Raw genomic sequence first — 111,993 nt, 5'->3', positions numbered from 1 at the left:
CCCGGATAGAGCAGCATAGTGGTGTTGGTCACGCTGGCCTGGGTAAAGTGATCGAGGCTCCAGCGCAGGTTGATTGCCTTCTGCCAGCCGCTGCTGCTGTCCCAGTTTCGCGACATCGCCAGCGTGGTGGTATCGGCTTTGGTGTCGTTGAGATCGGTACGCTTCACGCCGCCGGAGAAGGTGTAATACTGCTCCAGCGGACTTTTCAGCAGCGGGACTTTATAGCTGAGATCGAGCTGCTGCTCCGGCGCAGAAACGTAGGCGCTGGCGGCCAGGCTGTGGCCGCTGCTGTTAATCCACGGTTTTTTCCACGTGCCTTTAATGCGCGGCCCGACATCGGTGGAGTAACCGACGCCGGTTTCAATGGTGTTTTCCACGCGTGGCGATACCACCGCATTCAGCGGCAGCACTTTGCTTTGACGACCTTTATCAAACTCAGGCGCGACCACCACTGAGTTGAACCAGCCGGTCGCCGACAAGCGGCGGTTAAGTTCGGCCAGATCGCGCGAGCTGTAGTAATCGCCCTTTTTGAACGGCACCAGATTTTGCAGATAGGCTTCGTCGATTTGCGAGCCCTGGAAACCGACATCACCAAAACGGTAGCGCGGGCCGCTATCGTAATTGATGTCCCAGAAGGCTTCGCGCCGTTCAACCGAAACGCCAAGCTGGCTTTGCTTAAAGTCACCGTCGAAGTAACCATTACGCAATGCCAGGCTGGAGAAGCCGTTTTTAAATTTGTCATAGGCGCCGTGATTCAGCTGTGTACCGACTTTCGGCGTGCCCTGTTTGACCCAGGCTTGGTAATCCTTGTCGGTGCGGGCTTCACCTTCGATCACAATGGTGCTGCCGCCGATCTTGACCGGTTCGCCGGGCTTAACGTGTGCGATCAATACCGGACGACCACCTTGCGGCGGTGCCGGGCGCGATTCAAAATCGATCTCCGGTTCGTAATAACCCAGTGCCCGCAGGCCTTCTTTGATCGCTTCCGCAACGCGCGCGCGGAAACGGCCGTCGTTCGACACCTCGTCACTGCCGATGGTGGACAAGCGTGCCCTGACGTTCTTTTGCAAATCCCCGCTAAGACCGTCCAGCTGCAAGCGCACTTTGGCTGCCTCAACGGCAGGTGCAGCAAGCAACAGGCTGGCCAAACAATAAATATGAAATCGTGGCACACGTACTCCTGTTAATAATGCCGGCCCCTATTCCGCAGGGGCGTTTATTCTCTGGAAGGGTATCACCAGCGCGCGTTTACCCATCAGCATAGCCGCTCTTTTCCCCCCACTGGCGCAAATTCAGCGACTAAGCCAAATTGTGACCTATTGTGGGTAAATGTGCTAAACGATACAACAACCAAGGCGATTCTTGAGCTCGCGAATGACGCTCACTCAGATTAATCCGACCCCCTGATGCGCGCCTATAGCGGCATGATAAGCGCTGCTGCTATAATCAGCGACCAGCAGGCCTCGCCTGCACCCTTTCTGCCCCGACGTTAACCTTATCTTGTCGAAATGGCGCAGACATTTTTGGCACGGATAGCCTGTTTGACTGGCAAGTACCGGACGTACGCCCATTCCCGCGCTGCCCAGGCCAAAAATGACAAGTGATTAACCCAACGGACCTTTTATGCTCGATAGCTTACTTGTCATTCTTTTACTGATAGTCATCAGTTCATTTTTCTCCCTTTCGGAGATCTCGCTGGCCGCCGCCCGTAAGATCAAACTGAAGCTGCTGGCTGACGAAGGCAATATCAATGCCCAGCGCGTGCTGAAGATGCAGGAACAACCTGGCATGTTCTTCACCGTAGTGCAGATTGGCCTGAATGCCGTGGCGATCCTCGGCGGTATCGTCGGCGATGCGGCGTTTTCGCCCGCCTTTAATAGCTTATTCAGCCGCATCATGGCACCCGAATTGGCTGAACAGCTCAGTTTTATCTGCTCCTTCACCATCGTGACCAGCCTGTTCATTCTGTTTGCTGACCTGACGCCAAAACGCGTCGGCATGATTGCACCGGAAGCCGTAGCGTTGCGCATTATCAACCCGATGCGCTTCTGTCTGGTGGTGCTGCGTCCGCTGGTGTGGCTGTTCAACGGCCTGGCGAACGTCTTCTTCCGTCTGTTCAAACTGCCGATGGTGCGTAAAGACGACATCACCTCCGACGATATCTATGCGGTGGTGGAAGCCGGTGCGCTGGCGGGCGTGCTGCGTAAGCAGGAACATGAGCTGATTGAGAACGTGTTTGAGCTGGAATCACGTACCGTGCCGTCATCAATGACCTCGCGCGAGAACGTGGTGTGGTTCGATTTACACGAAGATGAAACCACACTGAAAACCAAAATCGCCCAGCATCCGCACTCGAAATTCATCGTCTGCGATGGCGATATCGACCACATCGTCGGCTATGTCGATTCCAAAGAGCTACTGCTGCGTGTACTCGGCAATCAAAGCCTGACGCTGAACAGCGGCGTACAGATTCGTTCAGCGCTGATTGTGCCGGATACGCTGACGCTTTCTGAAGCGCTGGAGAGCTTCAAAACCGCTGGTGAAGACTTCGCGGTGATCATGAACGAATACGCGCTGGTGGTGGGCATCATTACGCTGAATGATGTGATGACCACGTTGATGGGCGATTTGGTGGGTCAAGGTCAGGAAGAGCAGATTGTCGCGCGCGATGAGAACTCATGGCTGGTCGAAGGCGGCACGCCAATTGATGACGTGATGCGCGTGCTGGATATCGATGATTTCCCGCAGTCTGGCAATTATGAAACCATCGGCGGCTTCATGATGTACATGCTGCGCAAGATTCCGAAGCGTACCGACTTTGTGAAGTTTTCCGGCTACAAGTTTGAAGTGGTGGATATTGATAGCTACCGTATCGACCAGCTGCTGGTTACGCGTATTGATGAACGCCCGCCGGTGCTGAATGTGAACAAAAATACGGTGGATGAATCTGAGTCGTCCCAGGATCGCAATTGATGGCGACAAGCCAACAACCGCACTAAAAACTGAGGGCGCCATCGGCGCCCTTTCTTATGCTTACTTAGTTGTACTCGGCTTGCAGCCGCAGCACCTGGCGATTGATTTCTGACATCACGCTGAGATGCTGTTTATCTTTGACACGCGGCAACATCACTTTGCCCTTATCAAACTCGAACGCGCCCACGTCCTTGATGTACAACCTTCCTCTAAATAGCGTTTTGACATATTTCGCAATTTGCAGCGGATTATAGCGCTGGAAGATCTTCATGCTGTTTAACTCCTAAAATGTTTAATACGCTCCGTCGTCACCAAATTTGGTACGAACCCGTGAAGCGCAAATGAGGCATAACTATAGAGCATCCTTTCTTAGCCGTGTTCCGAAAAGGTGAATTATTTACTGAATTGACACATCATTACAGAATACTCTGTTATCAGCCTCACTAAACCCAGTATAAACCTTCACTCATTATGGAATTGTGGCATAGGTTGCAAACCTGTTAACTCATTGCGACAGACGCATCATCCACGCCTAATATTGCAGGAACATGAACAACTGGTCGGATCACCAAGGAGAGTAATAAATGCGTTTGAGACACACTGTGATAGCACTGGCACTCTTGCTGCCGGGCCTGGCTGCGGCACATGCCTTCAAACTGGGTGAACGCGTGCCAGCCGTTGGCGTTAACGACAAAGGAGAGCTGTTTTATCAACAAGATGAAGATAAGTTTAGCTACAAATCCTGGAATAGCGCGCAGCTAAGCGGAAAAGTTCGCGTTATCCTGCATATTGCCGGGCGCTCTTCTGCTAAAGAGCAGAATGCGGCGTTAATTGAAGCCATCAAAGCTGCGCATCTGCCGCACGATCGTTATCAAACCACCACTATCGTCAATACCGACGATGCGATTCCGGGCACCGGCATGTTCGTGCGCAGCAGCCTTGAGAGCAACAAGCAGCAGTTTCCATGGTCGCAGTTTATCGTCGATAGCAACGGCAGCGCGCGTCAGGCCTGGCAGTTGGAGAAAGGCGGATCCGCGATTGTGGTGCTGGATAACACCGCACATGTGCGCTACGTCAAAGATGGTCCGCTAACGCAGGACGAAGTGCAGCAGGCGATGAAGTTAATTCATGAGTTGTTGCAGAAGTAAGTGGAGGTCGCCGTCAATGGCGACCCGATGAAATCTTAAAACAGCGAAACGCGGAAACCGGGATTAAGGAAAGATTCTCGCGGCGTGTAATCCAGCGTTTTCCCCTGCCAGTCATGCACATGCGCACCAGCCGCAATCGCCACCGCATGGCCTGCGCCGGTATCCCAGATGTTAGTGGGCCCGAAGCGCGGATAGAGTTGCGCGCTGCCTTCAGCTACCAGACAGAACTTCAGCGATGAACCAATCGCGGTGGTTTGATGCTCGCCGAGCTGGTGCAAATACTCCTGCAACTCGGTATCGCTCTCAAAATGCGAACGGCTAACCACCACTAACGGTGGACGCGCTTCACGCGCATGAATTTGCGTCTGCTGGCCGTTCTCTTCTTTCCAGGCTTTACCCTCAGCCGCCGAGTACATCACGCCTAGCACGGGCGCATACACCACGCCCAATACCGGTTTGCCATTTTCGATCAGCGCAATGTTGACCGTAAACTCGCCGTTGCGCTTGATGAACTCTTTGGTACCATCCAGCGGATCGACCAGCCAGTATTTCTGCCAGTGCTGACGCACGTCCCAGCTCGGGGGATCCTCTTCAGATAGCACCGGCACCCCCAGCGAAAGCGCCGTCAGACCTTGCACAATCACGCGATGCGCCGCGAGATCGGCCGCGGTAACGGGAGAATCATCCGACTTGCGGGTCACGTCAACCGGCTCTGCGCCGTTATATACCTGCATAATGGCATCGCCCGCATCGCGCGCCAGCTGACAAATTTTATCTAACATTCTTTACCTCTTTTCCGCTGATTCTGCCTGTCAGACACCAACTGCCAATCTGTCCTTATTTTAGCAGTTGTCATTCAACAGCCTGCGACTGTGCTGTCTGCTACGGCAATCTATTTGAATATCAATACCATAGTTCATCATCGGCGGCTATGGCGGGATGCTGAATGCGCTTTTGGCGCGGCCCGGCGGGAGATATTGGATGAAAGTCCGAGCTTCATCACAAATTGAAATGATAATTCGTCATGGTTTTACATTATTTTGAGAGGCCCATTGGACCGAACAAGGAGCAAGCGATGTTCAAAGCGAGCATGTCGTTATTGGCACTCTGTATAACTGCCGCCACGGTACAGGCTGCTACGGTGGATCTGCGCATTCTGGAAACCACCGATCTGCACAGCAATATGATGGATTTCGATTATTACAAAGATACGCCGACGGAGAAATTTGGCCTGGTACGCACCGCCACCTTAATTCAGCAGGCCCGCGCGCAAGCGAAGAACAGCGTGCTGGTCGATAACGGCGATATTATTCAGGGCAGTCCGCTGGGCGATTACATGGCGGCGAAAGGGCTAAAACCGGGCGAAGTTCATCCGGTATATAAGGCGATGAATACGCTGGATTACGCGGTCGGAAACCTCGGTAATCATGAGTTCAATTACGGTTTACCTTATCTGCAAAAAGCGCTGGCCGGCGCGCGTTTCCCTTACGTCAACGCCAACATAATCGATGAAAAGAGCGGAAAACCGCTGTTTACGCCCTACTTAATCAAGGAAACCACCGTTACAGACCGTGACGGTAAGCCGCATACGCTGAAAATTGGTTACATCGGCTTCGTTCCCCCGCAGATTATGGTTTGGGATCGCAACAATCTGCAGGGAAAAGTGCGGGTTGATGACATCACTGAAACAGCGAAGCGCTATGTGCCGGAAATGCGCGCAAAAGGTGCTGAAATAATCATCGCTATTCCGCACTCCGGTTTGAGCAGTGAACCCTATCATGCCATGGCCGAAAATTCGGTCTATTACCTCAGCCAGGTTGCTGGCATCAACGCCATCATGTTCGGTCACGCTCACGCGGTCTTCCCGAGCAAAGAGTTTGCGGCAATTAAAGGCGCTGATATCGCCCAGGGCACACTTAACGGTATTCCGGCGGTGATGCCCGGTATGTGGGGCGATCATCTGGGTGTGGTCGATCTGGTGCTGAATAACGAGGGCGGCAAATGGCAGGTTGCGCAGGGCAAAGCCGAGGCACGTCCAATTTATGACAGCGCGGCGAAAAAATCGCTGGCTGCCGAAGATGCCGATCTGGTGAAAGTGCTGGAGCAGGCTCACCGCGCCACGCGCGATTTTGTTGCCAAACCGATCGGTAAATCCGCCGACGTGATGTACAGCTATTTGTCGCTGGTGCAGGACGATCCCACGGTGCAGATCGTTAACAACGCACAGCGCGCTTACGTCGAACACTTTATTCAGGGCGATCCTGATCTTGGCCGCTTGCCGGTGCTCTCCGCCGCCGCGCCGTTTAAAGCTGGCGGCCGCAAAAACGATCCCGCCAGCTATGTCGAAGTGGAGAAAGGTAACCTCACTTTCCGTAACGCCGCCGATCTCTATCTCTACCCCAATACGCTGGTGGTGATGAAAGTCAGCGGTGCACAGGTGAAAGAGTGGCTGGAGTGTTCAGCCGCGCAGTTTAATCAAATCGATCCGCACAGTAGCAAACCGCAAGCGCTGATTAACTGGGATTTCCGTACCTATAACTTCGATGTGATCGATGGCGTGCAGTATCAAATCGATGTCACGCAGCCGGCGCGCTATGACGCAGAGTGCTCGCTGATCAACAAGGGGGCTTCGCGCATTAAGGATCTCACATGGCAAGGCAAACCTATTGATCCTCAGGCCCGTTTCCTGGTCGCCACCAATAACTATCGCGCTTATGGCGGCAAGTTTGCCGGCACCGGCGATAAGTATGTCGCCTTCGCGTCGCCGGATGAGAACCGCTCGGTGGTTGCCGCCTATATCAGCAGCGAAACCAAAGCGCACGGCGAAGTGAAACCGCAGGCCGATCACAACTGGCGTTTAGCGCCGATTAACAGCAGCACGCCGCTGGATATCCGTTTTGAGACCGCGCCTGGCGCGAAAGCAACGAAGTTTATCGAGCAGCACGCCGATTACCCGATGAAAGCGGTGGGCAGCGATGAGATAGGTTTTGCGTTGTGGCAGGTGGATTTGCAGAAGAAATAGTTGTTATAAGCGGGTTGCCAGATGCGTAGCTGGCACCCTGCTCTGATGTAATACCGCCAAAATAATAATGCCTTTCTGGCCTGGCTGGTAATAAACCATGTGGCTAACATAGGGAAAGCTGAGCACACCTTCTGCAACATCCAGCGCTCTGCTTTTTCCCAATGCCGGCATTTCTGCCAGCGTGCGTAACGTCTCCTGCAAACGCCTTAAATAGATTTTTGATTGCGCATCACCCCAGTTCTGCATAGTGAACCGGCGAATATCGACAAGATCCTGTCGCGCTTCATCCGTAAGCTGATAATTAGCCATTTAATCCAGCAGTTGGTCGAAAAAGGTTTCACCATCGGTCAGTTGTCCGTTGGCAATATCATTTCTGGCTCGGGCAATTTTTTCCTGCAAAAATTGCTGCTTCATGGCCTCTATCGCCTGATACTCCTCAGCGGAGATGACCACTGCTACCGGCTTTCCATTACGGCTAATCTGGACCGGCTCACGCTGCGCTTTCAGCAGCATATCGCCAAATTGGGTTTTGGCTTCGTTGGCGGAAAGTGAATGCATACCGCACCTTTCGTGTGAATCGTTCGATTCGCACATTATATACGCTGATTAATTTAAAACCAGCTTGTTCTACAGATATAAAAAAACCGGCACGATCGTGTGCCGGTTTTGAGAATCAACTTGGCGACTTACAGAATTTCCAGCAGTTCAACTTCGAAGATCAGGGTGCTGAATGGCGGGATGGAGGCGCCAGCACCGCGCTCGCCGTAAGCGAGGTTGTGTGGAATCGCCAGTTCCCACTTGGAACCGACCGGCATCAGCGTCAGCGCTTCGATCCAACCGGCGATTACGCCGCTAACCGGGAATTCTGCGGGTTCGCCACGCGCGACTGAGCTGTCGAATACGGTGCCATCGATCAGTTTGCCGGTGTAATGCACGCGCACACGATCCTGACGTGAAGGAATTGGACCTTCGCCCTGCGTGATGACGCTGAACTGCAGACCGGTTTCGGTGCTGCTTACGCCTTCGCGCTGTGCGTTCTGCTCAAGGAAAGTCTGACCTTCTGCCGCCATCGCTTCTACACGCTCACGACGCACGCCTTCAGCGCGCTCGTGCACTTCACGCAGTGCGCGATGTACCACGTCAACCGGGACGGCCGGTGAGTTCCCTTCCAACGCGTCGCGCAGGCCGGCGAGCAGTGCTTCTGGCTGCAGACCCTGCAGTCCAGACTCTTGCAGCTGCTGGCCTACCTGTAAACCGATACCGTAACTTGCTTGTGATTCGACGCTGTCGAATGAAGGGGTCGTCATCTTGATTCCTTAATCCCGGAGAAAAATAGAACCGGCAGCATACCAGCGCGGGCGGCTGGCGTAAAATCTCACGCGCCGCAGATGACATTTCCCGGCGAAACGGAAACAATACAGCGGTCAAATTTTTCAATGCTGTTAGGCACTTCCTGTCAGCATTGCTCATACTATAGCTGTGGCGAGGTTTTCACCCGCCACCGTCGGAACAAGAGAGAATACATGGGCCAGATCGCCCCACGACGTCGCAGGACGCGCGCACCGCGTACTTTATTACCTTGGTTGCAACGTTGGCTGCCGCGCATTCCGCGCCAGGCCGCCAGCGAGGAGGATTCACGAATGGCTTCCGATCACCCTTCCCGCGTTCCCGCCGCACTACAGCGCGTCTGGCATTTGCTGGATGATGTGCGCTGGATGGATCCGCTACCCGCTTTGCATCGTCGCGGCATCGTCATTGCCCTGCTGGTGCTGCTGCTGGCGTTTCTCTGGCCGAGCAGCACGCCGCAATATCCGGTTGAGCGTCCGGCGGACACTGGCGCTAAAGAAGTGCCGATGCAGGCGGAGATTTACGACAATAATCAACAGCAAAACACGCCGGCGAAAACCGATTCGCAGGGCGAGTGGCGCACCTATAATGTGGCATCAGGCCAGACACTGGCACAGCTGTTCCGCGACAATAATTTGCCGGTGAATGATGTGTTTGCCATGGCGCGAGTCGAAGGTGATGGGCAGCCGCTGAGTGCGTTACAGAATGGTCAGCAGGTGAAGATTCGTCAGAACGCGCAAGGCGTGGTGACCGGTTTAACGGTGGATGGCAGTAACGGTCCGGTGCTGTTTACGCGCCAGCCAGATGGCAGCTTTATCCGCGCTCAGTAAAACGCAGAAACAAAAACGCCGGCACATGGCCGGCGTTTTCGCATTACCGAGTATACTCGTCATAATCCAAGTTACAGATGCGTTGGCTACGCTCATTCACCCCTGTCACTTACCGAAGTAAGCTCAGGGGATTCATTCCCTTGCCGCCTTCCTGCACCTTGAATTATTTAGAGTAACAATTACTCAGCAACTACATTCACAACCAGTTTAGCGAAGACTTCGCTATGGATCTGGAAGTCAACTTCGTGCTCACCGGTGGTGCGCAGTACGCCTTCTGGAAGACGAACTTCGCTTTTAGCCACTTCAACGCCAGCTGCAGTTACTGCATCAGCGATGTCACGGGTACCGATGGAACCGAACAGCTTACCAGCGTCGCCTGATTTAGACGCGATGGTTACGTTGCCCAGTGCGTTGATTTTCTCTGCACGTGCGTTAGCGGCAGCCAGAACGTCAGCCAGTTTGGCTTCCAGTTCAGCGCGACGTGTTTCGAAGAACTCAACGTTTTTCTTGGTAGCAGGAACAGCTTTACCCTGTGGAACCAGGAAGTTACGAGCGTAGCCCGCTTTAACGTTAACCTGATCACCCAGGCTGCCCAGGTTTGCTACTTTATCAAGCAGAATAACTTGCATTACCTTATCCTCTTAAAGTCGTTAATGGACAACTACCGATTACTGATGACGATCAGTGTACGGAAGCAGGGACAGGTAGCGAGCGCGCTTGATGCAACGAGCGAGCTGGCGCTGGTATTTTGCACGAGTACCGGTAATACGGCTCGGGACAATTTTACCGCTTTCGGTAATGTAGTTTTTCAGTGTAGCGATATCTTTGTAATCAATCTCTACAACGCCTTCCGCGGTGAAACGGCAGAACTTGCGACGACGGAAATAACGTGCCATTTGGCTAGTCTCCAGAATCTATCAAATCAATCTGCTCGGCATGTAACACCATTCTGCTCTGACCATTGCGTGCCTGATGGCAGCTAATAAAGCCTTCGAGAGTGAGTTGCGTGCCGACCGTTATATGTTGAGTAATCACCTGATGGGTGCTGCCGCTGATAATCACCGGCATTTGACACCAGGCTTGCCGGTGGAAACCGGCTTCCTCTTGCACAGAACGATGCTCAAGCACGAACTGGCAATGAGGAATCCCTGACGGACTGACTTTTCGAACCGGCGTCTTGCACACAGTGCCAGACAGGCGCAGTCGATTTGCCGTCATGTCGGATTACTCTTCAGAATCCCCAGCATCTGAGTCATCAGCCGATTCGTTAGCAAAGTCTTCGCGGCGATCACGACGCTCATCTTTAGCTTTAACCATCGGAGATGCTTCAGTTACCGCGTGCTTAACGCGCATAACCATGCTGCGGATAACGGCGTCGTTGAAGCGGAAGTTAGTTTCCAGCTCGTCAATCACTTCCTGCGGCGCTTCTACGTTCATCAGAACATAGTGAGCTTTGTGCAGTTTGTTGATTGGGTAAGCCAGCTGACGGCGGCCCCAGTCTTCCAGACGGTGAATCGTGCCCTGTGCACCGGTGATAGCACCAGTGTAACGCTCGATCATACCTGGAACCTGTTCGCTCTGGTCAGGGTGGACCATAAATACGATTTCGTAATGACGCATCGATAGCTCCTTACGGATTATTCAGCCTCCTGTCAGGGTCAGCTGCGGCCCACGGAAGCAAGGAACGTTATAGGTTGCGAATCATTTAAAAAATGAAACACACCTCTGAATGCAGCTGAAAAATTGACGCGTAATCATACTGGCGTCCTTGCGGAAACTCAAGCGCACAATTCATCAAATGGCGACTAGCGTGCCAGCTGATGCGGCTTTTTGTGCTAAGTGAAATGCATCAGTGAGTTAGAGAAGGTTTTATCAAATTCTCTGAAGAAGGCGTTCAAAGGGACGATCTGGCGGCAAATTGGTTAAGAACTACACTGTTTACAGGCGCAACGAATTCCGCTTTTCGCCGCGTCTGAGAGTGCAATCCCTGGAGTGAGGAGTCGATAATGAAAACGATCATTTTCGCCACTTTACTGGGTCTCTTCCTGTCTACACCCGCTCTTGCCAGCTCCGCTGACTTCGCGCAGCAGATGAGAAGTCACAGCAGCAACGCGGCATCAGGCTATGTCTACGTCAATCGGCTGGATGCGCCTGCAAGCAGTAACCCAGTCAGTGCCAATACCAGCGCCGCCGAACGGTTGTCATCACAACTCTGATTCGGCAACCTAAACGGGCTGGCGCCAATCACGCCAACCCGCATTTTTTATAAATGATGTTTAAAGAAACTGACCAGCGCCGTCAGGGCCGCAGGCGTGATTTTATGGCCGATGTTTTTTTCAGATAGCGTGGTCACATGGTGATCGAGTTCTGTCTCGCCTAAGGCTTTCTGCAAACGCGCCGTTTCAGCAAAGGGCACCACTTCATCCGCTTCGCCGTGCCACAACAGCAAAGGTCGATTCGCCAGTTTCTCAAGCTGTTCGCTGGGATCGTAAGGCGCCAGCGGTGCTAAACGCGCGGCAAAAGCCTCTTTCTGCTCTGGCGTGCGCGCCACCAGCGGCGGAAACAGCGTATGACTCAGCTGCATGAAATAGCCGGAACCCATCAAACACGCCACGCTGTGAATCTGTGGATAGCGTGCCATCGCGCCCAGCGCGGTCATGCCGCCCATTGAGGCGCCCGCCACGGCAAAACGTTCATCCGCAATCCAGTCGTTATCGCGCAGCGCCTTTTCCAGCAACGGCACTTCATCGATGTTCTGTTTAAGGATCTCCCAGAAGTGGGTCATCCGCGCGTCGGTATCACCGTTGTAACGTGCGCCGTGCATGTCCGCATCGGGCATAATCACGCGGAAACCTGCCTGCGCCAGCGCCACGGCAAAGTAGCTGTAAACCTCTTTCGATGAGGTAAAACCGTGATAGAACAACACCGTCGGCAAGCGCGCCTGGCGCTGCCCGGCCGGTGATGCGTGGATACATTCAATGCCTGCCAGATTCTCCGTTGCCAACTCGATCATACCGCCTCCATTGAGAATGATTATCACTGGACTCAGTGTAAGTGCTGCCTGACAAAATGCGAGCCACTTCACATTAAGTTTGAATAATTTCTGCCCTAAACATTTAGCCCACTTTGCCGTTGATCTTGTACCCCTTCAATAATCTCAAAAGGTACTTTATGAAGCGTCTTTCTCTCAGCGCCATGGGTCTCGGAATCAAGCTGTCTGTATTGACGTCTTTGAGCGTGGCAATTGTGCTATTTACGCTGACCTTGACCCTGAGCCATAACGCGGCACGTCAGCTGGAGCAGCTGGCAACCGATGATATGCAGAATCAGGTGCAAGGCATTAATGAAATGGCCACCATGTTCAACGCCACGCTGTCGGAAGAGGTGGCAAATTACACCAAACTGTTCCAAAGCTTCCTGCCAAAACGTTTTAGTCGTGACGACAGCGAACGTGTGCAGGTAGGTGAATTCAGCACGCCAACGCTGCGAGCGGGATTGAAAACCCTCAACCTCGATCAGATCGCGGTAGATGATTTTCTCGATCGTACTGGTGCGGTATCCACCATCTTCGTGCGTGACGGCGAAGATTACATCCGCATCGCCACCTCGCTGAAAAAAGAGGATGGCAGCCGCGCGGTGGGCACCAAACTGGATCGCAGCAGCGCCGCCTGGCGCAGCGTCAATCAGGGCACGGTCTATCGCGGCCTGGCGACGCTGTTTGGCCATCGTTACATTACGCAGTATCAGCCGGTGCAGGATAGCAGCGGCGCGGTGATCGCTATTCTGTTCGTCGGGGTACAGATCGACGCGCAGTACGCGCTGATGCGTGACAAAGTGCTGGCGCGCCATCTTGGTGACAGCGGCACCTTCTCGGTGTTGAATGGGACGCCGGGCAGCAGCCAGGGCCAATATCTGTTTGATCGTCACGCTGAAGGCAAACTGCCGCGCTGGGATAACGCCACGCAGCAGCAATTGCTTAGCCAGCCGAAGGGATTAGTGGCGATTGAACTGGATGGCGAAACCAGACTGCTGGCGTGGCAGCAGTTGCCAGGCTGGAACTGGATCATCGCCGGTGAAGTGAGCCGTGCCAGCCTGCTGGCGCCAATCACGCACAGCCGTAACCTGTTTATGGCGATTGGCCTGGCGCTGGTGATCGCGTTTGCCATTGGCTTTATGTGGTACAGCCGCCGTGCCATCACGCGTCCGCTGCAGCAGGTGATCCATCTGGCAGAACAGTACGCCGCTGGTAATCTGCAGGCACATCTCGACTCTTCACGTCGTGATGAGATTGGTCAGTTGGTCAGCGCGATCAACGGCATTGGCGATGGACTGGAGAAAGTCGTTAGTCAGGTACGTTCGGCGGCGCGGGAAATCAGTAGCGGCACCGATACCATCGCCGCCAGCAGCTCCAGCATCAGCGAGCAGATTGGCCGTCAGGCCAGCAGCGTGGAAGAAACCTCGGCCAGCATGGAGCAGTTTGGCGCCACCGTGGCGCAAACCGCTGCCAACGTGCGGCAGGCGATGGCGCTGGTCGGTGAAGCGGCTAATACCGTGAATCACGGCGGCAGCACCGTGGCACGTTCGGTGGAAACCATGTCGGAGATTCGCGTGGCGTCGCAGAGCATCGCCGATATCACCCATGTGATTGAGTCGATCGCCTTCCAGACCAACATTCTGGCGCTTAATGCCGCGGTTGAAGCCGCTCGCGCCGGTGAACACGGTAAAGGCTTTGCGGTGGTCGCGGCGGAAGTGCGCGCGCTGGCACAGCGAAGTGCTACGGCAGCCAAAGAGATTGATGGGTTGATTGCCAGCTCCATCGATAAAGTGGCGGCCGGCCATACGTTATCTGAGCAGACGCGCGATGCAATGAGCCATATCGTCAATCACATCGAGCAGGTTAAAACGCTGATGGGTGAGATCAATATTGCCGCGCAGGAACAGGCGGCGGGCATTGGTCAGGTGAATCTGGCGATGAATCACATCAGCCAGGCCACGCATCAAAGCAGCGATATGATTAACCAGTCAGAAACCACCGCCAATCATCTGAGTAAGAAAGGGCATCATCTGACGCAACTGGTGAGCATTTTTCATTTGAAAGACTAAAAGCCACAGGAAGATGGCTTACACTTGAGCCATCTTCCTGCTTCAGGAGTTGCTATGCGTACTCTCTATTTGGCCTTAACGCTGCTGCTCAGCGGCTGCGCCGCTTTCACCACCACGCCACAAGCTCCGCCGCCGCCCACGCAGCTCGCGCAGGAGATTTCACGCGCGCAGAGTATTGGCCTGCCGAAGCTCGGCACTATCACCACCACCACACGCGGCTCGCCGGATGATGCGCAGCGCGCTATTGCCGCGAAAGCCAACCAGGCGGGGGCGGTTTACTATCAAATTCTGATGCTGGATGAAACCACCCTTCCCAGCTTCTGGTACGCCACTGCCATTCTGTATGGCGCGCCGTCAACCGGCGCTGCAGCGCAACAGTAAGCGCGCGCAGAGATCGTCGCTTAATGCCCGTGTGCCGCGCAGATCAAGCTGCTGCTGACACCAGCCATCGGCCAGCGGCGGCTCTGCCACTTTCAGCAAAATCGCGGCACTCGCCAGCTGCAGTAATTCGCGCGTAATTTCGCGTGCCTGCCCTTCGCGCGGGTTCGCGAGCTGCAAGCGTAATTGCCGCCAGCGGCGATCAAAGTGACGATTACTGCCCTTCACCGCCTCAAACTCATCATGCAGCATGGTCATCACCTCGGCGTGACGTCCGAGCACCCGCAGGACATCCAGGCACATCACATTGCCGGCGCCTTCCCAGATGCTATTCACTGGCATCTCACGATAAAGACGCGGCAGCTCGCTCTCTTCGCAATAGCCAATGCCGCCCAACACTTCCATCGCTTCTGCCACAAAAGGCATGCCCGCCTGGCAGATCACATATTTGGCGGCGGGTGTGAACAGGCGTGCGTATAAGCGCTCATGTTCGCTGGCCGGTGTTGACCAGGCGCGCGCCAGCCGCAGCAGCAGTGCGGTTTGCCCTTCCAGCTGTAGCGCCTGTTGCGCCAGCACCGCGCGCATCAGTGGTTGATCGATAAGGTTCTTGCCCATCACCTGACGCTGCTGCGCATGATGCACGGCAATCGACAGCGCACGGCGCATCTGTCCGTGGCTGCCCAGCGCGCAGTCGAAGCGCGTCATGCCGCCCATCTTGAGGATCAGCCGCACACCTTCGCCCTCTTCGCCCATCAGCCAGCCGATAGCGTCCTGAAATTCCACCTCCGCACTGGCGTTGGAGCGATTGCCGAGCTTGTCTTTAAGGCGTTCGATGCGAATGGCGTTGCGCGTGCCGTCCGGCAGCAAGCGTGGCAGGAAGAAGCAACTCAATCCCTGTGACGTTTGCGCCAGAATCAGATGCGCATCGCTTTGCGGGACCGAGAAAAACCATTTATGGCCGGTGATGCGATACGCTTCGCCCGCCCCGCGCACGCCGAGCGGTTCGGCGCGTGTGGTGTTGCTCAACACATCGGTGCCGCCCTGTTTTTCCGTCATGCCCATGCCAATCAGCAGGCCGCGTTTCTTATTGCCCGGCAGATGATGCGCATCGTACCGATCGCTGAGCAGCGCTTCGCGCCAGTCAGCGTAGGGTTCAGGCAGATGATTTTGCAGCAGCGGAATGGCGGCGTGCGTCATGGTCACCGGACAGAGCGAGCCGGCTTCCACTTGGGCATGCAGGATGAATCGTGCGGCACGCGCCACCATCGCCTGTGGCTGCACGTCGGGCTGCCAGCTGAGATTGTGTAGCCGGCTGGCGCACAATCCCTGCATCAGCAGATGCCAGGCGGGATGAAAACGCACTTCGTCGAGGCGTTCGCCGCGCGCGTTGTAGCGCAGCAGTTCCGGCGCTTCGACGTTAGCTAAGCGGCCTAGTTCAAGGGATTCGGCACTGCCGAGTTGCAGGCCGACGGAAGCCAGCCATTCGCGATCCCAGCTTGCGCCTTCGCGTGCAACGGCCTCGCACAGGGCGATATCGCGCGTGAACAGGTTGCTGTTGCTGAGCGGATGGGGCTGATTGAATACGGTGTGAGTGGTCCAAATCATATAACGTCCTCCTCATACTCATTTTTCAAGTATGAAGAGGATGTGCAGTTATGCCTGGCCTGGAAAATTTTTTGCGGTGGGGATCACGCCTGACGCTGACGTACGGCTTCAAACAAGCACACGCCGGTGGCAACTGACACGTTGAGTGACGAGACGCTGCCTGCCATTGGGATGCTGATCAGCTCATTGCAATGCTCACGCGTTAAACGACGCATGCCTTCACCTTCTGCGCCCATCACCAGCGCCATTGGGCCGGTCATTTTGCTCTGGTAAACGGTGTGATCGGCTTCGCCTGCGGTGCCCACCACCCAGATGTTGTATTCCTGCAGCAAGCGCAAGGTACGCGCCAGGTTGGTGACGCGAATCAACGGCACGTTTTCCGCTGCGCCGCTGGCCACTTTCTTCGCGGTGGCATTCAACGGTGCTGCACGGTCTTTTGGCACGATGACCGCATGCACGCCCGCGGCATCCGCGCTGCGCAGGCAAGCACCAAGGTTGTGCGGATCGGTAACGCCATCCAGCACCAGCAGGAACGGCTTCTCAAGGCTCTGCAGCAGATCCGGTAAATCACCCTCCTGATACTGCTTGCCCGGCTTCACGCGCGCCACGATGCCCTGATGCACGCCGCCTTCAACCTGGCTATCGAGCCATTGACGGTTCGCCACCTGCACCGGGATTCCCTGAGCTTCCAGTGCGAGGATCAGCGGCTGCAGGCGACGATCGTCGCGGCCTTTAAGGATAAAGACTTCCTGAAAACGCTGAGGATCGCGCTCCAGCAGCGCCTGCACGCTATGAATACCAAAAATTATTTCACTCATTACTTTGCTCAAGGTTGGATTTAGATCGTTGAATACGGAGATTCAGGTGCGCATGAATGCGCACCCTACAACGGTTTCGTCAGGTCGCCCTGCAAGGCGACCAAACTATCAGGCTTCGTCAGGCTGCTTCTTCGACGCGCGCTTAGACTTGGTGGCGGCGGCGATTTTACGGGTTTTCTCGGAGACTTTTTTGCCTTTTTTCTCGGTTTTAGCCGGTTTTTCAGCAACCGCAGTCTTTTTCTTTTCGCCGCGGAACGCTGAATCAGGTTCGAAAGTGCCCTTCTTGCCGGCATCACGACGACGCTTGGCTGGCGGTTTGCCACCGCGTTTCTCGCGCTCACGTTCGGTTTTGCCTTCGCCGCGCGGTACACGCTTGCTGGAGATCAGCGCGAAGTCGATTTTACGCTCGTCCATATGCACGGCTTCAACGCGCACTTCCACCGCATCGCCCAGACGATAAGTACGGCCGCCGGATTCACCAATCAGACGCTGACCCACCGCATCGAAGCGATAATAGTCGTTATCCAGCGAGGAAACGTGCACCAAACCATCGATAAACAGTTCGTTAAGACGCACGAAGAAACCAAAGCCGGTCACACTGGAGATCACGCCGTTGAACACGTTGCCGACCTGATCCTGCATGAAGTCACACTTCAGCCAATCGGCAACATCGCGCGTGGCTTCATCAGCACGGCGCTCGGTCAGTGAACAGTGCTGGCCCAGCTGCAGCATCTGCTGCATGTCGTAGTGATAGCCGCCGGTCGGCGTGGTGATGCCGTCCACTTCGCCGCGCTCTTTTGCCAGCAGATATTTGATGGCGCGATGCAACAGCAAATCCGGATAGCGGCGAATCGGCGAGGTGAAGTGCGCGTACGACGCCAGCGCCAGGCCGAAGTGACCCCGGTTTTCAGGATCGTAAACCGCCTGTTTCATCGAACGCAGCAGCATGGTTTGCAGCATTTCTGCGTCTGGCCGATCGGCCACTTGCTTCAGCAAGGCGGCATAATCGGTCGGGTGTGGCTTAGTGCCACCCGGCAGGCTTAAGCCCAGCTCGTTCAATACGGTACGGAAGCTTTTGATGCTGTCTTCGCTTGGACGATCGTGATCGCGGAACAGCGCAGGCTCTTCATTTTTCTCAACAAAACGCGCTGAGGCGATATTGGCGAGAATCATACACTCTTCAATCAGCTTATGCGCATCATTGCGTGACGTGCGCTCAACGCGCTCAATGCGACGCTCGGCGTTGAAGATGAACTTGGGTTCATCGGTCTCAAACGAAATGCCGCCACGCTGCTCGCGCGCGGTTTCCAGCACCTGATACATGTTGTGCAACTCGTGCAGATGAGGAACCTGCGCCGCGTATTGTTCACGCAGATCGGCATCACCTTGCAGAATGTTCCACACTTTGTTGTAGGTCAGTCGCGCATGGGAATTCATCACCGCTTCATAGTGTTTGAAACCGGTAAGTTTGCCGCTGGAGGAGATGGTCATCTCACACACCATGCACAAACGATCAACCTGCGGATTCAGCGAGCACAAGCCGTTGGAGAGAATCTCCGGCAGCATCGGGATAACCTGCGACGGGAAATAGACCGAGGTGCCGCGCTGATGCGCTTCATCGTCCAGCGGCGTGCCCGGACGTACGTAATAGCTGACGTCGGCAATGGCCACCCATAAACGCCAGCCACCGCCGCGCTTCTTCTCGCAGAAAACCGCATCATCAAAGTCACGCGCATCTTCACCATCAATGGTGACCAGCGGCAACTTACGTAAATCAACACGTCCCAGCTTCGCTTCTTCCGGTACTTCTTCTTTCAGCTTAGCGATCTGCTTCTCAACTTCTTCCGGCCATGTGTGCGGGATTTCATGGGTGCGCACCGCCATATCGACCGCAAGGCTGGTGCCCATATCGTCACCCAGCAGCTCGGTCACTTTGCCGATCGCTTTGGTGCGACGCGTCGCACGTTGGGTGATTTCAACCACCACCACTGAACCCATACGCGCGTTAAGCGTTTCTTCTTGCGGGATCAGGATGTCGAAACTCAGGCGGCTGTCATCCGGCACCACAAAACCGGTACCTGCATCGGTAAAGTAGCGGCCGACGATCTGGCTGTTACGTGGCTCAAGCACGCGCACCACGCGCGCTTCACGACGACCTTTACGATCGGCGCTGCCTGGCTGCGCCAGAATCACGTCGCCGTGCAGGCAGAATTTCATCTGCTCAGCTGAGAGATAGAAATCATCTTTCTGACCTTCTACGCGCAGGAAGCCATAGCCATCGCGATGGCCAATCACTTTACCGCGAAGCAGATCAAGACGTTCTGGCAGGGCGTAACATTGACGGCGAGTAAACACCAGCTGGCCATCGCGCTCCATGGCGCGCAGTCGACGACGCAGCGCTTCCAGCTGCTCTTCGCTGGTGATATTCAATTCCTGCGCGATGTCATCGCGGCTGGTCGGCTTTTCGCGTTTTTCCAGCAGTGCCAGAATAAATTCGCGGCTTGGAATTGGGTTTTCGTATTTTTCAGCTTCTCTATCCTGATAAGGATCTTTTGACATTACGGTTCCTCCGATGTCATTTAATTTGGATTGCCACCGGCGGTTCGGACAATAAAAGTTGGTACAGCGAATCGTTATCTTTGACCAAATCGGCCAGCGTATACTTGTCCAGTTCCTTGAGGAATAGCTGGACCGCATCGTGCAATGCTTTACGCAAACGACAGGCTGGCGTGATCACACACTCGTCGCAGTTCACGAGCTGCAATGGCTCCATTCTTCGCACCACATCGCCAATGACGATTTTTTCCGGGTCCATGCCTAAACGAATTCCGCCGTTTTTACCGCGTGTTGCGGCGACAAAGCCAGCCCGGCTAAGTTGATTGATGATTTTAACCATATGGTTACGCGACACCCCGTAGGTATCGGTGACTTCGGTAATGTTGGTCTGCTTACCTTCCGGTAACGTCGCCATGTAAATCAGGGCACGCAGACCATAATCGGTAAAACTTGTTAGCTGCACATATACCTCAGTGAATCATCGAACGTTATGGTTATGCGCCGGTCGGCGTGATGTTTAAATATGATGATAAACCAGAGCGTGGTGGCCGGTGCGTTTTTTTCCGGCAAGTATCGATATTTGCAAGAAAAAATAGAGTGAGTGGAGTCAAAGATTAGAAATACAAAGGCCGGACAGAGTCCGGCCTGAGGAGATTATGCGTCGAACGGGTCGCGCAGAATCATGGTCTCACTGCGGTCTGGGCCGGTAGAAATAATATCAATCGGCACACCGGTCACTTCTTCTACACGTTTGATGTAGTCACGTGCAGCTTGTGGCAGACCTTCCAGCGTCTTGACGCCGAATGTGGTCTCGCTCCAGCCTGGCATGGTTTCGTAAATCGGCTCAATGCCTTCCCAGCCTTCAGCTGCCAGCGGCGTGGTGGTCATTTCGCGGCCATCTGGCATGCGATAAGCCACACAGATTTTCACTTCTTTCAGGCCATCCAGCACGTCCAGTTTGGTCATGCAGAAACCTGAAAGGGAGTTGATCTGTACGGCACGGCGAACGGCAACCGCATCCAGCCAGCCGGTACGACGACGACGACCGGTGGTCGCGCCGAACTCGTTACCTTGTTTACACAGGAACTCACCGGTTTCATCGAACAGTTCGGTCGGGAATGGACCGGCACCCACGCGCGTTGAGTAGGCTTTCACGATACCCAGCACGTAATCAACATAGCGTGGACCAATACCTGAACCCGTCGCTACGCCACCTGCGGTGGTGTTTGAGGAGGTCACGTACGGATAGGTACCGTGGTCGATATCCAGCAGCGTACCCTGCGCACCTTCAAACATGATCAGGTCGCCACGCTTGCGCGCGCCGTCCAGCAGATCAGACACATCAACCACCATGCTGGTAATGATATCGGCCACCGCCAGCGTATCACTCAGCACTTTTTCGTAGTCAACTGCATCGGTTTTGTAATAGTTAACCAGCTGGAAGTTGTAGAAATCGACGATCTCTTTCAGCTTCACCGCAAAGGTTTCTTTGTTGAAGAGATCGCTCACGCGCAGACCGCGACGTGCCACTTTATCTTCATAGGCAGGACCGATACCGCGACCGGTGGTGCCGATAGCTTTAGCGCCACGCGCTTTTTCGCGCGCCACATCCATTGCTACGTGGTACTGCAGAATCAATGGGCAGGCTTCAGAGATCAACAGACGTTCACGTACCGGCACACCGCGCTCTTCCAGACCTTTCATCTCTTTCATCAGCGCTTCAGGCGACAGGACAACGCCGTTACCAATGATGCTGATAACGTTTTCACGCAGAATGCCAGATGGAATTAAGTGGAGGACGGTTTTTTCACCGTTGATGACAAGTGTGTGGCCTGCATTATGGCCACCTTGGTAACGCACGACGTAATTCGCGCGCTCTGTCAGAAGGTCTACGATCTTACCTTTACCTTCGTCACCCCATTGGGTGCCCAGTACGACGACGTTCTTACCCATTTTTTCAAAATCACCGATTGCTTAAAAATGGATTCTACCACCTGACTTTTACTCTTTCAGCACTTTTAGCATACGATTGCGCTGTTTTTTGCCTGAGTTTTGCTCAGCTCACAACATGTTGGGGGAACAGCGGCCAACAGACACAATTGAGTCGGGCGGCCTCACATAATTTCAGGCTGATTAACGCGCATGCATGCTGATCATGGCGTAAATCACCACGCCGGCCACCACTAAACCGCCACCAAAACGATGCAAGAGACGATCGGGCAACTGCGTCATCGCCAGAATCATCCGCCGCCACGCACGTGGCATAAACATCGGTCCAAGTCCTTCCAGCACCAAAACCAAAGCCAGCGCCATCCAGATGGTTGAGTTCATGATTTTTTCCCAAAAAAAAGGCCGACAACATTGTCGGCCTGGACTTTATATCAGTTCTTAACGCGTGGCGTTAGAGGGCGCTTTCATATAGCGGAAGAAATCGCTATCCGGGCTCAGCACCAGCACATCCTGATTGTCTGAGAAGCTATTCTCATAGGCGCGCAGGCTGCGGATAAAGGCATAGAAATCCGGATCCTGGCTGAAGGCATCAGCAAACAGTTTTGCCGCTTCACCATCACCTTCACCGCGCGAAATCAGCGCTTCACGCTGTGCTTCTGCCAGCGTGCGCGTAACCTGATAATCGGCCTGTGCACGCAGTTTCTCTGCCTCTTCCTGACCTTGTGAACGCTGACTACGCGCTACCGCTTCACGCTCGGCGCGCATACGGTTGTAGATCGCGTCAGACACTTCAGTCGGCAGGTTGATCTGTTTGATGCGCACGTCGACAACTTCAATACCTAACGCAGCCATGCTGTTCGGGTTTGGTGCCGGCTCACTGCTGTTGGTTTCACGTTCTACACGTGCTGCCGCACTCGCAATCGCATCATCCGCTGCTGGCGTCTGAACGTCATCATCATTGCCAGCGCTGCCGGTGTTCAGGGCATCACGCACGTCGGTGGTTAAACGGCCACGTGAATCGGTCACGATGTCTTTCACATCCAGACGACCCATTTCAGAACGCAGACGGTCACTGAACTTACGTTTCAGCAGCACTTCTGCCTGAGAAACGTCGCCACCACCGGTTGCCAGGTAGTAACGGCTGAAGTCACTGATGCGCCACTTGATATAAGAATCAACGATCAGGTCTTTTTTCTCTTTGGTAACAAAGCGGTCAGCCTGGTTATCCATGGTCTGAATGCGCGCATCCAGTGATTTCATGGTTTCGATAAACGGAATTTTGAAATGCAGACCCGGTGCGTACACCAGCGGTTTGTTTTCGTCATCACGCAGAACCTTACCAAAGCGCAGCACGATGCCGCGTTGGCCTTCCTGCACCACGAACAGTGACGCGTAAAGCACCACCAGCACTACAATAATTACGGCGATGATTGGCTTACGCATCGATTACTCCCTCCCCTGGCGCTGGGTATCGTTGCGCAGCGCATTGGCGCGACGCTGATCCATGATGCTGTCTGGACTGTAAGATGAAGAATCTCCACGGCTCGCATTACTATCGGACGACGAAGGAGACTTCATTAGATTCGTCATTTTCTGACCGCCCTGGCCAGATGCCTGACCACCGCGCATCAGTTGATCCAATGGCAGGACCGTCAAATTATTACCACGATCGCTGATCAATACCTTGCGGGTATGACTCAGCACACGTTCCATGGTTTCAATATAGAGACGCTCTTTCGTGATTTCTGGTGCAGCTTTATATTCAGGCAGCAAGCGAGCAAAACGCGCCACTTCACCCTGCGCTTCTAACACCGTACGTTCTTTGTAAGCACGACCCTCTTCGAGGATACGTTGCGCCTGACCATTAGCACGCGGCTGAACTTCGTTCGAATAAGCTTCAGCTTCACGAACATACTGTTCACGGTTTTCACGCGCGGCAATCGCATCATCAAACGCGGCTTTTACTTCTTCTGGTGGGCGTGCCGCCTGGAAGTTTACGTCCAGCAGGGTAATTCCCATGTTGTACGGACGGATGGTCTCGTCAAGCTCACGCTGAGTTTCGCTACGTACCACGGTACGACCTTCCGTCAGGATGCGGTCCATAGTTGAGCGACCAATCACGCCACGCAAGGCGCTGTCGGTGGCCTGACGCAGGCTGTCGTCGGCACTGGTCACGGCATACAGATAACGCTCAGGATCCGTCACGCGATACTGCACGTTCATCTCAACGCGCACTACGTTCTCATCCGACGTCAACATCACGCCAGACGCCGCCAGTTCACGTACGGCTTCTACGTTTACGGCGCGAACCTGATCGACGAAAGTCGGTTTCCAGTTGAGGCCTGGCTCAACCAGATGGCTAAATTTGCCAAAGCGCGTGACGACGCCACGTTCCGCTTCTTTGATGGTGTAGAAACCGCTAGCCGCCCAGATAACGACTGCCGCTACGGCAACAATGCCAACCACTTTGCCACCGCTACCGCCGCTGCGCTGGCCATTGTCATTCTGTTTGCCACCGCCCAGTCCGCCGAGTTTTTTACTCAACTTTCGGAAGATATCATCCAGATCAGGTGGTCCCTGATCGCGACCTCCTTTATTTCCCCCAGAGTTGCCGCCTTGATTATTGCTGCTTCCCCACGGGTCGCGGTCCTGTCCGTTATTTCCGGGCTGATTCCACGCCATGTTTCTACTCCATTTATTGTATTTACGTTTTTTACCCTTCATCTTTCGGATTGCAGCTTCGTTGGCTGCCTTCGTTCACCCCAGTCACTTACTGATGTAAGCTCCTGGGGATTCACTCAGTTGCCGCCTTGCTGGAATCCGAAATATTCGGGTAAATCCTGCACATACGGCCTGCAACGATAATGACGACAATCTAAAAGATATTGAGTAAAGGCGTTTGGGCAATTTCAAACAATATAACTGGCTAGCGACGGCTCTTGTTTACACAGACGACGCCAATCAACTATCGGCATACGCACGTGCAAACTCACACAGCCATCATCTTCATTCCATTCTTTTTCTATAGCATGCAACTGATAAAAACGACTGCGCAAACGGCCCGCTTCCGGCGGCAGACGTAAATCGTACTGCGCGATTTCACCGGCTAAACGCTCAGAGAGCGCCTGCCACAGCAACGGCAGACCCACGCCGCTCTGTGCAGATAACCACACACGAATCGGCTGGTTCTCTTCGTTGCGATCGATACGCGGCACAAAGTCCTCAAGCATATCGATTTTGTTCATGATCAACAGCGCCGGAATTTCGTCAGCTTCAATCTCTTCCAGAACTTCATTTACTGCATCAATGTTGTCATTCACACGCAAATCGGCGGCGTCAATCACATGCAGCAGCAATGTCGCCTGACGCGTTTCCTGCAGCGTGGCTTTAAACGCCGCGACTAAGTCGTGCGGCAAATGACGGATAAAACCAACGGTGTCTGCTAAAACCACTTCACCTACATCCGCCACATTCAAACGACGCAATGTCGGATCAAGTGTCGCGAACAGTTGATCCGCTACGTACACATCCGCAGAGGTAATCGCGTTGAACAGGGTGGATTTACCGGCGTTGGTGTAACCCACCAGCGAAACGGTTGGCACGTCAGCTTTGGCACGCGCTTGTCTGCCCTGATCGCGCTGTTTTTCGACGCGTTCAAGACGGGAGAGAATCTGACTGATACGGCCACGCAGCAAGCGTCGGTCCGTTTCCAGCTGAGTTTCACCCGGACCACGTAAACCGATACCGCCTTTCTGGCGTTCAAGGTGTGTCCATCCGCGAACCAAACGGGTTGCTAAATGGCGTAGTTGTGCCAGCTCGACCTGCAATTTACCCTCATGGGTGCGGGCGCGCTGGGCGAATATATCGAGAATTAAGCCGGTGCGATCGATTACGCGACATTCGCACAGCCGTTCAAGATTACGTTCCTGAGCAGGAGTTAAGGCATGATCGAATAAAACGACCGATGCTCCACTCGCTTTTACCGCATCGGCAATTTCAACTGCCTTTCCTTCACCGACAAAATATTTGGGATGTGGCGCTTTACGGCTGCCCGTAATGACTTGCAGCGCTTCAACGCCCGCAGAAGAGACAAGAGTTTCAAACTCCTGCAAATCTTCCAGCTCTTTGTCTTGGGAGAACCAGATGTGTACCAGTACGGCCTGCTCACCGGCATCATAACGGTCAAACAAGCTATAACCTCGCTAAAATAAAATAACCAGGACAGGAAAACGTGCTCGTTCTCCAGCCCTGGCTTTACGGCAGCGCAAAATTATTCTGCGTTATCGCCGTCTTGTTGTGGCTGCGACTGAGCGCTTTGATTGCTTCCGCTGTGATGATAGTTGCTGCTACCACCGCTGCCGCCCGCGTTATTGCTATGGTGCGACACTGGACGAGAAGGAACCACTGTAGAGATGGCGTGCTTATACACCATCTGGCTGACCGTGTTTTTTAACAGAATGACGAACTGATCAAAGGATTCAATTTGCCCTTGCAGCTTAATACCATTCACCAAATAGATCGAAACCGGTACACGTTCACGACGCAATGCGTTCAAAAACGGGTCTTGTAAAGATTGCCCCTTAGCCATTCTATCTTTTCCTTATATGCTTGTTGTTTGTTGCTTTAAGAACCGTGGTTCAGAAAAACTGCGTAAAAATTTGCGCACGATAACGGACCAATTGTACACAATCATCCCTGCTACGCACTAACTACCTTAAGCACCGCATTACGCGCTAACTCTGGCTCATCACTGTTTAACCAGTGTACTTCAGGCCAGCCACGTAACCAGGTCATCTGGCGTTTAGCGAGCTGCCGAGTGGCGCAAATTCCCCGATAAACCATTTCGTCGTAATCGATTTCACCCGACAAATAAGACCACATCTGGCGATAACCGACACAACGAATGGAAGGCATGTCCGTATGCAAATCACCTCGCGCAAACAGTGCACGAGCCTCCGCTTCAAATCCTGACGCTAGCATCTGGTCGTAACGCAACGCAATGCGTTGATGTATCAGTTCACGACTCGCAGGTGCGATAGCAAACTGGTACACGTCGTAGGGTAACGCTTCGCCGGAGGTTTTTGTCAGTTCCGTTAAAGTTTTACCCGAAATAAAAAAAACTTCCAGTGCTCGCGAAAGTCTCTGCGGATCATTCGGATGAATACGACTACCGGCGACCGGATCGATTTCACACAGCTGACGGTGCAAGGCTTCCCACCCTTTCTCCGCCGCCATTTGCTCTATTCGCTGACGCACCTCGGGATCGGCCGAGGGCAACGGCGACAATCCTTCAAGTAATGCCTTGAAGTAGAGCATGGTTCCACCAACAAGCAACGGAATCTTCCCCTTCCGGGTGATATCCGCCATTTCTGCCAACGCATCGCGACGAAATTCTGCGGCGGAATACGCTTCCGCCGGATCGCGAATGTCCAGCAAACGATGGGGCGCCAGTGCTAACTCTTCTGCCGACGGTTTCGCCGTGCCAATATCCATCCCGCGATAGATTAAGGCAGAGTCAACGCTAATAAGTTCCACCGGAAGTTGCTGGCGCAGCGAAATCGCTAATGCCGTCTTACCGGAGGCGGTAGGCCCCATCAAAAAAATTGCCTTTGGCCGGCTAGCCTGGTTTAGTTCACTCATGCTTCAACGCGTTTAGCGCGCTCTCAATCTCAATGGTCTGTAACAGACCTGAAGGCGGCGACTTCAGCAGTTGCGGACAAAGCCTTTCCAGCTCTGCCAGCAGTGCAATCGCCTGCGAGTGATTCCAGTGAGCGTCTTCTGCATCATCTCGACGCGCCAGCCATTGGGCCAACGTGGATGCAGAAACCTCTTGCTGCCGGGCCAGGTAGCCTAACAGTTCTGGAATCAAGATTTGTAAATTTTGTGTTCGTAACGGTAAAGGCACCGCGCGCAACGTCACGTGTTGCCCTTCTCGTTGTAAATCAATGCCCATCTGGCTCAGCAGCGCGGCATGATCGGCGATGGCAGCCAGCTCGGGCGCAGCAATTTTCAGGCGCACCGGGATCAGCAGCGGCTGCGGTTTTAAACCCTCTTCCCCTGGTTCAAGCTGGGCCTGTTTTAGCCAGCGCGCCGCCACGGCCAGCGATAACAATTGTAATGCGCTACCACGTTCCAGCAGCGCATAACGATCCTGCAAAACACTCAACACGCGGCCGAAGCTTTGCGCATGGGCGGCCAGCGGCGCTTCACGCTTTTCCGGCAGACGTACCGGAGCCGCGGCAGGAACTGGCGCAGCGCGCGGCGTTTCTACCATCGGCGTTTTCATCAACTGCTTATAGGCATTACCTTCACGCGCACTGTAAACCGGCTCTTTGTTCTGCCAGTTCGCACTCGCGGCCGCAGAAGCGCCGCCGCTGCGTGGCGTGTTGCTGGGTTGTGCAAAGTGGTTCGCGCCTGCCGCCTGACGGTTTTCTGGCTGCCACTTCGGCGCTGGTTCTTCGGCGTGGGCGATGGGCAATTCCGGCGCGCGGCTGGCTTGCAACGCACTCATCACGCCTTGCCAGATAAAATCATGTACCAGACGCGACTGATGAAAACGCACCTCGTGCTTAGCCGGATGGACGTTGACATCCACCTGATGCGGGTCGATCTCCAGATAGAGCACGTAAGCCGGCTGCTGATCGTCACCAAGCTGCGTTTGATAAGCCTGGCGAATTGCGTGATTGATGAGCTTGTCGCGCATCATGCGTCCGTTGACGTAGCAATATTGCAGATCGGTAACCTGGCGCGAACCCTGAGGATCGGCGACCCAACCGCGCAGCGCTAAATCATCGTGCTGCCACTCAATGCGTAAAGCGTGCTGCATAAACGTGGTGCCGCAAATGGCCCCTAAACGCCGCTCCCGCTGCGCATCTTCACTGACCGCGCGATACTGACGCATTAACTTACCGTTGTGGCTAAGCGAAATAGCGACGTCAAAGCGTGCCAGCGCAATACGACGAATCACCTCATCGATATGGGTAAACTCGGTCTTTTCAGTGCGCATAAATTTACGGCGAGCGGGCGTGTTATAGAACAGGTCGAGCACTTCCAGCGATGTGCCTACCGGATGCGCAGCCGGTTTCACCGTCACATCCATGTCGCGCCCTTCCGCGTAGGCTTGCCAGGCTTCGCTTTGGTCGGCGGTGCGTGAAGTCAGCGTTAAACGAGAAACGGAACTGATACTGGCGAGCGCTTCGCCACGAAAGCCGAGGCTCATGATCGCCTCAAGGTCATCAAGCGAAGCAATTTTGCTGGTCGCATGCCGCGCCAATGCCATTGCAAGCTCGGCTTTGGCGATGCCGCAGCCGTTGTCGCGAATGCGGATGAGCTTCGCGCCACCTTTCTCAATATCGACATCAATGCGCGTGGCACCGGCATCAAGGCTGTTTTCCACCAGCTCTTTTACGACCGACGCCGGGCGCTCAACCACTTCGCCTGCGGCAATCTGGTTCGCCAGCTGCGGCGGTAAAATCTGTATTGGCATGGTGGTGATCCTTCTGGCTGGTTGGCTCACGGGGAGCCAACAATCAGGATTGCGGAATTTTTAAGTTTTGCCCCAGCATCACATTGCTCGACTTCATATTATTCGCCTGCATGATGGCTTTCGAGCTCACGCCATAGTGCGCGGCAATCGCCGTGAGGGAATCACCGCGCACCACTTTATGCCGGGTTGGACGACTCGCCGCCACGCTGACGCTGGATTTCGCGGGCACCTTCAGGCGCTGTCCCACCCAAACCACATCGCGCTTCAGGCTATTCATCTCACGTAACGTCGCCATGCTCACGCCATATTTTGCCGCGATGCCCGACAGCGTTTCGCCACGCGTGACGGTATGACGCTGCGTTGCGCCGGTATATTGCACCGTGCCGGTCGCCGGGTTGCTGGCGACGCTAACCGCTGGTGCGCTGTCCAGCGGCCGGTTTTCCTCCTTTGGGATCGATTGCAGCGGATGCGTAAGGAAATAATTGCGCAGGCCTTTATAAATCGACTGAGCAATCTTCTCCTGATACGCGCTGCTGCCAAGCAGCCGCTCCTCCGCGGCATTACTAATAAAGCCGGTTTCGACCAGTAAAGAGGGAATATCCGGGGAACGTAAAACGCCAAGGCTGGCATGTTCCGGCAGACGCTTATGCAGCGGCGTAATACCGCGCAACTGCTGCAGGACTTTGACGGCGACGTCATAACCTACACGCTGTGAATGACCAAACTGCAAATCCAGCACTGCCTGGCTAAGATAGGGATCGGCCTGGCTGTTCGCCAGCAGATCCCCTGCGCCGCCTAACAGCTCAGATTGTTTTTCTTTCTGTTCCAGCCAGTTCGCCATTTCGTTATTGGCGCGGCGGTTAGACAGCACCCAAACCGATGCGCCGGTGGCTGAGTGATTTGGCGCGGCGTCGGCGTGAATGGAAACCAGCAGGTTCGCGTTCTCTTTACGCGCCACTTCTGAGCGGCCCATTACCGAGATGAAATAGTCGCCGTTACGCGTCAGCACCGGTTTGAACATCGGATCCTGATCCATCAGCGCTTTCAACTTACGCGCAATTGAGATGGTGACATTTTTCTCGTGCAAACCGTGCTGGCCGGATGCGCCGGGATCCTGACCGCCGTGCCCGGCATCAATCGCCACAATTACCACATCGTTGCGACTAACCGAGTTGCCGGGACGCACGGTGGTATTGCTGCTGGTCACCGCTGTCACCTGATTGGCGTTGAACGGATTGCCCTGGCTGCTGCTGCTCGGCTGGCTTTCACGCGCGGTAGTAACAGGCGCGGCAGCGGCCGGGCGCTTCGCTGGCTGCGTCCCACGAATGGTGAACACCACGCGATAATTACTGCCATCGCGCTGCGTGCTGGCGCGCGTCTGCGCGGGCTGCGTCAGTTCGAATACCAAACGCAGGCTTTGCTTATCCTTCGGCTGGCTATGGCGAATGCGCTGCACAATATTTTCGCCGCTAAAATTGAGCGGCAATCCTTTAATCGCGCCGCTTTGACGAATATCCAGCACTACACGATTGGGATTGTGCAGCGGAAAAAAGCCATACACGGGCTGACCGTTAAAGCTCAGGGTGACGGTGGCCTGGCTATCGCCATTTTCGACTTTGATATCTGATAACGTGGCAGACAACGCCGAGGCAGAAAACAGGCACAGCAAGCTCAGTACAATGATTTTCATCCGTGACATCATGCCGGATCCCTGCCTTGCTGGAATTGGGTTAACAGCGCTTCGCCCGTGGCGGAAACCGCGCTTATTTCGGCTTCACGCGCCGCATCCACGTAGCGCAACGTCAGCGCTAAATCGGGTTCAGGCAGCACGCCGGTGCCCTGCTGCGGCCACTCCACCAGACAGAGCGCATCGCCGGTGAAATAGTCGCGGATGCCCATGAACTCCAACTCTTCGGGATCGGCAAGACGATAGAGATCGAAATGGTACAGCGTGCGAGAGCCGAGCTCGTAGGGCTCGACCAGCGTATACGTTGGGCTTTTTACATTGCCTTGATGGCCGAGCGCCTGCAGAAAACCACGGCTAAAGGTGGTCTTACCGGCACCCAAATCGCCATAAAGATAGATCACCAGCGCGCTGTTGCAGACGCGCGCCAATTGCGCACCCAGATTCAGGGTTGCCGCCTCATCGGGCAAAGGGATAACACAGGTCTTCATGCTTTATTGTTGGATCATCTCTGGATTAACAAACTGCCACAGCAGCTCGAACAAATCAGTGGCTAACATGCCGCGAGTACCGCGCTGACGCGCGACGGCATCGGCTGTTGCCCCATGCGCGACACAGCCTGCGCAGGCTGCATCAAGTAATGTCAGTTTCTGGCCGAGCAGAGCGGCAATAATCCCGCTCAGCACATCGCCCATGCCGCCAGACGCCATGCCCGCGTTGCCCACATCGGCAATAGCGATGTCACCCGCCGCGCTGGCAATCACCGTGCCCGCGCCTTTCAGAACCACCACGCCGCCGTAGCGTTTCGCCAGGGCGCGCGCAGCGTGTAAGCGGTCACTCTCAATCTCGCTGGTTTTCACCCCCAGCAAGCGCGCAGCTTCGCCGGGATGCGGCGTAATGATGCGATTCTGACGGTTATCCTGCTTGATTGCCAGCAGGTTAAGCGCATCCGCATCCCAAAGCATCGGCTTTTCACTGACCGCGATCTTTTTCAGTGCCTTCTGAGCCCAATCGCGCTGGCCGAGCCCCGGTCCAACGGCGATCACATCCGCCCACTCCAGCGCCTGATCCAGCCGTTCATCGCTCAGCGCATCAACCATTAACTCCGGTCGCGCGGTGAGAATCGGACCAATATTATCTTCATGTGTCAGCACGCGCACAAGTCCGGCGCCGGTTCGCAGGGCGGCTTCACCGGTCATGCGAATCGCGCCCGCCGTGCCGCTGTCACCGCCGACCACCAATAGCCGCCCCTGATCACCTTTATGTGAAGTAGCGCGACGTGGTTTCAGCCAGCGCGTTAAATTCCCGGCGTCATAGCGTGAAATCGGTGCCTGCTCAGCGGCAAGATATGCCGACAAGCCCAACTCATGGTTGTGCAGAACGCCAACGTAATCGCGCGCCTTGCCGGTCAGTTGGCCGGGTTTCAGCGTAATCATGCTCAACGTGTGATCGGCGATGACCGTTTCGCCCGGCGCCGTGCCATTAGCCGCCAGCAAACCAGAGGGAATATCGATCGCCAGCACCGGTGCGGCATGCGCGTTGATGAGTGTGATCAGGCGATCGTAGGGATCGGCGGGCGCGCGATTCAGGCCGGTGCCGAGCAGCGCATCGACAATCACCTCAACCTGCTCCGGCCAGGGCGCATCCGCCGCGTGAATCACACCGCCCGCCGCCAGCCATGCGTCTTGCGCCTGCTGCGCCTCTTCTGGCAGGGCTCTACTGCCCGCGCACGCCAGCAGCGTCACGTTCAATCCTGCTGCCTGCGCCAGTCGCGCCACCACATAACCATCGCCGCCATTGTTGCCGTGCCCGCACAGGATCAACCAATGCTGCGCCTGCGGCCACAGCTGGCGGCCTAATTCATAGCTGGCCTGGCCCGCACGTTGCATCAGCTCAAACAGCGTTAAGCCCAGGCTATCGGCGGCATCGCGTTCCAGTTGCGCCATCGCCTGCGCAGGCCAGACAGAGTGTGTTAAACTGCGCGCGTTTGCTTCAATTGCCTGGTTTCTCATGTCATATCCTCTCGATCTTCAACAGCTCGCTGAACAAATTAAACAGTGGGGACGCGACCTCGGCTTCCAACAGGTCGGTATTTGCGATACCGATCTGAGCGCCGAAGAGCCCAAACTGCAGGCGTGGCTGGATAAGCAATATCACGGCGAGATGGATTGGATGGCGCGCCACGGCATGATGCGTGCGCGGCCGCATGAGCTGCTACCTGGCACGCTGCGCGTGATTAGCGTACGCATGAATTACCTTCCAGCTAAAGCCGCCTTTGCCAGCACCTTAAAAAATCCGCAGCTGGGCTATGTAAGCCGCTATGCGCTGGGCCGCGACTATCACAAAGTATTGCGCAATCGACTGAAAAAGCTCGGAGAAATGATCCAGGCGCACTGTGGCGAACGCAATTTTCGTCCGTTCGTCGATTCCGCACCGATTCTGGAACGCCCGATTGCCGCTAAAGCCGGTTTAGGCTGGACCGGCAAACATTCGCTGATCCTCAACCGTGAAGCGGGTTCGTGGTTCTTCCTCGGCGAACTGCTGATTGATCTGCCGTTACCGGTCGATCAGCCACAGGAGGAGCAGTGTGGACGCTGTGTCGCCTGCATCACTATCTGCCCCACTTCCGCTATCGTCGAACCTTACGTGGTCGATGCGCGTCGCTGCATCTCCTATCTCACCATCGAGTTGGAAGGCGCAATTCCTGAAGAGTTCCGTCCGCTGATTGGTAATCGAATTTATGGCTGCGATGATTGCCAGCTGATCTGCCCGTGGAATCGTTACGGCCAGTTAACCGATGAAGATGATTTCTCGCCGCGCGCGGTGTTGCATGCGCCGCCGCTCACCGATCTGTTCAAATGGGATGAAGCCAAATTTCTGCGCATCACCGAAGGTTCAGCGATTCGGCGTATTGGGCATTTGCGCTGGTTGCGAAATATTGCGGTGGCATTGGGCAATGCGCCCTGGGCAGAAGAAAATATGGCGGCATTAGCATTGCGCAGCGGCGAACATCCCCTGCTTGATGAGCATATTGAATGGGCGATTGCACAGCAGTTGCAGAAACGCGCGGCGCAAGCGGTAGATGTGCAGCCAGCGAAGAAACAGCGACTGGTGCGCGCGGTCGAAAAAGGCCTGCAACGTGATGCGTGATTGAGCAGTCGCACAGGATAAAACGCTTTTCCACATGCTGTGAATAAAATTATCCCACTGAATCGTGACGGAGATCGTAATTTCGTCTTAAGGGCAAGATCACAGTCTGAAATAGTTATAACCATTTACAAATCAATCAATTAAGCGATTATTGTAAATATTCACGTCGTATTTAGCGCGCAGGGGTTTGTCCAGAGCTTGTGGATAACTCTGTTCAAAACAGTTTTAAACAACGGGGAAAACGCCGTCAGAAGCTTGCAGGCGCATTGTGGATAACCTGTAAGATAACTGCATCAGACAACAAGCATTATCACTGCTAGCGAGGCGTGCAAAATTTCCAGAAAAAAACGGTGTCGCATGCGATCAAAAAAGATCTGCAGCAGTTTTAATTCTGATTGCGCCTAAGGGCAAATAACATTAGTGAATATGAAAATCTGGAGCGGGAAACGAGACTCGAACTCGCGACCCCGACCTTGGCAAGGTCGTGCTCTACCAACTGAGCTATTCCCGCATAATCTTCGTATTTTAGTCTGCTACTGCGTTGGCTGCCTTCACTCACCCAGGTCACTTACTCATGTAAGCTCCCAGGGATTCGTTCAGTTGCCGCCTTGTTGCAAACTAAAATACTCGATTCTGACTCTTCGTATTTTTGTCACAACAATCACGCTAACGACTAAATCCGTGATTTGGATGGTTTACTACAAACTCTGGAGCGGGAAACGAGACTCGAACTCGCGACCCCGACCTTGGCAAGGTCGTGCTCTACCAACTGAGCTATTCCCGCATTAGAGGTTTACTACTCAACGAAAGTTTGGAGCGGGAAACGAGACTCGAACTCGCGACCCCGACCTTGGCAAGGTCGTGCTCTACCAACTGAGCTATTCCCGCATAATCATCGTATTTGTGTTGGTTACTGCGTTGGCTGCCTTCACTCAATCAGGTCACTTACTGAAGTAAGCTCCCAGATATTCGCTCAGTTGCCGCCTTGTACCCAACTCAACTACTCGATTCTGAACTTCGTCGTACTACTTTACTTCTCCGTTCCGCATGAAATTCTTCACCGGTACGGGGTGCGCATTATACGAGAAATCCTTTCAGTCGCAAGAGTCTAAAAGCAAAATTTTGCGCTTTCCGCGCGTTCGCTGCTTTTATCGACAACCTGATGATTTCCTGCGCACCCGCGGCGGTTAAAGCTGCAGGAAGTGCTCGCGATAGTACGCCAACTCAGCGACGGACTCGCGAATATCATCCAGCGCCTGATGGCTACCGGACTTTTTAAAACCTGGCAAGATATCTGGTTTCCAGCGGCGCGCCAGCTCTTTCAGCGTGCTGACATCAAGATAGCGATAGTGGAAATAGGCTTCCAGTTCAGGCATGTACTTAAACAGGAAGCGACGATCCTGACCAATACTGTTGCCGCAAATCGGCGAGGTGTTCGCCGGCACCCACTGTTTCAGGAACTCGATGGTGGCCAGTTCCGCCGCACGGTCATCGTGCTCGCTGGCTTTGACGCGCGCCACCAATCCGCTATTGGTGTGCGTGCGCACGTTCCATTCATCCATCAACGCCAACTGATCGTCAGATTGATGCACCGCGAACACCGGGCCTTCTGCCAGGATGTTAAGGTTGGCATCGGTCACGATGGTAGCGATCTCAATAATGCGATCGCGTTCCGGATCCAATCCGGTCATTTCGAGGTCGATCCAAATCAGGTTGTTTTCATTTCCAGCTGTCATGCGTTTCCCGCCTGTTGCCAAAGTCGTCATTAAACTCATTTCAGGTGTATCATAGACGTTTTGCCCAGCAGGGCGAAACCTGGCGAAAGCCGTGAGAGGATGCGTGAGTAAAAACAAACTGTCGAAAGGTCAACAACGTCGCGTAAGCGCCAACCATCAGCGTCGTCTGCAGCAACGGAGCGATAAGCCGGAGCCGGATGATAGTCTGTTTGGAGAAGCGGCTGATGGCGTGGTGATCAGCCGTTTCGGCATGCACGCAGACGTGGAAGATAGCGAAGGCGTTGTGCATCGCTGTAACATCCGCCGCACTATTCGCTCGCTGGTCACTGGCGATCGCGTTTTATGGCGCGCTGCCATTGGCGGCGGCAAAGGGATCGTCGAAGCGGTACACGAACGTAAGACGGTGCTTACGCGCCCAGACTTCTATGACGGCGTGAAACCGATTGCCGCCAACATCGATCAGATCATTATCGTTTCGGCGATCCTGCCAGAGCTGTCACTCAACATCATCGATCGTTACCTGGTCGCCAGCGAAACTCTTGGCGTGGAACCGCTGCTGGTGCTCAACAAAACCGACCTTTTAGATGCCGAAGGCCGCGCGTTTGTTGATGAGCAGATGGAGATCTATCGCAACATTGGTTATCGCGTCTTGATGGTTTCCAGCCACGCCAAAGATGGCCTGGTTGAACTGGAAAGCGCCTTAACCGGCCGCGTCAGCATCTTTGCCGGCCAATCTGGCGTGGGTAAATCGAGCCTGCTGAATAACCTGCTTGGCCTGGAGGTAGCGGCTGAAATTCTGACCAACGATGTGTCGAACGTTTCTGGATTAGGTCAGCACACCACCACCGCGTCACGCCTTTACCACTTCCCGGCGGGCGGCGATGTGATCGATTCACCGGGCGTGCGTGAGTTTGGTTTATGGCATCTGGAGCCGGAACAAGTGACGCGCGGCTTTGTCGAATTCCGTGAATTCCTTGGCGGTTGCCGTTTCCGCGACTGTAAGCACGATACCGATCCTGGCTGTGCCATTCGCGAAGCGGTGGAAGAGGGCAAGATTGATATCTCCCGCTTCGATAACTACCACCGAATTCTGGAAAGTATGGCGCAGGTAAAGACGCGTAAAAACTTTTCCTCCGACGCAGATTAAGCAGTACAACGGCACATTCGCCAACGCGCTGGGGCGCTGCTACAATCCGCCCCCTTTTTTGTTAACGACACGTAATTAAGCCAGGAGGCAACGGTGTTTGATCGTTTTAAACTCGGCCTGAATCATATTTTGCCTAAAAAAGGCCTCACCGAACTCGCCGGTTGGGGTGCCAGCCGCCGTGGTGGCTGGCTCACTAAAGCGGTCATCGACCTATTTGTCTGGTACTACAAAGTGGATATGGCGGAAGCCAGCAAGCCACATACCGGCAGCTACCGCACCTTCAATGATTTCTTCGTGCGTCCGTTAAAAGAGGGCGCGCGTCCGATCGATACTGATGCCTCTTTACTGGCGCTGCCCGCCGATGGCGCGATCAGCCAGCTGGGCCGCATTGCCGGCGATCAGATCTTCCAGGCCAAAGGTCACACTTACAGCCTGCAGGCGCTGCTGGCCGGTAACGACGATCTGGCGGATCAGTTTCATGACGGCGAGTTTGTTACCACTTATCTCGCCCCGCGCGATTATCACCGCGTGCATATGCCGTGTAACGGCATCCTGCGCGAAATGATCTATGTGCCGGGCGATCTCTACTCCGTCAACCCGCTGACCGCACGTAACATTCCGAATCTGTTTGCGCGTAACGAGCGCGTGATCTGCGTATTCGATACCGATCATGGCCCGATGGTGCAGATCCTTGTCGGTGCCACCATTGTGGGTAGCATCGAAACCGTGTGGGCGGGCACCATTACGCCACCGCGCGAAGGGGTAATTAAACGCTGGCGCTATCCGTCTGCCGATCATGATGGTGCGGTGGTGCTGCTGAAAGGCCAGGAAATGGGTCGCTTCAAGTTGGGTTCAACGGTGATCAACCTGTTCGCGCCGAATCGCGTGAAGCTGGCAGAAAGCCTTGAAGCCGAAAGCAAAACCCGCCTCGGTCAGCCGCTGGCCATCGCCCTGCCTCAGCCTGGCGACAGCGTCTCACTTAGCAAATAACCCGGAATCTCTCCCGTGCGTGTTTTCCTCTCCTTGCTGCTGAGCCTTGTGCTCAGCAGTTCTGTATTTGCAGCCACCGTTCCGCAATCCAGCCAGCTAAAGCAGGAACTGGATGCGGCTAAATCGGCGAAAAAGCTCACCCGCGCAAACTGAACAGGTGCAGGCGCTCGAATCGGCGATCAATTTCCTCAACGAGCGCGATGAGTCGCTGGAGCGCGCGAAGCAGTATCAGCAGGTGATTGATGATTTCCCGCGGCTGGCGCGCGAATTACGTCAGCAGATCGGCACGCTGACGGACAGCAGCAAGGCGGTGCGCAGCAATATGAGCAGCGCCGAGCTGGATCAGGAGCTGTTGCAGGTCAGCAGCCAGCTGCTGGAGGAAGGCCGCCAGGCGCAGCAGGAGCAGGATCGCGCGCGCGAGATCAGCGATTCACTGTCGCAGCTGCCGCAGCAGCAAACCGATGCACGCCGGGCGATGACCGAAAGCGATCGTCGCGCGCAGAGCGCTTCGACGGCGACTACGCCGCTGGCGCAGGCGCAGATTTACGCGCGTCAGGCGGAAAACGCCGCCAACAAAGCGCGCGTGGACGAGTTAGAGCTGGCGCAGCTTTCGGCGAATAACCGTCAGGAACTGGCGCGTATGCGCGCTGAGGTGCATCAGCGCAAAGCGACTCAACTGGATAACTATCTGCAGGCGCTGCGCAATCAGCTCAACAATCAGCGCCAGCGCGAAGCTGAACTGGCGCTTGAGCGCACCGAGCAGCTGGCAGAAAACAGCGGCGATCTGCCGAGTTCGATCAGCGATCAGTTCCGCGTTAACCGCGAACTCTCCGCAGACCTTAATCAACAAGCGCAGCGCATGGATTTAGTCGCTTCGCAGCAGCGTCTGGCCACCAATCAGACCTTGCAGGTGCGTCAGGCGCTGAGCACGTTGCGTGAGCAGTCGCAATGGCTGGGGGCGTCCAATCTGTTGGGCGAAGCCTTGCGTGCGCAGGTTGCCCGTCTGCCGGAGATGCCGAAATCTCAGCAGATCGACAGCGAAATGGGCCAGCTGCGCGTGCAGCGTCTGCATTATGAGGATCTGCTGGAGCGCCAGCAGGAACTGCGCAAAGCCAAGCAGGATGACGGCACGCCGTTTAGCAGCGATCAGGTACGCATTCTCGAAGCGCAACTCAAAACCCAGCGCGAACTGCTGAACTCACTGATTTCCGGCTGCGATACGCTGATTCTGGAAATCACCAAGCTCAAAGTTTCCAATACGCAGCTGCAGGATGCCTTAGCCGAAGTAAAAGATGCGACGCATCGTTATTTGTTCTGGACCGCCGACGTTAACACCATCGGCCTGAATTTCCCGGTGGAGATGGCGCAGGATCTCAAGCGTCTGTTGTCGCTGGATACCGCCGGCCAGCTCGGCAAAGCGCTGGCGATGATGTTTACCAATCGCGAAACCGTGTTACCGATTATTGGTGCGATTCTGCTGGTTGGCTTCAGCATCAGCTCGCGTCGTCACTACAACGCCTTTATGGAGCGCTCCGCCAGCCGCGTCGGTAAAGTGACGCAGGATCGCTTCAGCCTGACGCTGCGCACGGTATTTTGGTCAATACTGGTAGCGGTGCCGCTGCCAGTATTGTGGGCCGCGCTCGGTTACGGTTTACAGCATGCCTGGCCTTATCCGTTCGCCGTGGCGATTGGCGATGGCATCACCGCCACGCTGCCGCTGCTGTGGGCCTTTATGATCAGCGCCGCGTTTGCGCGTCCCGATGGCTTGTTTGTGGTGCATTTCCGCTGGCCGCAAGCGCGCGTGGCGCGTGCCATGCGCTATTACTCGCTATCGGTAGGGCTGATTGTGCCGCTGATCATGCTGCTGATCGCCTTTGCCAATCTCGACGATCCGCAATTCTCCGGCACGCTGGGACGCGTGTGCTTCATCCTGATTTGTGGCGCGCTAAGTATCGTTACCGTTAGCCTGAAACGCGCCGGTATTCCGCTCTATCTGGATAAAGAGGGCAACGGCGATAACTTCGTGAACCGCATTTTGTGGAACCTGATGATCGCCCTGCCGCTGGTGGCTGCCCTCGCCTCCTGCATCGGTTATCTCGCCACCGCGCAGGCGCTGCTGGCGCGTCTGGAAACCTCGGTGGGCATCTGGTTCTTCCTGCTGGTGGTGTATCACATCATCCGCCGCTGGATGCTGATTCAGCGCCGCCGTATCGCCTTTGACCGTGCACGTCAGCGTCGTGCCGATATGCTGGCCAACCGCGCGCGCAGTGAAGAAGAGAAAGAGCAATCAACGCCAGCGAATGCCGACACCATCGAAATCGATGAGCCAAGCATTGATCTCGATGAGATCAGCGCACAGTCGCTGCGTCTGGTGCGTTCCATCCTGACGCTGATTGCGCTGGTTTCGGTGATTGTGCTGTGGTCAGAAATCCACTCGGCGTTTAGCTTCCTTGATAACATTCCGCTGTGGAATGCCAGCACCACCATTCAGGGCGTGGACAGCGTGCAGGCGATTACGCTGGGTGCGGTGTTGATTGCGATTCTGGTGCTGATCATCACCACGCAGCTGGTGCGTAACATGCCGGCGCTGCTGGAGCTGGCGCTGTTGCAGCATCTCAGTTTGGCGCCGGGCACCGGCTACGCCATTACCACTTTGACCAAGTATGCTTTGATGCTGATTGGCGGCTTGATTGGCTTCTCAATGATGGGCATTGAGTGGTCGAAGCTGCAGTGGCTGGTTGCGGCGTTGGGTCTGGGTTTGGGCTTCGGGATGCAGGAGATTTTCGCTAACTTTATCTCCGGCCTGATTATCCTGTTTGAGAAACCGATCCGTATTGGCGATACCGTGACCATTCGCGACCTGACGGGCAGCATCACGCGCATCAACACGCGTGCCACCACCATCACCGATTGGGACCGCAAAGAGATCATCGTGCCGAATAAGGCTTTCATTACTGAGCAGTTCGTGAACTGGTCGCTGTCGGATTCAGTGACGCGTGTGGTGCTGACGATTCCAGCGCCCGCCAGAGTCAACAGTGATGAAGTGACCAACATTCTTAAGCAGGCAGCCGATCGCTGCACCTACGTGCTCGATATGCCGGCGCCGGATGTGTTCCTGGTCGATCTGCAGCAAGGTATTCAGCTGTTTGAACTGCGCGTGCATGCGGCGGAGATGGGGCATCGCATGCCGCTGCGCCATGAACTGCATCAGCTGATTCTGCGCGGCTTTGAGGAGCACGGCATTGAGATGCCGTTCCCACCATTCCAGGTACGCATGGAGACGTTAGGAAAGCAAAACCCCGCGACTAACGGTGCGCCCGCCAATAAAACCTTCAAATCTGGCGGATTATAAAAACAAAACGCCCGGCAGATGCCGGGCGTTTTTTATTGCCGCTTAGAGTTCATCACTTCACAAACTCTTCGCCCTGCGAGATATCTTTCTTCAGCGTTTCCAGCATGCCGTTTAGCGCCTGCTGTTCAAAGGCACTCAGCGTGCCCAGCGGACGGCGTTCAACGATGCCGTTTTTGCCCAGCAGCAGCGGCTGCGAGAAGAAGCGGGCATATTCGCCATCGCCTTCCACATACGCGCACTCCACCACGTTGGCTTCGCCTTGCAGGGCACGAATCAATGACAGGCCAAAACGGGCCGCTGCCTGTCCCATCGACAGCGTCGCCGATCCGCCACCGGCTTTGGCTTCCACCACTTCGGTGCCCGCGTTCTGAATACGTTTGGTGAGATCCGCCACTTCCTGCTCGCTGAAGCTCACGCCTTTCACCTGCGACAGCAGCGGCAGAATCGTTACGCCGGAATGCCCGCCCACCACCGGCACTTCAATCTCGTTAGGCTGCTTGCCTTTTAGCGCCGCGACAAAGGTATTGGCACGGATGATATCGAGGGTGGAAACGCCAAACAGGCGATTCTTGTCATACACGCCGGCTTTTTTTAGCACTTCGGCCGCAATCGCCACCGTCGTATTCACCGGATTGGTGATGACGCCAATCAGCGCTTTTGGCGCGGTACTGGCAACCTGCTCGATCAGGTTACGCACGATACCGGCGTTGACGTTAAACAGGTCGGCGCGATCCATGCCCGGCTTACGTGCCACACCCGCGGAGATCAGCACCACATCAGCACCATGCAGCGCAGGCGTAGCATCTTCACCGCTAAACCCTTCCACGGTGACTGCCGTTGGGATATGACTGAGATCGACCGCCACACCGGGCGTTACCGGGGCGATATCGTAAAGTGAGAGAGCTGAGCCTGCGGGTAATTGCGTTTTGAGCAGCAGTGCGAGCGCCTGGCCAATACCACCAGCGGCACCGAGAACGGCAACTTTCATCCTGAACTCCTTATTAAGGTGGGGCAGAGATATGCCGAAAATCCATCAGGTTACGAGTTTAATCAACTTCTCAGGCGATAGCGACTAAACCTGTCGCGCACTAAACACTACGCCGCAATCGGCTCCCGAGACATCTCCACTTCAGAAGTCGCCTGAATGATTCATTCGCAGCCAGAAGACAATGGACGGCAATGATCATCGATATTGTTGTTACCACTTCAATAATATAACAACTTTGCAACCTTCGCTTTGCGCGTCCACCCGCGATTTTGGTGCAACATCATATTCTGTTATGATGCCCGCCCCGCAGGTCATTACCGCGATTCTCTTACCAGACTTATTGCATAAAAATTCATCTAAATGCATAATAATTTATCTGCCGTGGGCCTGTTGCCCTCTGCAACCCCTTTTTAATTGGTAGCTTATGCGAAACCCATCGAAACAAGACGACTTGATTAAGGCGTTTAAAGCCTTATTAAAGGAAGAGAAATTCAGCTCCCAGGGCGAAATCGTGCAGGCGCTGCAGGAAGACGGCTTCGAGAATATTAATCAGTCCAAAGTTTCTCGCATGCTGACCAAGTTTGGCGCGGTGCGCACGCGCAACGCCAAGATGGAGATGGTTTACTGCCTGCCTGCTGAACTCGGCGTGCCCACCACCACCAGCCCGCTGAAGAATCTGGTGCTGGATATCGATTACAACGATGCGTTAGTGGTGATTCACACCAGTCCGGGCGCGGCGCAGCTGATTGCGCGCCTGCTGGATTCGCTGGGCAAAGCGGAAGGCATTCTCGGCACCATTGCCGGTGATGACACCATCTTTATTACCCCCGCGCGCACCTTCTCGGTAAAACAGCTGTACGACGCGATCCTGGTTTTATTCGAACAAGAGCTATAAAACCCTGCTGCATACCGGCAGTTCCTCTGCCGGTTATCTTGCCCTTTGCGCTTCATTCGTAACCATTCTGTTACAAATTCCTTTGTAAATAATAAGTTATCCATATGCCTGGCGGTTCTTTTCAGCCGCTATCATTGGTACGACCTTTATGCCTTTTTAACCTTATGCGCTATTTTACGCTGCTTTACACATTGTGCTCAGTGTCTTTCCCTTCTCTATCTGTATCAGCCAGCGAGATCAACCACGATCTTTCGCACTAAAAGATAATTTGATGTAGATCATTGTTTTTACGGTGAAATAACCACCTCTGGTTAAGATCCAGGCGTTCTTTATAACTTCAGGTTCTAAAAAAGTGCCATAAGGATAAAGAATTACAACCAAACATTATTAGCTCGGTATTAATTTCATGGGTGATTAGATCTATACTTGTTTTCGTGATGCAAATCACACGAAAGAAAAAGATAAAAATAGACGACGAGGAAAAATATCATGAACGTTAAAACTACTATCGCGACTTTAAGTATTCTCTCTGCCCTGTCATTTGGTGCTTTTGCAGCAGATTCTATTAATGCCGAACAGGCTGCGAATCTGCAACCCGCGGGTACCATCAGCGTCAGCGGCGTGGGCGGTTCTCCAATGGATATCCGTCAGCAGTTAAACGATAAAGCCGACCAGCAAGGTGCGAAAGCCTATCGCGTGGTTGAGGCGAATACCGGTGACAGCTACCACGCAACCGCTGAGCTGTACAAATAAGTTATTGACTTAAAAAGCAATGTGAACGGCGACCCGTTTGAGACGCTCTTGCCTCTCAGGTTGCCGGCCCCCATTTCAGGAGAGTGAATCATGAAAACCAAATTAGCTATCGCAGTACTGGGCCTGGCTTCTGTTCTTTCTTTTGGCGCGAGTGCCGCCAGCCTGGTTTCAAACCAACAAGCTGAACAGCTGCAATCTCTGAACCAAACCATCAGCGTGAGCGGTGTTGACGGCGACCAGACCAACGTGCGTCAGGAACTGTCACAGAAAGCCGATGCGCAGGGTGCCAGCCATTACCGCATCATCGAAAGCAACCGTGGCGATACCTTCCACGTGACTGCTGAACTGTACAAATAATCACTAATTGAACGTCCGGTGCCTTGATGGCGCCAGGCAATAGATCGACGACCCGCCACCCCTTTTCTGCCGCAGGTTGTTGATTAAACGAGGAGAAAATTATGAAAATCAAAACAACCATCGCAACTGCTACCCTGCTTTCCCTGTTCGCCTTTGGTGCTTCTGCAGCACAACTGGTCACCGAACAACAGGCGCAGAATCTGCAACCTACCGGCAGCACCATTTCAATCAGCGGAACCGGCGGTTCGCCAATGGACTATCGTGCCGAGCTTTCGCAGAAAGCGGATGAGCAAGGTGCCAGCGCTTACAAAGTGATTGAAGCGAAAACCGGCGATAGCTACCACGTGACAGCTGAGCTGTATAAGTAATTCCTCGTCAATTAAGACGAACCCTTTGGCCCCGCTCGCCGGGGCCCTTTTTACTTTATATTGAAGCGGAGCTGGCCTTCCAGCTCCTCTTCTGCTTCATCAAATAGCAGGATCAATGCGCCATACCGGCGTTTCTGCCCTTTCCCCAGATTTACAAATTCAATCTCCAGCGGCAACGGCAGTTGCTCACCGACAATCGCATCCCAAAGATCGTCAAGATCGTTGATGGCGAGATCGGCTAACGCAAAACGATCGCTAAACTGTCGATAAAAATGGGCTTGATCGACAATCTCGTCGAAATCGAAACGCTCGGTTCTCATCATGACGCCCTCTTGGTTGTTGCGGCTAGCTGAGTCCGCCGAGGTGCAACGCTTTAACTTCCAGATACTCTTCCATCCCCAACACCGATCCTTCGCGTCCCAGTCCAGACTCTTTCACGCCGCCAAACGGTGCCAGCTCAGTGGATACCGCGCATTCGTTAATGCCGATCATGCCCGCTTCCAGCGCCGCTGAGACGCGGAACACCCGTTGCAGATTCTGCGTGTAGAAGTAAGCCGCCAGGCCAAATTCGGTGTTATTGGCACGCGCAATCACCTCGGCTTCATCGTCAAAGCGGAAGCAAGCCGCAACCGGACCAAACGTCTCTTCCTGCGCCAGCTTCATCTCTTCATGCGCTTCGCCAATCACCGTTGGTTGCCAGAAGTTGCCGCCAAGAGGATGACGTTCGCCGCCGACCAGCAATTTGCCGCCTTTACTCAATGCATCTTTGACGTGCTCTTCCACTTTCTCCAGCGCGGACGGCTCAATCAGCGGGCCAACGATCACCCCTTCTTCCACGCCATTTCCGACTTTTAGTTTGCCCACCGCATCGGCCAGTTGATTAACGAAGCGATCGTAGACCGCGTTATGCAAATAGAAGCGGTTGACGCTGACGCACACCTGTCCGGCGTTGCGGAATTTGTTGGCAATCGCGCCCTGCACCGCCGCATCAATATCGGCATCATCAAACACGATGTAAGGCGCGTTGCCGCCTAACTCCATCGAGACTTTTTTCATGGTTTCAGCCGCATTACGCATCAGCGTTTTGCCCACCGCGGTGGAACCAGTAAAGGAGATTTTGCGCACCGCCTTGCTGGCCATAATCGCGTCGCTGATGGCATGCGTATCGCCCGCCACCGCATTGAGTACGCCATCAGGCACTCCGGCTTTCTGCGCCAGCGCCAGCAACGCGAAGGCGCTCAGCGGTGTGTTGTTAGCGGGTTTGATGATGCCGGTACAGCCCGCGGCCAATGCGGGGCCAAGTTTGCGCGTCAGCATCGCCATCGGGAAATTCCACGGCGTAATCGCCGCGACCACACCAATTGGTTCGCGCGTCGCCAGAATGCGCGAGGCCGGTTTAGCCGGCGGGATGATTTCACCGTTGGCGCGTTTCGCCTGCTCGGCAAACCACTGAATAAAGCTGGCGGCGTATTCCACTTCACCTTCGGCTTCTTTAAGCGGTTTACCCTGCTCGGCCGTCATCAACTGGCCGAGCCAGCTTTTGTTCTCGATGATCAGCTGATACCAGCGATAGAGGATTTCGGCACGCGCCTTGGCGGTTTTATCGCGCCAGGCGGGAAACGCACGCTGCGCGGCGGCAATCGCCTGTTCGGTTTCTTGCTGGCCGGCTTTCGCCACGTTAGCGATAACTTCGCCGGTGGCAGGATTGGTCACCTCAAAGGTGGCGCTGGCGTTATGCCACTGACCATCAGCGAAATAGCCGGTCTTGAAAAATTCGTGTTGTTGCAGGGAAGTGGACATCGGTTTTCTCCTGTCAGTTTGCGTCCTGTCAGGAAAGTATAGATGCCAATATCAGAGGTTTTTGTGTCAGCGTGGGATCTAAAAGGCCGCTGCAGGTTGCAGCGGCCAGTTTCAGATTTGTATTAAGGTGTTCTGATACTTATCCAGCATCAGCGCCAGACGTTTCACCGGCTCGGTGACGTTATCAGGCGCAGCATAGTGCTGCAGCTTTTCCTGATACACATCCAGCTCCTTCAGCAGCCGCTCGAAGTAATAGCGCCGCTTATCATCGCTGGTCGCGGAGATAATGCGGTCGGCGGTGTAGCGCAGCTGGCGGTGATAGGCCGAGAGATCTGCATTCACCGGCACTTCGGCATTGCGCAGGCGTTGATGGCCGATAATCAGCGTCAGCGCGATACGGTATTTATCGATATCGCCGGGGAACAGGTTGAGCAGCAAAAACAGTTGCTGATACAGCGCCGGCAAGTGATTTTCACGACGACGCGCCTGATTAGTGGTCAGCGCAGCAACTGCGGCATACATAAAGCGATTCAGCAGTTTACGTCCGGTACGCTCTTTGGATTTATCGCGAATCAGCAGAATCACCATCATCGCTACAAAGCAGCCAATCACCTGGCCCAGCACGTTATCGAGGAATACGTTGAACTCGAACTTCATCGGGTTATCCAGCACCAGCACGTTGATGGTACCAATCAACGCACCCAGCGTACCCAACTGACGACGCTGCACGAAGATGCCGCCGATAAAACCCAGCGCGCCTATGGCGATACACAACAGCAGCGCACTTTGCTGGGTCGCGGGCAGAATAAAGATGAAGTAGAGCGCGCCGAGCGGCACCGCAACCGTCATGCCGTAAAGGAAGTCTTTCGCCATCATTAACGGATTCGGCATACGCATCGCCAGCGCGGTAATCACCGCCAGCATCACCATGCAGCCGCTGCCTGATGTCCAGCCGGTATACAGCCAGAACAGCGATCCCAGCGCGGTGGCGACAAAGGTACGTATACCGTTGATCATCGCGTGATGGGTTTCCGCAGAGCGCGCCTGAATTACTACCTCGCGCTGCAGAATGCTCTCTTCCAGCGTGGTGATGCGGCTATTACTTTTAATGCCATTAATCAGCAGCAGATATTCAGTGGCCGCGCCGACCCAACTCGCCAGCGTCACCGGCACGGTTTTGCTGCTCACGCCAATCAGGCGACGCATCACCTTCATGCGCTTATGCACATCGTTGACGCTGTTGACCTCTTTTTCGATCAGCAAACGATAGTGCGGTGGAATGTATTCCGGACGCGAGTTTTGAATCAGGAAAGTTTCGGCGGCCTGCGTGATCAGCGTCAGCGATAAGGTGTTGAGCATTTGCAGGCGGCGGCTGGAGTTTTTCCAGCGTGAGGATTCCATCATCAGCTGGCCGCGCATGCCGTTGAGTGCCGTGGTGCGACGCACTAACGCGCTCCAGGCTTTATCCACTTCCTCTTTGTCTTCATGCGCGACGCACAGCTGCAGCAATTTGTAGTGCGCCACCAGCAGCGCGTCCACTTCCTGCTCAATCACTTTTTTGATCGAACGCGGCGAGAACAGCATGTCGGCGAGGATCGCACACAGAATACCGATGACGATTTCACTGCAGCGCTCAACCGCGTACTGCGGAGCCAGCGTCAAGCCGCCGCTGGCATCCGCCGTCACCACGATGATCAGCGCGGTGTAACCGGCAAGACCCAACGCATAGGAGTTTTCGACTTTGATCAGCGAAGAGAGCCACACGCACATGCCGGCCCACATACAGCACAGCAGCAGCATCACCACCGGCGCGCGCACCGTGGCAATCATGATGGTGAGCGCGGCGATACAGCCAATAAAAGTACCGATGATGCGCAGAATGCCGCGATAGCGCAGCGCGCCAGAATAGGGATCGCCCCCCGCAGCAAAGGCGGTACCACCGGCCACGATGCCGGCGGTCATTACCGCCCAACGCGGCGTTTCCAGATTGAAGTGAAAGCCAATCATCAACGCCGCAACCAGCGCGAAGGTGAGCTTTACCGGGAAACGCAAAAACTCAATCATATCGCCCTCGCTTAACCAAACTCACGCAGGCGATTGAACAACTGTGCCAGCGGCGAGACTTTGGTTTCGCGATCCTGCGCACCGGTGATCACCACCGTCGCCGTGGTCCCCGCCGGGAAGCGGTTGCCCGGTTGCTCGTCGAGACGAATACGCACCGGCACACGCTGCGCAAGACGCACCCACTCCAGATTCGAGTCGATGGTCGCCATGCCTTTGCTGTCGCTGGTGCTGCTGCTGTTGGTTACGCCCGCCGCGATGCTGTCAACGGTGCCACGCAGTACCGCGTTGCTCCCCAACGGGGTAATTTGTGCGCGGAAGCCCGGACGCACGCCATCCAGCTTGGTCTCTTCCATATAGGCCAGCACATAGAAGGAGTGCTGTTGCACCAACGCCACGGCTACCGAGCCGCGCGTGATGAATTCGCCCTGATAGACATTGAGGTTGGTGACCCAGCCGTCAGATGGCGCTTTGATAGTGGTGCGATCGAGGTCAATCACCGCCAGATCGCGCGTGGCCACAGACTTCGCCAGCTGATGCTCGCTGGTTTGCAGATCGTTATTGGATTGCTCAATCGCTTCACGCGACATCGCGCTGGTCCCCAACTGATTGCGGCGACTGGCTTCACGGCGTTTTTCACTCACCAAAGCCTGGTAATACTCGACATCCGCCTGGGCTTCGTCCAGCGCTTTTTGGTAGCGCGGACGGTCAACCACAAACAGCGTGTCGCCTTTTTTCACCAGCTGGTTGTCGTGCACCGGCACGTCAGTGATGATGCCGGTGACGTCAGGCGAGATCGCCACCACATCGGCAGAGAATTTGGCATCACGCGTCCACGGTGATTCGGTGTAGAACACCCAGGCGCGGAAGATGATCACGATGGCGATGACAACCAGCAGGAGTGTAATCGCGTATCGCGCGATTTTTCTTATTAGCGCTTTCACTTAAAAAACCTCAGACGAATAAACGGGATACAAGGTAAAACACGCAGCAATATAGCGCAGTGTTAAACAGTGCCGGATGCCAAACCAGATCGTAGATCCCGCTAGGCGTTAGCACGCGTTTCACCAGCCAGAACAGCGCCAGTGAAACCAGTAGTTCAATGAAGATGGGCGGAAAACTCAGCCCGAATACGACAAATACCGGAAGCACACTCATTTCGGATCCTTAGTTCGACCTTGCCGGATTGCACCGATACCTGCCCACGTGCCGTGTAGCACGTTGGGTTTACGATCAGGGGATGACGGATAAACTGATGGCAACATTCAGGCCGCGTTGAGCTAATCATAGCGTATCATCGGGCTAACACAGCCGTGTTCAGGTGCAGTGAAGAGACCCAGCGCGCGTATAGTAACGCGCTTGACTATACGTTTTCTACATATTGTGAGCTAAATCACTTTTTAGCCAGAGTAAACAATGGATCGACTTAAAAGCATGTCCATTTTCGCCAAAGTGGTTGAATTGGGTTCATTTACCGCCGCGGCGCGCCAGCTACAGCTTAGCGTTTCATCTATCAGCCAGATTGTCGCCAAACTGGAAGATGAGTTACAGGTTAAATTGCTTAATCGCAGCACGCGCAGCATTGGCCTGACTGAGGCCGGAAAGATCTATTTTCAGGGCTGTCGCCGCATGCTGGCGGAGGCGTCGCAGGTACACGAGCAGCTGTACGCCTTTAACAACACGCCGATCGGTATTCTACGGATCGGCTGCTCATCGACGATGGCGCAGAATGTGTTATCGGCGATGACCAGCGAAATGTTACGCGAATATCCGGGTTTGGGCGTCAATCTGGTGACGGGCATTCCTGCTCCCGATTTGATTGCCAACGGTTTGGATTTGGTGGTGCGCGTGGGCGCGCTGCAGGATTCGAACTTGTTCTCGCGTCGGCTGGGTGCAATGCCGATGGTGGTGTGCGCGGCGAAGAGCTATCTGGCGCAGCATGGCACGCCGGAAAAACCCAGCGAGATCGATAATTTTTCGTGGCTGGAATATAGCGTGCGGCCGGATAACACTTTTGAACTGGTTGCGCCGGAAGGATTGGTTACCCGCCTTACGCCGCAAGGCCGTTTCGTCACCAACGATTCGCAGACGCTGATTCGCTGGCTTAAAGCAGGTTGCGGTATCGCCTATGTGCCGTTGATGTGGGTGATTGATGAGATCAATGCGGGGGAGATCGATATTCTGTTCCCGCAATATCACTCGGAGCCGCGCCCGGTCTATGCGCTCTATACTGAGAAAGACAAGCTGCCGCTGAAAGTGCAGGTGTGCATTGATTATCTGACCGAGTATTTCAGGCAGGTAGCGCAGCAGTATCAGCAGCATCGGAAAGGTTGAGGGCAGATGTTCAGGTCGCCATACATGGCGACCTGACAACGTTAGGCGGTACCACCTACGGTGATTTTATCCAGCTTCAGCGTTGGCTGACCCACGCCAACCGGTACGCTTTGTCCCTCTTTACCGCATACGCCGACGCCTTTATCCAGCGCCAGATCGTTGCCGACCATCGAGATCTGCTGCATCGCTTCGATGCCGGAGCCAATCAGCGTGGCGCCTTTCACGGGCGTCGTCACTTTGCCGTTCTCGATCAGATAAGCTTCTGAGGTGGAGAACACGAACTTGCCGGACGTGATATCAACCTGGCCGCCGCCGAAGTTTGGCGCGTAAATGCCGTACTCTACGCTTTCAATGATATCTTGCGGCGTCGATTTGCCTGCCAGCATGTAAGTGTTGGTCATGCGCGGCATTGGCAAGTGCGCGTAAGATTCACGGCGACCATTGCCAGTTGGATTGACGCCCATCAGGCGCGCATTCAACTTGTCCTGCATGTAGCCTTTCAGCACGCCATTTTCGATCAGCATGTTGTACTGGCCCGGCACGCCTTCATCATCGACCGCCAGTGAACCGCGCAGACCTTCAATGGTGCCATCGTCAACCACGGTACACAGCTCTGAAGCCACCAGCTGGCCCATTTTGCCGCTGAATACCGATGTCGCACGACGGTTGAAGTCACCTTCCAGACCATGTCCAACTGCTTCGTGCAGCAGCACACCCGGCCAACCTGCGCCCAGCACCACCGGCAACATGCCAGCGGGTGCCGCCACGGCGGAGAGATTGACCAGCGCCATGCGCACCGCTTCGCGCGCCCAGGCATCGGCACGCACATCACCGCTCTCATCAGCGAGGAAGAATTCATAACCGGTACGCGCGCCGCCGCCGCTTGAGCCACGTTCGCGTTTACCCTGATCTTCCACCTGCACGCTGATGGAAAGACGCACCAGCGGACGAATATCTGCGGCCAGCGTGCCGTCAGTTGCGGCGACCAGCACCTGTTCGTAAACACCGCTCAAGCTGGCATTCACTTCCTGCACACGTGGATCGGCAGCACGCGCCACTTTATCAACACGGTGCAGCAGGGCAATTTTGTCTTCGCGCGTCAGGCTATCCAGCGGATTAACGGGCGCATACAACGAACGGTTCAGCACCGCCGATAAGGTATGCGCTTTACCGTTGCCTTGTTCACGCACGATGCTGCGCGCCGCTTCAGACGACTGACGCAGTGCATTCAGGGAAATCTGGTCAGCGTAGGCGAAACCGGTTTTCTCGCCGCTCACGGCGCGGACGCCCACGCCCTGATCGATATGGTAAGAACCATCTTTAATAATTTTGTCTTCCAGCACCCAGGATTCGTGGAAACTGGACTGGAAATAGAGATCGGCATAATCCAGACGACGTTCTGAAAGCTGCCCTAACAGGGAATAAAGGTCCTGCTGATTAATGCTGTTCGCAGTTAGCAACTGCTCACTTACCAGATTCAGAGTCATCGTTTCTCACTCATTATGTGCTCGGATAGTCATAGCCTGCGGCAATTACCCGACGGCGTCAAATTCACTTCTTCTCGTCTTCACGCGGTTTGCGCAGTACTTCATTGATTTCCGGCTTATCCAGCGGTCCGCTGATGTGGTAGCGCAACAGTGAAATCTTATTCCACAGCGGTCCCAGCACTTTGCTGGCGGCGAAGACCGCAGCACCGACCACCGGATTGATGACGAATGCAGTGGCGACGCCAACCGACGCGGAGATTTCCGGGGCGACCACCGCTTCCATGTCGATCTGGCGCTTCACCAAATCGATGTTGCCCTTCATGGCGATATCCGCTTCCAGGCCATCCACCAGCAGGTTATCGGTACGCATCACACCGTTTTCAATCCACGCGGTGCCGTTGATCGAATCGAAATAGAAACCGTCACTAAAGGTGTCGCTGAAATCGAAGCGCATCTTGCGTAGCAAGGCATCAAAGCTAAACAGGCGCAGCAACTGCCCGGCACGGCCGGTGTTCACATCGGCGATCTGACCTTTGCCAAAGTGGGTTTTCAGCGTACCGCTTAGCGTCTCTTCCGATGGCTGCCACGGCGCAGAACGCCAGTGCAGATCGTAATCGAGTTTAAACGGTGCATCGCGCAGCGGCGTATTCATGCCAAACCAGTTAGCCGCGTCATTGATGTTGTCGCCGCTCAGGCTGCCCTTCAGCGAAGTGCGCTGATCGCCGGGTTTATTCACCCATTCACCCGCCACATTTAATTTAGAGCTGCCAGAATCAATCGAGGCGTTAGTAAGTGCTAACGTATCGCCTTGCGGCTGTAGCTTCGCCTGCATATGGCCAAACTTCTGCCCGCGAATCCAGCACTCATCACAGTTGAGCTGCAACGCTGGCCAGCTGCTGAAGTTGATGTTTCTGCTGTTGCCGCCAAACGGCGATGATTTTCCATCGCTTTTCTCAGCCCATTCAGGATTGTAGTAAAGATAGCTCAGGTTGATCTGCCACGGAGAGCGCTGCGCCGTCTGCAAACTGCCACGTGCTTCACGGCTCTCCAGCTGCAAGTGGGTATTGCCGGCTGGCCCCTGCGTAACGGTAGCGTTAACGTCGTGCCATTGCTGACCACCAAGCGTCAGCGCCGGTGTGCGCAGAATAAAGTCGCCCGGCAGCGCCGCGCCGCCCACTTCCGGCTCGCCCTGAGCGTTACGCGCACTGCCCGCGCCAGCCATCATCCCCATCCAGGCTTCGCCATTCAGCGGCGGGAGATTCAGCTCCATGCCGCGCTTCTCGGGCAGCTTCGGTGTGCTTTTCGCATCATTCAGCCAGATCCCGCGATCAACGCGCAGCTGCGGCTCCAGAATCCAGCGGCTATTGAAACGATGGCGCTCGCGCACGCTGCCGCTCAAGGTAAAGCCTTTCAGATCGCCATCCGCGTTGATGGTAATCGGCATCGCTTCACCAGCCGCTTTATCCAGCGGTGCTGGTAAGTGACTGCTTACTGCTTTGCCCTCGCCTTGCAGTGCCACTTTGTAGGTTGCGCCGCCTTTATGCGGCAGCGTGATATCCACATTGCCCTGCCACGGTAAAGAGCCGTCTAACTGACGCGTGATGGCATCCGGCAGCACCTTGAGTTTACCTGGCTGCCAATCGCCCAGCAGTTTGACGTTCACGCCAAAATCATTGGGATTCTCTTTCGTGCTGAAACTCACGCCGGTTGGCTGTCCGAACCAGTTGGCCTGCAGCTCTTCACTCTCCAGATTGCCGTTATTGTAACGGAAGCGGCCGGTGAGATTGTTCAGCGTGGTATTTAACGGCTTGATATGCAGGCTGTTGTTGTTCAGCATCACATTGCCGCTGGCGTGCACCTGCTCGCCATCCAGTGGAATATCAAGATTCAACGTGCCGCGCACATTGCCGCCAATCTGTAGCTCCTGCAGCGCCGCGCCGAGCGTCGGTTTCAGCGGTGTTTGCTCGAAATAGTCAGCGATTTTTTTGCCTTCGCCGCTGATATCGCCATCGATGATCAACTTCTCTTTTAGGTAATCCGGGATCACCGCGCTGACGTTGCGCGCATCAACCTCGCCGAGCCTGGTTTTATCGGCTTTCATCCACAAACCGTTGTTGAGGAAGTCGAGATTGATGTCGAGGTTTTCCAGCGCTGGCCAGCCGGGCTGGAACTGGAAGGTGGCATTGCGCAGCGGAACCCAAACTTCAAACATGCCGTCATTGTGTTTGAACGGGAACAGCGAGGGATCGCCAGCAAACAGCAGCGTGGCGTTATCCACCTGCCCGCCTTTAATCGCGTCACTGAGATAGTGAGTAAGATCGTGGCCCATCAGCTGCTGCGGGAAATAGCGCCACGCATCGCCAGCATCGGTAACGCGAATTCCGGCGAGAATATCGAGGCGCGGCGCGCTACCCAAATTCTGCTGGTAGCGGAAATCGCCGCGTGCCCACAGCGAACGGGCCTGCACATCCAGCTGATGTCCATCCAGCGTTAAGCCGTTAGCATCGCGTAGCCAGTTGAGCTGGCCAGTGATCTGTTTAATCTGCAGCGGAGCCTGAAACATATCGCCGTACGGTACTTCCGCCTGGCCCATCGCCACATCCAGCAAGCCGTTGTTTAAGCTGCCGCTGGCGCTCCCGCTGAGATTGCTGATACCCGGCAGTAATTCCCACTGTTGCCAGGCGAGATCGCGCCATTTCACCTGCAAACGCGTTTGCTCAGGCTGCTGCAGCGGGATATCCAGCGCCAGCGCATCAATGTGGCCGCGTGGCTGTAGCGCACGCCAGTTATCCAGCAAGGTTGGGGAAAGCGGTGCAAACAGCGGAACGACGGGCGCCAGACGTTCTAAATCCAGCTGCGTGGCACGCACGCGCATCTCCGGCGCACTGTTGGCGCCGAGCATCTGCTTATCTTCTGGCTTCCACAGCAGGGAAAAATGTCCTGGCGCCCATGCGATGCCATCCGTTCTCAAGCGGGTTTGCGGTACCGAAAGGCTCCAGCCATTCTGGTAGCGCGACAAGTGCGCGGTTAAGCCATCAACCTCTAATTGATGATCGCCCTGCTCGCCGCGCCAGCGCGCGCCACCTTTGCTCAACAGCAAATCACCGGCGTAGAGATCGCCATCGCGCAAATTCGCCCACGCGGCCAGACTGAAGCGCGCGCTTTCAAGGCTGGTGTTATCACGCAGCCACGGACCAATCCACGGTCGCACATCCACATCATCGGCCTGCATCCAGATGCGGCCATCGCTGAGTAAACCGTTGCTGTCGTTGAGATCGAGCCTCACCTGCACCACGCCATGCTGGCCGGTAAAACTGGAGAGGCTCACTTCGCCCTCGGCGCGGTGACGGGTATTTTCGTTCAGCCAGGTAAGGCGTGGAATCGCCAGTTCAGCATGCTGGCCGGACGGCGTCAGAAAACGGATGCTGCTGTCGCGCAGATCGAAGTGATCGAACTGACGCAAAAACAGATCGTTAATTTGCGCCGGTTTGAAGCTGTTCTTCTGTTCGTCACTGGTGAACAGCGGATGGTTGGTTTCGAGATGCAGCTGCCAGAAGGTGAGATCGCGGAATTGCCAGCGCCAGTGCAGCAGCGATTGCCACACATTGAGCGCCAGATTGACGCGGCCGATGGTCAGTTGCCCATCTTCCTGCATCGCGACGTTGAGATTGCGCATCTGCAGCGTCGGGCCAAAATTCTCCCATTTGCCCTGCAGTTCGCTGGCCGTCACCGTGACGCCGCTGACGCGTGAGATCGTCTGCAGAATATCGCTGCGATAACTGTTGAGGTGCGGCATCACGAGGCGCAACCCGCTGACCAGCAGCGCCACAATTACGATGATTGCGGCGAGCAGCAGTAACAAAATCCTCGGCAACCGCCTCACACACCTCTCCTTGCTGTCCGTTGGCTTGCGGAACTCAACCTCAAAATCACATCATGACGACATCAAACTGCTCTTGGGTATAGAGCGGTTCAACATGAACTTTGACCTGTTTCCCGACGAAAATCTCCACTTCCGCCAGCGCGTGTGACTCTTCGCCCTTCAGCGCGTCGCCCACCGCCGGGGAAACGTACACCAGGAAACGGTCGGAATCGTAGGCGTGATGCACGCGCACAATTTCACGCATGATCTCATAGCAGACGGTTTCCACCGTTTTCAAGGTGCCGCGCCCTTTACACACCGGGCAATCGGCGCACAGCACATGTTCAATACTTTCACGCGTGCGTTTACGCGTCATCTCCACCAAACCGAGCGCCGAGAAACCATTGATGCCGGTTTTCACCCGATCTTTGCTCAGCGCGCTCTCCAGCGAATGCAGCACGCGGCGGCGATGCTCGTCGTTACTCATGTCGATGAAATCGATAATGATGATGCCGCCGAGGTTGCGCAGTCGCAGCTGACGCGCGATCGCTTGCGTCGCTTCAATGTTGGTGTTGAAGATGGTCTCGTCGAGATTGCGGTGTCCGACAAACGCACCGGTGTTGATATCCACCGTGGTCATGGCTTCGGTTTGATCGATAATCAGATAGCCGCCGGATTTTAGCTCGACCTTACGCTCCAGCGAACGCTGGATTTCGTTCTCAACGTCGAACAGATCAAAAATCGGCTGTTTGCCGCTGTAAAGCTCCAGCTTGCTGGCCATTTCCGGAATATATTCGCTGGTAAATTCCACCAGCAAATCACAGGTCAAACGTGAGTCCACGCGAATGCGATCCAGCGCGGCACCGGCGAAATCACGCAGCACGCGCTGCGCTAATGCCAGTTCACCGTAGAGCAGGCAGCGCGTCTGATTACGCTTTTTACGCTCGCTGACTTTGGTCCACAAACGTTTCAGGAAAGCGGCATCCTGCGACAACTCTTCTGAACCAATGCCTTCCGCAGCGGTACGAATAATAAAGCCGCCGAGATCGTCACAGTGCGCTGCAACCACCGTTTTCAGTCGTTCACGCTCGGCCTCGCTCTCAATACGCTGCGAGACGCCGACGTGTGACGCGCCAGGCATAAACACCAGATAGCGCGAGGGCAAAGTAATGTCGGTGGTGAGGCGCGCACCTTTGGTGCCCAGCGGATCTTTCACCACCTGCACCATCAGATCCTGGCCGGGACGCACCAGCTCGCCAATGTCGCGCACCACAAAATTTTTCTTCTCATCACCCGCCACGCATTCGGTGTGCGGCATGATGTCGGAAGCGTGCAGAAAGGCGGCTTTTTCCATGCCGATATCGACAAAGGCCGCCTGCATGCCAGGTAAGACGCGACTGACGCGTCCTTTATAGATGTTGCCCACGATGCCACGTCGTGCTTCACGCTCAATGTGGATTTCCTGCAGAATGCCGCCATCAATATAGGCAACACGGGTTTCTGAAGGTGTCACATTTACCAGCAGTTCAGCCGTCATCTTGTCCCCTTAACGCCCGCAGTGACTGAAAATGACTCAGCAGCTCACCGGTCTCAACCAGCGGCAATCCCACCACGGCGTGATAACTTCCATTAATCTTGCGGACAAAATTGCCGCCAAGGCCCTGAATGCCGTACGCGCCGGCTTTATCCATCGGCTCGCCACTGGCGATATAGTGCGAAATTTCCTCCGCCGTCATCGTGCGGAAGGTCACGTCCGTGGTCACCAGACAATCCAGCTCACGCTGCGTATCGGCCAGCGCCACCGCGGTCATCACCTGATGAGTTTGTCCCGACAGCTTGCTCAGCATCGCGGCGGCGTGCGCGGCATCCTGCGGTTTTTCCAGTACTTCACCGTTCAGCACCACGATGGTATCAGCACCCAGCACCGGCAGATCCTGCGGTGCCACCGCAACGCCCGCGCGCGCCTTATCCGACGCCAGACGACGCACGTAAGCGTCAGCCGCTTCTTCAGGCTGACGCTGCTCTTCTACGTGGGTAATCAGGCGTTCAAATTGCAGACCAAGCTGCGTTAACAGCTCACGTCGACGCGGTGAACCGGATGCGAGGTACAGGCTTATCATAGTATTCCTTACTGAACAGCGAATTGACGGCGAATCTTTCTCATCAATAAGAATAGCCAGGGCCACAGGACGCCGTCGACCACGCTACTCCAGAAGATTTCCGGGCGGAAAGAGACGTTGATCACCAGGAATTCTGCCCAGAAAACAATCACATCCACCGCAAGGGACAGCACCATAACCATTAATGCCTGCTGCCACAACGCTAAGTTTCGGAATAACTGAAATTTAAAGGCCACCAGATACGCGATGATGCTAAAGGCTAATGCGCGCACGCCCAGCGTTGAACCCGCCACCAGATCCATAATGGCACCAAGACAAAAACCGGTGCCAACATTCACCCGATGCGGCAGCGCCAGCACCCAATAAATGAGGATCAGCAACAGCCATGATGGCCGGAACATATAGATCTGTTCCGGCCACGGCATGATTTGCAGGATGAGGGCAATCAGAAAGGACAGCCAGATAACCCATCGGCCCTGGCTGCGATATCGACTCAAGGCTGGCCTCCGCGTGTGTTCGCAGAATTCCCTTGCGAACGACTGCTGTTAGCGGGTTGCGGTGGCCCCATTTGCTGCGAAGACTGCAAAGTATCCGGTGCCGGTGGGCCCATTTCGCCTGCTGGCGGCAGCACCTGCGGCATCATCTGCATTAAACGTTCGTTGGCCACGCGATGCACTTCGTCCGGTGCCATCGGTGCGACGCCGTTGCGATCCGCGCCCCACAGCAGCAGCAGATAGCGCAATCGCTGCAAGCCAGCGGCTGGACGCGCCTGAATCACCGTGTAAGCGCGCTGCGTATCGACTTTCACCGAAGAGACCACGCCAACCGGATAACCTTCCGGGAAGCGGCCGCCCAGGCCAGACGTGACTAACACATCGCCCACGCGAATATCGGTGTTGCCCGGTAGATGCTCCAGCTGCAGATCTTCGCTGCAGCCATTACCGGCGGCTATAACACGAATATCATTACGCAGCACCTGAATCGGCAACGCATGCGACGCGTCGCAAATCAACAGTACGCGGCTGGTCACCTGACCCACCGCGACCACCTGACCGACTACACCTTTATCACTGATCACCGGCTGGCCTTCGTAAACACCGTTTACGCTGCCTTTGTCGATAACCACCTGATCGGTATAAGGATCGGTGCCGGTGGAGATCACCTGCGTCACCATCTTGTGCTCATCCTGGCGCAGCGGCGAGCCAAGCAGTTCGCGCAGACGCGCGTTTTCCTGCTTATATTGCCCCAGCATCAGCAAGTCACTGTTTTTCAGGAAGAGCTCACGGCGCAGTGCTTTATTTTCCAGTTCCAATTGCTGACGTGACGCCAGGGTTTCGGAAACGCCATCAAGAAGTTGTCTTGGCCCGTTGGCCAAAAAATAAAATGGACTGACCGATGTGTCCAGGTAGTTGCGGATCTGGGAAAAGGAGCTCACGCGGCTATCGGCGATAATAATCGCGATAGCCACAATGACTGCCAGAAAGAGGCGCAACTGCAGGGAAGGTCCCCTGCTAAAAATCGGCTTCATAAATTCTGCGTGTTCCTCGACATCAGGGAAGAAGCGTTAGCCTAAATCACCAACGCCTCCAGGGCTGGACGCATCTCGCCGTCGTGCGTTGCAGCAGCAGCGTCAGCATAGGCGCTATTCCCTGCGCAATTTGACCAGGGCCTCAGCCGTTGAGGAATTACTCCTCGCTGAACAAATCGCCGCCATGCATGTCGATCATTTCCAACGCTTTACCACCGCCGCGTGCTACGCAGGTCAGCGGATCTTCTGCCACGACCACCGGAATACCGGTCTCTTCCATCAGCAGGCGATCGAGGTTACGCAGCAATGCGCCACCTCCGGTCAGCACCATACCGCGCTCGGAGATGTCAGAGGCCAGCTCTGGCGGGCACTGTTCCAGTGCAACCATCACCGCGCTCACTATGCCGGTCAGCGGTTCCTGCAGCGCTTCAAGAATCTCGTTCGAGTTCAGGGTAAAGCCACGTGGCACACCTTCTGCCAGGTTACGGCCGCGAACTTCAATCTCGTGTACTTCATCGCCCGGATAAGCAGAACCGATACCATGCTTGATACGCTCTGCAGTCGCTTCACCAATCAGTGAACCGTAGTTGCGGCGAACATAATTAATGATAGCTTCATCGAAGCGGTCACCACCAATACGCACAGAAGAGGAGTAAACCACGCCGTTCAGCGAGATCACTGCTACTTCAGTGGTACCACCACCGATATCCACCACCATAGAACCGGTTGCTTCAGAAACCGGCAGACCTGCACCAATCGCCGCCGCCATTGGCTCTTCAATCAGGAACACTTCGCGTGCGCCTGCACCCTGTGCAGATTCACGGATGGCGCGACGCTCAACCTGGGTCGCACCCACCGGTACGCAGACCAGCACACGCGGGCTTGGACGCATAAAGCTATTGCTATGCACTTGCTTAATGAAGTGCTGCAGCATTTTTTCGGTAACGAAGAAGTCGGCGATCACGCCATCTTTCATAGGACGGATAGCAGCGATGTTGCCCGGCGTACGGCCCAGCATCTGCTTAGCGTCATGACCGACAGCCGCTACGCTCTTTGGGGAGCCGGCACGATCCTGACGAATGGCAACCACAGAAGGCTCGTTTAACACGATGCCTTGTCCTTTCACGTAAATCAGGGTATTCGCGGTACCCAGGTCAATGGACAAGTCATTGGAAAACATGCCACGAAATTTTTTAAACATACTAAGGGATAATCCTGCAAGCTGGGGGCGGAAAATAAAATCCGCCTACTTTACCAACCACGCGAAGCCGCTACAAGGCGCAAAAACGTTCGGCTTCGGTGAAAAAATACGCTGAATACTTTTTTGGCCTGATCGTAGGGTCTTTTGCCGCAGTTAAATGGCGTTAACTCGCCGTTTTAACCTAAATTGCCCCGGCGCTAGCCGGCGAATTTCGACATAAAATCTAACATTTCCAGCCGCCAGCATCGCGCGCTCCGGCACTAATAAGCGATAAAAACAGCCATCAGCCTGCACTTCGCGCGCTGAAGGTCTAAATTCGATAACGTTGCGAGTGTTTCTTTACATTACTGTTGACCGGCAACGAAGGCGCAAAGAAATCGCCCTGCCCGCCCGAAACACCTAATCCCGACAGCGTTTGCCACTCCGCGCGTGTTCGCACACCCGCGGCGAAAACTTGAGTTGGCGATGACTTACACACTTCCAGCAAGCTCTGCACAAACAGCTGGTTCTCGGTGCGTCGTTCAATATTGCGTACCAAACCCGGCGCAAGTTTAATCACTTCTATCGGGAATTGTTTGATATAAGCGCTGCTCACCACCGTCAAACCAGCCTGATCCACCGCAATGCGACAGCCAAATGCGGTTAACATGTGAAAAACCGGCACTAAACGGCTGATGTGTTGACAAACGTCGGCCTCAGCAAGTTCAAATAAAAAACGTTTTCTTTGCGATTTGCTGCACTGCAGCAGCAGTTTTTGCAGCCAGCGCTGAAAAGGCCGCTGCAACAGCGAATCAATATTCACGGGAAGTGCCAGAGTTTCGTCCGGCCACACTTCCGAAAGCGCCGCGATGCGCGTCACCAGTTGACGATCCCAGCTGTCAGTCATACCCAGCTGCAATACCAGCGGCATAAACTCAGCCGACACCACTTCTTTGTCGCCATCAAACACACGCGTCAGTAATTCACGATGATGGACTTTTCCATCCAGCAACACCGCCGGCTTTTGGTACAGTCGCGGACCACCACGATTGAGCGTGTTCTCCAGCAAGGTCCGCCAGCGCACACTGCCGCGCCCCATATCCAGCGTATTGCCTTCGCCAACCGACCAGCTATTACCGCCCTGCAATGCCGCACGCCGCGTAGCCATCTCCACATTTTCCATCACCTGCGACACGCTCTGACCGCTGCGCCACGCGCTGATGCCGATGTGGATCAAATCATCACGATCGACCATGCGCATCGGCGGCAGTGAATCGACGGCATTAATCAGTTGATCGGCAATGCTGTTGGCTTCTTTTAAAGTGCGATGCGGCAGCAAGACGGCGAAATCACTGCGGAAATATCGCGCCAGCAGCGCGCCCGGATAGCGCAGCACAAAGGTCGACAGCATATTAATCAAATCAAACAGATACTCTTCCACCAGCGTTGGGCCGAGGGTTTCGTGCAGCATATCGAGGTCCGGCAGACGCACCATCATCACCACGCCGTGCGTGCCGACATCTTCCTGATCTTCCAGCAACGTCGCCAATTGGTTATCAAAGAACAAACGATTGTTCAGGCCGGTACGCGGATCTTGCGCCGCAAAGGTGCGAATTAAGGTATCGATGCGTAAACGCTGCTCGCCCGCTTCCTGCAGATCGCCCAGCAGCGCATCGATGGCGCGACTGGCTTTCGGCGGCCATTCCGCCGCATGGTCACCCTGCGAATGACGTTCACCGGTCAGAATGCGATCGGCGCGCGCTTCTAACTGTTCCATATCCTGCCAGCGCCGCTTGAGCCAGCGATTGGTCATGACCAGCAGCACGCACATGATCGCGACGACCGTAAACAGGACCACCAGCGTATAAGTGCCGGTAAAGGAGCGAAACAGGGTTTTGGCCGGATCCAGCACCACCACGCGCAGTTCGAGGCCCGGCGAATGCGTCAGGGGCAAATCGAACTGCACAAAGCGATTAGGCTCATCTTCTAACATCGGATTTTCATGGCGGGCTAAACTGAACACTAACGTATCGCCGTTCAGCAGTTGCACCTGTTCGGCATTGACCACCGGCATCATGCGCGTTAGCCACTGCGTGATTTCCTGCGGCGATTGTGAAGCCAATGCTTTATCTACTTCAGTCGCCAGCGTTTGCATCCGCGTTTCCACGCGCTGCTGCGATAGCCAGATAAAACTAAAAGCGCAGCCCACCAGCATCAATATCATCGCCAGTAAACTTAATAAGGTAATAAACGCAGAAAATTTAGTTGTTAATCGCATCCCTGTGCCTGCATCACTGCGGTTATGAACGGTGTTAATCCGTCGGCGCCACGCTTACCCCTGGCGCAAACCTGAGCAAAATAGCACAAATCAAGGTGTGATTCAGCGCCAGACTGGCATCAAAATCGCACATAACACAGCATGATAAGCGCTACGGCGCGAGTATAGCGTTAAACCGTGATGGCCTGACTTTGCTATGGGCTTTTTCGTCCTATTCTCAAAGAGGGCGATGCGCCAGGAAATTTCACATTTTTCCCCGCAAGTTCGCGCCTGACACTGAAGTTGAGCATGCTGGTCATAATTTACTATTCACAGGAGAACGTCATGAACCTGAAGCACTTGCTCACAGAAGCCGACGTCACGCCAGAAAGCGTCTTTAATATGCGCCGCCGTCAGGTGCTGAAAGCGTTGGGATTAGGCGCAGCAGCAGCCAGTTTACCCGGCACCGCGCAAGCCGATGTGCTGAGCTGGTTTAAAGGCAATGATCGCCCGCCCGCGCCCGCTGGCCGTGATTTAGATTTCACTAAACCGGCTGAATGGCAGGCCGATTTGCCGCTCACGCCGTTTGATAAGGTGTCAGGTTATAACAACTTCTATGAATTTGGCCTTGATAAAGCCGATCCTGCTGCCAACGCTGGCACGCTGAAAACCGATCCGTGGAAGCTGCGTATCGAAGGCGAAGTTGCCAAACCGATCACGCTGGATATGGATGACATCTTCAAGCGTTTTGCCATGGAGCAGCGCATCTACCGCATGCGCTGTGTCGAAGCCTGGTCGATGGTGATTCCGTGGGTCGGTTTTGAACTCAACAAGCTGCTCAAACTGGCTGAACCCACCAGCAATGCGCGCTTTGTGGCGTTTGAAACGCTGTACGCACCCGACCAAATGCCGGGTCAGAAAGATCGCTTTATCGGCGGCGGGCTGGATTATCCCTATGTGGAAGGCTTGCGTCTTGATGAAGCGATGCATCCGCTGACGCTGCTGAGTACCGGCGTGTATGGCAAAGCGCTGCCTCCGCAGAATGGCGCACCGATTCGCCTGACGGTGCCGTGGAAATATGGCTTCAAAGGGATTAAATCGATTGTGAAGATTACGCTGACGCACGATCGCCCGCCAACGACCTGGAGCCAGATCGCCGCCAATGAGTATGGTTTTTACGCCAATGTGAACCCGCATGTGAATCATCCGCGCTGGTCGCAGGCAACCGAGCGCTTTATCGGCGCGGGCGGCATTCTGAAGGTTGATCGCCAACCTACGCTGCTGTTCAACGGCTACGCGAAAGAGGTGGCGTCACTGTATCGCGGCCTGGATTTACGGGAGAACTATTGAGTGCGCCTCTCTTTACGTCACATCACTGCGTTGAAAGTCGTGCTGCATCTGGCGGCTTTTCTGCCGTTTGTGTATCTGTTTATGGCAGCGAGTCAGGGCTGGCTGAGCGCTGATCCGGCCAAAGATATCCAGCATTTTACCGGCAGAATGGCGCTAAAGTTGCTGCTCGCCACGCTGCTGGTCAGCCCGCTGACACGCTACCTGAAACAGCCGCTGCTGATTCGCACTCGCCGCCTGCTCGGCGTGTGGTGTTTCGCCTGGGCCAGTTTGCACCTTACCAGCTACTACCTGCTGGAACTTGGCTACGATCATCTGCGTTTACTCGGCAGCGAGCTGGTTTCGCGTCCTTATTTGTTACTGGGGATGATCAGCTGGATTATTCTCTGCGCCCTCGCCATCACCTCATTCCAGCGCATGCAGCGCAAACTGGGGCGTCGCTGGCAAACGCTGCATAACGGCGTCTATCTGGTCGCGATCCTCGTGCCGATTCACTATATCTGGTCAGTGAAAGTGCTCTCCCCGCAGCCGGTGATCTACGCCGTGCTGGCCATTGCGCTGTTAGCGTGGCGTTACAATAAGTTGCGTAAACTTCTCCCCAGATAATCCCCGCACGGTTGTGTTCCTCCCGCGAGATCTGTTAAAAAGTGTGGCCTTCGGCCGCATTCGATCAACTTCGCAGATAAGACCAGTATTTTGCTGCGAATGTCGACGAAACGGATATAATGCCCGGCTTTATTGCAAGCGAAGTCTGGTTTTTCATCCGCAAGGGTGACAAACGCAAGATGTCGCGGTATTTTACGCGATGCCTTACTGATTGCAGGAGATAGCAGCAAGATGGCGCACAAATTTCACATACTGCTTTTGAACGGTCCCAACCTGAATCTACTGGGAACGCGCGAGCCTGATAAGTATGGTCACACCACGCTGGCGCAAATCGTCGGCGATCTGACGCAACAGGCCGATCAGCACCATGTGAAATTGAGTCATTTGCAATCGAACGCAGAGTTTCAGTTGATTGACCGTGTTCACGAAGCCCGCGGCAACGTGGACTACATCATCATCAATCCTGCTGCGTTCACGCATACCAGCGTTGCACTGCGTGATGCCCTGTTGGCGGTTAGCATTCCTTTTATTGAGGTGCATCTCTCGAACGTGCATGCACGCGAACCGTTCCGACATCACTCCTATCTTTCCGATGTATCTGCCGGCGTCATCTGTGGACTTGGCGCTGATGGATACGCGTGGGCTTTACAAACGGCAGTAAAACGCCTGTCACATTCCAATTAAACAGAGTACGGAACCACACTCATGGATATTCGTAAAATTAAGAAACTGATCGAACTGGTTGAAGAGTCTGGCATCTCCGAGCTGGAAATCTCCGAGGGCGAAGAGTCCGTTCGTATCAGCCGTTCACCTGCAAATGCCGGCTACCCAATGATGCAGCAGGCTTATGCTGCGCCAATGATGCAGCAGCAGCCTGCGTTGTCTACCGCGGTGGCGCCTGCCGCACCGGTTGCAGCAGAAGCCGCTAAACCAGAAATCAGTGGCCACATCGTGCGTTCACCAATGGTCGGCACTTTCTATCGCACGCCAAGCCCAGATGCGAAAGCTTTCGTTGAAGTTGGCCAGAAAGTGAATGCCGGCGACACCCTGTGCATCGTTGAAGCGATGAAAATGATGAACCAGATCGAAGCCGACAAATCCGGCGTTGTGAAGGCGATTCTGGTCGAAAGCGGCCAACCGGTTGAATTTGACGAGCCGCTGGTCATCATCGAATAACGAGGCGAAGCATGCTGGATAAAATTGTCATTGCTAACCGTGGTGAGATCGCGCTGCGCATTCTGCGTGCCTGCAAAGAGCTGGGCATTAAGACTGTTGCCGTGCACTCCACCGCGGACCGTGACCTGAAGCACGTGCTGCTGGCAGACGAGACCGTCTGCATCGGCCCGCCACCTTCAGTCAAAAGCTACCTGAACATCCCGGCACTGATCTCCGCCGCTGAAATTACCGGCGCGGTCGCGATCCACCCGGGTTACGGCTTCCTCTCTGAGAACGCCGATTTCGCCGAGCAGGTTGAGCGTTCAGGCTTTATCTTCATTGGCCCGAAAGCCGACACCATTCGCCTGATGGGCGACAAAGTGTCTGCCATCACCGCCATGAAGAAAGCAGGCGTGCCCACCGTGCCAGGTTCTGATGGCTCGCTGACCGACGACATGGAAAAAAACCGTGCCTTCGCTAAGCGCATCGGTTATCCGGTGATCATCAAAGCCTCCGGCGGCGGCGGCGGTCGCGGTATGCGCGTAGTGCGCAGCGACAAGGATCTTGAGCAATCCATCAACATGACGAAAGCGGAAGCCAAAGCGGCTTTCAACAACGACATGGTGTACATGGAGAAGTACCTCGAGAATCCACGCCACATTGAGATTCAGGTGCTGGCCGACGGCCAGGGTAACGCGATCTATCTGGCGGAACGTGACTGCTCAATGCAGCGTCGTCACCAGAAAGTCGTCGAAGAAGCGCCAGCGCCAGGCATCACGCCGGAACTGCGTCGCTACATCGGTGAGCGCTGCTCTAAAGCCTGTATCGATATCGGCTATCGCGGTGCAGGTACCTTCGAGTTCCTGTACGAAAACGGTGAGTTCTACTTCATCGAGATGAACACCCGTATTCAGGTGGAACATCCGGTGACTGAGATGATCACCGGCGTCGATCTGATCAAAGAGCAGCTGCGTATTGCTGCTGGTCAGCCGCTATCGATCAAGCAGGAAGACGTGGTGATTCGCGGTCATGCGGTTGAATGCCGTATCAACGCCGAAGATCCCAACACCTTCCTGCCAAGCCCAGGCAAGATCACCCGTTTCCACGCGCCGGGCGGCTTTGGTGTACGTTGGGAATCGCATATCTATGCCGGTTACAGCGTGCCACCGTACTACGATTCCATGATTGGTAAGCTGATTACCTACGGTGAAAACCGTGACGTGGCAATCTCGCGCATGAAGAATGCGCTGGCGGAACTGATCATCGACGGCATCAAGACCAACATTGAGCTGCAGATGAAAATCATGTCCGACGAAAACTTCCAGCAGGGTGGCACCAACATCCACTATCTGGAGAAAAAACTCGGCCTGCAAGAGAAGTAATTGCAGCGCAGAGCAAAGCAGAGGCCGGTTAACTCCGGCCTTTTTCATTTTTGTCGCCTTTGAGGTTACATAATGGATTGGCGTTTTTTACAAGCAAACAAAGAGGCGCGCTGGTCACTTTATCTGACGCTGGCCTACCTTGCCGTTTGGGGACTTTCTGCCTGGCTGGGCGGCAATGAGATCGGCTTGTTTGGCTTACCAAGGTGGTTCGAGCTTTCGTGTCTGTTCGCTCCGCTGCTGTTTATTGTGTTGTGCTGGCTGATGGTGCGCGTGCTGTTCCGCGACATGTCGCTGGAGGATAACGATGGACTCTGAAATCATTCTTCCGCTGTTGGCCTATCTGGTGCTGATCGCCGCGCTGTCGGTGTTTGCCATGCGCAAGCAGCGTCAGGGCAACTTCCTGAGCGAATACTTCCTCGGCAGCCGTTCGATGGGCGGCTTTGTGCTGGCCATGACCATCACCACCACATATATCAGCGCCAGCTCGTTCATTGGCGGCCCCGGCGCAGCCTATAAATATGGCCTTGGCTGGGTGCTGCTGGCGATGATTCAGGTGCCTGCCGTCTGGCTTTCGCTTGGCGTGTTAGGCAAGAAATTCGCCATTCTGGCGCGTCGCTACAACGCCGTGACGCTCAACGACATGTTGTATGGCCGCTACGGCAGCACGCTGCTGATTTGGCTCTCCAGCATCAGTTTGTTGGTGGCGTTTATCGGCGCAATGACCGTGCAGTTCATCGGCGGTGCGCGCCTGCTGGAAACAGCGGCCGGCATTCCTTATGACACCGGCCTGCTGATCTTCGGCGGCACCATCGCGCTCTACACCGCTTTCGGTGGCTTCCGCGCCAGCGTGCTGAACGATGCGATGCAAGGTTTGGTAATGCTGATCGGCACCTTCCTGCTGCTGTTTGCAGTGATTCACCACGCTGGCGGATTAGCCTCCGCAGTGACCAAACTGCATGATATCGATCCGCAGCTGACCTCACCGGAAGGCGTGGGCAATGTCATCAACCCAACTTTCCTCAGCTCGTTTGCCGTGCTGGTGTGTTTCGGGGTGATTGGTCTGCCCCACACCGCGGTGCGCTGTATTTCGTATAAAGACAGCAAAGCCATGCATCGTGGCATTGTACTCGGCACCATTGTAGTGGTGATCCTGATGCTTGGTATGCATCTGGCCGGCGCGCTGGGGCGCGTAATTTTGCCCGATCTCACCATCCCCGATCGCGTGATTCCTACGCTGATGATTACCGTATTACCGCCCATGGCGGCGGGCGTATTTCTTGCGGCGCCGATGGCGGCCATTATGTCGACCATCAACGCGCAGTTGCTGCAATCCTCCGCTACGCTGATCAAAGATCTCTACCTGCGTATTGCCCCGCAGCACAGTGAAAATGAAGCGCGCCTGCGCATGCTGTCAGGCACCATCACTTTTGTGCTCGGTGTGCTGCTATTGCTGGCAGCGTGGAATCCGCCCGATATGATTATCTGGCTGAATCTGCTGGCATTTGGTGGCCTTGAAGCGGTATTTCTATGGCCGCTGGTGCTGGGTTTGTACTGGGAGCGCGCCAACTCCACCGGTGCGATCAGCGGCATGCTGGTCGGCGCGGGATGCTATACGCTGCTTGCCAGCCTGAATATTGAGTGGTGGGGCTTCCACCCGATCGTTCCGTCATTGACCTTAAGCCTGCTGGCCTTCCTGGTGGGCAATCTGTTTGGCCGCACGCCTGCAAAGCATGCCGCGGCACTGGAATAAAGAGAAACGCTATGCCTTGGATTCAAATCAAAATTAACAGCACCGGCGAAAACGCCGAAACCCTGAGCGATGCGCTGATGGAGGTTGGCGCGGTGTCGGTCACTTTTCAGGACACGCACGACAATCCAGTGTACGAGCCGCTGCCGGGCGAAACGCTGCTGTGGGGCGATACCGATGTCATCGGCCTGTTCGACGCTGAAACCGAGATGAGCGATGTGGTGGCCGAGTTAAGCCAGCATCCGCTGCTGGGATCCGCGTTTCGCCATAAGATCGAGCAGATCGAAGATAAAGACTGGGAGCGCGAATGGATGGATAACTTCCACCCGATGCGTTTCGGTGAGCGTCTGTGGATCTGCCCAAGCTGGCGCGATGTGCCGGATCCAAATGCCGTCAATGTGATGCTGGATCCGGGCCTCGCCTTTGGTACCGGCACGCATCCTACCACATCGATGTGTTTGACCTGGCTTGATGGCCTGGATCTGCAGGGCAAAACGGTGATCGACTTTGGCTGTGGCTCCGGCATTCTCGCTATCGCTGCACTGAAATTGGGCGCGGCGCAGGCGATCGGCATTGATATCGATCCGCAGGCGATTCAGGCCAGCCGTGATAACGCCGAGCGTAATGGCGTCTCTGAGCGTCTGGCGCTCTATCTGCCCCACCAGCAGCCGGAAAACTTGCAGGCTGACGTGGTGGTCGCCAACATCCTCGCGGGTCCGCTGCGTGAGCTGGCACCGCTGATTAGCGTGCTGCCGAAAGCCAGCGGTCATCTTGGATTGTCCGGCGTGTTAGCGAGCCAGGCTGAAAGCGTGTGTGAAGCCTACGCTGAGCGTTTTGAGCTCGACGCGGTTGCAGAGAAAGAAGAGTGGTGCCGCATCACCGGCGTACGCCGCTAACCTGCCCGCTTGCCAGTCGGGCTAACTGACTGGCAAGCCGTACTATTTTTCTGAGACCCGTCTCAAAGCGCCAGCCCTTCTCATCCGTTGCCGTTTCTTTACATTTCAGTCATTACAATCCTGCTCCAGGCGATAGCGCTATCCCTGCTGGCAATGCCTTTGATGGCATTTCACTTCGATAAATCGCTGAAAGTAATGGATGATGAAAAAGAAACTTTGTTTATTCGCTCTGCTGACAAGCATGGCATCGTATGCGCACGCTCACAGCTCAAACTGGTCTTATGAAGCGCCGGATGAATGGGGCAATCTGCACGCCGATTATCACACCTGTAAAAGCGGTGTGAACCAGTCGCCTGTCGATATCCGCAAGGTGGTGAATGGACAATTGCCGCCGCTAACGTTGAGCTATCAAGCCAAACAAAAATCCATCATCAATAACGGTCACACCATCCAGATCAACGTCAAAGATGGCGATGCGCTCGCGCTGGATGGCGAAGCTTATACGCTGCGTCAGTTCCACTTCCATACGCCGAGCGAAAATCTGATTGATGGCAAACGCTTTCCGCTGGCCGCGCATTTCGTCCATGCCAGCGAAGAGGGACATCTGGCGGTGGTTGGCGTGATGTTTGAAGCCGGGGCAGAAAACCCTGCGCTGGCGGAGATCCTGCGTGAGCTGCCACCTGAAGTTAACAAAGAGGCGGCGCTGCAACAGCCACTCAATCTCAGCGCTTTGATTCCGGGTCAAAAGAACTACTATCGCTTTAGCGGTTCGTTGACGACGCCACCTTGTACTGAAGGTGTGCGCTGGTTAGTGATGAAGCAAACTGTTTCGGCATCAACTGAACAGCTTAAAACGTTCGCCAAACGGTTAGGTGAGCATGGCAACAGTCGCCCAGTACAGCCGCTGAATGGTCGCGTGGTTATTGAATAGTAGCCTGATGTCTGAGGTTATATCTGTCACTCCTCCACGACGTAGGTTTCTGGGGAGTGACGCTAACCCTACGTGACTAAGTAGTTCAATTAATAATCATAATGGCGTCATTTCTTTCGCTAATTACTGGAAGAAGCGGTTTTTATGTTGTGATTTCGGTCATGTTTTGAGAAAAATTTTTGTACACAATTTCAGCATATTTTTTTAATCTCATGAATTATAAAGATTAATAACTCATCCCTTACTGGATAACGCTATTTCCGTGCTCTGTGAGAGCGAATTGTTCAAAGTTTGGCCTTTCATCTTCTTTAAAAAATGCGTAATATACGCCGCCTTGCGAACAGTTAGGGTCACTTCTTTTTTCATGCGCATTGGACAACATCAGCTACGTAATCGACTCATTGCTGCGCCTATGGCCGGAGTATCCGATAAGCCATTTCGCACCCTGTGTTACGAGAACGGCGCCGGTATGACTGTCTCCGAGATGCTGTCGTCGAACCCGGAAGTTTGGGCCAGTGACAAATCCCGTTTGCGCATGGTGCATAGTGACGAGCCTGGTATCCGCGCCGTGCAAATTGCCGGTTGCGATCCTGATGAGATGGCTGCTGCCGCGCGCATTAATGTGGCGTCTGGCGCGCAGATTATCGATATCAACATGGGCTGCCCGGCCAAAAAAGTGAATCGTAAGATGGCAGGTTCAGCGCTGCTACAACATCCGCAACTGGTGGAGTCGATTCTCACCGCGGTGGTTAATGCAGTGGATGTACCGGTTACGCTGAAAATTCGTACCGGCTGGGACAAAGAAAATCGTAATTGTGTAGAGATTGCCCAATTGGCTGAACGCTGTGGCATTCAGGCTCTCACCATTCATGGCCGCACGCGCGCCTGTTTGTTTGAGGGATTTGCTGAATACGACAGCATTCGGACAGTTAAGCAGAGCGTTTCCATTCCGATTATTGCGAATGGCGACATTACTGACCCGCATAAAGCCAGAGCGGTGCTCGACTATACCGGAGCCGATGCTCTTATGGTTGGCCGTGCCGCTCAGGGAAGACCGTGGATCTTCCGGGAAATCCAGCATTATCTGGACACAGGGGAGCTGCTGGCACCGAAGCCGCTGGCTGAAGTGAAGCAAATGCTGATTGGACATATACGGGAGCTGCACGACTTTTACGGTCAGCGCAAAGGATACCGTATTGCCCGAAAACACGTTTCCTGGTATTTGCAGGAAAGTGCTCCTGATGACCAGTTTCGGCGCACATTCAACGCCATAGAGGATGCCAGCGAACAGCTGGAGGCGTTGGAGGCATACTTCGAAAATCTTGCGTAAACGAAATAAAGAGCTGAAAGAACTATGTTCGAACAACGCGTAAATTCTGACGTACTCACCGTTTCTACCGTTAACTCTCAGGATCAGGTGACCCAAAAGCCACTGCGTGATTCGGTTAAACAGTCACTGAAGAACTATTTTGCTCAACTGAACGGTCAGGATGTGAGTGACCTGTATGAGCTGGTATTGGCAGAAGTCGAGCAGCCTCTGTTGGACATGGTGATGCAGTACACCCGTGGCAACCAGACCCGTGCAGCTCTGATGATGGGTATCAACCGCGGTACCCTGCGTAAGAAGCTGAAAAAATACGGCATGAACTAATCTGTTCGTTGCTGCGATAACGCCAGCCTTGCGGCTGGCGTTTTTGTTTCTGCTGCCGGTAATTTCCTGAGGTTAAAAACGCATGAAACAATTGGCGCGATAATGGTAACGATAGTTGCAATTGCAGCAGTGATATCCTATCCCTCTTAGCAACGCATTCCCCCTCACTTTATTACGCGCTCACTTATCCTTTCATCACCCTTCAGCCCGCTTTCTCTGTGATCCTCAACCGCTTCGGCCGTAAGCGTGCAAACTCATACATCCACTCCTGAGCGTTAGCTCACACTGCTTCCATATAGTGAAACTTTTTGCACTATTTGTGATCGTGTCGTCTCGTCATGCTGCCTTTTGGTGCGCCATATTAGCCAGAATCTTCTGAGTGCTTCAGTTTATTAAAAGATCTTTCCAGAGAATTCAGGATTCTGCAAACCTGGCATCAGGTTTGCAGAGTTGTGGATGGCTAACCACCACAGACAGAAAACAGCGCACATTAAAGTGCGCGCAAACATAACAACACACGATATCGCCACACAGGATGCTTTATGAAAAAGATGATGCTTTCCACTCTGGTCGCTGCAGCCTCGCTGTTAGCCGTTGCTCAACAAGCGCACGCTGGCACCACGCTGGATGCCATTAAGAAGAAAGGTTTTATACAGTGCGGCATCAGTGACGGCCTGCCTGGGTTCTCTTATGCTGACTCTAACGGCAAATTCACCGGTATTGACGTGGATGTATGCCGTGCAGCCGCTGCCGCAGTATTTGGCGACGCAACTAAAGTGAAATACACCCCGCTGACCGCGAAAGAACGCTTCACCGCGCTGCAGTCTGGCGAAGTAGACATCTTATCTCGTAACACCACATGGACCTCATCACGCGATGGCGGCATGGGCTTCCTGTTTGCAGGCGTGAACTATTACGACGGTATCGGCTTCCTGACGCACCAGAAAGCCGGTCTGAAAAGTGCTAAAGAGTTGGATGGCGCCACCGTGTGTATTCAGGCCGGTACTGATACCGAGCTGAACGTGGCTGACTACTTCAAAACCCATAAAATGCAGTACACCCCCGTGACCTTCGACCGCTCTGACGAATCCGCTAAAGCGCTCGACAGCGGCCGTTGCGACACCCTCGCTTCTGACCAATCTCAGCTGTATGCGCTGCGTATCAAACTTGGCAAGCCAGACGAGTTCATTGTACTGCCAGAAGTGATCTCGAAAGAGCCGCTGGGGCCCGTGGTACGTCGCGGTGATGACGATTGGTTCACCATCGTCAAATGGTCGCTGTATGCCATGCTGAACGCGGAAGAGATGGGTATCAGCTCTAAAAATGTCGATGACATGGTAGCGAAACCGACTACGCCGGATATGGCACATCTGCTGGGCGCGGAAGGTGACTTCGGTAAAGACCTGAAGCTCGATAACAAGTGGGCTTACAACATCATCAAACAAGTGGGTAACTATCAGGAAGTGTTCGACCGTAACGTCGGTAAAGACAGCGCACTGAAAATTAAGCGCGGCCAGAATGCGCTGTGGAATGCGGGCGGCATCCAGTACGCTCCGCCAGTTCGTTAATTCCATTCTGCCAGTCGGGCACCGCATCCTGCGGTGCCCACGCGTAATCTTCACTGAGGTTTTAACATGTCGCAACGCCCAACCGTAAAAAGGGATTTTTCGTTCGGTAATCCTACGGTTCGCGCCTGGCTTTACCAGATCGTCGCGATTGTTGCCGTGCTTGCTGTGGTGGGATATTTAATCCACAACACCGTAATCAATCTGGCCAATCGTGGCATCACTTCCGGATTCGGGTTTCTGGATCGCAGTGCCGGCTTCGGCATTGTCCAGCACCTGATCGATTACACCGAAGGCGACACCTACGCGCGCGTGTTTATGGTGGGGTTGACCAACACCCTGCTGGTTTCCGCGCTCTGTATTGTTTTCGCTTCGATCCTTGGCTTTGCCGTGGGCCTGGCTCGCTTGTCTGAGAACTGGCTGCTGCGCAAGCTTTCAACCATTTATATCGAGACCTTCCGTAATATCCCGCCGCTGCTGCAGATCTTTTTCTGGTACTTCGCGGTACTGCGTAACCTGCCCGGCCCACGTCAGGCACTCAACGCTTTTGATTTGGCATTCGTCAGCAATCGCGGTTTGTATATTCCGTGGCCCGAGTACGCACCTGGCACATGGCCATTCCTGATCGCGCTGGCGTTAGCGGTGCTGGGTTGCGTGGCGCTGTTCCGCTACAACCGTAAGCATCAGTTAAAAACCGGCCAACTGCGTCGCACCTGGCCGGCTGCGGTTGGGTTGCTGATTCTACTGCCGCTGATTGCTCATACCTTGTTTGGCGTTGCCATGCATTGGGATGTGCCGGAACTGCGTGGATTTAACTTCCGCGGCGGTTTCGTGATGATCCCTGAGCTCGCCGCGTTGACTCTCGCGCTGTCGGTTTATACCTCGTCGTTCATCGCCGAAGTGATTCGTTCCGGTATTCAGTCGGTGCCACATGGTCAAAGCGAAGCCGCACGTTCGCTCGGTTTACCTAATCCAGTGACCATGCGACAGGTGATCATTCCGCAGGCAATGCGTGTGATTATCCCGCCACTCACCAGCCAGTACCTCAACATCGTGAAAAACTCATCGCTGGCGGCCGCTATCGGCTATCCAGATATGGTTTCGCTGTTTGCCGGTACCGTGCTGAACCAAACCGGTCAGGCGATAGAAACCATCGCGATTACCATGGCGGTTTACCTGATTATCAGCCTGATCATTTCACTGCTGATGAACCTCTACAATCGCAAAATTGCGCTGGTTGAGCGTTAAGAGAACGGGATCATTATGTCTGTTACTACACATGAAACACCGCCGATTCCGACCAATCCACTTAGCAAGGCTTGGCTCTGGGCACGCAAAAATCTGTTCTCCAGCTGGCTGAATACATTGCTGACGTTGTTCAGCATCTGGCTTATCTGGAACGTGATTCCTCCGGCACTGAACTGGCTGGTATTTCAGGCTAACTGGATTGGTGAGACGCGCGCAGACTGTACCAAAGAAGGCGCATGTTGGGTGTTTATCCATGCACGCTTTGGCCAGTTTATGTATGGACTCTATCCGCATGAACTGCGCTGGCGCATCAACCTGTCGCTGGTCATCGGCTTGCTCTCGATTATTCCGATGTTCATCAAATCAATGCCGCGTCGCGGTCGCTACATCGCTTGTTGGGCGGTGGTCTATCCGATTGTGGTTTGGTTCCTGATGTACGGTGGTTATTTCGGTTTAGAGCGCGTAGAGACTCGCCAGTGGGGCGGCCTGACATTAACGCTGATCATCGCTTCAGTGGGGATTGCCGGCGCGCTGCCGTTGGGGATTTTACTGGCGCTGGGACGCCGCTCTGAAATGCCGGTGGTGCGTACACTTTCGATCATCTTCATTGAGTTCTGGCGTGGTGTACCGCTGATCACCGTGCTGTTTATGTCGTCGGTGATGCTGCCGCTGTTTATGGCGGAAGGTACTACCATCGACAAACTGGTGCGTGCGTTGGTTGGCGTGATTTTGTTCCAGTCTGCGTATGTCGCGGAAGTGGTGCGCGGCGGTTTGCAGGCGCTACCAAAAGGCCAATATGAAGCCGCTGAATCTCTGTCGCTGGGCTACTGGAAAACCCAGATGCTGGTGATTTTACCGCAGGCGCTCAAGATGACCATTCCCGGCCTGGTGAATACCATCATTGCGCTGTTTAAAGATACCAGCCTGGTGATCATCATCGGCTTATTCGATCTCTTCAGTAGCGTGCAGCAAGCCACCGTTGACCCAACCTGGTTGGGTATGTCGACGGAAGGCTATGTATTTGCTGCCATGGTTTACTGGATTTTCTGTTTTAGCATGTCGCGCTATAGCCAGTATCTGGAGAAGCGTTTTCACACCGGGCGTGCATCGCACTGAGGCTTAACATGACACAAACTATGACTAATGCGGCTGATGCCATGATGATTACACTCGAAAACGTTAACAAATGGTACGGTCAGTTCCATGTATTGAAAGACATCAATTTAAAAGTAAAACCACGCGAACGTATCGTACTGTGCGGACCGTCCGGTTCGGGTAAATCGACCACTATTCGTTGTATCAATCACCTCGAAGAACATCAGCAAGGACGCATCGTGGTGGATGGCATCCATCTCAATCACGATGTGCGTAATATTGAACGAGTTAGAACCGAAGTCGGCATGGTTTTCCAGCACTTTAATCTTTTCCCGCATCTTACCGTTTTGCAAAACTGTACGCTGGCACCGATTTGGGTACGCAAAATGCCAAAGAAAGAAGCAGAAGAGCTGGCCATGCATTACCTTCAGCGTGTACGCATTGCTGAGCATGCGCATAAATTTCCTGGCCAGCTTTCAGGTGGTCAGCAACAGCGTGTGGCGATCGCCCGTTCACTCTGTATGAAGCCGAAAATTATGCTGTTTGATGAGCCAACCTCCGCGCTCGATCCAGAGATGGTTAAAGAAGTACTCGATACGATGATTGGCCTGGCAGAAGATGGCATGACCATGCTGTGCGTTACCCATGAGATGGGATTTGCGCGTACGGTGGCGGATCGTGTGATCTTCATGGATCGGGGTGAAATTGTGGAAGAAGCCCCACCTCAGGAGTTCTTTGCCAATCCGAAATCAGAACGTACACGTGCGTTTCTGTCACAGGTTATTCATTGATATCCAGTGAGTTAGATTAAGAAACGCCTCTGCTGAAAAGCAGGGGCTTTTTTATAACTGCAATTTGAATTGGATTAGGTTTGTGAGCGGCAGCGGAAGGTTTCCAATGCATACAAAAAAGCCCTGAACTTTCGTTCAGGGCTTCTGTGTTTGATGCCTGGCAGTTCCCTACTCTCGCATGGGGAGACCCCACACTACCATCGGCGCTACGGCGTTTCACTTCTGAGTTCGGCATGGGGTCAGGTGGGACCACCGCGCTAAAGCCGCCAGGCAAATTCTGTAATTTACCGAACTCACGCTTTAAAACTGGTGCTGATACCCAGAGTCGAACTGGGGACCTCACCCTTACCAAGGGTGCGCTCTACCAACTGAGCCATATCAGCACACTTTAATTTGATGCCTGGCAGTTCCCTACTCTCGCATGGGGAGGCCCCACACTACCATCGGCGCTACGGCGTTTCACTTCTGAGTTCGGCATGGGGTCAGGTGGGACCACCGCGCTAAAGCCGCCAGGCAAATTCTTTGTGCTCTGTCCTGCGTCTTTTACGCTGCTGCCGCGTTGGCTGCGTTCGCGCCGCTCAGTCACATACCTCAGTATGCTCCTTCACGTCGTCTCGCTTGCCGCCTTGCTTCAGCGCAAAATCCTTCGGACTCACGTCCGCAGAACAAAGCTGTATTCTTTATCCGGTAAAACAAGCTGAAAATCCGGTCTCTCAGACCAAAACGCCTCTGGCGTTGTAAGGTTAAGCCTCACGGGTCATTAGTACCGGTTAGCTCAACGCATCGCTGCGCTTACACATCCGGCCTATCAACGTCGTAGTCTTCAACGTCCCTTCAGGACTCTCAAGGAGTCAGGGAGAACTCATCTCGGGGCAAGTTTCGTGCTTAGATGCTTTCAGCACTTATCTTTTCCGCACTTAGCTACCGGGCAGTGCCATTGGCATGACAACCCGAACACCAGTGGTGCGTTCACTCCGGTCCTCTCGTACTAGGAGCAACCCCCCTCAATTCTCCAGCGCCCACGGCAGATAGGGACCGAACTGTCTCACGACGTTCTAAACCCAGCTCGCGTACCACTTTAAACGGCGAACAGCCGTACCCTTGGGACCTACTTCAGCCCCAGGATGTGATGAGCCGACATCGAGGTGCCAAACACCGCCGTCGATATGAACTCTTGGGCGGTATCAGCCTGTTATCCCCGGAGTACCTTTTATCCGTTGAGCGATGGCCCTTCCATTCAGAACCACCGGATCACTATGACCTGCTTTCGCACCTGCTCGAGCCGTCACTCTCGCAGTCAAGCTGGCTTATGCCATTGCACTAACCTCCTGATGTCCGACCAGGATTAGCCAACCTTCGTGCTCCTCCGTTACTCTTTGGGAGGAGACCGCCCCAGTCAAACTACCCACCAGACACTGTCCGCAGCCCGGGTAACGGGCCTACGTTAGAACATCAAACATTAAAGGGTGGTATTTCAAGGTTGGCTCCACGCAGACTGGCGTCCACGCTTCAAAGCCTCCCACCTATCCTACACATCAAGGCTCAATGTTCAGTGTCAAGCTATAGTAAAGGTTCACGGGGTCTTTCCGTCTTGCCGCGGGTACACTGCATCTTCACAGCGATTTCAATTTCACTGAGTCTCGGGTGGAGACAGCCTGGCCATCATTACGCCATTCGTGCAGGTCGGAACTTACCCGACAAGGAATTTCGCTACCTTAGGACCGTTATAGTTACGGCCGCCGTTTACCGGGGCTTCGATCAAGAGCTTCTCCTTGCGGATAACCCCATCAATTAACCTTCCGGCACCGGGCAGGCGTCACACCGTATACGTCCACTTTCGTGTTTGCACAGTGCTGTGTTTTTAATAAACAGTTGCAGCCAGCTGGTATCTTCGACTGCCTTCAGCTCCATCCGCGAGGGACTTCACCTGATGACAGCGTGCCTTCTCCCGAAGTTACGGCACCATTTTGCCTAGTTCCTTCACCCGAGTTCTCTCAAGCGCCTTGGTATTCTCTACCTGACCACCTGTGTCGGTTTGGGGTACGATTTCGTGTTACCTGGAGCTTAGAGGCTTTTCCTGGAAGCAGGGCATCAGTTACTTCACCACCGTGGTGGCTCGTCGTCACGCCTCAGCCTTAAGATACCCCGGATTTACCAAAGGTATCAGCCTACACGCTTAAACCGGGACAACCGTCGCCCGGATAACCTAGCCTTCTCCGTCCCCCCTTCGCAGTAACACCAAGTGCAGGAATATTAACCTGCTTCCCATCGACTACGCTTTTCAGCCTCGCCTTAGGGGTCGACTCACCCTGCTCCGATTAACGTTGAACAGGAACCCTTGGTCTTCCGGCGAGCGGGCTTTTCACCCGCTTTATCGTTACTTATGTCAGCATTCGCACTTCTGATACCTCCAGCATGCCTCACAGCACACCTTCAACGGCTTACAGAACGCTCCCCTACCCAACAACACATAGTGTCGCTGCCGCAGCTTCGGTGCATGGTTTAGCCCCGTTACATCTTCCGCGCAGGCCGACTCGACCAGTGAGCTATTACGCTTTCTTTAAATGATGGCTGCTTCTAAGCCAACATCCTGGCTGTCTGTGCCTTCCCACATCGTTTCCCACTTAACCATGACTTTGGGACCTTAGCTGGCGGTCTGGGTTGTTTCCCTCTTCACGACGGACGTTAGCACCCGCCGTGTGTCTCCCGTGATAACATTCTCCGGTATTCGCAGTTTGCATCGGGTTGGTAAGCCGGGATGGCCCCCTAGCCGAAACAGTGCTCTACCCCCGGAGATGAGTTCACGAGGCGCTACCTAAATAGCTTTCGGGGAGAACCAGCTATCTCCCGGTTTGATTGGCCTTTCACCCCCAGCCACAAGTCATCCGCTAATTTTTCAACATTAGTCGGTTCGGTCCTCCAGTTAGTGTTACCCAACCTTCAACCTGCCCATGGCTAGATCACCGGGTTTCGGGTCTATACCCTGCAACTTAACGCCCAGTTAAGACTCGGTTTCCCTGCGGCTCCCCTATACGGTTAACCTTGCTACAGAATATAAGTCGCTGACCCATTATACAAAAGGTACGCAGTCACCCCATTAAAGAGGCTCCCACTGCTTGTACGTACACGGTTTCAGGTTCTGTTTCACTCCCCTCGCCGGGGTTCTTTTCGCCTTTCCCTCACGGTACTGGTTCACTATCGGTCAGTCAGGAGTATTTAGCCTTGGAGGATGGTCCCCCCATATTCAGACAGGATACCACGTGTCCCGCCCTACTCTTCGAACTCACAGAATGTGCACTTTCGTGTACGGGACTATCACCCGGTATCGTGCGACTTTCCAGACGCTTCCACTAACGCACAAACTGATTCAGGTTCTGGGCTGTTCCCCGTTCGCTCGCCGCTACTGGGGGAATCTCGGTTGATTTCTTTTCCTCCGGGTACTTAGATGTTTCAGTTCCCCGGGTTCGCCTCGCAACACTATGTATTCATGTTGCGATGATGCACTGGGTGCACCGGGTTTCCCCATTCGGACATCGTCGGCTGTAGCGGTTCATATCACCTTACCGACGCTTTACGCAGATTAGCACGTCCTTCATCGCCTCTGACTGCCAGGGCATCCACCGTGTACGCTTAGTCGCTTAACCTCACAACCCACAGGCGTTTTGCAACGCGCGCAGACTGCAAGCATTTGAGAGACTCGAACATATCGCCGCTTCATTCTTATTACGGAGAATGAAGACGATACGTCGTTTCAATTTTCAGCTTGTTCCGGATTGTTAAAGAGCATAATACTTCGCAGCACACCGTTTCCGGTTTGCTCTGAAGTATTGTTTTGAGTCACTGTAATGGTGGAGCTAAGCGGGATCGAACCGCTGACCTCCTGCGTGCAAGGCAGGCGCTCTCCCAGCTGAGCTATAGCCCCATACAGTTACTGCAGAGACCACTACTACCACTCACCAGGAGTTCCGTTTTTGACAAACGGTAATTTCTTTTCAGGCAAGGCAAAGTGGCGCGACGTATAGTTCACTATACGAGCGGCGCTTTAACGCAGCATGAGAAGAAATTTGGTAGGCCTGAGTGGACTTGAACCACCGACCTCACCCTTATCAGGGGTGCGCTCTAACCACCTGAGCTACAAGCCTGTAGAGGTTTTTTCTGCTCGTTACTTTCTATCAGACAATCTGTGTGAGCACTTCGCGGGAAAGTATCTTCAGGTAAGGAGGTGATCCAACCGCAGGTTCCCCTACGGTTACCTTGTTACGACTTCACCCCAGTCATGAATCACAAAGTGGTAAGCGCCCTCCCGAAGGTTAAGCTACCTACTTCTTTTGCAACCCACTCCCATGGTGTGACGGGCGGTGTGTACAAGGCCCGGGAACGTATTCACCGTAGCATTCTGATCTACGATTACTAGCGATTCCGACTTCACGGAGTCGAGTTGCAGACTCCGATCCGGACTACGACGCACTTTATGAGGTCCGCTTGCTCTCGCGAGGTCGCTTCTCTTTGTATGCGCCATTGTAGCACGTGTGTAGCCCTACTCGTAAGGGCCATGATGACTTGACGTCATCCCCACCTTCCTCCAGTTTATCACTGGCAGTCTCCTTTGAGTTCCCGGCCGAACCGCTGGCAACAAAGGATAAGGGTTGCGCTCGTTGCGGGACTTAACCCAACATTTCACAACACGAGCTGACGACAGCCATGCAGCACCTGTCTCAGAGTTCCCGAAGGCACCAAAGCATCTCTGCTAAGTTCTCTGGATGTCAAGAGTAGGTAAGGTTCTTCGCGTTGCATCGAATTAAACCACATGCTCCACCGCTTGTGCGGGCCCCCGTCAATTCATTTGAGTTTTAACCTTGCGGCCGTACTCCCCAGGCGGTCGACTTAACGCGTTAGCTCCGGAAGCCACTCCTCAAGGGAACAACCTCCAAGTCGACATCGTTTACGGCGTGGACTACCAGGGTATCTAATCCTGTTTGCTCCCCACGCTTTCGCACCTGAGCGTCAGTCTTTGTCCAGGGGGCCGCCTTCGCCACCGGTATTCCTCCAGATCTCTACGCATTTCACCGCTACACCTGGAATTCTACCCCCCTCTACAAGACTCCAGCCTGCCAGTTTCGAATGCAGTTCCCAGGTTAAGCCCGGGGATTTCACATCCGACTTGACAGACCGCCTGCGTGCGCTTTACGCCCAGTAATTCCGATTAACGCTTGCACCCTCCGTATTACCGCGGCTGCTGGCACGGAGTTAGCCGGTGCTTCTTCTGCGGGTAACGTCAATCGGTGAAGCTATTAACTTCACCGCCTTCCTCCCCGCTGAAAGTACTTTACAACCCGAAGGCCTTCTTCATACACGCGGCATGGCTGCATCAGGCTTGCGCCCATTGTGCAATATTCCCCACTGCTGCCTCCCGTAGGAGTCTGGACCGTGTCTCAGTTCCAGTGTGGCTGGTCATCCTCTCAGACCAGCTAGGGATCGTCGCCTAGGTGAGCCATTACCCCACCTACTAGCTAATCCCATCTGGGCACATCCGATGGTGTGAGGCCCGAAGGTCCCCCACTTTGGTCTTGCGACGTTATGCGGTATTAGCTACCGTTTCCAGTAGTTATCCCCCTCCATCGGGCAGTTTCCCAGACATTACTCACCCGTCCGCCACTCGTCACCCGAGAGCAAGCTCTCTGTGCTACCGTTCGACTTGCATGTGTTAGGCCTGCCGCCAGCGTTCAATCTGAGCCATGATCAAACTCTTCAATTTAAGTTTGATTTGCTGAAACCAGTTCAGCGATGCTCATCTGTAAAACGTCATAATGAATTTCATTATGTGTTCACTCGTGAGGCTTTGATATTTTTTTGCGTCCGGAGACGCGGATATCAATCCTGCGAGTGCCCACACAGATTGTCTGATAAATTGTTAAAGAGCGTTGCGAACAGCGGCTGAACCGTCTGTCGCGAGGTGGCGTATACTACGCTACTCTCCTTCGGAGTCAAACACTTTTTTCAGCGTTTTTATCCGGCGGGATGAATTTCTTCACTCCCTGCCAAGCCGTCTGCGTTGCCGCTTTGCCGTCTCAGTGGTGGCGCATTATAGGGATCCGAATTTTTTGCACAACCCCTTTTTTCGATCTTTTTAATCGACTGGCGAGTTTTCACTCTTTTCGCTGCGATCGCGAGCGATCCGCTCAAAAATCATCTTGTTTATCCGCCTTTTAAGCCGCAGGCTTGGGTAAAAACGTAAAAGGAGAAGATCATGTCCACAGCCCTACGACCTTATAAGAACCATTTCCCGCAACAAGGCGATCGCGTGATGATCGATAACAGCAGCGTGGTGGTGGGTGAAGTACAACTCGACGATGACGTTAGCATCTGGCCGCTGGTTGCGATTCGTGGTGACGTCAATAAAGTGGTGATAGGCAAAAGAAGCAATATTCAGGATGGCAGCGTACTGCACGTCACTCACAAGTCCAGCAGCAATCCGGAAGGTTATCCGCTGATTGTTGGCGAAGATGTCACGGTAGGGCATAAAGCGATGCTGCACGGCTGTACTATCGGCAATCGCGTACTGGTTGGAATGGGATCCATTCTGCTGGACGGCGTGATCGTTGAAGATGATGTGATGATTGGCGCTGGCAGTTTGGTGCCGCCAGGTAAACGACTGGAAAGTGGCTACCTGTATTTAGGCAGCCCGGTTAAGCAGGTCCGCCCACTCAGTGAAGCGGAAATCGCCGGGCTGCTTTACTCATCCAATAACTATGTCGGTTGGAAGAATGAATATCTCTCTCAGGAAAGCCAATCTCATTCCTGATCGCCAATTTTATTCCTGCTGCATCGACTGCTTTAGTTTGGCTATCACTGGCGTGATCTCTGGCATCACGCCATGCCATAAATGGAAAGCGTGAGCGGCTTGCCCTACTAACATGCCAACACCATCCGCCAGCTGCTGCGCGCCCTGCTGCTGGCACCACAGTAAGAATGGCGTCAAACCTTGTTGATAAAACATGTCATAACAACGCGTTTGCGCATTAATTAGCGATGTGGCTAACGCCGGAACTTTGCCATCAACACCGCTCGAGGTCGCATTAATGATCAGATTAAATTGCTGATCCACTAATTGCTCAAAGCTGGCCGCTTTGATATCCCCGCTATGCTGGAAAATCTCTGCCAGCTGCTCGGCGCGTGCCACGGTGCGATTCACTACCACCAGCGAACATCCGAATGAAAGCAGCGGCAGGATTACGCCACGCGCAGCACCACCGGCGCCCACCAGCAGAATTCGATCGCCTGGATGGATCATCTGCAGTCGTTCCAGATCGCTGAGCAAGCCGATGCCATCGGTGTTATCGCCGAAGATCTTGCCCTGCGCATCTTTCTTTAACGTATTAACCGCACCAGACAATGCCGCACGCTCGCTAAGCTCATCGGCAAATTCCCACGCCTGCTGTTTAAAAGGCAGCGTGACATTGGCACCTTTGCCGCCATGCGCAAAAAAATCGGCGATCGACTGAGGAAAACCCTCAAGTGGCGCGCACTCCTTGCCATATTGATGCTCAATGCCGGTTTGCTCAGCGAACAAGCTATGAATGAAAGGAGATTTGCTATGCGCAATTGGGTGACCAAAAACGGCAAAATTTTCCATGCGTTAGCCCTGACGAATAAGTTCACCGCTAATAACGTCGCGGATTTCAGAAGGATTCAGTCGCCCACCCGTTTCAGCATGTAAGACTGGGAACTGCGGACCAAATTGCTCAGCAACCTCTTCCACATTACGACAAGGTGGTTCGCCGGAAAGATTGGCGCTGGTCGAAACCAGAGGTTTACCAAAACCGCGACACAAAGCCTGTACGTCCGGATGATCGCTAACGCGAATGGCCAGTGAGTCAAAACGCCCCGTTAACCAACGCGGCGTATGTGGCGAAGCTGGCACTACATAGGTTACCGGGCCAGGCCAACTGGCAAACATACGCTCGCGCTGCAGCACAGAGAGTTCACGGTCGGCGATATAAGGTTCCAGCTGCGCGTAATCGGCTGCAATCAAAATGAGTCCCTTCTCGACTGGACGCTGCTTGAGCGCCAAAAGCGCCATTACGGCATTCTCGCTGTCGGGATCGCAGCCCAATCCAAATACGGCTTCGGTTGGATAGGCGATAACTTCCTGTTGCTGTAGCCTCTCAATGCAAAAATCGAGACTACCCGCTGAATACTGGCTTGGCTTCATGATGATGATGCGTCCTGGACAATGGGCTTACCGCAGCGTTTGCTGGCGCAGAAGCGCTTCATGCCTTCTGCGGTTTTCTTCTCTATTAATAAAGGGAACTGGCAATGCGGGCAAACGCCTTCGACCGGCGCTGCGTTAAGGACAAACTGGCAATCTGGATAGCGATCGCAAGAGTAGAAGGTTTTGCCATAGCGCGAGCGCCGCTGTACCAGTTTACCGCTCTGACATTGCGGACAGGCGATAGCTGTTTCATCAGGCTTGTCGATGGTTTCGGTGTAATCACATTCCGGGTAGTGACTGCAACCCACGAACATGCCAAATCGCCCCTGACGCAGAACTTTGTCTGCGCCACACTGAGGGCATGCATGGCCTTCCAGCACTTTAACAACGTGCCCATCTCCCTGACTTTTCAGCGGGCGAATGTAATCGCAGGTTGGATAATTTACACACCCCAGAAAAGGGCCGTGTTTGCCGGAACGTATGACTAATTCTGCCCCGCAAGCGGGGCAGGGTTCGTGTTTAGGCACGGAGAATAGTGCTGATTTACTCATATTACCGGTTGCATCAATCGCAAATTATTAATGCAGCATACCTTCATTGACGTCGAATAACAGTTCTTCCATTTGCTGATAGGCGTTTTCACATCCTGGAATGTTAAACAGCACCATCAACACCACCCATTTGAGATCTTCAAGATCGAATTCGAGGGTATCAAGGGCCATTACACGTTCGATGACCATCTCGCGCGTTTCCATATTCAGCACCTGGACCTGTTCCAGGAACAAAATAAAACCGCGACATTCTGCATCTAAACGCTGGTTTTCCTCTTCGGTATAGATTCGCATTGAGAGCGGATCGTTTGCCATGAGTACTGGCGCAACCAAGCCTTCCTGATAATCCGCTAACCGCTCAAGCCAATTCAACGCATTGTAGATATCTTCACGATGAAAACCGGCATCGGTTAAATCATCGGTCAATTTATCCTGATCAACGCGCATTTCAGCTTCGTTGTGGATATACGTCTCAAACAAGTACATAAGTACGTCGAACATGGCATGCCCTCCTCAATCGGACATAGCCGCCGGGTACAGCTGCGATCCATCCTGCTAACTCCAGCTCCAGCAGGTGAGCTGCGATAACTGGCACAGGTTGGCCGGCACGTTCAGCGACGACGTCAACAGGTGTAACCTCATCACCTACGTTAGCCAACACAGTTGCAAATGGCAATGGCACATCGTCACTGTGTTGTGAATATATTGTTTCTGAACTGCTATCAGGCAACCATTGCAGCGTTGAATGTAAATCTTCAAGGATATTGTTAGGATGCGCCACCAGCAGCGCGCCTTGCTGGATAAGCCAGTGCGTACCTTCACTACCCGGATTGCCTAGCGCGCCGGGTAATGCATAAACGTTACGATTTTGTTCCAAAGCGTAGCGTGCCGTCACCAGCGAACCGCTTTTTAACGTGGCTTCAACTACCAGTACGCCAAGACTTAAACCACTGATGATGCGATTACGCCGCGGAAAGTTAACCGCATGCGGTGCCGTATCAAGGGGGAATTCCGAGATCAGTGCCCCACCGCCAGCGATGATCTCACGTGCTAACGCTTGATGACTTTTAGGGTAGATATGCTGCAGACCGCTGCCTAATACTGCAACGGTCTTGCCCTGCACTTCTAACGCGGCCCGATGCGCCACGCCATCGATTCCGCGTGCAAGGCCGCTGGTGATGGTCAATCCACTTAGCGCTAATTGCTGCGTAAACCAGCTTCCCCATTGCTTACCATAATGCGTGCAGTGACGGCTGCCCACGACACCGAGTTGGGGCGTCTGCAAGATGTCCATATTTCCCGCGACATACAGCAATGAGGGACGTCGACTGATTTCCGCTAACGACGAGGGATAATGTTCGTCGATACAGGTAACTACATGATGCTGCTCATCCTCCAGCCATAGATGCGTTCGTGCTAACTGGCGTGGACAAAGCTCTTTAAACTGTTGTCGCTGGGTTTCGTTTAATCCCTGATCCAGTAACAGATCGTCATCAACCTGAGCATCATCCTGCAATGCCTCCGCTAAATGTCTGACAACTCCAGAGCTTAAGCCTTTTACATTTGCCAGCCTGAGCATCCATTCAATTCTCTCCATGCTGCACTCCCTGTCAGCCGCGCTATCATGCGGTGCAATGCTGTCAATCAGACATCAAAAAGTCTACAATATGAGGCAGTAATCTTTTCTTCAACGCATACAGATCTGGATATTTATGTCAGTTTTGCAGGTATTACATTTCCCTGATGATCGCCTTCGCAAAATCGCTGCGCCGGTGGCAACCGTAAACGCAGACGTGCAGCGTATTGTCGACGACATGTTTGAAACCATGTACGCCGAAGAAGGTATTGGCTTAGCGGCGACCCAAGTCGATATTCATCAGCGCATCATTGTTATTGATGTTTCTGAAAACCGTGACGAGCGTTTGGTGCTGATTAATCCGGAACTGCTGGAAAAAAGCGGTGAAACCGGTATTGAAGAAGGCTGCCTTTCTATTCCTGAGCAACGTGCTTTTGTGCCGCGCGCAGAGTGGGTCAAGGTGCGTGCGCAGGATCGTGACGGCAAAAGCTTTGAGCTGGAAACCGACGGTCTGCTGGCGATTTGCATCCAGCATGAAATCGATCATCTCGATGGCAAACTTTTCATTGATTATCTGTCGCCACTGAAACGTCAGCGTATCAAACAGAAACTGGAAAAATTGGCCCGCCTAAACGCACGCGAAGATTAAGTGCTCATTGAAGGTTAAACTGTGTCTGCACCGCTCAAAATTATCTTTGCCGGTACACCTGACTTTGCAGCGCGTCATTTAGACGCGCTACTTGCTTCTGAGCATCAGGTTGTTGGCGTCTTTACCCAGCCCGATCGTCCAGCCGGACGCGGCAATAAGCTTACGTCAAGCCCGGTCAAAGTCCTGGCACAGACGCACGATATTCCGGTATTTCAGCCGAAATCCCTGAAGCCTGAAGAGAACCAGCATCTGGTTGACGATCTGCAGGCCGATATCATGGTGGTGGTCGCTTATGGCTTGATCCTGCCAAAAGCCGTGCTGGCGATGCCGCGCCTGGGTTGTATTAATGTGCATGGTTCGCTGCTGCCACGCTGGCGCGGTGCTGCACCCATCCAACGCTCTCTCTGGGCTGGCGATACCGAAACCGGTGTCACCATTATGCAGATGGATGTTGGCCTCGATACCGGCGACATGCTGCATAAACTCTCCTGCCCAATTACGGCTGAAGACACCAGCGCGTCGCTGTATGAGAAGCTGGCGCAACTCGGCCCGCAAGGCATGCTGTTAACGCTGGATCTGCTAGCAAGCGGTAATGCCAGGCCAGAAGTTCAGGATGAAGCGCTGGTCTCTTATGCTGAGAAACTGAGTAAAGAAGAAGCGCGTCTTGATTGGTCACTTTCAGCAGCGCAGTTGGAACGTTGTATTCGTGCCTTCAATCCATGGCCAATGAGCTATTTCATGATTGAAGAGCAACCGGTAAAAGTCTGGCAGGCAACGGTTTTGCCGCATCAGAACAAGCAACCCGGTGAAATCGTCCATGCTGATAAACAAGGCATTCAGATCGCAACGGCCGATGGTGTGCTGAATCTGGTATCGCTGCAACCTGCCGGTAAAAAAGCCATGTCCGCTCAGGACCTGCTCAATTCGCGCCGCGAATGGTTCGTACCTGGAACCGTTCTGGCCTGATCCTCCAAGCCCGGTTTGACCGGGCTTTTTGTTTGATGAAATAACATGAAAAAAGCTACCAACTTGCGCAGCCTGGCCGCGCAACTCATTGAACGCGTTGTGGACAAAGGCGAATCGCTGAGTGCCATTTTGCCGGGCGCGCAAAAGAACCTATCCGATAAAGATGGCGCGCTGCTGCAAGAACTCTGTTTTGGCGTGATGCGCACGCTGCCGCAGCTAGAAGCCTTAATCGGCAAACTGATGGAGCGCACCTTAACCGGTAAGCAGCGAGTGTTGCATTATCTGTTGATGGTTGGCCTCTATCAGCTGCTATATACCCGCGTGCCGGCCCATGCGGCACTGGCAGAAACCGTGGCGGGTGCTGAAGTGCTGAAGCGCACGGCTTTAAAAGGCCTGTTAAATGGCGTGTTGCGCCAGTTCCTGCGCCAGCAAGAAGCGCTGTTAGCCGAAGTCGATCAGGGCTCGCAACGTTACTGGCATCCAGGCTGGTTGCTGAAACGTCTGCAAGCGGCATGGCCAGAACAGTGGCAACAGATTGTTGAAGCTAACAATCAGCGACCGCCGATGTGGCTGCGAGTCAATCGCCAGCATTACAGTCGCGATGCCTGGCTGGCGCTATTGCAGGCAGAAGAGAAAGTTGCTTTTCCTGGCGATGCACAAGATGCATTGCGACTGGAATCACCCGCTCCAGTCAGCCAGCTGCCGGGTTTCGATCAAGGTTGGGTGACGGTGCAGGATCTTTCTGCACAACGTTGCGCACTGCTGCTTGAGCCAAAAGATGGGGAAACTATTCTCGATCTCTGTGCTGCTCCGGGTGGTAAAACCACGCATATCCTCGAAATCGCGCCGCAGGCCAAAGTCTTAGCCGTCGATGTTGACCCGCAACGCCTGCTCCGTGTGCATGAGAACTTACAGCGCCTGGGCATGCAGGCCGAAGTGCGTCAGGGCGATGGTCGTACACCGGCAGAATGGTGTGGCGATATGCTGTTTGATCGTATCCTGCTCGATGCGCCCTGCTCTGCCACAGGCGTTATTCGCCGCCATCCAGACATCAAGTGGCTACGTCGCGATCGTGATATTCCTGAGCTGGCGAATCTACAGTGCGAAATACTTGAGGCCGTCTGGCCGCGTCTAAAATCTGGCGGCACGATGATATATGCCACCTGCTCAATATTGCCGGAAGAGAATCACAATCAAATCAGTGCCTTTTTGGCAGCGCACAGCGACGCCGTGGCCGAGAAGTTGCCACAGGGCCAGGATAATGGCTGGCAGGTTTTCCCGACCATCGATGGCGGCGACGGCTTCTTCTACGCTAAGCTGATGAAAAAATAGTGCTGCGCATACTGACAAGAGCATCTAAGCCATGAAAATCATTATCCTCGGCGCCGGCCAGGTCGGCGGAACCCTGGCAGAAAATCTGGTCGGGGAAAATAACGATATCACCGTCGTCGATAGCGATGCGACGCGTTTACGCGTATTGCAGGACAAATTTGATCTGCGCGTCGTGCATGGTCACGGATCACATCCGCGTATTTTGCGTGAAGCCGGTGCTGAAGATGCAGATATGCTGGTGGCGGTAACCAACTCCGATGAAACTAACATGGTGGCTTGTCAGATTGCGTATTCCCTTTTCAATACGCCCAATCGTATCGCGCGTATTCGCGCCGCTGAATACTTACGCGATGCTGAGAAGCTGTTTGTACCTGAAGCCGTACCAATTGATCATCTGATCTCTCCTGAGCAGTTGGTGATCGACAATATCTACCGCCTGATTCAGTATCCTGGCGCACTTCAGGTAGTGAATTTTGCCGAAGGCAAAGTGAGCCTCGCTGTGGTTAAAGCCTATTATGGCGGACCGCTGGTCGGGAATCCTTTGTCGATCATGCGTGAACATATGCCGCATATTGATACGCGAGTCGCGGCGATTTTTCGTCAGGATCGTCCCATTCGTCCCCAGGGTTCTACGATTGTGGAAGCCGGCGATGAAGTGTTCTTTATTGCCGCGAGCCAACACATCCGCGCGGTGATGAGTGAAATGCAGCGTCTGGAAAAACCGTATAAGCGCATCATGTTAGTTGGCGGCGGAAATATCGGCTTTGGATTGGCGCAGCGGCTGGAAAAACAGTACAGCGTGAAGTTGATCGAACGTAATCAACAACGCGCGGCAGAACTGGCAGAACGTTTGCACGATACTATCGTGTTTTACGGTGATGCCTCGGATCAGGAATTGCTGGCCGAAGAGCATGTCGATCAGGTGGATCTCTTCATCGCGGTCACTAACGACGATGAAGCCAATATTATGTCGGCCATGCTGGCTAAGAAAATGGGTGCGAAAAAAGTAATGGTGCTGATCCAGCGCCGCGCCTACGTCGATCTTGTTCAAGGTAGCGTGATCGACATTGCGATCTCGCCGCAACAAGCCACGATCTCGGCGCTGCTAAGTCACGTACGTAAAGCCGATATCGTGGGCGTGTCCTCACTGCGTCGCGGTATTGCAGAAGCAATCGAAGCGATCGCACACGGCGATGAAACCACCTCACGCGTGGTTGGGCGTTTGATAGAAGATATTAAGTTGCCGCCGGGAACCATTATCGGTGCTGTGGTGCGCGGTGATGAGGTGATCATCGCCAATGATAACGTGCGCGTCGAACAGGGCGATCACGTAATTATGTTCCTGACGGATAAGAAGTTTGTGCCCGATGTTGAGCGCCTGTTCCAGCCAAGTCCATTCTTCCTGTAAAAGCTGCGGGCGAAAGCCCGCCGTGAAAATTTCGCTTAATCCATTGTTCTAATGGCAATTGCACAAAGGTTTGTTAGACTTTAGCCATTGGCCAAGGCAAGGAGATAACAATGAGTTTATTCAAAGAGTTTCGTGATTTTGCAATGCGCGGGAACGTGGTTGATCTGGCGGTAGGTGTCATCATCGGTGCCGCTTTTGGTAAGATTGTTTCTTCACTGGTCGCCAATATCATCATGCCGCCACTTGGCTTGCTGATTGGTGGCGTCGATTTCAAACAGTTTAAATGGATATTAAAACCGGCAGAAGGTGATATTCCTGCTGTGGTAATGGAGTACGGTAACTTTATTCAGACCGTGTTCGATTTCGTTATTGTTGCCTTCGCGATATTCCTGGCAATTAAAGTAATGAACAAGCTGTATCAGAAAAAAGAAGTTGAGAAAGCGGCACCTAAGCCGACGAATGAAGAGTTACTGCTCACTGAAATCCGTGACCTGTTAAAACAACAAAATCACGATAAATTATAATAAAAAAGCCGCCCACGTAAGGCGGCTTTTTTGTCTTTAAAGAAGAAGGCCAGTGATAAACTTTTCTGCTTATCACTGGCCTCCCAGTTACGTCCTTTGCCATGTTTGTCTTTACGTTGATAGCTGCCCTTTCCTTTCTGATTCTTCTCAATGCGCTGCCTAAACAGTGGATCATGTAATAATGCTTCCAGTGCATTATCGTTGATTTTACCTTTTTGGTGCTGATAGCGAGTCATCTCGTCCTCCGGTTATTAACGGCGCAACTATATTCCTTCCAGCGCAAAATTCAATCCTTACTACAACAAATTTCCGGCTGCGGCTCCTCACCTCTCTCCAGAGCTTCAAGTATTGAACAGCAAGCGCTGCTATGTATTTCGCCGCAGCAGGTTTCAGCTAAACGATGCAATGAACGTTGAATCGTCTGTAGTTCGGCAATCATGCCATTCACTTCATCCAATCTTTTCGCCACAATGGCTTTGGATTCCTGGCAAGTATGATGTTCAGGATCGATGCGGATTGACAATAAACCACGGATTGACTCTAAGCTAAAGCCGAGTTGGCGACCATAACGAATAAAACGCAGCCGCTGTAAATCATCGTCGCTATAAAGACGAAAACCGCCCTCAGTGCGTACCTCATGATTCATCATCTGCTGTTTTTCATAAAAGCGGATGGTGTCTGGCGTCACATCCGCCATTTTTGCCAGCTGCCCAATCCGATACATGCTATTTCTCCCGCTGCAAATGATGATGGATGTTATCGCTATACTCGCCGCGCAAAAATTCGGTACTGATTCCGGCTTGCTGGAGTTTTATTTCTAGCAGAGCTAAGCGTTTCGATAGTTCTCGCGCCTTGCCATCGTCAGGATCCAGTTCGCGTAGCAGATCGTTTACCGCCAATGCTTCTCGACGCATTTCAAGTTCCGGAGGTAAGTAACCAGAATTTTTCAACAGCCGATATGCCGTGCGCAGTTCAACTGGCACTCCGCTGTCATCATCTAGCTGTAAAGGTGCACCTTCGCCGGGCAAATTACTCAGCTCGCCCTTTTCCTGAGCTTCACGTATGTGTTGCTCTACAAGTTGATCAATTAGCCACATAAGGGAGTTCCTGATAGGTGTATCAGCCATCAGCATAGCGAAAGGGGAGTAAATGGAAAGGAATTACGGACAATAAAAAACCCGCCGAAGCGGGTTTTTTACGATACTGCAAATTACTCTGCAGTAGCTTCTGCTTGAGCTTCTGGACGATCAACCAGCTCGATGTAAGCCATCGGAGCGTTGTCACCAGCACGGAAGCCACACTTCAAAATGCGAGTGTAACCACCGGCACGGCTCGCGAAACGCGGGCCCAGCTCGTTAAACAGTTTTGCCACGATCTCGTTATCACGAGTGCGGGCGAATGCCAGACGACGATTAGCTACGCTGTCGGTCTTGGCAAGAGTAATCAGCGGCTCAACTACGCGGCGCAGCTCTTTGGCTTTCGGCAGAGTCGTCTTAATGATCTCATGACGAACCAGAGAACCAGCCATGTTGCGGAACATAGCCTGACGATGGCTGCTGTTGCGGTTCAGTTGACGACCACTCTTACGATGGCGCATGACCTTATCCTTCTCAGTGAAACCTTAACCTGTGATCGGGTTATTCATCAGCAATGCTTGCTGGTGGCCAGTTTTCCAGGCGCATGCCCAGAGACAAACCACGTGAAGCAAGCACATCTTTAATCTCGGTAAGAGATTTTTTACCCAGGTTAGGCGTTTTAAGCAGCTCAACCTCGGTACGCTGTACCAGATCACCGATGTAGTGGATAGCTTCTGCCTTGAGGCAGTTAGCAGAGCGGACAGTCAATTCCAGATCGTCAACAGGGCGCAGCAGGATCGGATCGAATTCTGGTTTCTCTTCTTTTACTTCCGGCTGACGTACATCACGTAAGTCAACGAAAGCTTCCAGTTGTTCTGCCAGGATGGTTGCCGCACGACGAATCGCCTCTTCAGGATCGATTGTGCCGTTGGTTTCCATTTCGATGACCAGCTTGTCCAGGTCGGTACGCTGTTCTACACGCGCTGCTTCAACATTGTAGGCAATACGGTCTACAGGGCTGTAGCAAGCGTCAACCAACAGACGGCCGATTGGGCGCTCATCTTCTTCCGAATGAATTCGGGCAGAAGCCGGCACATAACCACGACCACGCTGAACTTTGATACGCATGCTAATAGATGCGTTTTCATCGGTCAGGTGGCAGATCACATGCTGCGGCTTGACGATTTCAACATCACCGTCGTGGGTGATGTCGGCTGCAGTCACAGGGCCAATGCCAGATTTATTCAAAGTAAGGATGACTTCATCTTTACCTTGAACTCTTACCGCCAACCCTTTCAGGTTAAGCAGGATTTCCAGGATATCTTCCTGTACGCCCTCTTTGGTGGAGTACTCATGAAGCACACCATCAATCTCAACCTCGGTCACCGCGCAACCCGGCATGGAAGAAAGCAGAATACGGCGCAGTGCGTTGCCAAGAGTATGGCCAAAGCCACGCTCTAACGGCTCAAGGGTCACCTTGGCGTGCGTCGAACTCACTTGCTCGATATCTACCAGGCGCGGTTTTAGAAACTCTGTCACAGAACCCTGCATTGTGTCCTCTCTTTGGTACTAAGCTTTACTTAGAGTAAAGCTCGACGATCAGGTGTTCGTTAATGTCCGCAGACAGATCAGTACGTTCAGGAATACGCTTGAACACACCTTCCATCTTAGTAGCATCAACTTCCAGCCAGGTTGGCTTTTCACGCTGCTCAGCCAGCTCCAGAGCGGCCTTCACGCGAGATTGCTGTTTGGCTTTCTCACGGATGCTTACGACATCATTCGGAGATACCTGATAAGAAGCGATGTTAACAACGCGACCGTTCACCAGGATAGATTTATGGCTAACCAGCTGACGTGCTTCTGCACGAGTGGCGCCAAAGCCCATACGGTAAACAACGTTATCCAGACGGCCTTCCAGCAGGGCCAGCAGGTTTTCACCTGTGTTGCCTTTCAGACGTGCTGCTTCTTTATAGTAGTTGCGGAACTGACGCTCCAGCACGCCGTACATACGACGAACTTTCTGCTTTTCACGCAACTGGCCGCCGTAGTCAGACAGACGCGGTTTACGCGCACCATGCTGACCAGGTGGTTGTTCAATTTTGCACTTGGTATCGATCGCGCGAACGCCAGACTTAAGGAATAAGTCGGTACCCTCACGACGGCTCAGCTTGAGCTTAGGACCCAAATATCTTGCCATTTTCTTTCTCCAACTAACCTAAAAACGGGCGATTAAACGCGACGTTTTTTCGGCGGACGACAACCGTTGTGAGGGATTGGAGTCACATCAGTAATATTAGTGATGCGGAAACCAGCAGCGTTCAGAGCACGAATTGTTGATTCGCGTCCTGGACCCGGACCCTTAACCATAACTTCCAGATTCTTAATACCGTAATCTTTCACTGCTTCTGCACAGCGCTCTGCAGCTACCTGAGCAGCAAACGGAGTAGATTTACGTGAACCGCGGAAACCGGAACCACCGGCGGTTGCCCAACCCAGTGCGTTACCCTGACGATCAGTAATTGTAACGATGGTGTTGTTAAAAGATGCATGGACATGAGCCACGCCATCTGAGACTTGTTTTCTTACACGCTTGCGTGCACGAACTGGTGCCTTTGCCATTATTTACTCACCCCGATTATTTCTTGATCGGTTTACGCGGACCCTTACGGGTACGTGCATTGGTCTTAGTACGCTGACCGCGAACTGGCAGACCACGACGATGGCGTAAACCACGATAGCAACCAAGGTCCATCAGACGCTTGATGCTCAGGGTGATTTCACGGCGCAGATCACCTTCAACAACGAATTTACCAACTGCTTCACGCAGCTGTTCAATTTGTTCTTCAGACAGCTCTCTGATCTTAACATTTTCAGCAATACCCGTTGAAGCGCAGATGGCTTTAGAACGAGTTTTACCGATACCGAAAATCGAAGTTAATGCGATAACGGTATGTTTTTGATCAGGAATGTTAATGCCTGCTATACGGGCCACTATGCACTCCTATAATTAAACAAATGCGTCCCATGCTGAAAAGCCCGTTTTCAGGATACTCAAATGGTAACGCATCGACATACAAAAGATTGGCTGGCTAATCTAGCCAGCTCAACCCGACTTTGCAAGAAAAATATGTGACAATATCAGCCTTGGCGCTGTTTATGCTTTGGCTCGGCGCTGCAGATCACACGTACGACACCGTCGCGGCGAATGATTTTGCAGTTACGACATAATTTCTTGACGGAAGCACGAACTTTCATTTTTACTCTCCGTAACTTCTCAAGCACCCGAATTAACGGCCGTAGCCCTTCAGGTTAGCTTTCTTCAATGCAGACTCGTACTGACTCGACATCATCAGAGTTTGCACTTGAGCCATAAAGTCCATGATGACGACCACTACGATGAGCAGCGATGTGCCGCCAAAGTAGAATGGAACTTTCATAGCATCACGCATGAACTCCGGGATCAGGCAGATAAAAGTAATATACAGTGCGCCGATTAAGGTCAGACGTGTCATTACTTTATCGATGTACTTCGCCGTTTGCTCTCCCGGACGAATTCCCGGTACGAATGCACCAGACTTCTTCAGGTTATCTGCTGTTTCACGTGGGTTGAAGACCAACGCCGTGTAGAAGAAACAGAAGAAGATGATTGCAGTCGCATAGAGTAGCACATAAAGCGGCTGTCCTGGTTGCAAATACAGCGAAATTGTTGTCAGCCAGTTCCAACCGGTACCGCCCCCGAACCATGATGCTATGGTCGCCGGGAACAGAATAATGCTGGAAGCAAAAATAGCTGGGATTACGCCCGCCATATTCACTTTCAACGGTAAATGTGTGCTCTGTGCAGCATATACACGACGGCCTTGCTGACGTTTAGCGTAGTTGACCACAATGCGGCGCTGGCCACGCTCGACGAAAATAACAAAGAACGTCACTGCAAATACTAGAACTGCAACCAACAGCAACAGAAGGAAGTGCAGGTCACCTTGCCGCGCTTGCTCGATGGTATGGCCAATGGCCGGCGGGAGTCCCGCAACAATACCTGCGAAGATAATGATCGAGATACCGTTACCGATACCTCGTTCAGTAATCTGTTCGCCCAGCCACATCAGGAACATTGTCCCAGTAACCAGACTTACAACAGCGGTAAAGTAGAATGCAAAGCCTGGATTCATTACCAGCCCCTGCATTCCAGGCATATTCGGTAAACCGGTAGCAATACCGATCGACTGGAATACAGCCAGAACCAGTGTACCGTAGCGAGTGTACTGGCTAATCTTACGACGACCAGCTTCACCCTCTTTCTTAATCTCAGCTAACGCTGGATGAACCACCGTCAGCAGCTGGATAATAATGGAGGCCGAAATATACGGCATAATACCCAGAGCGAAGATTGAGGCACGACTGAGAGCACCACCAGAGAACATGTTGAACATTTCAATGATGGTGCCACGCTGTTGCTCAAGCAGTTTGGCAAGTACAGTGGCATCGATACCGGGGATTGGAATAAAAGAGCCAATTCGGAAGACAATGAGTGCACCGATTACAAACAACAGTCTGCGCTTCAGTTCACCAAAGCCACCTTTGGCACTTTGAAAATCTAATCCCGGTTGCTTTGCCATCTGCTACTTATTCCTCGATTTTACCGCCAGCAGCTTCGATTGCAGCACGAGCACCTTTGGTGACACGCAGACCGCGAACCGTTACCGGTGCAGAAACTTCACCAGAAAGAATCACTTTCGCGAATTCAATCTGAACACCGATAATATTGGCCGCTTTCAGCGTATTCAGGTCAACAATACCGCCTTCAACTTTCGCCAGATCAGACAGACGAACTTCTGTCGTGATCATTGCTTTGCGAGAGGTGAAACCGAATTTCGGCAGACGACGGTACAGAGGCATCTGACCACCCTCGAAACCGCGACGTACGCCACCGCCAGAACGAGAGTTCTGACCTTTGTGACCACGACCACCGGTTTTACCGAGGCCAGAACCGATACCACGACCCAGACGCTTAGAAGCGTGTTTAGACCCTTCGGCCGGAGACAGAGTGTTTAAACGCATCTCTTACTCCTCCACTTTCAGCATGTAGGAAATCGCGTTAATCATACCGCGTACAGCAGGCGTATCTTCACGCTCAACGGTGTGATTGATGCGACGCAGACCCAAGCCAACCAGAGTCGCTTTGTGCTTAGGCAGGCGGCCGATTGAACTGCGGGTTTGTGTAATTTTAATTGTCTTAGCCATCGTGATTACCCCAGAATTTCTTCAACGGATTTACCACGCTTGGCAGCGACCATTTCCGGAGAATTCATATTGCCCAGGCCATCAATAGTTGCACGAACCACGTTAATCGGGTTGGTAGAACCATACGCTTTAGCCAGAACGTTATGTACTCCAGCAACTTCTAAAACGGCGCGCATTGCACCGCCGGCGATGATACCGGTACCTTCAGAAGCTGGCTGCATGAACACACGAGAACCTGTGTGAGCACCTTTAACAGGGTGCTGCAGGGTGCCGTGAGTCAGCGCGACGTTAATCATATTGCGACGGGCTTTCTCCATCGCTTTCTGGATCGCTGCTGGAACTTCACGCGCTTTACCGTAACCAAAACCAACGCGGCCGTTACCATCACCCACTACAGTCAGTGCGGTGAAGGAGAAAATACGACCACCTTTTACAGTTTTAGATACACGGTTTACCGCGATCAGTTTTTCCTGCAGTTCGCCAGCTTGTTTCTCGATGTTTGACATCTTAGACCTCTACCTTAGAACTGAAGGCCAGCTTCACGGGCAGCATCTGCCAGTGCCTGGACACGACCATGATATTGGAACCCGGAACGGTCGAAAGAGACATTAGTAATGCCTTTCTCAACAGCGCGCTCAGCCAGAGCTTTACCTACAGCTGCAGCGGCGTCTTTGTTACCGGTATACTTCAGTTGTTCGGCAATAGCTTTTTCTACAGTAGAAGCAGCAACCAGAACTTCGGAACCGTTCGGGGCGATCACCTGTGCGTAGATATGACGCGGGGTACGATGTACCACCAGGCGAGTAGCACCCAGCTCTTTGAGCTTGCGACGTGCACGGGTCGCACGACGGATACGAGCAGATTTCTTATCCATAGTGTTACCTTACTTCTTCTTAGCCTCTTTGGTACGCACGACTTCGTCGGCGTAACGAACACCCTTGCCTTTATAAGGCTCAGGACGACGGTAGGCGCGCAGATCAGCTGCAACCTGACCAATCAGCTGTTTATCAGCGCCTTTCAGCACGATCTCAGTCTGAGTTGGACATTCAGCAGTGATGCCGGCCGGCAGTGCATGGTCAACAGGGTGAGAGAAGCCAAGGGCCAAGCTCACAGAGTTGCCTTTAACAGCTGCACGATAACCAACACCAACCAGTTGCAGCTTCTTGGTGAAGCCTTCGGTAACACCGATAACCATGCCGTTCAGCAGCGCACGAGCAGTACCTGCTTGTGCCCAACCATCCGCATAACCTTCGCGTGGAGCGAAAGTCAGGGCGTTGTCTGCATGCTTAACTTCTACAGCACTGTTGATAGTACGAGTCAGCTCGCCGTTTTTGCCTTTGATCGAAACTTCCTGACCGCTGAGTTTTACCTCTACGCCCGCAGGAACAACGACAGGTGCTTTTGCAACACGAGACATTTTATTCCTCCGATTACGCTACGTAGCAGATAATTTCGCCACCAAGACCAGCTTGGCGCGCTGCACGATCAGTCATGACACCTTTAGAGGTAGAGATTACAGCGATGCCCAGACCAGCCATTACTTTTGGCAGCTCATCTTTTTTCTTATAGATGCGCAGACCTGGACGACTAACACGCTGAATGCTCTCTACCACAGCCTTGCCCTGGAAATACTTTAAAGTAACTTCCAGTTCAGACTTGATATCGCCTTCGATTTTAAAATCTTCAATATAGCCTTCTTCCTTCAGCACGTTGGCAATTGCCACTTTCAGCTTGGAGGAAGGCATAGAGACCGCAACTTTGTTCGCGGCCTGACCGTTACGGATACGGGTCAGCATATCCGCGATCGGATCTTGCATGCTCATCTGTGTTACTCCCGTGATTCAAATGGTGACAATTACCAGCTAGCCTTTTTAAGACCCGGGATTTCACCGCGCATTGCGGCTTCACGGACCTTGATACGGCTCAACCCAAACTTCCGCAAGAAACCGTGCGGACGACCTGTCTGACGGCAGCGGTTACGCTGACGGGAAGGGCTGGAATCACGCGGCAGACTCTGCAGCTTGAGAACGGCATCCCAACGATCTTCGTCGGATGCGTTCACATCAGAAATGATCGCTTTCAGTTCAACGCGCTTAGCGAAGAACTTGTCTGCTAATTTCACACGCTTAACTTCGCGTGCTTTCATCGATTGCTTAGCCATTAAGTAACCCTACCTTACTTGCGGAATGGGAATTCAAAGGCAGCCAGCAGAGCACGGCCTTCATCATCAGATTTCGCAGTAGTGGTAATGGTAATATCCAAACCACGAACGCGATCGACTTTGTCATAATCGATTTCTGGGAAGATGATCTGCTCACGAACGCCCATGCTGTAGTTACCACGACCGTCGAACGACTTAGCAGATAAACCGCGGAAGTCACGAATACGTGGTACAGCAATAGTGATCAGACGCTCAAAGAACTCCCACATACGCTCACCGCGCAGAGTTACTTTACAGCCGATCGGATAGCCCTGACGGATTTTGAAGCCTGCAACTGATTTGCGTGCTTTGGTGATCAGCGGTTTTTGACCGGAGATTGCTGCCAGGTCAGCTGCTGCGTTATCCAGCAGTTTCTTGTCAGCGATCGCTTCACCAACACCCATGTTCAGGGTGATCTTCTCGACCCGAGGGACTTGCATGACAGAATTGTAGCCGAACTCTGTCATGAGTTTCTGGACTACTTCGTCTTTGTAGTAATCATGCAGTTTCGCCATCGTACTACTCCAAATTACTTGATAGTTTCGCTATTAGACTTGAAGAAACGGACTTTTTTGCCGTCTTCGAATCTAAAGCCTACACGGTCAGCCTTGCCGGTTGCCGCATTGAAGAGTGCAACGTTGGAAGCTTGAATAGCCGCTTCTTTTTCAACGATGCCACCTGGCTGGTTCAGGGCCGGAACCGGCTTCTGATGTTTCTTAACCAGGTTGATACCTTCAACGATGACTTTACCAGAAGTCAGGACGTTCTTTACTTTACCGCGTTTACCTTTGTCTTTGCCGGTAAGCACGATAACTTCGTCGTTACGACGGATTTTCGCTGCCATTGCTCGCTCCTTAGAGTACTTCTGGTGCCAGAGAGATAATTTTCATGAACTTTTCAGTACGAAGTTCACGAGTTACCGGCCCAAAAATACGCGTACCGATAGGTTGCTCGCTGTTATTGTTTAAAATAACGCATGCATTACCATCGAAGCGAATGACAGAACCGTCCGGGCGACGAACACCCTTCCTGGTGCGCACCACTACCGCTTTCAGGACATCACCTTTTTTCACCTTGCCACGAGGAATTGCTTCCTTGATGGTCACTTTGATGATATCGCCGACGCCTGCGTAGCGACGGTGCGAGCCACCCAGAACCTTGATACACATTACGCGACGTGCACCGGAGTTGTCGGCGACGTTCAGCATAGTCTGTTCTTGGATCATTTTAGTGCTCCGCTAATGTCAACTACTACTTCGGGACCCAAACCTCAGGTCGTTAAAAAGCCCCATAATTGAGGGCGCGGCATTATAACACCGGTTCTCGCACATGGGTAGAAAAAACGAACGGCTCAGACGAGCCGTTCGTTTTATTTTTTAGAGGAAACGGATTCTATTACAGAACCGCTTTCTCTACAACGCGAACCAGCGTCCAAGACTTAGTCTTGGACAGCGGACGGGTTTCGCGGATTTCAACCACGTCACCAATACCGCATTCGTTGTTCTCGTCATGGATGTGCAGCTTAGTCGTACGCTTGATGAATTTACCGTAGATCGGGTGTTTCACGACACGTTCGATAGCAACAACTGCAGATTTCTGCATTTTGTCACTAATAACACGACCCTGCAGAGTACGGATTTTATCGGTCATTACGCCGCCTTCTCAGTCAGTAAAGTCTTAACACGTGCAACATTACGGCGAACTTCTTTCAGCAGATGGGTTTGCTGAAGTTGGCCGGATGCTGCTTGCATGCGCAGGTTAAACTGCTCACGCAGCAGGTTAAGTAGCTCAGTATTCAGCTCTTCAACGCTTTTTTCACGCAGCTCATTTGCTTTCATTACATCACCGTCTTAGTAACAAAGGTGGTTTTGATAGGCAGTTTTGCTGCTGCCAGCTTGAAGGCTTCACGGGCCAATTCTTCCGAAACTCCGTCCATTTCATACAGGACTTTACCCGGTTGAATGAGGGCAACCCAATACTCCACGTTACCCTTACCTTTACCCATACGCACTTCCAGCGGCTTCTCGGTAATTGGTTTGTCCGGGAATACACGGATCCAAATTTTACCTTGACGCTTAACTGCACGGGTCATAGCACGACGTGCTGCTTCGATCTGACGTGCAGTCAGACGACCACGGCCAACAGCTTTCAGACCGAAAGTACCGAAGCTGACATCCGTACCTTGCGCCAGACCACGGTTGCGGCCTTTGTGCACTTTACGGAATTTCGTACGCTTTGGTTGTAACATCAGCGACTCTCCTTACTTACGGCCTTTACGCTGCTGCTTTTTAGGTTGAGCAGCCGGTTCCGGTTGTTCAACAGCAGCCATACCACCCAGGATCTCGCCTTTGAAGATCCATACCTTAACGCCGATTACACCATAAGTGGTGTGCGCTTCAGAGGTGTTGTAGTCAATGTCTGCACGCAGTGTGTGCAACGGTACGCGACCTTCACGGTACCATTCGGTACGTGCGATCTCGGCACCGCCCAAACGGCCGCTGACTTCGACTTTAATACCCTTCGCGCCCAGACGCATTGCGTTCTGTACAGCACGCTTCATAGCACGACGGAACATCACACGACGCTCCAGCTGTGAAGTGATGCTATCAGCAACCAATTTAGCGTCCAGTTCCGGCTTACGGACTTCGGCGATGTTGATCTGTGCAGGAACGCCAGCGATTTTCGCGACGACCGTACGCAGTTTTTCTACGTCTTCACCTTTTTTACCGATAACGATACCCGGGCGAGCAGTGTGAATAGTCACACGGATGCTCTTAGCCGGACGCTCGATAACGATACGAGATACAGACGCTTTAGACAGTTCCTTGGTCAGGAACTGACGGACTTTAAAATCGCTGTCCAGGTTGTCAGCGAATTCTTTGGTGTTCGCAAACCAGGTAGAGTTCCATGGTTTTACAATACCCAGGCGAATACCATTAGGATGTACTTTCTGACCCATTGCTAGTCTCCAGAGTCTCAGCGATCGGACACAACCACAGTAATGTGGCTGGTGCGCTTCAGGATGCGATCTGCACGACCTTTCGCACGCGGCATAATGCGCTTCATGCTTGGGCCTTCGTCTACGAAGATTTTCGCTACTTTCAGATCGTCGATATCAGCGCCATCGTTGTGTTCGGCGTTCGCAATGGCAGATTCCAGGACTTTCTTAACCAACACAGCAGCTTTCTTGTTGGTGTAGGTCAGAATATCCAGAGCCTGCGACACTTTCTTACCGCGAATCAGGTCTGCCACCAGGCGAACCTTCTGAGCAGAAGAACGAGCATGGCGATGTTGAGCAATAGTTTCCATCTCTTCCTCCTACTTATTTCTTCTTGGCTTTCTTATCTGCAGCATGGCCGCGATAAGTACGTGTCGGTGCAAATTCACCCAGTTTGTGGCCGACCATTTCGTCGGAAACAAAGACAGGAACGTGCTGACGACCATTATGGACAGCGATGGTCAAACCGATCATGTTAGGGAAGATCGTTGAACGACGGGACCAAGTGCGCAGGGGCTTCTTGTCACCGCTTTCCACCGCTTTCTCTACCTTCTTCAGCAAGTGCAGGTCAATAAAAGGACCTTTCTTGAGAGAACGTGGCATGGCTTATCCTCTAAAATTATTTGCTACGGCGACGTACGATAAATTTATCAGTACGCTTGTTGCTACGGGTCTTCTTACCTTTGGTCTGAACGCCCCACGGAGTTACCGGGTGCTTACCAAAGTTACGACCTTCACCACCACCGTGCGGGTGATCGACTGGGTTCATCGCAGTACCGCGAACGGTAGGACGAACACCACGCCAACGGGTTGCACCAGCTTTACCCAGTACGCGCAGCATGTGCTCAGAGTTGCCGACTTCGCCAAGAGTTGCACGACATTCGGATTCAACTTTGCGCATTTCGCCTGAACGCAGACGCAGGGTAACGTAGGAACCTTCACGCGCAACGATCTGCACGTAAGTACCAGCTGAGCGAGCAATCTGACCGCCTTTGCCTGGTTTCATTTCTACGTTATGAACGGTAGAACCCACCGGGATGTTACGCATCGGCAGGGTGTTACCTGCTTTAATCGCAGCATCAACGCCAGATTGAATCTGATCGCCGGCTTTCAGGCCTTTAGGGGCCAGGATGTAACGGCGCTCGCCATCTTTGTACAGAACCAGTGCGATGTTCGCAGAACGGTTCGGATCGTACTCAAGACGCTCAACAACTGCTGGGATACCATCTTTGTTGCGTTTGAAGTCAACAATACGGTAAGCCTGCTTGTGACCACCACCGATATGACGGGTAGTGATACGACCATTGTTGTTACGACCACCGGATTTGCTGTTTTTTTCTACCAGCGGAGCAAATGGTTTGCCCTTGTGCAGCTCTGGGTTCACCACTTTAACTACGTGGCGACGACCCGGAGATGTCGGTTTACATTTAACAACTGCCATTGTCTTTCTCCTCCGACTTACTCAGCGCCGCCGACGAAGTCCAGATTCTGGCCTTCCTTCAGGGTGACGTAAGCTTTTTTCCAGTCGCTACGACGACCGATACGCTGTCCGTGACGCTTAACTTTCCCTTTAACTACCAGGGTGTTTACGTCTTTAACTTCCACTTCGAACAGCTTCTCAACAGCAGCAACGATCTCTGCTTTGGTCGCGTCTTTAGCAACTTTGAGAACGATGGTATTGGTTTTTTCCATCGCAGTAGATGCTTTTTCTGATACGTGCGGTGCACGCACTACTTTCAGCAGACGTTCTTCACGGATCATGCCAGCATCTCCTCAACTTGCTTAACTGCTTCCGCAGTCATAACGACTTTGTCGAAGGCGATCAGGCTAACTGGGTCGATGCCCGCTGCATCACGCACGTCAACCTTGTACAGGTTACGCGCAGCCAGGAACAGATTCTCATCCAGTTCACCGGTGATGATCAGCACATCTTGCAGCGCCATGTCTTTCAGTTTCTGTACCAGCAGCTTAGTTTTAGGCGCTTCTACAGAGAACGTCTCGACAACGATCAGACGGTCCTGACGTACCAGCTCGGACAGAATGCTTTTCAGCGCGCCGCGGTACATCTTTTTGTTAACTTTTTGACTGTGGTCCTGTGGACGTGCAGCGAAGGTTACGCCACCTGAACGCCAGATCGGGCTCTTTACAGAACCTGAACGCGCACGGCCGGTACCTTTCTGGCGCCAAGGCTTTTTGCCTGAACCAGTAACTTCAGCACGAGTCTTCTGCGCACGAGTACCCTGACGAGCACCAGCAGCATAAGCAACAACAACCTGGTGAACCAGCGCTTCGTTGAAATCACGACCGAAGGTAGTTTCGGAAACAGTCAGCGCGCTCTGCGCGTCTTTCAGTACTAATTCCATTGCTATCCCCCTACGCCTTCACAGCTGGTTTAACAATCAGATCGCACCCAGTTGCACCCGGGACGCCACCTTTGACCAGCAGCAGGTTGCGCTCAGCGTCAACACGTACTACTTCCAGGCTCTGAACGGTTACGCGCTCATTACCCAGCTGACCAGCCATTTTCTTGCCTTTGAACACTTTGCCCGGAGTCTGGTTCTGACCGATAGAACCCGGAACGCGGTGTGACAAGGAGTTACCGTGCGTAGCGTCCTGGGTACGGAAGTTCCAGCGCTTAACGGTACCTGCGAAACCTTTACCTTTAGAGGTACCGGTAACGTCTACTTTTTTAACGTCAGCGAAAATTTCAACACTGATGCTCTGGCCAACAGAGAAATCTTCACCTTCGGTGCGGAATTCCCACAGACCACGGCCAGCGTCAACGCCAGCTTTAGCAAAATGACCTGCTTCAGGCTTGCTCACACGGCTTGCTTTTTTAGCACCGGTGGTAACCTGAATAGCTTGGTAACCATCGTTGTCCAGGCCTTTGACCTGAGTAACGCGGTTTGCTTCAACTTCGATAACGGTTACTGGGATTGAAACGCCATCTTCAGTGAAGATGCGGGTCATACCCACTTTTTTACCGACTAAACCAATCATTGTATCAACCTCTCAATCGCTCGATGACCTGATTAACCCAGGCTGATCTGCACGTCAACACCGGCAGCCAGGTCCAGACGCATCAGAGCATCAACGGTTTTTTCAGTTGGCTCAACGATGTCTACCAGACGCTTGTGAGTGCGGATTTCGTACTGATCACGCGCGTCTTTGTTAACGTGCGGAGAGATCAGAACGGTAAAACGCTCTTTGCGGGTTGGCAGCGGGATCGGACCACGTACCTGCGCACCAGTGCGCTTGGCAGTCTCAACGATTTCCGCGGTTGATTGATCGATCAGGCGATGATCAAACGCTTTAAGACGGATACGGATTCTTTGGTTCGACATGAGACCAAGGCTCCAAACATTTTATAAACGAAAAGAATTACTACCCGCATCCATTACGATTGATGGAGGAGTGTAATCGTTCAGCATATAACTCCCCAATTGGGAGTATTGTTAGGCGATACATAAACAGCTATCCCCTGCGATTCTGCTCGAATCGCGCCACACCAATATCGGCAGGCCCGCGCATTATACGTAAATCAGTTCAGGAAGCAACCCGTGTTGTGTTTTTAACCACATCAATCTGGTTACAGACCGAAAAAAACCCGCAGCAATCGTTTTGACTGAGCGGGCTTGCGTGACGATGGGCATATGGCTAATGTTCGTTCTGATCTTTTAATTGAGACTGAAGATAATTTTGCAGGCCGAGTTTGTTCACCAGATCGAGTTCCGTTTCCAGCCAGTCTATGTGCCCTTCCTCTTCCGTAAGAATCTCAATCATCATGTCTCTGCTGACGTAGTCATGAACCTTGTCGGCATAAGCTATCGCCTCACGCAAATCCTTTGCGCCTTCCAGTTCTAATGCCAGGTCAGATTGCAGCATTTCCGGCACGTCTTCACCGATGCGTAATCGACCTAGATCTTGCAGGTTAGGAATTCCTTCAAGAAAAAGAATGCGTTCGATATATTTGTCCGCATGTTTCATTTCATCGATTGACTCATGATACTCAACGTCATTGAGCCGGGTCAGACCCCAATTTTTGAACATACGCGCATGAAGGAAGTACTGATTAATCGCAACCAGTTCATTCCCCAGCAATTTGTTGAGATGAAATATGATTTTACTGTCGCCCTTCATTTTTGCTTCCTCCGCTTCCAACTAAATAGAGCGTAGATGCGGATGAAAGGAAGTCAAAAAAACGCGACAGTTATTGTGGGTATTAGGAAGTGCAGAATTACTTTATTAAGCTATCTCTTTATAGAGCGGCACGTTTTGCAGTTCATCTTCCATAATTTCACGCGCAAACCGCACGCACTTGCCACATTGCTTTCCAATGGGAACCAACTGGCGCAATTGTTGAATCGATTTGGGTTGATAGCGGCGAACCACTTCGCGCAGAGTTTTATCACTCACGGCGTTACACAAGCAGACGTACATTTACTGCGGACTCCCGTACAATTTATGATCAAATTGTAAATGAGAATGGTTTTTATTTCAAACGCAGCTTTTATGTGGGATTAATCGAAACGGCAAAATTCAGACATAAAAAAAGAGCACCGAAGTGCTCTTTTTCATGCTGCGATGACTGCCGAAACAGCCATCAACATTAACGCAATTAAGCGATAATTTCAGCAACAACACCCGCACCAACAGTACGGCCGCCTTCACGGATTGCAAAACGCAGACCCTGATCCATAGCGATTGGCTTGATCAAAGTAACGGTCATTTTTACGTTGTCGCCTGGCATTACCATCTCAACGCCTTCTGGCAGTTGAACGTCACCGGTCACGTCAGTAGTACGGAAGTAGAACTGAGGACGGTAGCCTTTGAAGAACGGAGTATGACGGCCGCCTTCATCCTTAGACAGAACGTAAACTTCTGAAGTGAACTGGGTATGTGGCTTGATTGAACCCGGCTTAGCCAGAACCTGGCCACGCTCGATGTCTTCACGCTTGATACCACGCAGCAGAACACCACAGTTCTCGCCTGCCTGACCCTGGTCCAGCAGTTTGCGGAACATTTCAACGCCAGTACAGGTTGATTTCACAGTGTCTTTAAGGCCAACAACTTCAACTTCGTCGCCCACTTTAACGATACCGCGCTCAACACGACCGGTAACAACGGTACCACGGCCAGAGATTGAGAATACGTCTTCGATTGGCAGCAGGAACGGCTTGTCGATTGCACGAACTGGCTCTGGGATGTAAGTATCCAGGTGCTCAGCCAGCTCAATGATCTTAGCTTCCCACTCAGCGTCGCCTTCCAGCGCTTTCAGAGCAGAACCACGTACGATTGGAGTGTCGTCGCCTGGGAAGTCATAAGCTGACAGCAGGTCACGTACTTCCATCTCTACCAGTTCCAGCAGCTCTTCATCGTCAACCATGTCGCACTTGTTCAGGAACACGATGATGTAAGGAACGCCAACCTGACGACCCAGCAGGATGTGCTCACGGGTCTGTGGCATTGGGCCATCAGTCGCAGCAACAACCAGGATCGCGCCGTCCATCTGCGCAGCACCGGTGATCATGTTTTTCACATAGTCGGCGTGGCCTGGGCAGTCAACGTGCGCATAGTGGCGAGACGGGGTTTCGTATTCAACGTGAGAAGTGTTGATGGTGATACCACGTGCTTTCTCTTCTGGCGCTTTATCGATCTCATCGAATTTGCTTGCCTTACCGCCGTAGGTTTTAGCCAGTACGGTAGTAATTGCTGCAGTCAGGGTGGTTTTACCGTGGTCGACGTGACCGATGGTGCCCACGTTTACGTGCAGTTTGTTACGCTGAAATTGCTCTTTCGCCATGGCGATAATTCCTTACGTTGTGCCTTCATGAGTCATGAAGGCATCAGTTCACAATTTTTAAACCGTAGCTTATTTGCTACGAGCTTCAATAACGGCCTGAGCGACGTTGTTCGGCGCATCATCGTACTTCAGGAACTCCATGGAGTAAGAAGCACGGCCTTTGGTCAGAGAACGCAGCTGGGTTGCATATCCGAACATTTCAGACAGCGGAACTTCAGCATGGATCTGAACGCCAGTAGCGTTAGATTCCTGTCCTTTGAGCATACCACGACGACGGCTAAGGTCACCGATAACGTCACCGGTGTTCTCTTCCGGAGTCTCTACTTCAACCTTCATGATTGGCTCAAGCAGAACAGGTTGTGCTTTCTTAAAGCCATCTTTAAAGGCTAAAGAAGCAGCCAGTTTAAACGCCAGCTCAGAGGAGTCGACATCATGGTATGAACCGAAGTGCAGACGAACACCCAGATCAACTACCGGATAACCAGCCAGTGGACCTGATTTCAGCTGCTCCTGGAGACCTTTATCAACCGCAGGGATGTATTCAGTTGGAATCACACCGCCCTTGATATCGTTGACAAATTCGTAACCTTTCGGATTAACGCCCGGCTCCAGTGGGTACATGTCGATAACAACATGACCATACTGACCACGACCACCAGACTGCTTGGCGTGTTTACCTTCGATATCGGTAACTTTCGCGCGAATCGCTTCACGGTAAGCAACCTGAGGTTTACCGACGTTCGCTTCAACGTTGAATTCACGCTTCATGCGGTCAACGATGATGTCGAGGTGCAGCTCACCCATACCTGCGATGATGGTCTGGTTGGTTTCTTCATCAGTCCATACGCGGAATGATGGATCTTCTTTCGCCAGACGACCCAGAGCCAGACCCATTTTTTCCTGGTCAGCTTTGGTTTTCGGCTCAACGGCGATAGAGATTACCGGCTCAGGGAATTCCATACGCTCAAGAATGATGACGTTGTCTGGGTCACACAGGGTGTCACCAGTGGTTACGTCTTTCAGACCGATCGCAGCGGCGATATCGCCCGCACGAACTTCCTTGATCTCTTCGCGTTTGTTCGCGTGCATCTGAACGATACGGCCCAGACGCTCACGGTTTGACTTAACCGGGTTGAACACGGTGTCACCGGTGTTAACAACACCAGAGTAAACGCGGAAGAAGGTCAGGTTACCAACAAACGGGTCGGTAGCGATTTTGAACGCCAGTGCAGCAAACGGCTCTTTGTCATCGGAATGACGCTCAGCCGGCGTGTCTTTACCGTCGTCCAGCATACCGTTAATCGCGGTAACGTCAGTCGGTGCTGGCAGGTATTCAACTACCGCATCCAGCATCGCCTGAACACCTTTGTTCTTAAATGCAGAACCACAGGTCACCAGGATGATTTCGTTTTTCAAAACGCGCTTACGCAGAGAAGTTTTAATCTCTTCTTCGGTCAGCTCTTCACCGCCGAAGAATTTCTCCATCAGCTCATCAGAACCTTCAGCAGCGGCTTCAACCAGCTTCGCACGCCACTCTTCAGCCAGTTCCTGCATATCAGCTGGAATATCTTCGTAAACGAAGGTAACGCCCTGATCGGCATCGTTCCAGTTGATCGCTTTCATTTTCACCAGGTCAACAACACCGGTGAAACCTTCTTCTGCGCCGATAGCCAGCTGAAGTGGAACTGGGTTTGCACCCAAACGCACTTTCATCTGGTCAACAACTTTCAGGAAGTTAGCACCCATGCGGTCCATTTTGTTAACGAACGCGATGC

At 53.5% G+C, this 111,993-nt stretch carries 116 protein-coding genes, 6 tRNA genes, 4 rRNA genes and 2 pseudogenes (2 of these 128 running past the window's edge); 37 read left to right on the top strand and 91 right to left on the bottom strand.

From position 1 onward, the window contains the following. Nucleotides 1–1,172 carry the 5' portion of an autotransporter assembly complex family protein gene (locus Q3H59_RS02585; RefSeq protein ID WP_192236143.1) on the bottom strand. The gene continues 568 nt to the left of window position 1, outside the view, so the window shows 1,172 of its 1,740 coding nt (coding positions 1–1,172); its start codon is at nucleotides 1,170–1,172; its stop codon lies beyond the left edge, outside the window. Nucleotides 1,173–1,623: 451 nt separating this feature from the next. Between Q3H59_RS02585 and Q3H59_RS02580 the strand changes: the two genes are divergently transcribed. Then, complete coding sequence (locus Q3H59_RS02580; protein ID WP_101762880.1) at nucleotides 1,624–2,973, top strand: hemolysin family protein; 1,350 nt, start codon at nucleotides 1,624–1,626, stop codon at nucleotides 2,971–2,973. A gap of 64 nt (nucleotides 2,974–3,037) precedes the next feature. Here Q3H59_RS02580 and Q3H59_RS02575 read toward each other — a convergent pair whose 3' ends face one another. After that, nucleotides 3,038–3,244 (bottom strand): DUF1107 domain-containing protein, encoded by a 207-nt coding sequence (locus tag Q3H59_RS02575; protein ID WP_007892150.1) that lies wholly within the window; start codon nucleotides 3,242–3,244, stop codon nucleotides 3,038–3,040. A 313-nt stretch (nucleotides 3,245–3,557) separates the two neighbouring features. Between Q3H59_RS02575 and Q3H59_RS02570 the strand changes: the two genes are divergently transcribed. Continuing rightward, nucleotides 3,558–4,121 (top strand): YtfJ family protein, encoded by a 564-nt coding sequence (locus tag Q3H59_RS02570; RefSeq protein WP_192236141.1) that lies wholly within the window; start codon nucleotides 3,558–3,560, stop codon nucleotides 4,119–4,121. Nucleotides 4,122–4,156: 35 nt separating this feature from the next. Here Q3H59_RS02570 and cysQ read toward each other — a convergent pair whose 3' ends face one another. Next, complete coding sequence (gene cysQ / locus Q3H59_RS02565; protein WP_309833006.1) at nucleotides 4,157–4,903, bottom strand: 3'(2'),5'-bisphosphate nucleotidase CysQ; 747 nt, start codon at nucleotides 4,901–4,903, stop codon at nucleotides 4,157–4,159. A 293-nt stretch (nucleotides 4,904–5,196) separates the two neighbouring features. On the opposite strand from cysQ, the gene Q3H59_RS02560 reads away from it, so the two are divergent. Then, nucleotides 5,197–7,143: a bifunctional 2',3'-cyclic-nucleotide 2'-phosphodiesterase/3'-nucleotidase gene (locus Q3H59_RS02560; RefSeq protein WP_309833004.1), complete on the top strand. Its 1,947-nt coding sequence runs from the start codon at nucleotides 5,197–5,199 to the stop codon at nucleotides 7,141–7,143. A 3-nt stretch (nucleotides 7,144–7,146) separates the two neighbouring features. Here the strand turns inward: Q3H59_RS02560 and Q3H59_RS02555 are convergent, their stop codons facing one another. From Q3H59_RS02555 to fklB, 3 genes are all read right to left on the bottom strand, one after another. Continuing rightward, nucleotides 7,147–7,452, bottom strand: coding sequence for a type II toxin-antitoxin system RelE/ParE family toxin (locus Q3H59_RS02555; protein ID WP_101762876.1), 306 nt, complete (start codon nucleotides 7,450–7,452; stop codon nucleotides 7,147–7,149). Then, nucleotides 7,453–7,701, bottom strand: coding sequence for a type II toxin-antitoxin system Phd/YefM family antitoxin (locus tag Q3H59_RS02550; RefSeq protein ID WP_101762875.1), 249 nt, complete (start codon nucleotides 7,699–7,701; stop codon nucleotides 7,453–7,455). 128 nt (nucleotides 7,702–7,829) lie between these two features. Further along, entirely contained in the window at nucleotides 7,830–8,450 is a 621-nt protein-coding gene (gene fklB / locus Q3H59_RS02545) for an FKBP-type peptidyl-prolyl cis-trans isomerase (RefSeq protein WP_008103590.1), read from the bottom strand. Nucleotides 8,451–8,666: 216 nt separating this feature from the next. Between fklB and Q3H59_RS02540 the strand changes: the two genes are divergently transcribed. Then, nucleotides 8,667–9,320 (top strand): LysM-like peptidoglycan-binding domain-containing protein, encoded by a 654-nt coding sequence (locus Q3H59_RS02540; RefSeq protein WP_158238609.1) that lies wholly within the window; start codon nucleotides 8,667–8,669, stop codon nucleotides 9,318–9,320. A gap of 179 nt (nucleotides 9,321–9,499) precedes the next feature. Here the strand turns inward: Q3H59_RS02540 and rplI are convergent, their stop codons facing one another. Genes rplI through rpsF form a run of 4 tightly spaced genes read right to left on the bottom strand, consistent with a single transcriptional unit; the run spans nucleotide 9,500 to nucleotide 10,940 of the window. Beyond that, nucleotides 9,500–9,949, bottom strand: a complete 450-nt coding sequence (gene rplI, locus Q3H59_RS02535; protein ID WP_008103594.1) for a 50S ribosomal protein L9 — start codon at nucleotides 9,947–9,949, stop codon at nucleotides 9,500–9,502. A gap of 39 nt (nucleotides 9,950–9,988) precedes the next feature. After that, nucleotides 9,989–10,216, bottom strand: coding sequence for a 30S ribosomal protein S18 (rpsR, locus tag Q3H59_RS02530; RefSeq protein ID WP_002210155.1), 228 nt, complete (start codon nucleotides 10,214–10,216; stop codon nucleotides 9,989–9,991). 4 nt (nucleotides 10,217–10,220) lie between these two features. Further along, nucleotides 10,221–10,538, bottom strand: a complete 318-nt coding sequence (priB, locus tag Q3H59_RS02525; protein WP_007892027.1) for a primosomal replication protein N — start codon at nucleotides 10,536–10,538, stop codon at nucleotides 10,221–10,223. 6 nt (nucleotides 10,539–10,544) lie between these two features. After that, complete coding sequence (gene rpsF / locus Q3H59_RS02520; RefSeq protein WP_101762874.1) at nucleotides 10,545–10,940, bottom strand: 30S ribosomal protein S6; 396 nt, start codon at nucleotides 10,938–10,940, stop codon at nucleotides 10,545–10,547. Between the two features lie 386 nt (nucleotides 10,941–11,326). Between rpsF and Q3H59_RS02515 the strand changes: the two genes are divergently transcribed. After that, complete coding sequence (locus tag Q3H59_RS02515) at nucleotides 11,327–11,536, top strand: hypothetical protein (protein WP_101762873.1); 210 nt, start codon at nucleotides 11,327–11,329, stop codon at nucleotides 11,534–11,536. Between the two features lie 47 nt (nucleotides 11,537–11,583). Here Q3H59_RS02515 and yjfP read toward each other — a convergent pair whose 3' ends face one another. Then, nucleotides 11,584–12,333 (bottom strand): esterase, encoded by a 750-nt coding sequence (yjfP, locus tag Q3H59_RS02510; RefSeq protein ID WP_309832993.1) that lies wholly within the window; start codon nucleotides 12,331–12,333, stop codon nucleotides 11,584–11,586. Between the two features lie 158 nt (nucleotides 12,334–12,491). On the opposite strand from yjfP, the gene Q3H59_RS02505 reads away from it, so the two are divergent. Together Q3H59_RS02505 and bsmA are read left to right on the top strand one after the other, a co-directional pair. After that, nucleotides 12,492–14,423 carry a Cache 3/Cache 2 fusion domain-containing protein gene (locus Q3H59_RS02505; protein WP_309832991.1) on the top strand — a complete coding sequence of 644 codons (1,932 nt, stop codon included), beginning with the start codon at nucleotides 12,492–12,494 and terminating at the stop codon, nucleotides 14,421–14,423. A 54-nt stretch (nucleotides 14,424–14,477) separates the two neighbouring features. After that, on the top strand, nucleotides 14,478–14,804 hold the full coding sequence (bsmA, locus tag Q3H59_RS02500; protein WP_309832989.1) for a biofilm peroxide resistance protein BsmA: 327 nt from the start codon (nucleotides 14,478–14,480) through the stop codon (nucleotides 14,802–14,804). Here bsmA and Q3H59_RS02495 read toward each other — a convergent pair. The 15 genes from Q3H59_RS02495 to nnr form a co-directional block, all read right to left on the bottom strand. Next, nucleotides 14,778–16,406 (bottom strand): isovaleryl-CoA dehydrogenase, encoded by a 1,629-nt coding sequence (locus Q3H59_RS02495; protein WP_309832987.1) that lies wholly within the window; start codon nucleotides 16,404–16,406, stop codon nucleotides 14,778–14,780. The genes bsmA and Q3H59_RS02495 overlap by 27 nt on opposite strands. 83 nt (nucleotides 16,407–16,489) lie before the next feature. Continuing rightward, entirely contained in the window at nucleotides 16,490–17,224 is a 735-nt protein-coding gene (gene rlmB, locus Q3H59_RS02490) for a 23S rRNA (guanosine(2251)-2'-O)-methyltransferase RlmB (protein ID WP_309832985.1), read from the bottom strand. A gap of 108 nt (nucleotides 17,225–17,332) precedes the next feature. Continuing rightward, a complete protein-coding gene (gene rnr / locus Q3H59_RS02485; RefSeq protein WP_110867435.1) occupies nucleotides 17,333–19,783 on the bottom strand; it encodes a ribonuclease R in 2,451 nt (816 codons plus the stop codon). 16 nt (nucleotides 19,784–19,799) lie between these two features. Continuing rightward, the gene (gene nsrR, locus Q3H59_RS02480; protein WP_008103609.1) at nucleotides 19,800–20,243 is read right to left on the bottom strand and encodes a nitric oxide-sensing transcriptional repressor NsrR; all 444 of its coding nucleotides are present in this window, start codon (nucleotides 20,241–20,243) and stop codon (nucleotides 19,800–19,802) included. Nucleotides 20,244–20,434: 191 nt separating this feature from the next. Beyond that, nucleotides 20,435–21,733, bottom strand: coding sequence for an adenylosuccinate synthase (locus tag Q3H59_RS02475; protein ID WP_309832978.1), 1,299 nt, complete (start codon nucleotides 21,731–21,733; stop codon nucleotides 20,435–20,437). Nucleotides 21,734–21,913: 180 nt separating this feature from the next. Further along, nucleotides 21,914–22,111 carry a DUF2065 family protein gene (locus tag Q3H59_RS02470; protein WP_008103612.1) on the bottom strand — a complete coding sequence of 66 codons (198 nt, stop codon included), beginning with the start codon at nucleotides 22,109–22,111 and terminating at the stop codon, nucleotides 21,914–21,916. Nucleotides 22,112–22,168: 57 nt separating this feature from the next. Beyond that, the gene (gene hflC / locus Q3H59_RS02465) at nucleotides 22,169–23,173 is read right to left on the bottom strand and encodes a protease modulator HflC (protein ID WP_101762865.1); all 1,005 of its coding nucleotides are present in this window, start codon (nucleotides 23,171–23,173) and stop codon (nucleotides 22,169–22,171) included. Nucleotides 23,174–23,176: 3 nt separating this feature from the next. Next, nucleotides 23,177–24,412, bottom strand: coding sequence for an FtsH protease activity modulator HflK (gene hflK / locus Q3H59_RS02460; protein ID WP_101762864.1), 1,236 nt, complete (start codon nucleotides 24,410–24,412; stop codon nucleotides 23,177–23,179). Nucleotides 24,413–24,639: 227 nt separating this feature from the next. Further along, nucleotides 24,640–25,920: a ribosome rescue GTPase HflX gene (gene hflX / locus Q3H59_RS02455; RefSeq protein ID WP_007892011.1), complete on the bottom strand. Its 1,281-nt coding sequence runs from the start codon at nucleotides 25,918–25,920 to the stop codon at nucleotides 24,640–24,642. Nucleotides 25,921–26,000: 80 nt separating this feature from the next. Then, complete coding sequence (hfq, locus tag Q3H59_RS02450) at nucleotides 26,001–26,318, bottom strand: RNA chaperone Hfq (protein WP_101762863.1); 318 nt, start codon at nucleotides 26,316–26,318, stop codon at nucleotides 26,001–26,003. A 110-nt stretch (nucleotides 26,319–26,428) separates the two neighbouring features. Next, entirely contained in the window at nucleotides 26,429–27,370 is a 942-nt protein-coding gene (miaA, locus tag Q3H59_RS02445) for a tRNA (adenosine(37)-N6)-dimethylallyltransferase MiaA (protein ID WP_110867436.1), read from the bottom strand. Then, the gene (mutL, locus tag Q3H59_RS02440) at nucleotides 27,363–29,216 is read right to left on the bottom strand and encodes a DNA mismatch repair endonuclease MutL (RefSeq protein ID WP_309832972.1); all 1,854 of its coding nucleotides are present in this window, start codon (nucleotides 29,214–29,216) and stop codon (nucleotides 27,363–27,365) included. The genes miaA and mutL overlap by 8 nt, the downstream gene beginning before the upstream one ends. Before the next feature lie 43 nt (nucleotides 29,217–29,259). Beyond that, nucleotides 29,260–30,918, bottom strand: coding sequence for an N-acetylmuramoyl-L-alanine amidase AmiB (amiB, locus tag Q3H59_RS02435; RefSeq protein WP_280172135.1), 1,659 nt, complete (start codon nucleotides 30,916–30,918; stop codon nucleotides 29,260–29,262). Further along, nucleotides 30,915–31,391: a tRNA (adenosine(37)-N6)-threonylcarbamoyltransferase complex ATPase subunit type 1 TsaE gene (tsaE, locus tag Q3H59_RS02430; RefSeq protein ID WP_061723444.1), complete on the bottom strand. Its 477-nt coding sequence runs from the start codon at nucleotides 31,389–31,391 to the stop codon at nucleotides 30,915–30,917. Before tsaE ends, amiB begins: the two co-directional genes overlap by 4 nt. A 3-nt stretch (nucleotides 31,392–31,394) precedes the next feature. Then, the gene (nnr, locus tag Q3H59_RS02425) at nucleotides 31,395–32,912 is read right to left on the bottom strand and encodes a bifunctional ADP-dependent NAD(P)H-hydrate dehydratase/NAD(P)H-hydrate epimerase (RefSeq protein WP_277974154.1); all 1,518 of its coding nucleotides are present in this window, start codon (nucleotides 32,910–32,912) and stop codon (nucleotides 31,395–31,397) included. On the opposite strand from nnr, the gene queG reads away from it, so the two are divergent. Next, entirely contained in the window at nucleotides 32,911–34,050 is a 1,140-nt protein-coding gene (queG, locus tag Q3H59_RS02420; RefSeq protein ID WP_309832966.1) for a tRNA epoxyqueuosine(34) reductase QueG, read from the top strand. The genes nnr and queG overlap by 2 nt on opposite strands. 435 nt (nucleotides 34,051–34,485) lie before the next feature. On the opposite strand, the gene Q3H59_RS02415 is transcribed toward queG, so the two are convergent. From Q3H59_RS02415 to orn, 4 genes are all read right to left on the bottom strand, one after another. Then, nucleotides 34,486–34,561, bottom strand: a tRNA-Gly gene (locus Q3H59_RS02415). Nucleotides 34,562–34,758: 197 nt separating this feature from the next. Continuing rightward, nucleotides 34,759–34,834 (bottom strand) — tRNA-Gly (locus Q3H59_RS02410). Nucleotides 34,835–34,862: 28 nt separating this feature from the next. Continuing rightward, a tRNA-Gly gene (locus Q3H59_RS02405) sits at nucleotides 34,863–34,938 on the bottom strand. A gap of 299 nt (nucleotides 34,939–35,237) precedes the next feature. Next, nucleotides 35,238–35,786: an oligoribonuclease gene (orn, locus tag Q3H59_RS02400; RefSeq protein WP_192236111.1), complete on the bottom strand. Its 549-nt coding sequence runs from the start codon at nucleotides 35,784–35,786 to the stop codon at nucleotides 35,238–35,240. A 103-nt stretch (nucleotides 35,787–35,889) separates the two neighbouring features. Here orn and rsgA point away from each other — a divergent pair, with 103 nt between their 5' ends. The 3 genes and pseudogenes from rsgA (at nucleotide 35,890) to mscM (ending at nucleotide 41,275) form a co-directional block, all read left to right on the top strand. Further along, nucleotides 35,890–36,933, top strand: coding sequence for a small ribosomal subunit biogenesis GTPase RsgA (rsgA, locus tag Q3H59_RS02395; protein WP_101762855.1), 1,044 nt, complete (start codon nucleotides 35,890–35,892; stop codon nucleotides 36,931–36,933). 93 nt (nucleotides 36,934–37,026) lie between these two features. Then, a complete protein-coding gene (gene asd, locus Q3H59_RS02390; protein ID WP_101762854.1) occupies nucleotides 37,027–37,923 on the top strand; it encodes an archaetidylserine decarboxylase in 897 nt (298 codons plus the stop codon). Nucleotides 37,924–37,938: 15 nt separating this feature from the next. Further along, nucleotides 37,939–41,275, top strand: a pseudogene (mscM, locus tag Q3H59_RS02385) (miniconductance mechanosensitive channel MscM). 52 nt (nucleotides 41,276–41,327) lie between these two features. Here the strand turns inward: mscM and mdh are convergent. Then, nucleotides 41,328–42,263, bottom strand: a complete 936-nt coding sequence (gene mdh / locus Q3H59_RS02380) for a malate dehydrogenase (RefSeq protein ID WP_101762852.1) — start codon at nucleotides 42,261–42,263, stop codon at nucleotides 41,328–41,330. A gap of 424 nt (nucleotides 42,264–42,687) precedes the next feature. On the opposite strand from mdh, the gene argR reads away from it, so the two are divergent. The 4 genes from argR (at nucleotide 42,688) to yhcN (Q3H59_RS02360) (ending at nucleotide 44,636) form a co-directional block, all read left to right on the top strand. After that, nucleotides 42,688–43,158 carry a transcriptional regulator ArgR gene (gene argR, locus Q3H59_RS02375; protein WP_008101964.1) on the top strand — a complete coding sequence of 157 codons (471 nt, stop codon included), beginning with the start codon at nucleotides 42,688–42,690 and terminating at the stop codon, nucleotides 43,156–43,158. Nucleotides 43,159–43,647: 489 nt separating this feature from the next. After that, the gene (gene yhcN, locus Q3H59_RS02370) at nucleotides 43,648–43,911 is read left to right on the top strand and encodes a peroxide/acid stress response protein YhcN (protein ID WP_309832961.1); all 264 of its coding nucleotides are present in this window, start codon (nucleotides 43,648–43,650) and stop codon (nucleotides 43,909–43,911) included. Nucleotides 43,912–44,001: 90 nt separating this feature from the next. Continuing rightward, entirely contained in the window at nucleotides 44,002–44,268 is a 267-nt protein-coding gene (locus tag Q3H59_RS02365) for a YdgH/BhsA/McbA-like domain containing protein (RefSeq protein ID WP_007891990.1), read from the top strand. 101 nt (nucleotides 44,269–44,369) lie between these two features. Next, the gene (gene yhcN, locus Q3H59_RS02360) at nucleotides 44,370–44,636 is read left to right on the top strand and encodes a peroxide/acid stress response protein YhcN (protein WP_008101968.1); all 267 of its coding nucleotides are present in this window, start codon (nucleotides 44,370–44,372) and stop codon (nucleotides 44,634–44,636) included. Nucleotides 44,637–44,686: 50 nt separating this feature from the next. Here the strand turns inward: yhcN (Q3H59_RS02360) and Q3H59_RS02355 are convergent, their stop codons facing one another. The 5 genes from Q3H59_RS02355 to aaeX all read right to left on the bottom strand — a co-directional run bounded on the left by Q3H59_RS02355 (nucleotide 44,687) and on the right by aaeX (nucleotide 49,655). Beyond that, on the bottom strand, nucleotides 44,687–44,956 hold the full coding sequence (locus tag Q3H59_RS02355; RefSeq protein ID WP_036647722.1) for a hypothetical protein: 270 nt from the start codon (nucleotides 44,954–44,956) through the stop codon (nucleotides 44,687–44,689). A 25-nt stretch (nucleotides 44,957–44,981) separates the two neighbouring features. After that, complete coding sequence (locus Q3H59_RS02350) at nucleotides 44,982–46,436, bottom strand: NAD-dependent succinate-semialdehyde dehydrogenase (protein ID WP_309832959.1); 1,455 nt, start codon at nucleotides 46,434–46,436, stop codon at nucleotides 44,982–44,984. Between the two features lie 111 nt (nucleotides 46,437–46,547). Then, nucleotides 46,548–48,500 carry a p-hydroxybenzoic acid efflux pump subunit AaeB gene (gene aaeB, locus Q3H59_RS02345; RefSeq protein ID WP_222234931.1) on the bottom strand — a complete coding sequence of 651 codons (1,953 nt, stop codon included), beginning with the start codon at nucleotides 48,498–48,500 and terminating at the stop codon, nucleotides 46,548–46,550. 11 nt (nucleotides 48,501–48,511) lie between these two features. Further along, nucleotides 48,512–49,441: a p-hydroxybenzoic acid efflux pump subunit AaeA gene (gene aaeA / locus Q3H59_RS02340; protein ID WP_101762847.1), complete on the bottom strand. Its 930-nt coding sequence runs from the start codon at nucleotides 49,439–49,441 to the stop codon at nucleotides 48,512–48,514. Between the two features lie 10 nt (nucleotides 49,442–49,451). Further along, the gene (gene aaeX / locus Q3H59_RS02335; protein ID WP_021508145.1) at nucleotides 49,452–49,655 is read right to left on the bottom strand and encodes a p-hydroxybenzoic acid efflux pump operon protein AaeX; all 204 of its coding nucleotides are present in this window, start codon (nucleotides 49,653–49,655) and stop codon (nucleotides 49,452–49,454) included. Between the two features lie 258 nt (nucleotides 49,656–49,913). Between aaeX and aaeR the strand changes: the two genes are divergently transcribed. Then, nucleotides 49,914–50,831, top strand: a complete 918-nt coding sequence (aaeR, locus tag Q3H59_RS02330) for an HTH-type transcriptional activator AaeR (protein ID WP_101762846.1) — start codon at nucleotides 49,914–49,916, stop codon at nucleotides 50,829–50,831. Between the two features lie 41 nt (nucleotides 50,832–50,872). Here aaeR and tldD read toward each other — a convergent pair whose 3' ends face one another. The 8 genes from tldD to csrD all read right to left on the bottom strand — a co-directional run bounded on the left by tldD (nucleotide 50,873) and on the right by csrD (nucleotide 63,286). Further along, the gene (tldD, locus tag Q3H59_RS02325; protein ID WP_110867445.1) at nucleotides 50,873–52,318 is read right to left on the bottom strand and encodes a metalloprotease TldD; all 1,446 of its coding nucleotides are present in this window, start codon (nucleotides 52,316–52,318) and stop codon (nucleotides 50,873–50,875) included. Nucleotides 52,319–52,382: 64 nt separating this feature from the next. Then, nucleotides 52,383–56,201 (bottom strand): AsmA2 domain-containing protein YhdP, encoded by a 3,819-nt coding sequence (gene yhdP, locus Q3H59_RS02320; protein ID WP_309832954.1) that lies wholly within the window; start codon nucleotides 56,199–56,201, stop codon nucleotides 52,383–52,385. Between the two features lie 46 nt (nucleotides 56,202–56,247). Further along, complete coding sequence (rng, locus tag Q3H59_RS02315) at nucleotides 56,248–57,717, bottom strand: ribonuclease G (RefSeq protein WP_101762841.1); 1,470 nt, start codon at nucleotides 57,715–57,717, stop codon at nucleotides 56,248–56,250. Beyond that, on the bottom strand, nucleotides 57,707–58,300 hold the full coding sequence (locus Q3H59_RS02310; protein ID WP_101762840.1) for a nucleoside triphosphate pyrophosphatase: 594 nt from the start codon (nucleotides 58,298–58,300) through the stop codon (nucleotides 57,707–57,709). The genes rng and Q3H59_RS02310 overlap by 11 nt, the downstream gene beginning before the upstream one ends. Nucleotides 58,301–58,308: 8 nt before the next feature. Beyond that, entirely contained in the window at nucleotides 58,309–58,797 is a 489-nt protein-coding gene (mreD, locus tag Q3H59_RS02305) for a rod shape-determining protein MreD (RefSeq protein WP_101762839.1), read from the bottom strand. Further along, a complete protein-coding gene (gene mreC / locus Q3H59_RS02300; protein ID WP_008101989.1) occupies nucleotides 58,794–59,828 on the bottom strand; it encodes a rod shape-determining protein MreC in 1,035 nt (344 codons plus the stop codon). Before mreC ends, mreD begins: the two co-directional genes overlap by 4 nt. A 157-nt stretch (nucleotides 59,829–59,985) precedes the next feature. Further along, on the bottom strand, nucleotides 59,986–61,029 hold the full coding sequence (mreB, locus tag Q3H59_RS02295) for a rod shape-determining protein MreB (RefSeq protein ID WP_007891976.1): 1,044 nt from the start codon (nucleotides 61,027–61,029) through the stop codon (nucleotides 59,986–59,988). A gap of 310 nt (nucleotides 61,030–61,339) precedes the next feature. Beyond that, a complete protein-coding gene (csrD, locus tag Q3H59_RS02290) occupies nucleotides 61,340–63,286 on the bottom strand; it encodes an RNase E specificity factor CsrD (RefSeq protein WP_137386621.1) in 1,947 nt (648 codons plus the stop codon). 324 nt (nucleotides 63,287–63,610) lie between these two features. Here csrD and msrP point away from each other — a divergent pair, with 324 nt between their 5' ends. The 15 genes from msrP (at nucleotide 63,611) to Q3H59_RS02215 (ending at nucleotide 77,679) form a co-directional block, all read left to right on the top strand. Further along, entirely contained in the window at nucleotides 63,611–64,615 is a 1,005-nt protein-coding gene (msrP, locus tag Q3H59_RS02285; RefSeq protein ID WP_101762837.1) for a protein-methionine-sulfoxide reductase catalytic subunit MsrP, read from the top strand. Beyond that, on the top strand, nucleotides 64,616–65,218 hold the full coding sequence (gene msrQ / locus Q3H59_RS02280) for a protein-methionine-sulfoxide reductase heme-binding subunit MsrQ (RefSeq protein WP_222234934.1): 603 nt from the start codon (nucleotides 64,616–64,618) through the stop codon (nucleotides 65,216–65,218). A 231-nt stretch (nucleotides 65,219–65,449) separates the two neighbouring features. Next, nucleotides 65,450–65,902 (top strand): type II 3-dehydroquinate dehydratase, encoded by a 453-nt coding sequence (aroQ, locus tag Q3H59_RS02275; RefSeq protein ID WP_309832939.1) that lies wholly within the window; start codon nucleotides 65,450–65,452, stop codon nucleotides 65,900–65,902. Nucleotides 65,903–65,923: 21 nt separating this feature from the next. Beyond that, entirely contained in the window at nucleotides 65,924–66,394 is a 471-nt protein-coding gene (gene accB / locus Q3H59_RS02270) for an acetyl-CoA carboxylase biotin carboxyl carrier protein (protein WP_101762834.1), read from the top strand. An 11-nt stretch (nucleotides 66,395–66,405) separates the two neighbouring features. Beyond that, nucleotides 66,406–67,755, top strand: a complete 1,350-nt coding sequence (gene accC / locus Q3H59_RS02265) for an acetyl-CoA carboxylase biotin carboxylase subunit (protein ID WP_008101999.1) — start codon at nucleotides 66,406–66,408, stop codon at nucleotides 67,753–67,755. Between the two features lie 72 nt (nucleotides 67,756–67,827). Then, nucleotides 67,828–68,070 (top strand): YhdT family protein, encoded by a 243-nt coding sequence (locus Q3H59_RS02260; protein WP_101762833.1) that lies wholly within the window; start codon nucleotides 67,828–67,830, stop codon nucleotides 68,068–68,070. After that, nucleotides 68,060–69,505: a sodium/pantothenate symporter gene (gene panF / locus Q3H59_RS02255; RefSeq protein ID WP_192236096.1), complete on the top strand. Its 1,446-nt coding sequence runs from the start codon at nucleotides 68,060–68,062 to the stop codon at nucleotides 69,503–69,505. Before Q3H59_RS02260 ends, panF begins: the two co-directional genes overlap by 11 nt. A gap of 11 nt (nucleotides 69,506–69,516) precedes the next feature. Beyond that, nucleotides 69,517–70,398 carry a 50S ribosomal protein L11 methyltransferase gene (gene prmA, locus Q3H59_RS02250; RefSeq protein WP_309832935.1) on the top strand — a complete coding sequence of 294 codons (882 nt, stop codon included), beginning with the start codon at nucleotides 69,517–69,519 and terminating at the stop codon, nucleotides 70,396–70,398. Nucleotides 70,399–70,639: 241 nt separating this feature from the next. After that, a complete protein-coding gene (locus Q3H59_RS02245; RefSeq protein ID WP_192236094.1) occupies nucleotides 70,640–71,329 on the top strand; it encodes a carbonic anhydrase in 690 nt (229 codons plus the stop codon). A 364-nt stretch (nucleotides 71,330–71,693) separates the two neighbouring features. Next, nucleotides 71,694–72,659: a tRNA dihydrouridine synthase DusB gene (gene dusB / locus Q3H59_RS02240; RefSeq protein WP_101762829.1), complete on the top strand. Its 966-nt coding sequence runs from the start codon at nucleotides 71,694–71,696 to the stop codon at nucleotides 72,657–72,659. A gap of 24 nt (nucleotides 72,660–72,683) precedes the next feature. Continuing rightward, nucleotides 72,684–72,980: a DNA-binding transcriptional regulator Fis gene (gene fis, locus Q3H59_RS02235; RefSeq protein WP_007891954.1), complete on the top strand. Its 297-nt coding sequence runs from the start codon at nucleotides 72,684–72,686 to the stop codon at nucleotides 72,978–72,980. A 542-nt stretch (nucleotides 72,981–73,522) separates the two neighbouring features. Continuing rightward, on the top strand, nucleotides 73,523–74,548 hold the full coding sequence (locus Q3H59_RS02230; RefSeq protein ID WP_101762828.1) for an amino acid ABC transporter substrate-binding protein: 1,026 nt from the start codon (nucleotides 73,523–73,525) through the stop codon (nucleotides 74,546–74,548). Nucleotides 74,549–74,614: 66 nt separating this feature from the next. Beyond that, entirely contained in the window at nucleotides 74,615–75,793 is a 1,179-nt protein-coding gene (locus tag Q3H59_RS02225; protein ID WP_101762827.1) for an amino acid ABC transporter permease, read from the top strand. A 15-nt stretch (nucleotides 75,794–75,808) separates the two neighbouring features. Continuing rightward, nucleotides 75,809–76,909, top strand: a complete 1,101-nt coding sequence (locus Q3H59_RS02220; protein WP_061720212.1) for an amino acid ABC transporter permease — start codon at nucleotides 75,809–75,811, stop codon at nucleotides 76,907–76,909. A gap of 8 nt (nucleotides 76,910–76,917) precedes the next feature. Next, on the top strand, nucleotides 76,918–77,679 hold the full coding sequence (locus Q3H59_RS02215; RefSeq protein ID WP_061720213.1) for an amino acid ABC transporter ATP-binding protein: 762 nt from the start codon (nucleotides 76,918–76,920) through the stop codon (nucleotides 77,677–77,679). A 155-nt stretch (nucleotides 77,680–77,834) separates the two neighbouring features. On the opposite strand, the gene rrf (Q3H59_RS02210) is transcribed toward Q3H59_RS02215, so the two are convergent. The 7 genes from rrf (Q3H59_RS02210) to Q3H59_RS02180 all read right to left on the bottom strand — a co-directional run bounded on the left by rrf (Q3H59_RS02210) (nucleotide 77,835) and on the right by Q3H59_RS02180 (nucleotide 83,434). Next, nucleotides 77,835–77,950, bottom strand: a 5S ribosomal RNA gene (gene rrf / locus Q3H59_RS02210). 36 nt (nucleotides 77,951–77,986) lie between these two features. Next, nucleotides 77,987–78,062 (bottom strand) — tRNA-Thr (locus tag Q3H59_RS02205). A 15-nt stretch (nucleotides 78,063–78,077) separates the two neighbouring features. Beyond that, a 5S ribosomal RNA gene (gene rrf, locus Q3H59_RS02200) occupies nucleotides 78,078–78,193 on the bottom strand. Nucleotides 78,194–78,418: 225 nt separating this feature from the next. After that, nucleotides 78,419–81,323 (bottom strand): 23S ribosomal RNA (locus Q3H59_RS02195). A 202-nt stretch (nucleotides 81,324–81,525) separates the two neighbouring features. Further along, nucleotides 81,526–81,601, bottom strand: a tRNA-Ala gene (locus Q3H59_RS02190). Nucleotides 81,602–81,744: 143 nt separating this feature from the next. Continuing rightward, nucleotides 81,745–81,821, bottom strand: a tRNA-Ile gene (locus Q3H59_RS02185). Between the two features lie 73 nt (nucleotides 81,822–81,894). Next, nucleotides 81,895–83,434: ribosomal RNA gene (locus tag Q3H59_RS02180) — 16S ribosomal RNA — on the bottom strand. The 16S, 23S and 5S rRNA genes sit together here with 3 tRNA genes alongside, the layout of an rRNA operon. 492 nt (nucleotides 83,435–83,926) lie before the next feature. On the opposite strand from Q3H59_RS02180, the gene Q3H59_RS02175 reads away from it, so the two are divergent. Then, a complete protein-coding gene (locus Q3H59_RS02175; protein ID WP_137386627.1) occupies nucleotides 83,927–84,481 on the top strand; it encodes a gamma carbonic anhydrase family protein in 555 nt (184 codons plus the stop codon). Between the two features lie 9 nt (nucleotides 84,482–84,490). Here the strand turns inward: Q3H59_RS02175 and aroE are convergent, their stop codons facing one another. Genes aroE through dprA form a run of 5 tightly spaced genes read right to left on the bottom strand, consistent with a single transcriptional unit; the run spans nucleotide 84,491 to nucleotide 88,039 of the window. Continuing rightward, nucleotides 84,491–85,312 carry a shikimate dehydrogenase gene (aroE, locus tag Q3H59_RS02170; protein ID WP_309832925.1) on the bottom strand — a complete coding sequence of 274 codons (822 nt, stop codon included), beginning with the start codon at nucleotides 85,310–85,312 and terminating at the stop codon, nucleotides 84,491–84,493. Nucleotides 85,313–85,315: 3 nt separating this feature from the next. Next, complete coding sequence (tsaC, locus tag Q3H59_RS02165; protein ID WP_192414906.1) at nucleotides 85,316–85,891, bottom strand: L-threonylcarbamoyladenylate synthase type 1 TsaC; 576 nt, start codon at nucleotides 85,889–85,891, stop codon at nucleotides 85,316–85,318. After that, a complete protein-coding gene (locus tag Q3H59_RS02160) occupies nucleotides 85,888–86,442 on the bottom strand; it encodes a topoisomerase DNA-binding C4 zinc finger domain-containing protein (protein ID WP_309832922.1) in 555 nt (184 codons plus the stop codon). The genes tsaC and Q3H59_RS02160 overlap by 4 nt, the downstream gene beginning before the upstream one ends. A gap of 27 nt (nucleotides 86,443–86,469) precedes the next feature. Then, nucleotides 86,470–86,943, bottom strand: coding sequence for a DUF494 family protein Smg (gene smg / locus Q3H59_RS02155; protein WP_007891699.1), 474 nt, complete (start codon nucleotides 86,941–86,943; stop codon nucleotides 86,470–86,472). Next, entirely contained in the window at nucleotides 86,915–88,039 is a 1,125-nt protein-coding gene (gene dprA / locus Q3H59_RS02150; RefSeq protein ID WP_309832920.1) for a DNA-protecting protein DprA, read from the bottom strand. Before dprA ends, smg begins: the two co-directional genes overlap by 29 nt. Nucleotides 88,040–88,154: 115 nt before the next feature. Here dprA and def point away from each other — a divergent pair, with 115 nt between their 5' ends. From def to mscL, 5 genes are all read left to right on the top strand, one after another. Continuing rightward, nucleotides 88,155–88,667, top strand: coding sequence for a peptide deformylase (def, locus tag Q3H59_RS02145; RefSeq protein WP_008104717.1), 513 nt, complete (start codon nucleotides 88,155–88,157; stop codon nucleotides 88,665–88,667). 21 nt (nucleotides 88,668–88,688) lie between these two features. Next, nucleotides 88,689–89,633: a methionyl-tRNA formyltransferase gene (gene fmt, locus Q3H59_RS02140; RefSeq protein WP_101762571.1), complete on the top strand. Its 945-nt coding sequence runs from the start codon at nucleotides 88,689–88,691 to the stop codon at nucleotides 89,631–89,633. Nucleotides 89,634–89,678: 45 nt separating this feature from the next. Then, on the top strand, nucleotides 89,679–90,965 hold the full coding sequence (gene rsmB / locus Q3H59_RS02135; RefSeq protein WP_309832917.1) for a 16S rRNA (cytosine(967)-C(5))-methyltransferase RsmB: 1,287 nt from the start codon (nucleotides 89,679–89,681) through the stop codon (nucleotides 90,963–90,965). 31 nt (nucleotides 90,966–90,996) lie between these two features. Further along, the gene (trkA, locus tag Q3H59_RS02130) at nucleotides 90,997–92,373 is read left to right on the top strand and encodes a Trk system potassium transporter TrkA (RefSeq protein ID WP_007891694.1); all 1,377 of its coding nucleotides are present in this window, start codon (nucleotides 90,997–90,999) and stop codon (nucleotides 92,371–92,373) included. Between the two features lie 110 nt (nucleotides 92,374–92,483). Continuing rightward, nucleotides 92,484–92,897, top strand: coding sequence for a large-conductance mechanosensitive channel protein MscL (mscL, locus tag Q3H59_RS02125; protein ID WP_007891693.1), 414 nt, complete (start codon nucleotides 92,484–92,486; stop codon nucleotides 92,895–92,897). A 44-nt stretch (nucleotides 92,898–92,941) separates the two neighbouring features. Here mscL and Q3H59_RS02120 read toward each other — a convergent pair. The 35 genes and pseudogenes from Q3H59_RS02120 to fusA all read right to left on the bottom strand — a co-directional run. Next, nucleotides 92,942–93,133, bottom strand: a pseudogene (locus Q3H59_RS02120) (alternative ribosome-rescue factor A); the annotation flags it as partial. Between the two features lie 50 nt (nucleotides 93,134–93,183). Continuing rightward, nucleotides 93,184–93,621: a Zn(2+)-responsive transcriptional regulator gene (gene zntR, locus Q3H59_RS02115; protein WP_309832912.1), complete on the bottom strand. Its 438-nt coding sequence runs from the start codon at nucleotides 93,619–93,621 to the stop codon at nucleotides 93,184–93,186. Between the two features lies 1 nt (nucleotide 93,622). Continuing rightward, nucleotides 93,623–93,994, bottom strand: a complete 372-nt coding sequence (locus tag Q3H59_RS02110; RefSeq protein ID WP_101762567.1) for a DUF1992 domain-containing protein — start codon at nucleotides 93,992–93,994, stop codon at nucleotides 93,623–93,625. Between the two features lie 113 nt (nucleotides 93,995–94,107). Then, a complete protein-coding gene (gene rplQ, locus Q3H59_RS02105; protein ID WP_008104728.1) occupies nucleotides 94,108–94,494 on the bottom strand; it encodes a 50S ribosomal protein L17 in 387 nt (128 codons plus the stop codon). A 40-nt stretch (nucleotides 94,495–94,534) separates the two neighbouring features. Beyond that, nucleotides 94,535–95,524 (bottom strand): DNA-directed RNA polymerase subunit alpha, encoded by a 990-nt coding sequence (locus tag Q3H59_RS02100; RefSeq protein ID WP_007891688.1) that lies wholly within the window; start codon nucleotides 95,522–95,524, stop codon nucleotides 94,535–94,537. Nucleotides 95,525–95,549: 25 nt separating this feature from the next. Further along, entirely contained in the window at nucleotides 95,550–96,170 is a 621-nt protein-coding gene (gene rpsD / locus Q3H59_RS02095; RefSeq protein WP_007891687.1) for a 30S ribosomal protein S4, read from the bottom strand. Between the two features lie 32 nt (nucleotides 96,171–96,202). Next, complete coding sequence (gene rpsK / locus Q3H59_RS02090) at nucleotides 96,203–96,592, bottom strand: 30S ribosomal protein S11 (protein ID WP_004160563.1); 390 nt, start codon at nucleotides 96,590–96,592, stop codon at nucleotides 96,203–96,205. Between the two features lie 16 nt (nucleotides 96,593–96,608). Next, a complete protein-coding gene (rpsM, locus tag Q3H59_RS02085) occupies nucleotides 96,609–96,965 on the bottom strand; it encodes a 30S ribosomal protein S13 (protein WP_034830736.1) in 357 nt (118 codons plus the stop codon). A 146-nt stretch (nucleotides 96,966–97,111) separates the two neighbouring features. After that, nucleotides 97,112–97,228 (bottom strand): 50S ribosomal protein L36, encoded by a 117-nt coding sequence (rpmJ, locus tag Q3H59_RS02080; protein ID WP_004160566.1) that lies wholly within the window; start codon nucleotides 97,226–97,228, stop codon nucleotides 97,112–97,114. A gap of 32 nt (nucleotides 97,229–97,260) precedes the next feature. Further along, a complete protein-coding gene (gene secY, locus Q3H59_RS02075) occupies nucleotides 97,261–98,592 on the bottom strand; it encodes a preprotein translocase subunit SecY (RefSeq protein WP_007891686.1) in 1,332 nt (443 codons plus the stop codon). Between the two features lie 7 nt (nucleotides 98,593–98,599). Further along, nucleotides 98,600–99,034, bottom strand: a complete 435-nt coding sequence (gene rplO, locus Q3H59_RS02070) for a 50S ribosomal protein L15 (protein WP_007891684.1) — start codon at nucleotides 99,032–99,034, stop codon at nucleotides 98,600–98,602. Nucleotides 99,035–99,037: 3 nt separating this feature from the next. Then, nucleotides 99,038–99,217, bottom strand: a complete 180-nt coding sequence (rpmD, locus tag Q3H59_RS02065; RefSeq protein ID WP_007891681.1) for a 50S ribosomal protein L30 — start codon at nucleotides 99,215–99,217, stop codon at nucleotides 99,038–99,040. Between the two features lie 5 nt (nucleotides 99,218–99,222). Continuing rightward, nucleotides 99,223–99,723 carry a 30S ribosomal protein S5 gene (gene rpsE / locus Q3H59_RS02060; RefSeq protein WP_007891679.1) on the bottom strand — a complete coding sequence of 167 codons (501 nt, stop codon included), beginning with the start codon at nucleotides 99,721–99,723 and terminating at the stop codon, nucleotides 99,223–99,225. Between the two features lie 14 nt (nucleotides 99,724–99,737). Beyond that, entirely contained in the window at nucleotides 99,738–100,091 is a 354-nt protein-coding gene (rplR, locus tag Q3H59_RS02055) for a 50S ribosomal protein L18 (protein WP_008104733.1), read from the bottom strand. Nucleotides 100,092–100,100: 9 nt separating this feature from the next. Then, the gene (rplF, locus tag Q3H59_RS02050; protein WP_008104735.1) at nucleotides 100,101–100,634 is read right to left on the bottom strand and encodes a 50S ribosomal protein L6; all 534 of its coding nucleotides are present in this window, start codon (nucleotides 100,632–100,634) and stop codon (nucleotides 100,101–100,103) included. 13 nt (nucleotides 100,635–100,647) lie between these two features. Further along, the gene (gene rpsH, locus Q3H59_RS02045; RefSeq protein ID WP_007891668.1) at nucleotides 100,648–101,040 is read right to left on the bottom strand and encodes a 30S ribosomal protein S8; all 393 of its coding nucleotides are present in this window, start codon (nucleotides 101,038–101,040) and stop codon (nucleotides 100,648–100,650) included. Between the two features lie 32 nt (nucleotides 101,041–101,072). Then, nucleotides 101,073–101,378, bottom strand: coding sequence for a 30S ribosomal protein S14 (gene rpsN / locus Q3H59_RS02040; RefSeq protein ID WP_007891666.1), 306 nt, complete (start codon nucleotides 101,376–101,378; stop codon nucleotides 101,073–101,075). A 14-nt stretch (nucleotides 101,379–101,392) separates the two neighbouring features. After that, nucleotides 101,393–101,932 carry a 50S ribosomal protein L5 gene (rplE, locus tag Q3H59_RS02035; RefSeq protein WP_007891665.1) on the bottom strand — a complete coding sequence of 180 codons (540 nt, stop codon included), beginning with the start codon at nucleotides 101,930–101,932 and terminating at the stop codon, nucleotides 101,393–101,395. A 14-nt stretch (nucleotides 101,933–101,946) separates the two neighbouring features. Beyond that, a complete protein-coding gene (gene rplX, locus Q3H59_RS02030) occupies nucleotides 101,947–102,261 on the bottom strand; it encodes a 50S ribosomal protein L24 (RefSeq protein ID WP_007891664.1) in 315 nt (104 codons plus the stop codon). 10 nt (nucleotides 102,262–102,271) lie between these two features. Then, nucleotides 102,272–102,643: a 50S ribosomal protein L14 gene (gene rplN / locus Q3H59_RS02025; RefSeq protein ID WP_006120590.1), complete on the bottom strand. Its 372-nt coding sequence runs from the start codon at nucleotides 102,641–102,643 to the stop codon at nucleotides 102,272–102,274. Between the two features lie 169 nt (nucleotides 102,644–102,812). Next, a complete protein-coding gene (gene rpsQ, locus Q3H59_RS02020; protein WP_007891663.1) occupies nucleotides 102,813–103,067 on the bottom strand; it encodes a 30S ribosomal protein S17 in 255 nt (84 codons plus the stop codon). Next, nucleotides 103,067–103,255, bottom strand: a complete 189-nt coding sequence (rpmC, locus tag Q3H59_RS02015; RefSeq protein WP_007891662.1) for a 50S ribosomal protein L29 — start codon at nucleotides 103,253–103,255, stop codon at nucleotides 103,067–103,069. Before rpmC ends, rpsQ begins: the two co-directional genes overlap by 1 nt. Continuing rightward, the gene (gene rplP, locus Q3H59_RS02010; RefSeq protein ID WP_015962145.1) at nucleotides 103,255–103,665 is read right to left on the bottom strand and encodes a 50S ribosomal protein L16; all 411 of its coding nucleotides are present in this window, start codon (nucleotides 103,663–103,665) and stop codon (nucleotides 103,255–103,257) included. The genes rpmC and rplP overlap by 1 nt, the downstream gene beginning before the upstream one ends. Nucleotides 103,666–103,677: 12 nt before the next feature. Further along, on the bottom strand, nucleotides 103,678–104,376 hold the full coding sequence (rpsC, locus tag Q3H59_RS02005; protein WP_007891660.1) for a 30S ribosomal protein S3: 699 nt from the start codon (nucleotides 104,374–104,376) through the stop codon (nucleotides 103,678–103,680). Nucleotides 104,377–104,393: 17 nt separating this feature from the next. After that, nucleotides 104,394–104,726, bottom strand: coding sequence for a 50S ribosomal protein L22 (gene rplV / locus Q3H59_RS02000; protein WP_007891659.1), 333 nt, complete (start codon nucleotides 104,724–104,726; stop codon nucleotides 104,394–104,396). Nucleotides 104,727–104,739: 13 nt separating this feature from the next. Further along, nucleotides 104,740–105,018, bottom strand: a complete 279-nt coding sequence (rpsS, locus tag Q3H59_RS01995) for a 30S ribosomal protein S19 (protein WP_001138115.1) — start codon at nucleotides 105,016–105,018, stop codon at nucleotides 104,740–104,742. Between the two features lie 16 nt (nucleotides 105,019–105,034). Continuing rightward, entirely contained in the window at nucleotides 105,035–105,856 is an 822-nt protein-coding gene (rplB, locus tag Q3H59_RS01990; RefSeq protein WP_007891654.1) for a 50S ribosomal protein L2, read from the bottom strand. 17 nt (nucleotides 105,857–105,873) lie between these two features. Then, nucleotides 105,874–106,176: a 50S ribosomal protein L23 gene (gene rplW / locus Q3H59_RS01985; protein WP_007891652.1), complete on the bottom strand. Its 303-nt coding sequence runs from the start codon at nucleotides 106,174–106,176 to the stop codon at nucleotides 105,874–105,876. Continuing rightward, nucleotides 106,173–106,778 (bottom strand): 50S ribosomal protein L4, encoded by a 606-nt coding sequence (rplD, locus tag Q3H59_RS01980; protein ID WP_007891650.1) that lies wholly within the window; start codon nucleotides 106,776–106,778, stop codon nucleotides 106,173–106,175. Before rplD ends, rplW begins: the two co-directional genes overlap by 4 nt. A 10-nt stretch (nucleotides 106,779–106,788) precedes the next feature. Further along, nucleotides 106,789–107,415 (bottom strand): 50S ribosomal protein L3, encoded by a 627-nt coding sequence (rplC, locus tag Q3H59_RS01975; protein WP_008104741.1) that lies wholly within the window; start codon nucleotides 107,413–107,415, stop codon nucleotides 106,789–106,791. A 32-nt stretch (nucleotides 107,416–107,447) separates the two neighbouring features. Next, on the bottom strand, nucleotides 107,448–107,759 hold the full coding sequence (rpsJ, locus tag Q3H59_RS01970; RefSeq protein WP_006120582.1) for a 30S ribosomal protein S10: 312 nt from the start codon (nucleotides 107,757–107,759) through the stop codon (nucleotides 107,448–107,450). A 313-nt stretch (nucleotides 107,760–108,072) separates the two neighbouring features. After that, on the bottom strand, nucleotides 108,073–108,555 hold the full coding sequence (gene bfr, locus Q3H59_RS01965; protein WP_101762566.1) for a bacterioferritin: 483 nt from the start codon (nucleotides 108,553–108,555) through the stop codon (nucleotides 108,073–108,075). Nucleotides 108,556–108,660: 105 nt separating this feature from the next. Beyond that, nucleotides 108,661–108,855, bottom strand: coding sequence for a bacterioferritin-associated ferredoxin (gene bfd / locus Q3H59_RS01960; RefSeq protein ID WP_008104746.1), 195 nt, complete (start codon nucleotides 108,853–108,855; stop codon nucleotides 108,661–108,663). A gap of 178 nt (nucleotides 108,856–109,033) precedes the next feature. Further along, a complete protein-coding gene (gene tuf, locus Q3H59_RS01955) occupies nucleotides 109,034–110,218 on the bottom strand; it encodes an elongation factor Tu (protein ID WP_110867595.1) in 1,185 nt (394 codons plus the stop codon). Nucleotides 110,219–110,287: 69 nt separating this feature from the next. Next, nucleotides 110,288–111,993 carry the 3' portion of an elongation factor G gene (gene fusA, locus Q3H59_RS01950; protein WP_101762633.1) on the bottom strand. Its footprint extends 409 nt past the window's final position, so the window shows 1,706 of its 2,115 coding nt (coding positions 410–2,115); its start codon lies off the right edge, out of view; its stop codon occupies nucleotides 110,288–110,290.

This window comes from Pantoea sp. SORGH_AS_0659, assembly GCF_031453915.1.
Classification (GTDB): Bacteria; Pseudomonadota; Gammaproteobacteria; order Enterobacterales; family Enterobacteriaceae; genus Pantoea; species Pantoea leporis.
Note: the sequence above shows the minus strand (reverse complement) of the source record. Positions and strands in the feature narration are given on the sequence as shown.

What these genes read in the sequence shown, in the direction of transcription:
- Q3H59_RS02580 (WP_101762880.1), top strand. Translation starts at nt 1,624, where the DNA reads ATGCTCGATAGCTTACTTGTCATTCTTTTACTGATAGTCATCAGTTCA.
- Q3H59_RS02575 (WP_007892150.1), bottom strand. Translation starts at nt 3,244, where the DNA reads ATGAAGATCTTCCAGCGCTATAATCCGCTGCAAATTGCGAAATATGTC.
- Q3H59_RS02570 (WP_192236141.1), top strand. Translation starts at nt 3,558, where the DNA reads ATGCGTTTGAGACACACTGTGATAGCACTGGCACTCTTGCTGCCGGGC.
- cysQ (WP_309833006.1), bottom strand. Translation starts at nt 4,903, where the DNA reads ATGTTAGATAAAATTTGTCAGCTGGCGCGCGATGCGGGCGATGCCATT.
- Q3H59_RS02560 (WP_309833004.1), top strand. Translation starts at nt 5,197, where the DNA reads ATGTTCAAAGCGAGCATGTCGTTATTGGCACTCTGTATAACTGCCGCC.
- Q3H59_RS02555 (WP_101762876.1), bottom strand. Translation starts at nt 7,452, where the DNA reads ATGGCTAATTATCAGCTTACGGATGAAGCGCGACAGGATCTTGTCGAT.
- Q3H59_RS02550 (WP_101762875.1), bottom strand. Translation starts at nt 7,701, where the DNA reads ATGCATTCACTTTCCGCCAACGAAGCCAAAACCCAATTTGGCGATATG.
- fklB (WP_008103590.1), bottom strand. Translation starts at nt 8,450, where the DNA reads ATGACGACCCCTTCATTCGACAGCGTCGAATCACAAGCAAGTTACGGT.
- Q3H59_RS02540 (WP_158238609.1), top strand. Translation starts at nt 8,667, where the DNA reads ATGGGCCAGATCGCCCCACGACGTCGCAGGACGCGCGCACCGCGTACT.
- rplI (WP_008103594.1), bottom strand. Translation starts at nt 9,949, where the DNA reads ATGCAAGTTATTCTGCTTGATAAAGTAGCAAACCTGGGCAGCCTGGGT.
- rpsR (WP_002210155.1), bottom strand. Translation starts at nt 10,216, where the DNA reads ATGGCACGTTATTTCCGTCGTCGCAAGTTCTGCCGTTTCACCGCGGAA.
- priB (WP_007892027.1), bottom strand. Translation starts at nt 10,538, where the DNA reads ATGACGGCAAATCGACTGCGCCTGTCTGGCACTGTGTGCAAGACGCCG.
- rpsF (WP_101762874.1), bottom strand. Translation starts at nt 10,940, where the DNA reads ATGCGTCATTACGAAATCGTATTTATGGTCCACCCTGACCAGAGCGAA.
- Q3H59_RS02515 (WP_101762873.1), top strand. Translation starts at nt 11,327, where the DNA reads ATGAAAACGATCATTTTCGCCACTTTACTGGGTCTCTTCCTGTCTACA.
- yjfP (WP_309832993.1), bottom strand. Translation starts at nt 12,333, where the DNA reads ATGATCGAGTTGGCAACGGAGAATCTGGCAGGCATTGAATGTATCCAC.
- Q3H59_RS02505 (WP_309832991.1), top strand. Translation starts at nt 12,492, where the DNA reads ATGAAGCGTCTTTCTCTCAGCGCCATGGGTCTCGGAATCAAGCTGTCT.
- bsmA (WP_309832989.1), top strand. Translation starts at nt 14,478, where the DNA reads ATGCGTACTCTCTATTTGGCCTTAACGCTGCTGCTCAGCGGCTGCGCC.
- Q3H59_RS02495 (WP_309832987.1), bottom strand. Translation starts at nt 16,406, where the DNA reads ATGATTTGGACCACTCACACCGTATTCAATCAGCCCCATCCGCTCAGC.
- rlmB (WP_309832985.1), bottom strand. Translation starts at nt 17,224, where the DNA reads ATGAGTGAAATAATTTTTGGTATTCATAGCGTGCAGGCGCTGCTGGAG.
- rnr (WP_110867435.1), bottom strand. Translation starts at nt 19,783, where the DNA reads ATGTCAAAAGATCCTTATCAGGATAGAGAAGCTGAAAAATACGAAAAC.
- Q3H59_RS02475 (WP_309832978.1), bottom strand. Translation starts at nt 21,733, where the DNA reads ATGGGTAAGAACGTCGTCGTACTGGGCACCCAATGGGGTGACGAAGGT.
- Q3H59_RS02470 (WP_008103612.1), bottom strand. Translation starts at nt 22,111, where the DNA reads ATGAACTCAACCATCTGGATGGCGCTGGCTTTGGTTTTGGTGCTGGAA.
- hflC (WP_101762865.1), bottom strand. Translation starts at nt 23,173, where the DNA reads ATGCGTAAGCCAATCATCGCCGTAATTATTGTAGTGCTGGTGGTGCTT.
- hflK (WP_101762864.1), bottom strand. Translation starts at nt 24,412, where the DNA reads ATGGCGTGGAATCAGCCCGGAAATAACGGACAGGACCGCGACCCGTGG.
- hfq (WP_101762863.1), bottom strand. Translation starts at nt 26,318, where the DNA reads ATGGCTAAGGGGCAATCTTTACAAGACCCGTTTTTGAACGCATTGCGT.
- miaA (WP_110867436.1), bottom strand. Translation starts at nt 27,370, where the DNA reads ATGAGTGAACTAAACCAGGCTAGCCGGCCAAAGGCAATTTTTTTGATG.
- mutL (WP_309832972.1), bottom strand. Translation starts at nt 29,216, where the DNA reads ATGCCAATACAGATTTTACCGCCGCAGCTGGCGAACCAGATTGCCGCA.
- amiB (WP_280172135.1), bottom strand. Translation starts at nt 30,918, where the DNA reads ATGATGTCACGGATGAAAATCATTGTACTGAGCTTGCTGTGCCTGTTT.
- tsaE (WP_061723444.1), bottom strand. Translation starts at nt 31,391, where the DNA reads ATGAAGACCTGTGTTATCCCTTTGCCCGATGAGGCGGCAACCCTGAAT.
- queG (WP_309832966.1), top strand. Translation starts at nt 32,911, where the DNA reads ATGTCATATCCTCTCGATCTTCAACAGCTCGCTGAACAAATTAAACAG.
- nnr (WP_277974154.1), bottom strand. Translation starts at nt 32,912, where the DNA reads ATGAGAAACCAGGCAATTGAAGCAAACGCGCGCAGTTTAACACACTCT.
- orn (WP_192236111.1), bottom strand. Translation starts at nt 35,786, where the DNA reads ATGACAGCTGGAAATGAAAACAACCTGATTTGGATCGACCTCGAAATG.
- mdh (WP_101762852.1), bottom strand. Translation starts at nt 42,263, where the DNA reads ATGAAAGTTGCCGTTCTCGGTGCCGCTGGTGGTATTGGCCAGGCGCTC.
- argR (WP_008101964.1), top strand. Translation starts at nt 42,688, where the DNA reads ATGCGAAACCCATCGAAACAAGACGACTTGATTAAGGCGTTTAAAGCC.
- yhcN (WP_309832961.1), top strand. Translation starts at nt 43,648, where the DNA reads ATGAACGTTAAAACTACTATCGCGACTTTAAGTATTCTCTCTGCCCTG.
- Q3H59_RS02365 (WP_007891990.1), top strand. Translation starts at nt 44,002, where the DNA reads ATGAAAACCAAATTAGCTATCGCAGTACTGGGCCTGGCTTCTGTTCTT.
- yhcN (WP_008101968.1), top strand. Translation starts at nt 44,370, where the DNA reads ATGAAAATCAAAACAACCATCGCAACTGCTACCCTGCTTTCCCTGTTC.
- Q3H59_RS02355 (WP_036647722.1), bottom strand. Translation starts at nt 44,956, where the DNA reads ATGAGAACCGAGCGTTTCGATTTCGACGAGATTGTCGATCAAGCCCAT.
- Q3H59_RS02350 (WP_309832959.1), bottom strand. Translation starts at nt 46,436, where the DNA reads ATGTCCACTTCCCTGCAACAACACGAATTTTTCAAGACCGGCTATTTC.
- aaeB (WP_222234931.1), bottom strand. Translation starts at nt 48,500, where the DNA reads ATGATTGAGTTTTTGCGTTTCCCGGTAAAGCTCACCTTCGCGCTGGTT.
- aaeX (WP_021508145.1), bottom strand. Translation starts at nt 49,655, where the DNA reads ATGAGTGTGCTTCCGGTATTTGTCGTATTCGGGCTGAGTTTTCCGCCC.
- aaeR (WP_101762846.1), top strand. Translation starts at nt 49,914, where the DNA reads ATGGATCGACTTAAAAGCATGTCCATTTTCGCCAAAGTGGTTGAATTG.
- tldD (WP_110867445.1), bottom strand. Translation starts at nt 52,318, where the DNA reads ATGACTCTGAATCTGGTAAGTGAGCAGTTGCTAACTGCGAACAGCATT.
- rng (WP_101762841.1), bottom strand. Translation starts at nt 57,717, where the DNA reads ATGACGGCTGAACTGCTGGTAAATGTGACACCTTCAGAAACCCGTGTT.
- Q3H59_RS02310 (WP_101762840.1), bottom strand. Translation starts at nt 58,300, where the DNA reads ATGATAAGCCTGTACCTCGCATCCGGTTCACCGCGTCGACGTGAGCTG.
- mreC (WP_008101989.1), bottom strand. Translation starts at nt 59,828, where the DNA reads ATGAAGCCGATTTTTAGCAGGGGACCTTCCCTGCAGTTGCGCCTCTTT.
- mreB (WP_007891976.1), bottom strand. Translation starts at nt 61,029, where the DNA reads ATGTTTAAAAAATTTCGTGGCATGTTTTCCAATGACTTGTCCATTGAC.
- csrD (WP_137386621.1), bottom strand. Translation starts at nt 63,286, where the DNA reads ATGCGATTAACAACTAAATTTTCTGCGTTTATTACCTTATTAAGTTTA.
- msrP (WP_101762837.1), top strand. Translation starts at nt 63,611, where the DNA reads ATGAACCTGAAGCACTTGCTCACAGAAGCCGACGTCACGCCAGAAAGC.
- aroQ (WP_309832939.1), top strand. Translation starts at nt 65,450, where the DNA reads ATGGCGCACAAATTTCACATACTGCTTTTGAACGGTCCCAACCTGAAT.
- accB (WP_101762834.1), top strand. Translation starts at nt 65,924, where the DNA reads ATGGATATTCGTAAAATTAAGAAACTGATCGAACTGGTTGAAGAGTCT.
- accC (WP_008101999.1), top strand. Translation starts at nt 66,406, where the DNA reads ATGCTGGATAAAATTGTCATTGCTAACCGTGGTGAGATCGCGCTGCGC.
- Q3H59_RS02260 (WP_101762833.1), top strand. Translation starts at nt 67,828, where the DNA reads ATGGATTGGCGTTTTTTACAAGCAAACAAAGAGGCGCGCTGGTCACTT.
- panF (WP_192236096.1), top strand. Translation starts at nt 68,060, where the DNA reads ATGGACTCTGAAATCATTCTTCCGCTGTTGGCCTATCTGGTGCTGATC.
- prmA (WP_309832935.1), top strand. Translation starts at nt 69,517, where the DNA reads ATGCCTTGGATTCAAATCAAAATTAACAGCACCGGCGAAAACGCCGAA.
- Q3H59_RS02245 (WP_192236094.1), top strand. Translation starts at nt 70,640, where the DNA reads ATGGCATCGTATGCGCACGCTCACAGCTCAAACTGGTCTTATGAAGCG.
- dusB (WP_101762829.1), top strand. Translation starts at nt 71,694, where the DNA reads ATGCGCATTGGACAACATCAGCTACGTAATCGACTCATTGCTGCGCCT.
- fis (WP_007891954.1), top strand. Translation starts at nt 72,684, where the DNA reads ATGTTCGAACAACGCGTAAATTCTGACGTACTCACCGTTTCTACCGTT.
- Q3H59_RS02230 (WP_101762828.1), top strand. Translation starts at nt 73,523, where the DNA reads ATGAAAAAGATGATGCTTTCCACTCTGGTCGCTGCAGCCTCGCTGTTA.
- Q3H59_RS02225 (WP_101762827.1), top strand. Translation starts at nt 74,615, where the DNA reads ATGTCGCAACGCCCAACCGTAAAAAGGGATTTTTCGTTCGGTAATCCT.
- Q3H59_RS02220 (WP_061720212.1), top strand. Translation starts at nt 75,809, where the DNA reads ATGTCTGTTACTACACATGAAACACCGCCGATTCCGACCAATCCACTT.
- Q3H59_RS02215 (WP_061720213.1), top strand. Translation starts at nt 76,918, where the DNA reads ATGACACAAACTATGACTAATGCGGCTGATGCCATGATGATTACACTC.
- Q3H59_RS02175 (WP_137386627.1), top strand. Translation starts at nt 83,927, where the DNA reads ATGTCCACAGCCCTACGACCTTATAAGAACCATTTCCCGCAACAAGGC.
- aroE (WP_309832925.1), bottom strand. Translation starts at nt 85,312, where the DNA reads ATGGAAAATTTTGCCGTTTTTGGTCACCCAATTGCGCATAGCAAATCT.
- tsaC (WP_192414906.1), bottom strand. Translation starts at nt 85,891, where the DNA reads ATGAAGCCAAGCCAGTATTCAGCGGGTAGTCTCGATTTTTGCATTGAG.
- Q3H59_RS02160 (WP_309832922.1), bottom strand. Translation starts at nt 86,442, where the DNA reads ATGAGTAAATCAGCACTATTCTCCGTGCCTAAACACGAACCCTGCCCC.
- smg (WP_007891699.1), bottom strand. Translation starts at nt 86,943, where the DNA reads ATGTTCGACGTACTTATGTACTTGTTTGAGACGTATATCCACAACGAA.
- dprA (WP_309832920.1), bottom strand. Translation starts at nt 88,039, where the DNA reads ATGGAGAGAATTGAATGGATGCTCAGGCTGGCAAATGTAAAAGGCTTA.
- def (WP_008104717.1), top strand. Translation starts at nt 88,155, where the DNA reads ATGTCAGTTTTGCAGGTATTACATTTCCCTGATGATCGCCTTCGCAAA.
- rsmB (WP_309832917.1), top strand. Translation starts at nt 89,679, where the DNA reads ATGAAAAAAGCTACCAACTTGCGCAGCCTGGCCGCGCAACTCATTGAA.
- trkA (WP_007891694.1), top strand. Translation starts at nt 90,997, where the DNA reads ATGAAAATCATTATCCTCGGCGCCGGCCAGGTCGGCGGAACCCTGGCA.
- mscL (WP_007891693.1), top strand. Translation starts at nt 92,484, where the DNA reads ATGAGTTTATTCAAAGAGTTTCGTGATTTTGCAATGCGCGGGAACGTG.
- zntR (WP_309832912.1), bottom strand. Translation starts at nt 93,621, where the DNA reads ATGTATCGGATTGGGCAGCTGGCAAAAATGGCGGATGTGACGCCAGAC.
- Q3H59_RS02110 (WP_101762567.1), bottom strand. Translation starts at nt 93,994, where the DNA reads ATGTGGCTAATTGATCAACTTGTAGAGCAACACATACGTGAAGCTCAG.
- rplQ (WP_008104728.1), bottom strand. Translation starts at nt 94,494, where the DNA reads ATGCGCCATCGTAAGAGTGGTCGTCAACTGAACCGCAACAGCAGCCAT.
- Q3H59_RS02100 (WP_007891688.1), bottom strand. Translation starts at nt 95,524, where the DNA reads ATGCAGGGTTCTGTGACAGAGTTTCTAAAACCGCGCCTGGTAGATATC.
- rpsD (WP_007891687.1), bottom strand. Translation starts at nt 96,170, where the DNA reads ATGGCAAGATATTTGGGTCCTAAGCTCAAGCTGAGCCGTCGTGAGGGT.
- rpsK (WP_004160563.1), bottom strand. Translation starts at nt 96,592, where the DNA reads ATGGCAAAGGCACCAGTTCGTGCACGCAAGCGTGTAAGAAAACAAGTC.
- rpmJ (WP_004160566.1), bottom strand. Translation starts at nt 97,228, where the DNA reads ATGAAAGTTCGTGCTTCCGTCAAGAAATTATGTCGTAACTGCAAAATC.
- secY (WP_007891686.1), bottom strand. Translation starts at nt 98,592, where the DNA reads ATGGCAAAGCAACCGGGATTAGATTTTCAAAGTGCCAAAGGTGGCTTT.
- rplO (WP_007891684.1), bottom strand. Translation starts at nt 99,034, where the DNA reads ATGCGTTTAAACACTCTGTCTCCGGCCGAAGGGTCTAAACACGCTTCT.
- rpmD (WP_007891681.1), bottom strand. Translation starts at nt 99,217, where the DNA reads ATGGCTAAGACAATTAAAATTACACAAACCCGCAGTTCAATCGGCCGC.
- rpsE (WP_007891679.1), bottom strand. Translation starts at nt 99,723, where the DNA reads ATGTCAAACATCGAGAAACAAGCTGGCGAACTGCAGGAAAAACTGATC.
- rplR (WP_008104733.1), bottom strand. Translation starts at nt 100,091, where the DNA reads ATGGATAAGAAATCTGCTCGTATCCGTCGTGCGACCCGTGCACGTCGC.
- rplF (WP_008104735.1), bottom strand. Translation starts at nt 100,634, where the DNA reads ATGTCTCGTGTTGCAAAAGCACCTGTCGTTGTTCCTGCGGGCGTAGAG.
- rpsH (WP_007891668.1), bottom strand. Translation starts at nt 101,040, where the DNA reads ATGAGCATGCAAGATCCGATCGCGGATATGCTGACCCGTATCCGTAAC.
- rpsN (WP_007891666.1), bottom strand. Translation starts at nt 101,378, where the DNA reads ATGGCTAAGCAATCGATGAAAGCACGCGAAGTTAAGCGTGTGAAATTA.
- rplE (WP_007891665.1), bottom strand. Translation starts at nt 101,932, where the DNA reads ATGGCGAAACTGCATGATTACTACAAAGACGAAGTAGTCCAGAAACTC.
- rplX (WP_007891664.1), bottom strand. Translation starts at nt 102,261, where the DNA reads ATGGCAGCGAAAATCCGTCGTAACGACGAAGTTATCGTGCTTACCGGC.
- rplN (WP_006120590.1), bottom strand. Translation starts at nt 102,643, where the DNA reads ATGATCCAAGAACAGACTATGCTGAACGTCGCCGACAACTCCGGTGCA.
- rpsQ (WP_007891663.1), bottom strand. Translation starts at nt 103,067, where the DNA reads ATGACCGATAAAATCCGTACTCTGCAGGGTCGTGTTATTAGTGACAAA.
- rpmC (WP_007891662.1), bottom strand. Translation starts at nt 103,255, where the DNA reads ATGAAAGCAAATGAGCTGCGTGAAAAAAGCGTTGAAGAGCTGAATACT.
- rplP (WP_015962145.1), bottom strand. Translation starts at nt 103,665, where the DNA reads ATGTTACAACCAAAGCGTACGAAATTCCGTAAAGTGCACAAAGGCCGC.
- rpsC (WP_007891660.1), bottom strand. Translation starts at nt 104,376, where the DNA reads ATGGGTCAGAAAGTACATCCTAATGGTATTCGCCTGGGTATTGTAAAA.
- rplV (WP_007891659.1), bottom strand. Translation starts at nt 104,726, where the DNA reads ATGGAAACTATTGCTCAACATCGCCATGCTCGTTCTTCTGCTCAGAAG.
- rpsS (WP_001138115.1), bottom strand. Translation starts at nt 105,018, where the DNA reads ATGCCACGTTCTCTCAAGAAAGGTCCTTTTATTGACCTGCACTTGCTG.
- rplB (WP_007891654.1), bottom strand. Translation starts at nt 105,856, where the DNA reads ATGGCAGTTGTTAAATGTAAACCGACATCTCCGGGTCGTCGCCACGTA.
- rplW (WP_007891652.1), bottom strand. Translation starts at nt 106,176, where the DNA reads ATGATCCGTGAAGAACGTCTGCTGAAAGTAGTGCGTGCACCGCACGTA.
- rplD (WP_007891650.1), bottom strand. Translation starts at nt 106,778, where the DNA reads ATGGAATTAGTACTGAAAGACGCGCAGAGCGCGCTGACTGTTTCCGAA.
- rplC (WP_008104741.1), bottom strand. Translation starts at nt 107,415, where the DNA reads ATGATTGGTTTAGTCGGTAAAAAAGTGGGTATGACCCGCATCTTCACT.
- rpsJ (WP_006120582.1), bottom strand. Translation starts at nt 107,759, where the DNA reads ATGTCGAACCAAAGAATCCGTATCCGTCTTAAAGCGTTTGATCATCGC.
- bfr (WP_101762566.1), bottom strand. Translation starts at nt 108,555, where the DNA reads ATGAAGGGCGACAGTAAAATCATATTTCATCTCAACAAATTGCTGGGG.
- bfd (WP_008104746.1), bottom strand. Translation starts at nt 108,855, where the DNA reads ATGTACGTCTGCTTGTGTAACGCCGTGAGTGATAAAACTCTGCGCGAA.
- tuf (WP_110867595.1), bottom strand. Translation starts at nt 110,218, where the DNA reads ATGGCGAAAGAGCAATTTCAGCGTAACAAACTGCACGTAAACGTGGGC.